This is a genomic window from Rhodoferax sp. GW821-FHT07G04, from assembly GCF_059418585.1.
In genome coordinates, this window is record NZ_JBWKQD010000001.1 from 1314059 (window position 1) to 1428557 (window position 114499).

The 114499-nt window shown below is 62.4% G+C and carries 102 protein-coding genes, 1 other RNA gene and 2 pseudogenes (2 of these 105 cut by a window edge); 42 read left to right on the forward strand and 63 right to left on the reverse strand.

Annotated elements, in window-relative coordinates; translation table 11 throughout:
* Positions 1 to 851 carry the 3' portion of a tRNA (N6-isopentenyl adenosine(37)-C2)-methylthiotransferase MiaB gene (miaB, locus tag AC07OO_RS06035; RefSeq protein ID WP_495081145.1) on the forward strand. Its footprint begins 496 nt before the window's first position, so 851 of the gene's 1347 nt are visible here — the last part of the coding sequence; the start codon falls outside the window, past its left edge; its stop codon occupies positions 849 to 851.
* 52 nt (positions 852 to 903) lie between these two features.
* Positions 904 to 3303, forward strand: coding sequence for an asparagine synthase (glutamine-hydrolyzing) (asnB, locus tag AC07OO_RS06040; protein ID WP_495081146.1), 2400 nt, complete (start codon positions 904 to 906; stop codon positions 3301 to 3303).
* A 124-nt stretch (positions 3304 to 3427) separates the two neighbouring features.
* On the opposite strand, the gene ffh is transcribed toward asnB, so the two are convergent.
* On the reverse strand, positions 3428 to 4795 hold the full coding sequence (gene ffh / locus AC07OO_RS06045) for a signal recognition particle protein (RefSeq protein WP_495081147.1): 1368 nt from the start codon (positions 4793 to 4795) through the stop codon (positions 3428 to 3430).
* A 42-nt stretch (positions 4796 to 4837) separates the two neighbouring features.
* On the opposite strand from ffh, the gene AC07OO_RS06050 reads away from it, so the two are divergent.
* From AC07OO_RS06050 to AC07OO_RS06085, 8 genes are all read left to right on the forward strand, one after another.
* Positions 4838 to 5641 carry a cytochrome C assembly family protein gene (locus tag AC07OO_RS06050; RefSeq protein WP_495081148.1) on the forward strand — a complete coding sequence of 268 codons (804 nt, stop codon included), beginning with the start codon at positions 4838 to 4840 and terminating at the stop codon, positions 5639 to 5641.
* Positions 5638 to 5865 (forward strand): PP0621 family protein, encoded by a 228-nt coding sequence (locus AC07OO_RS06055; protein ID WP_495081149.1) that lies wholly within the window; start codon positions 5638 to 5640, stop codon positions 5863 to 5865. The genes AC07OO_RS06050 and AC07OO_RS06055 overlap by 4 nt, the downstream gene beginning before the upstream one ends.
* A gap of 2 nt (positions 5866 to 5867) precedes the next feature.
* On the forward strand, positions 5868 to 7625 hold the full coding sequence (locus AC07OO_RS06060; protein WP_495081150.1) for a two-component system sensor histidine kinase NtrB: 1758 nt from the start codon (positions 5868 to 5870) through the stop codon (positions 7623 to 7625).
* Positions 7604 to 9097 (forward strand): sigma-54-dependent transcriptional regulator, encoded by a 1494-nt coding sequence (locus AC07OO_RS06065; protein ID WP_495081151.1) that lies wholly within the window; start codon positions 7604 to 7606, stop codon positions 9095 to 9097. The genes AC07OO_RS06060 and AC07OO_RS06065 overlap by 22 nt, the downstream gene beginning before the upstream one ends.
* A 16-nt stretch (positions 9098 to 9113) precedes the next feature.
* Entirely contained in the window at positions 9114 to 9695 is a 582-nt protein-coding gene (gene ampD, locus AC07OO_RS06070; protein WP_495081152.1) for a 1,6-anhydro-N-acetylmuramyl-L-alanine amidase AmpD, read from the forward strand.
* Between the two features lie 410 nt (positions 9696 to 10105).
* The gene (locus AC07OO_RS06075) at positions 10106 to 13030 is read left to right on the forward strand and encodes a ribonucleoside-diphosphate reductase subunit alpha (RefSeq protein ID WP_495081153.1); all 2925 of its coding nucleotides are present in this window, start codon (positions 10106 to 10108) and stop codon (positions 13028 to 13030) included.
* Between the two features lie 119 nt (positions 13031 to 13149).
* Positions 13150 to 14283: a ribonucleotide-diphosphate reductase subunit beta gene (locus tag AC07OO_RS06080; RefSeq protein ID WP_495081154.1), complete on the forward strand. Its 1134-nt coding sequence runs from the start codon at positions 13150 to 13152 to the stop codon at positions 14281 to 14283.
* A gap of 151 nt (positions 14284 to 14434) precedes the next feature.
* Positions 14435 to 14953, forward strand: coding sequence for a histone H1-like DNA-binding protein (locus tag AC07OO_RS06085; RefSeq protein WP_495081155.1), 519 nt, complete (start codon positions 14435 to 14437; stop codon positions 14951 to 14953).
* Positions 14954 to 15016: 63 nt separating this feature from the next.
* On the opposite strand, the gene AC07OO_RS06090 is transcribed toward AC07OO_RS06085, so the two are convergent.
* The gene (locus AC07OO_RS06090) at positions 15017 to 15829 is read right to left on the reverse strand and encodes a DUF3426 domain-containing protein (protein WP_495081781.1); all 813 of its coding nucleotides are present in this window, start codon (positions 15827 to 15829) and stop codon (positions 15017 to 15019) included.
* A 2-nt stretch (positions 15830 to 15831) separates the two neighbouring features.
* On the opposite strand from AC07OO_RS06090, the gene AC07OO_RS06095 reads away from it, so the two are divergent.
* Positions 15832 to 15966 carry a hypothetical protein gene (locus AC07OO_RS06095; protein ID WP_495081801.1) on the forward strand — a complete coding sequence of 45 codons (135 nt, stop codon included), beginning with the start codon at positions 15832 to 15834 and terminating at the stop codon, positions 15964 to 15966.
* Positions 15967 to 16039: 73 nt separating this feature from the next.
* Here the strand turns inward: AC07OO_RS06095 and AC07OO_RS06100 are convergent.
* The 6 genes and pseudogenes from AC07OO_RS06100 to AC07OO_RS06125 all read right to left on the reverse strand — a co-directional run.
* Positions 16040 to 16108 (reverse strand): annotated as a pseudogene (locus AC07OO_RS06100) (zinc-ribbon domain-containing protein); the annotation flags it as partial.
* A 33-nt stretch (positions 16109 to 16141) separates the two neighbouring features.
* Positions 16142 to 17020, reverse strand: coding sequence for a 50S ribosomal protein L11 methyltransferase (gene prmA, locus AC07OO_RS06105; protein WP_495081782.1), 879 nt, complete (start codon positions 17018 to 17020; stop codon positions 16142 to 16144).
* Positions 17021 to 17041: 21 nt separating this feature from the next.
* On the reverse strand, positions 17042 to 18391 hold the full coding sequence (gene accC, locus AC07OO_RS06110; RefSeq protein ID WP_495081156.1) for an acetyl-CoA carboxylase biotin carboxylase subunit: 1350 nt from the start codon (positions 18389 to 18391) through the stop codon (positions 17042 to 17044).
* A gap of 20 nt (positions 18392 to 18411) precedes the next feature.
* Positions 18412 to 18879, reverse strand: coding sequence for an acetyl-CoA carboxylase biotin carboxyl carrier protein (gene accB / locus AC07OO_RS06115; RefSeq protein ID WP_495081157.1), 468 nt, complete (start codon positions 18877 to 18879; stop codon positions 18412 to 18414).
* Positions 18880 to 19049: 170 nt separating this feature from the next.
* Positions 19050 to 19628, reverse strand: coding sequence for a TlpA family protein disulfide reductase (locus AC07OO_RS06120; RefSeq protein WP_495081158.1), 579 nt, complete (start codon positions 19626 to 19628; stop codon positions 19050 to 19052).
* Entirely contained in the window at positions 19625 to 20218 is a 594-nt protein-coding gene (locus AC07OO_RS06125; RefSeq protein WP_495081159.1) for a hypothetical protein, read from the reverse strand. The genes AC07OO_RS06120 and AC07OO_RS06125 overlap by 4 nt, the downstream gene beginning before the upstream one ends.
* A 130-nt stretch (positions 20219 to 20348) precedes the next feature.
* On the opposite strand from AC07OO_RS06125, the gene mpl reads away from it, so the two are divergent.
* The 3 genes from mpl to AC07OO_RS06140 all read left to right on the forward strand — a co-directional run bounded on the left by mpl (position 20349) and on the right by AC07OO_RS06140 (position 23869).
* Positions 20349 to 21833 (forward strand): UDP-N-acetylmuramate:L-alanyl-gamma-D-glutamyl-meso-diaminopimelate ligase, encoded by a 1485-nt coding sequence (gene mpl, locus AC07OO_RS06130; protein WP_495081160.1) that lies wholly within the window; start codon positions 20349 to 20351, stop codon positions 21831 to 21833.
* Between the two features lie 196 nt (positions 21834 to 22029).
* On the forward strand, positions 22030 to 23259 hold the full coding sequence (locus tag AC07OO_RS06135) for a fibronectin type III domain-containing protein (RefSeq protein ID WP_495081161.1): 1230 nt from the start codon (positions 22030 to 22032) through the stop codon (positions 23257 to 23259).
* A gap of 139 nt (positions 23260 to 23398) precedes the next feature.
* Positions 23399 to 23869: a hypothetical protein gene (locus AC07OO_RS06140; protein WP_495081162.1), complete on the forward strand. Its 471-nt coding sequence runs from the start codon at positions 23399 to 23401 to the stop codon at positions 23867 to 23869.
* A gap of 20 nt (positions 23870 to 23889) precedes the next feature.
* On the opposite strand, the gene AC07OO_RS06145 is transcribed toward AC07OO_RS06140, so the two are convergent.
* The 6 genes from AC07OO_RS06145 to AC07OO_RS06170 form a co-directional block, all read right to left on the reverse strand.
* On the reverse strand, positions 23890 to 25023 hold the full coding sequence (locus tag AC07OO_RS06145; protein WP_495081163.1) for a 3-deoxy-7-phosphoheptulonate synthase: 1134 nt from the start codon (positions 25021 to 25023) through the stop codon (positions 23890 to 23892).
* 207 nt (positions 25024 to 25230) lie between these two features.
* Positions 25231 to 25959 (reverse strand): hypothetical protein, encoded by a 729-nt coding sequence (locus AC07OO_RS06150; RefSeq protein ID WP_495081164.1) that lies wholly within the window; start codon positions 25957 to 25959, stop codon positions 25231 to 25233.
* A gap of 39 nt (positions 25960 to 25998) precedes the next feature.
* Positions 25999 to 27459, reverse strand: a complete 1461-nt coding sequence (gene tldD / locus AC07OO_RS06155; RefSeq protein ID WP_495081165.1) for a metalloprotease TldD — start codon at positions 27457 to 27459, stop codon at positions 25999 to 26001.
* Positions 27460 to 27509: 50 nt separating this feature from the next.
* The gene (locus tag AC07OO_RS06160; protein WP_495081166.1) at positions 27510 to 28391 is read right to left on the reverse strand and encodes an NAD(P)-dependent oxidoreductase; all 882 of its coding nucleotides are present in this window, start codon (positions 28389 to 28391) and stop codon (positions 27510 to 27512) included.
* Positions 28392 to 28394: 3 nt separating this feature from the next.
* Positions 28395 to 29549: a rod shape-determining protein RodA gene (rodA, locus tag AC07OO_RS06165; RefSeq protein WP_495081167.1), complete on the reverse strand. Its 1155-nt coding sequence runs from the start codon at positions 29547 to 29549 to the stop codon at positions 28395 to 28397.
* Between the two features lie 66 nt (positions 29550 to 29615).
* The gene (locus AC07OO_RS06170; protein WP_495081168.1) at positions 29616 to 30350 is read right to left on the reverse strand and encodes a response regulator; all 735 of its coding nucleotides are present in this window, start codon (positions 30348 to 30350) and stop codon (positions 29616 to 29618) included.
* Between the two features lie 362 nt (positions 30351 to 30712).
* On the opposite strand from AC07OO_RS06170, the gene AC07OO_RS06175 reads away from it, so the two are divergent.
* The 8 genes from AC07OO_RS06175 (at position 30713) to AC07OO_RS06210 (ending at position 40097) form a co-directional block, all read left to right on the forward strand.
* Positions 30713 to 32785, forward strand: coding sequence for an RNB domain-containing ribonuclease (locus AC07OO_RS06175; protein ID WP_495081169.1), 2073 nt, complete (start codon positions 30713 to 30715; stop codon positions 32783 to 32785).
* Between the two features lie 2 nt (positions 32786 to 32787).
* Positions 32788 to 33645: a TonB family protein gene (locus AC07OO_RS06180; RefSeq protein ID WP_495081783.1), complete on the forward strand. Its 858-nt coding sequence runs from the start codon at positions 32788 to 32790 to the stop codon at positions 33643 to 33645.
* Entirely contained in the window at positions 33642 to 34394 is a 753-nt protein-coding gene (locus AC07OO_RS06185) for a transglycosylase domain-containing protein (protein ID WP_495081170.1), read from the forward strand. Before AC07OO_RS06180 ends, AC07OO_RS06185 begins: the two co-directional genes overlap by 4 nt.
* Before the next feature lie 126 nt (positions 34395 to 34520).
* Positions 34521 to 35132, forward strand: a complete 612-nt coding sequence (locus AC07OO_RS06190) for a lysophospholipid acyltransferase family protein (protein ID WP_495081171.1) — start codon at positions 34521 to 34523, stop codon at positions 35130 to 35132.
* Positions 35133 to 35150: 18 nt separating this feature from the next.
* Positions 35151 to 36149, forward strand: a complete 999-nt coding sequence (locus AC07OO_RS06195; RefSeq protein WP_495081172.1) for a phosphatidate cytidylyltransferase — start codon at positions 35151 to 35153, stop codon at positions 36147 to 36149.
* A 74-nt stretch (positions 36150 to 36223) separates the two neighbouring features.
* Positions 36224 to 36793 (forward strand): crossover junction endodeoxyribonuclease RuvC, encoded by a 570-nt coding sequence (gene ruvC, locus AC07OO_RS06200; RefSeq protein WP_495081173.1) that lies wholly within the window; start codon positions 36224 to 36226, stop codon positions 36791 to 36793.
* A gap of 101 nt (positions 36794 to 36894) precedes the next feature.
* Complete coding sequence (locus tag AC07OO_RS06205) at positions 36895 to 38436, forward strand: sensor histidine kinase (RefSeq protein WP_495081174.1); 1542 nt, start codon at positions 36895 to 36897, stop codon at positions 38434 to 38436.
* Between the two features lie 74 nt (positions 38437 to 38510).
* Positions 38511 to 40097: a DUF3369 domain-containing protein gene (locus AC07OO_RS06210; protein WP_495081175.1), complete on the forward strand. Its 1587-nt coding sequence runs from the start codon at positions 38511 to 38513 to the stop codon at positions 40095 to 40097.
* Positions 40098 to 40151: 54 nt separating this feature from the next.
* Here the strand turns inward: AC07OO_RS06210 and AC07OO_RS06215 are convergent, their stop codons facing one another.
* The 23 genes from AC07OO_RS06215 to dksA all read right to left on the reverse strand — a co-directional run bounded on the left by AC07OO_RS06215 (position 40152) and on the right by dksA (position 66562).
* Positions 40152 to 41615: a methyl-accepting chemotaxis protein gene (locus tag AC07OO_RS06215; protein ID WP_495081176.1), complete on the reverse strand. Its 1464-nt coding sequence runs from the start codon at positions 41613 to 41615 to the stop codon at positions 40152 to 40154.
* Between the two features lie 96 nt (positions 41616 to 41711).
* Complete coding sequence (locus AC07OO_RS06220) at positions 41712 to 42485, reverse strand: substrate-binding periplasmic protein (RefSeq protein ID WP_495081177.1); 774 nt, start codon at positions 42483 to 42485, stop codon at positions 41712 to 41714.
* A 129-nt stretch (positions 42486 to 42614) separates the two neighbouring features.
* Entirely contained in the window at positions 42615 to 42791 is a 177-nt protein-coding gene (locus AC07OO_RS06225) for a hypothetical protein (RefSeq protein ID WP_495081178.1), read from the reverse strand.
* 32 nt (positions 42792 to 42823) lie between these two features.
* Positions 42824 to 43747 (reverse strand): UDP-3-O-acyl-N-acetylglucosamine deacetylase, encoded by a 924-nt coding sequence (lpxC, locus tag AC07OO_RS06230; protein ID WP_495081179.1) that lies wholly within the window; start codon positions 43745 to 43747, stop codon positions 42824 to 42826.
* A gap of 95 nt (positions 43748 to 43842) precedes the next feature.
* Complete coding sequence (gene ftsZ, locus AC07OO_RS06235) at positions 43843 to 45087, reverse strand: cell division protein FtsZ (protein ID WP_495081180.1); 1245 nt, start codon at positions 45085 to 45087, stop codon at positions 43843 to 43845.
* A 143-nt stretch (positions 45088 to 45230) separates the two neighbouring features.
* Complete coding sequence (ftsA, locus tag AC07OO_RS06240; RefSeq protein WP_495081181.1) at positions 45231 to 46460, reverse strand: cell division protein FtsA; 1230 nt, start codon at positions 46458 to 46460, stop codon at positions 45231 to 45233.
* Between the two features lie 38 nt (positions 46461 to 46498).
* Positions 46499 to 47296: a cell division protein FtsQ/DivIB gene (locus tag AC07OO_RS06245; RefSeq protein WP_495081182.1), complete on the reverse strand. Its 798-nt coding sequence runs from the start codon at positions 47294 to 47296 to the stop codon at positions 46499 to 46501.
* Positions 47293 to 48246, reverse strand: a complete 954-nt coding sequence (locus tag AC07OO_RS06250) for a D-alanine--D-alanine ligase (RefSeq protein WP_495081183.1) — start codon at positions 48244 to 48246, stop codon at positions 47293 to 47295. Before AC07OO_RS06250 ends, AC07OO_RS06245 begins: the two co-directional genes overlap by 4 nt.
* Positions 48243 to 49676 carry a UDP-N-acetylmuramate--L-alanine ligase gene (gene murC, locus AC07OO_RS06255; protein WP_495081184.1) on the reverse strand — a complete coding sequence of 478 codons (1434 nt, stop codon included), beginning with the start codon at positions 49674 to 49676 and terminating at the stop codon, positions 48243 to 48245. Before murC ends, AC07OO_RS06250 begins: the two co-directional genes overlap by 4 nt.
* Positions 49673 to 50743, reverse strand: coding sequence for an undecaprenyldiphospho-muramoylpentapeptide beta-N-acetylglucosaminyltransferase (gene murG, locus AC07OO_RS06260; RefSeq protein ID WP_495081185.1), 1071 nt, complete (start codon positions 50741 to 50743; stop codon positions 49673 to 49675). Before murG ends, murC begins: the two co-directional genes overlap by 4 nt.
* The gene (gene ftsW, locus AC07OO_RS06265; RefSeq protein WP_495081186.1) at positions 50740 to 51996 is read right to left on the reverse strand and encodes a putative lipid II flippase FtsW; all 1257 of its coding nucleotides are present in this window, start codon (positions 51994 to 51996) and stop codon (positions 50740 to 50742) included. The genes murG and ftsW overlap by 4 nt, the downstream gene beginning before the upstream one ends.
* Positions 51993 to 54008, reverse strand: coding sequence for a UDP-N-acetylmuramoyl-L-alanine--D-glutamate ligase (gene murD, locus AC07OO_RS06270; protein ID WP_495081187.1), 2016 nt, complete (start codon positions 54006 to 54008; stop codon positions 51993 to 51995). Before murD ends, ftsW begins: the two co-directional genes overlap by 4 nt.
* Positions 54005 to 55183, reverse strand: a complete 1179-nt coding sequence (gene mraY / locus AC07OO_RS06275; RefSeq protein ID WP_495081188.1) for a phospho-N-acetylmuramoyl-pentapeptide-transferase — start codon at positions 55181 to 55183, stop codon at positions 54005 to 54007. Before mraY ends, murD begins: the two co-directional genes overlap by 4 nt.
* A gap of 21 nt (positions 55184 to 55204) precedes the next feature.
* Positions 55205 to 56629, reverse strand: coding sequence for a UDP-N-acetylmuramoyl-tripeptide--D-alanyl-D-alanine ligase (locus AC07OO_RS06280; protein WP_495081784.1), 1425 nt, complete (start codon positions 56627 to 56629; stop codon positions 55205 to 55207).
* A gap of 5 nt (positions 56630 to 56634) precedes the next feature.
* Positions 56635 to 58170: a UDP-N-acetylmuramoyl-L-alanyl-D-glutamate--2,6-diaminopimelate ligase gene (locus AC07OO_RS06285; protein WP_495081189.1), complete on the reverse strand. Its 1536-nt coding sequence runs from the start codon at positions 58168 to 58170 to the stop codon at positions 56635 to 56637.
* Positions 58170 to 59915: a peptidoglycan D,D-transpeptidase FtsI family protein gene (locus AC07OO_RS06290; protein WP_495081190.1), complete on the reverse strand. Its 1746-nt coding sequence runs from the start codon at positions 59913 to 59915 to the stop codon at positions 58170 to 58172. The genes AC07OO_RS06285 and AC07OO_RS06290 overlap by 1 nt, the downstream gene beginning before the upstream one ends.
* Positions 59912 to 60244, reverse strand: a complete 333-nt coding sequence (ftsL, locus tag AC07OO_RS06295) for a cell division protein FtsL (protein WP_495081191.1) — start codon at positions 60242 to 60244, stop codon at positions 59912 to 59914. The genes AC07OO_RS06290 and ftsL overlap by 4 nt, the downstream gene beginning before the upstream one ends.
* The gene (gene rsmH / locus AC07OO_RS06300) at positions 60241 to 61176 is read right to left on the reverse strand and encodes a 16S rRNA (cytosine(1402)-N(4))-methyltransferase RsmH (RefSeq protein WP_495081192.1); all 936 of its coding nucleotides are present in this window, start codon (positions 61174 to 61176) and stop codon (positions 60241 to 60243) included. The genes ftsL and rsmH overlap by 4 nt, the downstream gene beginning before the upstream one ends.
* Positions 61177 to 61185: 9 nt before the next feature.
* Positions 61186 to 61614 (reverse strand): division/cell wall cluster transcriptional repressor MraZ, encoded by a 429-nt coding sequence (gene mraZ, locus AC07OO_RS06305; RefSeq protein WP_495081785.1) that lies wholly within the window; start codon positions 61612 to 61614, stop codon positions 61186 to 61188.
* Positions 61615 to 61901: 287 nt separating this feature from the next.
* The gene (gene hslU / locus AC07OO_RS06310; protein WP_495081193.1) at positions 61902 to 63227 is read right to left on the reverse strand and encodes an ATP-dependent protease ATPase subunit HslU; all 1326 of its coding nucleotides are present in this window, start codon (positions 63225 to 63227) and stop codon (positions 61902 to 61904) included.
* Positions 63228 to 63272: 45 nt separating this feature from the next.
* Entirely contained in the window at positions 63273 to 63830 is a 558-nt protein-coding gene (gene hslV / locus AC07OO_RS06315) for an ATP-dependent protease subunit HslV (RefSeq protein WP_495081194.1), read from the reverse strand.
* A 33-nt stretch (positions 63831 to 63863) separates the two neighbouring features.
* A complete protein-coding gene (locus tag AC07OO_RS06320; protein WP_495081195.1) occupies positions 63864 to 65711 on the reverse strand; it encodes an STAS domain-containing protein in 1848 nt (615 codons plus the stop codon).
* Positions 65712 to 65755: 44 nt separating this feature from the next.
* Positions 65756 to 66562, reverse strand: coding sequence for an RNA polymerase-binding protein DksA (gene dksA, locus AC07OO_RS06325; protein ID WP_495081196.1), 807 nt, complete (start codon positions 66560 to 66562; stop codon positions 65756 to 65758).
* Between dksA and AC07OO_RS06330 the strand changes: the two genes are divergently transcribed.
* Positions 66555 to 67070, forward strand: coding sequence for a hypothetical protein (locus AC07OO_RS06330; protein ID WP_495081197.1), 516 nt, complete (start codon positions 66555 to 66557; stop codon positions 67068 to 67070). The two genes, dksA and AC07OO_RS06330, sit on opposite strands and share 8 nt — an antisense overlap.
* Before the next feature lie 56 nt (positions 67071 to 67126).
* Here the strand turns inward: AC07OO_RS06330 and AC07OO_RS06335 are convergent, their stop codons facing one another.
* Positions 67127 to 68200, reverse strand: a complete 1074-nt coding sequence (locus AC07OO_RS06335) for a CobW family GTP-binding protein (protein ID WP_495081198.1) — start codon at positions 68198 to 68200, stop codon at positions 67127 to 67129.
* 53 nt (positions 68201 to 68253) lie between these two features.
* The gene (locus AC07OO_RS06340; protein ID WP_495081199.1) at positions 68254 to 69462 is read right to left on the reverse strand and encodes a class I SAM-dependent rRNA methyltransferase; all 1209 of its coding nucleotides are present in this window, start codon (positions 69460 to 69462) and stop codon (positions 68254 to 68256) included.
* 153 nt (positions 69463 to 69615) lie between these two features.
* Here AC07OO_RS06340 and AC07OO_RS06345 point away from each other — a divergent pair, with 153 nt between their 5' ends.
* Positions 69616 to 71190, forward strand: a complete 1575-nt coding sequence (locus AC07OO_RS06345) for a methyl-accepting chemotaxis protein (RefSeq protein ID WP_495081200.1) — start codon at positions 69616 to 69618, stop codon at positions 71188 to 71190.
* 23 nt (positions 71191 to 71213) lie between these two features.
* On the opposite strand, the gene AC07OO_RS06350 is transcribed toward AC07OO_RS06345, so the two are convergent.
* The 3 genes from AC07OO_RS06350 to dapF are packed head-to-tail and all read right to left on the reverse strand — an operon-like array spanning position 71214 to position 73918.
* Positions 71214 to 72320 (reverse strand): tyrosine recombinase XerC, encoded by a 1107-nt coding sequence (locus tag AC07OO_RS06350; RefSeq protein WP_495081201.1) that lies wholly within the window; start codon positions 72318 to 72320, stop codon positions 71214 to 71216.
* 27 nt (positions 72321 to 72347) lie between these two features.
* Positions 72348 to 73046: a DUF484 family protein gene (locus AC07OO_RS06355; RefSeq protein ID WP_495081202.1), complete on the reverse strand. Its 699-nt coding sequence runs from the start codon at positions 73044 to 73046 to the stop codon at positions 72348 to 72350.
* On the reverse strand, positions 73043 to 73918 hold the full coding sequence (gene dapF, locus AC07OO_RS06360; RefSeq protein ID WP_495081203.1) for a diaminopimelate epimerase: 876 nt from the start codon (positions 73916 to 73918) through the stop codon (positions 73043 to 73045). The genes AC07OO_RS06355 and dapF overlap by 4 nt, the downstream gene beginning before the upstream one ends.
* Positions 73919 to 74169: 251 nt before the next feature.
* Between dapF and AC07OO_RS06365 the strand changes: the two are divergent.
* The 3 genes and pseudogenes from AC07OO_RS06365 to AC07OO_RS06375 form a co-directional block, all read left to right on the forward strand.
* A pseudogene (locus AC07OO_RS06365) lies at positions 74170 to 75147 on the forward strand (MBL fold metallo-hydrolase); the annotation flags it as partial.
* A gap of 33 nt (positions 75148 to 75180) precedes the next feature.
* Positions 75181 to 75816: a DUF4126 domain-containing protein gene (locus AC07OO_RS06370; RefSeq protein WP_495081204.1), complete on the forward strand. Its 636-nt coding sequence runs from the start codon at positions 75181 to 75183 to the stop codon at positions 75814 to 75816.
* Between the two features lie 118 nt (positions 75817 to 75934).
* A complete protein-coding gene (locus AC07OO_RS06375; RefSeq protein WP_495081205.1) occupies positions 75935 to 76930 on the forward strand; it encodes an RNA pseudouridine synthase in 996 nt (331 codons plus the stop codon).
* A 100-nt stretch (positions 76931 to 77030) separates the two neighbouring features.
* Here AC07OO_RS06375 and AC07OO_RS06380 read toward each other — a convergent pair whose 3' ends face one another.
* Positions 77031 to 77459: a CBS domain-containing protein gene (locus AC07OO_RS06380; RefSeq protein ID WP_495081206.1), complete on the reverse strand. Its 429-nt coding sequence runs from the start codon at positions 77457 to 77459 to the stop codon at positions 77031 to 77033.
* 50 nt (positions 77460 to 77509) lie between these two features.
* An RNA gene (rnpB, locus tag AC07OO_RS06385) (RNase P RNA component class A) lies at positions 77510 to 77843 on the reverse strand.
* 114 nt (positions 77844 to 77957) lie between these two features.
* Here rnpB and cysK point away from each other — a divergent pair.
* Entirely contained in the window at positions 77958 to 78875 is a 918-nt protein-coding gene (gene cysK, locus AC07OO_RS06390) for a cysteine synthase A (RefSeq protein WP_495081207.1), read from the forward strand.
* 38 nt (positions 78876 to 78913) lie between these two features.
* Here the strand turns inward: cysK and AC07OO_RS06395 are convergent, their stop codons facing one another.
* Positions 78914 to 80545: an outer membrane protein assembly factor BamB family protein gene (locus AC07OO_RS06395; protein ID WP_495081208.1), complete on the reverse strand. Its 1632-nt coding sequence runs from the start codon at positions 80543 to 80545 to the stop codon at positions 78914 to 78916.
* Between the two features lie 119 nt (positions 80546 to 80664).
* Between AC07OO_RS06395 and AC07OO_RS06400 the strand changes: the two genes are divergently transcribed.
* Positions 80665 to 82476: an NAD(P)/FAD-dependent oxidoreductase gene (locus AC07OO_RS06400; RefSeq protein ID WP_495081209.1), complete on the forward strand. Its 1812-nt coding sequence runs from the start codon at positions 80665 to 80667 to the stop codon at positions 82474 to 82476.
* 101 nt (positions 82477 to 82577) lie between these two features.
* Here AC07OO_RS06400 and AC07OO_RS06405 read toward each other — a convergent pair whose 3' ends face one another.
* The gene (locus AC07OO_RS06405; RefSeq protein ID WP_495081210.1) at positions 82578 to 83210 is read right to left on the reverse strand and encodes a LysE family transporter; all 633 of its coding nucleotides are present in this window, start codon (positions 83208 to 83210) and stop codon (positions 82578 to 82580) included.
* Between the two features lie 92 nt (positions 83211 to 83302).
* Between AC07OO_RS06405 and AC07OO_RS06410 the strand changes: the two genes are divergently transcribed.
* On the forward strand, positions 83303 to 83860 hold the full coding sequence (locus AC07OO_RS06410) for a Crp/Fnr family transcriptional regulator (RefSeq protein WP_495081211.1): 558 nt from the start codon (positions 83303 to 83305) through the stop codon (positions 83858 to 83860).
* Positions 83861 to 83862: 2 nt separating this feature from the next.
* Here AC07OO_RS06410 and htpX read toward each other — a convergent pair whose 3' ends face one another.
* From htpX to AC07OO_RS06435, 5 genes are all read right to left on the reverse strand, one after another.
* Positions 83863 to 84735 carry a protease HtpX gene (htpX, locus tag AC07OO_RS06415; protein ID WP_495081212.1) on the reverse strand — a complete coding sequence of 291 codons (873 nt, stop codon included), beginning with the start codon at positions 84733 to 84735 and terminating at the stop codon, positions 83863 to 83865.
* A gap of 124 nt (positions 84736 to 84859) precedes the next feature.
* Positions 84860 to 85636, reverse strand: a complete 777-nt coding sequence (locus AC07OO_RS06420; RefSeq protein WP_495081213.1) for a DUF3025 domain-containing protein — start codon at positions 85634 to 85636, stop codon at positions 84860 to 84862.
* Positions 85621 to 86649 carry a dihydroorotase gene (gene pyrC / locus AC07OO_RS06425; protein WP_495081214.1) on the reverse strand — a complete coding sequence of 343 codons (1029 nt, stop codon included), beginning with the start codon at positions 86647 to 86649 and terminating at the stop codon, positions 85621 to 85623. The genes AC07OO_RS06420 and pyrC overlap by 16 nt, the downstream gene beginning before the upstream one ends.
* 29 nt (positions 86650 to 86678) lie before the next feature.
* Positions 86679 to 87650, reverse strand: a complete 972-nt coding sequence (locus AC07OO_RS06430; RefSeq protein WP_495081215.1) for a LysR substrate-binding domain-containing protein — start codon at positions 87648 to 87650, stop codon at positions 86679 to 86681.
* 61 nt (positions 87651 to 87711) lie between these two features.
* The gene (locus AC07OO_RS06435; protein ID WP_495081216.1) at positions 87712 to 89571 is read right to left on the reverse strand and encodes an ABCB family ABC transporter ATP-binding protein/permease; all 1860 of its coding nucleotides are present in this window, start codon (positions 89569 to 89571) and stop codon (positions 87712 to 87714) included.
* Between the two features lie 83 nt (positions 89572 to 89654).
* On the opposite strand from AC07OO_RS06435, the gene AC07OO_RS06440 reads away from it, so the two are divergent.
* On the forward strand, positions 89655 to 90080 hold the full coding sequence (locus AC07OO_RS06440) for an acyl-CoA thioesterase (protein ID WP_495081217.1): 426 nt from the start codon (positions 89655 to 89657) through the stop codon (positions 90078 to 90080).
* A 238-nt stretch (positions 90081 to 90318) separates the two neighbouring features.
* A complete protein-coding gene (locus tag AC07OO_RS06445; protein WP_495081218.1) occupies positions 90319 to 91317 on the forward strand; it encodes a hypothetical protein in 999 nt (332 codons plus the stop codon).
* 15 nt (positions 91318 to 91332) lie between these two features.
* On the opposite strand, the gene AC07OO_RS06450 is transcribed toward AC07OO_RS06445, so the two are convergent.
* Positions 91333 to 91878 carry a carboxymuconolactone decarboxylase family protein gene (locus AC07OO_RS06450; protein ID WP_495081219.1) on the reverse strand — a complete coding sequence of 182 codons (546 nt, stop codon included), beginning with the start codon at positions 91876 to 91878 and terminating at the stop codon, positions 91333 to 91335.
* A 134-nt stretch (positions 91879 to 92012) separates the two neighbouring features.
* Here AC07OO_RS06450 and AC07OO_RS06455 point away from each other — a divergent pair, with 134 nt between their 5' ends.
* A complete protein-coding gene (locus AC07OO_RS06455; protein ID WP_495081220.1) occupies positions 92013 to 92882 on the forward strand; it encodes an AraC family transcriptional regulator in 870 nt (289 codons plus the stop codon).
* Between the two features lie 22 nt (positions 92883 to 92904).
* Here the strand turns inward: AC07OO_RS06455 and AC07OO_RS06460 are convergent, their stop codons facing one another.
* Positions 92905 to 93639, reverse strand: a complete 735-nt coding sequence (locus AC07OO_RS06460) for a PEP-CTERM sorting domain-containing protein (protein ID WP_495081221.1) — start codon at positions 93637 to 93639, stop codon at positions 92905 to 92907.
* A gap of 91 nt (positions 93640 to 93730) precedes the next feature.
* Positions 93731 to 94546 (reverse strand): crotonase/enoyl-CoA hydratase family protein, encoded by an 816-nt coding sequence (locus tag AC07OO_RS06465; protein ID WP_495081222.1) that lies wholly within the window; start codon positions 94544 to 94546, stop codon positions 93731 to 93733.
* Between the two features lie 171 nt (positions 94547 to 94717).
* Here AC07OO_RS06465 and AC07OO_RS06470 point away from each other — a divergent pair, with 171 nt between their 5' ends.
* The 7 genes from AC07OO_RS06470 to AC07OO_RS06500 all read left to right on the forward strand — a co-directional run bounded on the left by AC07OO_RS06470 (position 94718) and on the right by AC07OO_RS06500 (position 102823).
* On the forward strand, positions 94718 to 95593 hold the full coding sequence (locus tag AC07OO_RS06470; RefSeq protein ID WP_495081223.1) for a branched-chain amino acid ABC transporter permease: 876 nt from the start codon (positions 94718 to 94720) through the stop codon (positions 95591 to 95593).
* A gap of 1 nt (position 95594) precedes the next feature.
* Entirely contained in the window at positions 95595 to 96671 is a 1077-nt protein-coding gene (locus tag AC07OO_RS06475) for a branched-chain amino acid ABC transporter permease (RefSeq protein ID WP_495081224.1), read from the forward strand.
* An 82-nt stretch (positions 96672 to 96753) separates the two neighbouring features.
* A complete protein-coding gene (locus tag AC07OO_RS06480) occupies positions 96754 to 97605 on the forward strand; it encodes an ABC transporter ATP-binding protein (RefSeq protein WP_495081225.1) in 852 nt (283 codons plus the stop codon).
* The gene (locus tag AC07OO_RS06485) at positions 97602 to 98399 is read left to right on the forward strand and encodes an ABC transporter ATP-binding protein (RefSeq protein WP_495081226.1); all 798 of its coding nucleotides are present in this window, start codon (positions 97602 to 97604) and stop codon (positions 98397 to 98399) included. The genes AC07OO_RS06480 and AC07OO_RS06485 overlap by 4 nt, the downstream gene beginning before the upstream one ends.
* Before the next feature lie 97 nt (positions 98400 to 98496).
* Entirely contained in the window at positions 98497 to 100353 is a 1857-nt protein-coding gene (locus tag AC07OO_RS06490; RefSeq protein WP_495081227.1) for an AMP-dependent synthetase/ligase, read from the forward strand.
* A 64-nt stretch (positions 100354 to 100417) separates the two neighbouring features.
* Positions 100418 to 101575, forward strand: coding sequence for an ABC transporter substrate-binding protein (locus AC07OO_RS06495; RefSeq protein ID WP_495081228.1), 1158 nt, complete (start codon positions 100418 to 100420; stop codon positions 101573 to 101575).
* Positions 101576 to 101623: 48 nt separating this feature from the next.
* On the forward strand, positions 101624 to 102823 hold the full coding sequence (locus AC07OO_RS06500) for an ABC transporter substrate-binding protein (RefSeq protein ID WP_495081229.1): 1200 nt from the start codon (positions 101624 to 101626) through the stop codon (positions 102821 to 102823).
* A gap of 18 nt (positions 102824 to 102841) precedes the next feature.
* Here AC07OO_RS06500 and AC07OO_RS06505 read toward each other — a convergent pair whose 3' ends face one another.
* From AC07OO_RS06505 to AC07OO_RS06545, 9 genes are all read right to left on the reverse strand, one after another.
* Positions 102842 to 103369 (reverse strand): GNAT family N-acetyltransferase, encoded by a 528-nt coding sequence (locus tag AC07OO_RS06505; RefSeq protein ID WP_495081230.1) that lies wholly within the window; start codon positions 103367 to 103369, stop codon positions 102842 to 102844.
* A 46-nt stretch (positions 103370 to 103415) separates the two neighbouring features.
* Complete coding sequence (locus AC07OO_RS06510) at positions 103416 to 103922, reverse strand: thioesterase family protein (protein WP_495081231.1); 507 nt, start codon at positions 103920 to 103922, stop codon at positions 103416 to 103418.
* A 10-nt stretch (positions 103923 to 103932) separates the two neighbouring features.
* Entirely contained in the window at positions 103933 to 105111 is a 1179-nt protein-coding gene (locus AC07OO_RS06515; protein WP_495081232.1) for an acyl-CoA dehydrogenase family protein, read from the reverse strand.
* The gene (locus AC07OO_RS06520; RefSeq protein ID WP_495081233.1) at positions 105108 to 106280 is read right to left on the reverse strand and encodes an acyl-CoA dehydrogenase family protein; all 1173 of its coding nucleotides are present in this window, start codon (positions 106278 to 106280) and stop codon (positions 105108 to 105110) included. Before AC07OO_RS06520 ends, AC07OO_RS06515 begins: the two co-directional genes overlap by 4 nt.
* Positions 106281 to 106309: 29 nt before the next feature.
* Positions 106310 to 107194, reverse strand: a complete 885-nt coding sequence (locus tag AC07OO_RS06525) for an SDR family oxidoreductase (protein WP_495081234.1) — start codon at positions 107192 to 107194, stop codon at positions 106310 to 106312.
* A gap of 12 nt (positions 107195 to 107206) precedes the next feature.
* On the reverse strand, positions 107207 to 107860 hold the full coding sequence (locus AC07OO_RS06530; RefSeq protein ID WP_495081235.1) for a TetR/AcrR family transcriptional regulator: 654 nt from the start codon (positions 107858 to 107860) through the stop codon (positions 107207 to 107209).
* Between the two features lie 157 nt (positions 107861 to 108017).
* Positions 108018 to 109274 (reverse strand): response regulator, encoded by a 1257-nt coding sequence (locus AC07OO_RS06535; RefSeq protein WP_495081236.1) that lies wholly within the window; start codon positions 109272 to 109274, stop codon positions 108018 to 108020.
* A gap of 91 nt (positions 109275 to 109365) precedes the next feature.
* The gene (locus tag AC07OO_RS06540) at positions 109366 to 112134 is read right to left on the reverse strand and encodes a M16 family metallopeptidase (protein WP_495081237.1); all 2769 of its coding nucleotides are present in this window, start codon (positions 112132 to 112134) and stop codon (positions 109366 to 109368) included.
* Positions 112135 to 112230: 96 nt separating this feature from the next.
* The gene (locus AC07OO_RS06545) at positions 112231 to 112806 is read right to left on the reverse strand and encodes a TetR/AcrR family transcriptional regulator (RefSeq protein WP_495081238.1); all 576 of its coding nucleotides are present in this window, start codon (positions 112804 to 112806) and stop codon (positions 112231 to 112233) included.
* Positions 112807 to 112893: 87 nt separating this feature from the next.
* Between AC07OO_RS06545 and AC07OO_RS06550 the strand changes: the two genes are divergently transcribed.
* Positions 112894 to 114027, forward strand: coding sequence for a thiolase family protein (locus tag AC07OO_RS06550; protein WP_495081239.1), 1134 nt, complete (start codon positions 112894 to 112896; stop codon positions 114025 to 114027).
* Positions 114028 to 114042: 15 nt separating this feature from the next.
* On the forward strand, positions 114043 to 114499 hold the 5' portion of the coding sequence (locus AC07OO_RS06555; RefSeq protein ID WP_495081240.1) for an SDR family oxidoreductase. The gene runs 248 nt beyond the window's last position; only the first 457 of its 705 coding nucleotides appear in the window; its start codon is at positions 114043 to 114045; the stop codon falls past the right edge of the window.

Here is a 114499-nt window from a genome sequence, read left to right on the forward strand (position 1 = left end):
ACACCCGCGGCACCGAGATCAACCGCCCGTTCGAGGATGTGCTGGTGGAGGTGGCGGGCTTGGCTGACCAGGGCGTCAAGGAAATCACGCTCTTGGGCCAGAACGTCAACGCCTGGCGTCACACGATGGGTGGGACCGCGGAAGAGGCTGACTTTGCGACGCTGCTGGAATACGTGGCCGACATTCCCGGCATCGAGCGCATCCGCTTCACGACCAGCCACCCCAACGAGTTCACGCCCTCGCTGATCGCGGCCTACGACAAGATTCCCAAGCTGGTCAGCCACCTGCACCTGCCGGTGCAGCACGGTAGCGACAAGATCCTGATGGCCATGAAGCGCGGTTACACCGCCATGGAGTACAAAAGCACGGTGCGCAAGCTGCGCGCCATCCGGCCGGACATGGCGATGAGCTCGGATTTCATCGTCGGCTTCCCCGGTGAGACCGAGGACGACTTCAACAAGATGATGAAGCTGATCGACGACATCGGCTTTGACAACAGCTTCAGCTTCATCTTCAGCCCTCGCCCCGGCACGCCGGCCGCCAACCTGCACGACGACACGCCGCACGAGGTCAAGCTGCGCCGCCTGCAGCACCTGCAGGGCGTCATCAACGCCAACATCACCCGCATCTCCGAAAGCCGCCTGGGCACGGTGCAACGCATTCTGGTGGAAGGCACCTCCAAGCGCGATGCCGGTGAGCTGATGGGCCGCACCGAATGCAACCGTGTGGTAAATTTTGCCGGACAGCCGCGTCTGGTCGGGCAACTGGTGGATGTGCGGATTACCGAGACGCGCAGTTACACACTCCGGGGTGAAGTGCTGACAACCGAAACCCTGGCCGTGACGGGCTGATTCAGCTAGCCAGATCCACAACCAGCACCAAGAAGAGGGCCATCGCAACACCATGTGCGGCTTCGCGGGATTCATTGCTTACGGCGGCACAGGTCTCGACGACCAGCAGCGCCGGCAGATTCTCGAGTCCATGGGCAAGGTGCTGGCCCCGCGCGGCCCGGACGACCAGCAGTTCTGCGACGACGGTGTGCTGTCGCTGGTCTTCAGACGCTTGACCATCGTCGGCACGGCCGAAGACCGTCAACCCATTCACAGCGAAAGCCAGCAGCACCTGCTGGTCTGCAATGGCGAGATCTACAACCACACCGAGCTGCGCAGCGCCCTTGGCAGCCGGCACCGATTCGCTACCCAGTCCGACTGCGAAGTACTACTGCATGCCTATGAGGAATGGGGCCCTAGGGCCCTGGATTCCGTGCGCGGCATGTTCGCCATGGCCCTATGGGACCGGCAACACCAAAGGCTGTTCCTCGCCCGGGATAGGCTGGGAATCAAACCCCTGTATGTCTGCGAGCTGCCATCCGGCCTGCTATTCGGCTCCGAACTGAAGGCCCTGCTGGCGCACCCACAATGCCCGCGCCAAACCGACTGGTCCGCCTTGCAGACAGACCCCATCGCCTTGCTCTCCACACCGAGCTATGTGAAGGGTATCGAGTTTTTGGCCGGAGGAAGCTACTTGCTGGCGCAACGGGATTGTCGGCCAGTCGTGAAGAAATACTGGCGATTGGAAGACCACATCGGAACCGAAAAGTGTGGCACCAATGCGCAGCCATACCGCCTGGCATACGACCAGCTGATTGAAGAAGCGACCATTGAACACCTGCAAGGCCAGGGCCCGGTCGGCATACACCTCAGTGGAGGGCTGGACTCGGCCTTGCTGACCGCCATCGTGGGCAAGGCTCAGCATGACGCCATGTGTTTCACCGTGGTGAAACGCACCACCTACCTGGCGGGTGATGTCCAGGCCGCCAAACGCATTGCCGCCGACTTTGGCCTGCCCTGGCACCCTGTACTGTTCCACTACAAGGATCTGCTGGACACCATGGGGTTCAGCCTGGAGAAGCTGGAGCAATCGGTCTGGGCCATGGACTCACCGCTGTTCGACATCGAGTGGCTGATCAAGACCGAGCTGAATCGCAAGATTCGCACGCAGCAACCGGGTATGAAAATACTGCTGCTGGGCCAAGGCGCGGACGAGTTCGCCGGTGGGTATTCACGGCGCGTGGACCAGCCCTACCAAAGCTGGGAGCAATACCTGTCACAAGAGGTCGTGCCCACCATAGCCACGCATTTCCGCTCGCTGGACCCTGTGCCGGGGCACCACACAGTATTCAGCGGCAAGCACCCACCCGCTGCGCAGGCTGCACCCTACCACCAGTGGATGAAGCTGATGGTCCGGCAACTCCAGCACCACAATTTGTGGCACGAAGACCGGACCAGCTCCATGTTCGGCATGGAGGCCCGTGTGCCATTCCTGGACCACCGCATCGTCGAATTGCTGGCCTCGGTCCCCGCCCATCTGCATGCCGAATTGTTCTGGAACAAGCAGATCGTCCGGGATTGCATGCAGGCGCGCGCCCCCCATTACGATCTGACGCGCCAAAAGGTCGGCTTCTGCTGGACCAACGATTCCCGCAGCGTGGAGATGATCATCCACGGCATGGCCTGCCGGGTCAGCAAGGACTTTGAAGAGAAGTATGTTGGCGCCCCTGGCTTCCCGTTCGACCGGGACGAAACAATGGCCATGATACGCAAGGTGGTCAACCGCGACCCAGGCTTCTTCACCGAAAGCCTGGTCTTGCTGTCGCGCATCACCAGCACCATTTTTCACAGCTTGCACACGGGTGCCAAAGCCCATGCACCCGATACACACAAGCAGCACACGCCTTCGCAGTTGGTCGTCGTGCGCGAGAGCCAGTGGGGGGTGTTGCAAGCGCAGCTGGAGGCCGAACCTGTCATGCTTTTCGCCTGGCAAGAGGGTCACTGCATTTGCCTACCGCTGGGTACGACCATAGACAAGCGGAACGCAGCCTCGGGAGAAACCACTTGCAGTCTGGTGTTGAACGGCAGCACACTGTCCGAAATCGCTTACTCGGCTGCTGCTACCTGGATCGACGGTTTCTTTGAGCAACTCCAGCACCCGGCCTCCCAGGCGCGCACCGTGGGCGAATGGTGTGAAACATTGGGCGTCGGCATGCCGCAACTGACAGAACTCTTGGGCACCCTGCTGCAATGCGGCTTCATCACGACACCGGTGCTGGCCAGCACGGCACCCGCCAAGACCCAACCGGAACAGGCTATGCAGCCTCTCCCACAAGAAGACGTGCAACGCAGCCCCCAGCCGCGCCGCTTTGCCAAGCCCTGGCTGCGCAGGCATGCGCTGGCGAAGTCCGCATCCCGACTGGCGATTGGCGGGTTCCTAGCGCTGGTCTGGATAGCCAACGGTATGGACTAGCGCCTCACCCTTTGGCGCGGACGTCTTGAGCAAACGCTTCCATATTCATAGCAAGATAACCTTATCTGGCGAGGGCTATCGAGCTATTTAACGAAGAAGGCTCATCAACAACCCTAAATTGGGGTTATTGGAACGGCATCTTGGGCATGCCCTTCATGCCCCCCAGGCGCTTCATCATCTTCATCATGCCACCGCCAGAGAATTTCTTCATCATGGTTTGCATCTGCTCAAACTCCTTGAGCATGCGGTTGACTTCCTGAACCTGCACACCAGCGCCTGCGGCGATGCGGCGTTTGCGGGTGGCCTTGATGAGATCGGGCTTGCGGCGCTCCAGCGGCGTCATGCTGTGGATGATGCCTTCCTTGCGCTTGATGTCTTTCTCGGCCCGGTCCATATCCACATTGCCAGCTTGGGCGGACATGGCCGCCGGCAGTTTGTCCATCAGGCTGGACAGGCCTCCCATTTGCTTCATCTGCTGGATCTGGGCCAGGAAGTCGTTCAAATCGAAGCCTGCGCCGCTCTTGACCTTGGCCGCCAGCTTTTGTGCCGCGGCGATGTCCACGCCGGCCGTAACCTGCTCCACCAGGGCCACGATGTCGCCCATGCCCAGAATGCGCCCGGCGTGACGCTCGGCATCGAACACTTCCAAGCCATCGAGCTTTTCACTGGTGCCGGCAAATTTGATGGGCGCTCCAGTGATCTGGCGCACCGACAGGGCAGCGCCACCGCGCGAATCGCCGTCGAGCTTGGTCAGGATGATGCCGGTCAGCGGCAAGGCCTCCTTGAAGGCTTTGGCGGTGTTGACCGCGTCCTGGCCTTGCATGGCGTCGACGACGAACAAAGTCTCCACCGGGTTCAACGCGGCATGCAGATCCTTGATCTCGGCCATCAAGGCTTCGTCAATCGCCAATCGGCCGGCGGTATCGACCAGCAGCACGTCGAAAAAGTGCTTGCGTGCATAGTCCAGCGCCGCACGGCCGATGTCGACCGGCTTCTGGTCCGGCGTGCTGGGGAACCATTCGGCACCAGCCTGCGCCGTCACCGTCTTCAGCTGTTCAATGGCGGCCGGACGGTAGACGTCGCCCGACACCGTCAACACTTTCTTCTTGCGCTTTTCAATCAGGTGCTTGGCGAGCTTGGCCGAGGTGGTGGTCTTACCGGCCCCCTGCAGACCGGCCATCAAAATCACGGCGGGCGGCTGGGCGGCCAGGTTGATGTCGCTGACGCCCTCGCCCATGGTGGCGGCCAGTTCCTTGCTAACGATGCTGACCAACACCTGGCCGGGCTGCAGCGAGCCCAATACCTCCTGGCCCATGGCCTTGTCCTTGACGCGGGCAATGAAGTCACGCACGACGGGCAGGGCTACGTCGGCCTCCAGCAGGGCCATGCGCACTTCGCGCAACATGTCAGTGACATTGGCCTCGGTGATGCGGGCCTGGCCTCGCATTTCCTTGACGAGGCGGGATAGTTTGTCGGAGAGAGCTGAGGCCATGGATGATTACCGGTGCAGAAAGCAAAACGCTAAACTGTACCTATGATTTTAACCAGTGCGCCCCCTGCGAGCCTGATCCTGTCGGTTTTGGCCGCCATTGCCTATGGCTGGCCAGCCGTGCGCACCGCACAGGTCAACGAACATGCGGCGCGGATTTGGGTCGCTGCAGCCTGGCTGATGCATGGTGCCGTACTGGCCATCACGCTGCTGGGCGAACACCCCCATTTCGGCTTTGCCCCCGCGATGTCGGTTACCGCCTGGCTGGTCGCCGCCATCTATGCTGTGGAGAGCCAGATATTCCCGCAACTGCCGACCCGCTGGACACTGGGCGTGGTCGGAGCTGCGGCGGTGCTGGCCGCCTTTTTCTTCCCCGGCGGTCCTATGCCGGTGACCGCATCGGCTTGGTTGGCCGTTCACCTGGCATTTGGCATCGCTTGCTATGGCCTGTTTGGCATCGCGGTGGTCCATGCCTGGTTCATGACCCGGGCCGAGGCCCGCATCCGCCACGCCCAGGACCCTAATAGCGGCTTGCCGCTGTTAACACTGGAGCGCCTCACCTACCGCTTCGTCGGTGCGGGCTTTGTGCTGCTCAGCGCCACGCTGCTGGCGGGTGTATTGTTTGGCGAAACCCTGTATGGCCATGGCCATGCTTGGCGCTGGGACCATAAGACCGTGTTCTCCACGCTGGCCTGGTTCACATTTGCGATGTTGCTGATAGGGCGTTCCGCCTTTGGTTGGCGTGGCAAGCGGGCCGTCAACGTCTTGTATGTGGGTTCTGTTTTTCTGCTGCTGGCCTATGTGGGCTCGCGCTTTGTGCTGGAAATCATCCTGGGCCGCACGCCATGAGGTTTCTGCTCGTATTTCTGGTGCTGCTGGTATTGGCTTGGCGTTGGCGTACCTGGCGCGAAGCGGTGCAGCAGGAAAAGCTGGATAGACACAGAACCACGCCCACAACCACCCACACACTGGTCTGCCACCATTGCGGCGTACACATACCCGCGCCTGAAGCGGTTGCCGGCAAGCTGGGCACCTATTGCAGCCCCGCCCATCGCTTGTTGCAGGAGCCTTGAAAATGGGGCTCAACCAGACCGCGCCGTCCTGGTTCGATCCGAACGCAGCAGATGGGCAATCCCCGCCGAGCGACGACAACCATGACATAGCGCGCCAATGGCAGGGCTTCATGACAGCCCGCCTGGTCTTGGGCGTGGTGCTGGTCAGTCTTCAAACCGCCTTGTATGTAACCGGCACAGCGCATGGCAACTCGCAGACTTTGATCAGTGCCGCCTACTTGGTAGGGGCCGCGGCTGGCAAATTGTTGATTCGGCCGCAACCCTTGGGTCAAAGCTTCAACCATGTCTGGGGCGCTCTGGTCGGTTTGGATTTGCTGACCTTCTCAGCACTGCAGATGCTGCAGGTCAGCAGCGGCACCAGCATCAACTACACGCCGTTGTTCGCACTGCCCATCCTGGTCGCCTCGGTGCTGGGCTCACTGCGCCTGGCCCTGGGCACCGCGGCCGGCATCACGGTTCTGATGCTGGTGGACGCGCTGTTGTCCTACCTCAAAGGCCCCACCGACGCCACGCCGTATTTCGCCCAACCGGCACTGGGCGGTGTGGGTTATTTCGCAATTGCCTGGCTGTCCAACCAATTGTCGACCCGCCTGGCCAACGAAGGGCAGCGCGCACGGCAAAGCGACATGGTCGCCACGCTGCAACGCCAGGTCAATGAATTGGTCATCGAATCCTTGCCCGACGGCGTCCTTGTTGTCGACGAACGTGCTTGCGTGCGGGCGGCCAACCCCGCAGCCCGGCAGTTGCTGGGCTCCCAGCAAGCCCTGCGCGCAATGGTTTTTGACCTGAGCGACGAGGTCGGATGGCGCCCCTTGCTCAACCTGACGCGTCTGTGCATGGGCACGGGCCATGGCCAGGAAGAAGACGTCACGATTCGCCACGGCAATGAAGGCCCGCGCCGCGTACATGCCCGCGCGCGCCTGGCCGCCCACCAAGGCCTGGCCGGGCCCGTACTGTGTGTGCTCTTCCTGCAAGACCAGCGGGAGCTGGAGGCCCGCGTTCGCACCGAACGCCTGGCCGGCATGGGGCGCCTGTCCACCGCGGTGGCCCACGAGATACGCAACCCGCTATCGGCCATCACCCAGGCCAATGCACTGTTGGAAGAAGACGTTACCGACCCCCGTCTGAAGAAGCTCACGACCCTGGTGAGCCAAAACGCCAAGCGGTTGGAAAAAATCGTCAATGACATCCTGAACATCTCCCGCGTGCAGCCCTATGACCCCAACTACCTGGTGCCCACGGTGCCATTGGATACGTCCACGCACCGCATCTGCAGCGAATGGTCGGCCCAGACCGGAAGCCAACTGCGGTTAACGCTGCACGCTGGCGACCCGAGCGTAGGTGTGCGTTTTGACACCGAACACCTGCGTCGCGTCCTGGTCAATCTGCTAGACAATGCACGCCGCTATACCGAAGACCAGACCGATGCCATCCAGGTCTTTCCGGGGGTGGGCGATGCGCGGCACGCGACCATCTCCATCTGGAGCGATTCGGCGCCCATGGACCAATCGGTGGAGCGGCATTTGTTCGAGCCGTTTTTCTCGTCCGATAGCCGGTCCAGCGGTTTGGGCCTCTACATTTGCCGAGAACTGTGCGAGCGCCACGATGCCACTCTGGTCTACCAGCGCACCGTGCGGGATGCGCGCGGTCAACCCACCGAAGGCAACGAGTTTGTCGTTACATTCAGGCGTGCAGAATCCCCGGATAATCCGCCATTGGCAGAAACGACGACCACCCCATGGCAACCCACGCTGTACTGAACAAAGCCCAGATCCTGGTCATCGACGATGAGCCTGATCTGCGCACCTTGTATGAATTGACGCTGCTGCGCGAAGGTTACCGCGTGGACACGGCTGGCAGCGTGCAGGAGGCTTTGCGCCTGATCAACGAACAGCGCTTTGACGTGGTCATCACCGATATGCGCCTGCCAGATGGCCTCGGCACTGAAATACTGGCGCATATGAAGGCCTTGCACCGCCCGGAACGCAGCATCGTCATCACGGCCCATGGTTCTGCTGAAAACGCCGTGGAGTCGCTGAAAGCGGGTGCCTTTGATTACCTCACCAAGCCGGTGGACCTGAAGCAGTTCCGCACGGCCATTGCGTCGGCCGTGCAGGGCTCGGCAGTACCCAAAACCGGCCCCGCCCGGCGCGCTACCGACGCCCGGCTCGCCGATCCCGGCACCACCAATGGCCGCGGCCCGTTGGCACTGGCCAAGCTGGCCGGTGATTCGGCAGCGATGCGCAGCGTCAAGGATCGCATCGTCAAGGTGGCGCGCAGCATGGCGCCGGTGCTGATACGCGGCGAGTCCGGTACCGGCAAAGAGCTGGTGGCCAGTGCCTTGCATGCCACCAGCCACCGCGCGGCTGGCCCTTGGGTCGCGGTCAATTGCAGCGCCATCCCGGAGAACCTGCTGGAGGCTGAGTTTTTTGGGGCCAAGAAAGGTGCCTATACCGGCTCCGTTCAGGACCGCGAAGGTTTTTTCCAGGCTGCCAAAGGCGGCACGCTGTTTCTTGACGAGATTGGCGACCTGCCCTTGGCCATGCAATCCAAACTGCTGCGCGCCATACAGGAGCGCTGCGTACGGCCAGTAGGCTCCAACCAGGAAGAGACCGTGGACGTCCGTATCGTCAGTGCGACCCACAAGGACCTGCCGGCCGAGGTAGCCGCAGGGCGCTTCCGCCAAGACCTTTTCTACCGGCTCAATGTCATCGACATCGTCATCCCGCCGCTGCGCGAGCGCAGCGAAGATTTGCCGGCCCTGTGCACGGCACTGCTGGCGCGGATTGCCGAAGAGTCCCAAATGGCCGTACCCGAATTGGCCCCGGGCAGCATGGAGCGATTGGCGCGGCTGCCCCTGCAAGGCAATGTGCGAGAGCTGGAAAACCTGCTGCACCGCGCCGTGGCGCTGTGCGACGGCGATACCCTGCAGCTGGACGATTTGCAATCGGGCGGCGGCAGTAGTCCTGTACTACCGGTCGAGCAGGCCACCGCCTTGGCTGAGCCAACGCAAGCGACCCATCCTTTGGCGCACCACGACATCATCTTGCCGACGGACCTGCAGAGCCATCTGGATCAACAGGAACGCGAAATCCTGGTCAAGAGCCTGAAAGAAACCAACTTCAATCGGACCTTGGCGGCCTCCCGCCTGGGTCTGAGTCTGCGCCAGATCCGCTACCGCATTGCGCGGCTGAAGATCGACGTCCCCCGCGACGACAGCCCCGATGAGTGACATGGGCGGTGGTGCAATGCACGCCGAAGCCTGGCCCCGTGGTCGCTGCCCATTTGCCCACTGGTTAGCCTCGCCGAATTTCGGCCCCAGACCTGCACAGGCGCAGATCGATTTACTCGTGCTTCACTCCATCAGCTTGCCGCCGGGCGTTTACGGCGGCCGGCAAGTGCAAGACCTCTTCACCAATCAGTTGGATTGGAATGCCCACCCCTATTTCAAGCAGATAGAAGGCTTGCAGGTGTCTGCCCACTTCTATGTGCGGCGCGACGGCCAGATCTGGCAATTTGTCAGCTGCGACGACCGCGCCTGGCATGCAGGTGCGTCCCAATACCGCGGTCGTTCCAACTGCAATGACGACTCCATCGGCATCGAGTTGGAGGGCTTGGAAGGGGAGTCTTTTGAGACAGCGCAGTACCAAGCCTTGGCCACGCTGTGCCCGGCACTGATGCAACGCTATCCGATTACCCACATCGCCGGGCATGAGCACATCGCGCCAGGCCGCAAAGCCGACCCGGGTCCCGGCTTCGATTGGATTTTGTTACAAAAATCTCTGGGGCTTGGAGATCAGTATTTTCCCGAAGGCGTAATGCAAAAGTAGGCGCGTTTGCGTCCAGTGTGCCGTCAGCATTCGCACAGCAAACCAGGCTTGCACAGATAAGTGGGCTGTTCGCACCGCGCGCAGCCATGCGGCCTTTGCGGCCAAATACGCCGGCAAGCCGCGTCAGCGCTGGCTTGATCAACACACAGCGCGATTCGACAAGGCCTGCGCGGCGGCGCGCCTTCGGCCATGTAATGCGCGCTGCCATCTGCTGCCATGCAGCACTTTTTGCGCGCCGCCGCCCGTTTGCCCGGTCAAGCCCGGGTACACTACCGGTAGTGGCTTGCAAGCACCGCACACCCTATATATAGTGTGCCCTGTCTCTACCGTCCTTTCGAACACTTCATACCCAAAGTCGGTCGCCGTGCCTTGCAAAGCCCAAGAAAAATAGCCATTTAGACGAGGAATACATGCAATCCGTTTCAAGCACCAGCACACACGCCCCCTCCGCCATGCTGTCCACACACAGCGATTCGGCGGCCGAAGGCAGCAGCGTCAACCACCTGGCCCATTACCAGATCATCCGCCGCAATGGCGCAGTTGTGCCTTTCGAGCCCAACAAGATTGCGGTGGCCATGATGAAGGCCTTCCTGGCTGTGCATGGCACCCAGGGTGCCGCGTCCGCCAGTGTGCGTGAAGTGGTCGAAGCCCTGACGCAGCAGGTCATCCGCGCGCTGGTACGCTCACGCCCCGGCGGCGGCACCTTCCATATTGAAGATGTCCAAGACCATGCCGAGTTGGGACTGATGCGTGGTGGCCACCATGAGATTGCACGGGCCTATGTCTTGTACCGCGAGCGCCGTGCCCAGGAGCGCGCCAAGCAAGTAGCCGATGTGGCGCCACAGACGCCTGTGCTACACGCCACCGAGGCCGGCCAGCGCGTGGTGCTGGATCTGAATCAACTCAAGAGCCGCATTGAAACCGCCTGCTCAGGCTTGGGGCAAGACGTCAAGGCCGAGCCCATTCTGGCCGAGACCATGCGCAACCTGTACGACGGCGTGCCCATGGACGAGGTGTACAAGGCGTCCATCCTGGCTGCCCGCACACTGATCGAAAAAGACCCCGACTACACCTACGCCACAGCACGTTTGCTGTTCCACACGATTTCACGCGAAGTACTGGGTCGCGACGTCGCGCCCGGCGAGATGGCCGCAGCCTATACCGATTACTTCCCCGGATTCATCAAACGCGGCATCAATGCCGAGTTGCTGGACGAGCGCCTGGCGCAATTCGACCTGCCGCGCCTGGGCGCAGCGCTGAAGCCCGAGCGCGACATGCAGTTTGACTACCTGGGCTTGCAAACCCTGTATGACCGCTACTTCCTGCACGAGGGCAAGACCCGCATCGAGATGCCGCAGGCCTTCTTCATGCGCGTGGCCATGGGCCTTTCGCTGAACGAGATCGACCGCGAAGCCCGCGCCATCGAGTTCTACGAAGTGCTGTCCCGCTTCGACTTCATGTCCAGCACGCCCACGCTGTTCAACAGCGGCACCCGCCGCTCGCAGCTCTCCAGCTGCTACCTGACCACGGTGCCTGATGACCTGGACGGCATCTACGAATCCATCAAGGAAAACGCGCTGCTGTCCAAGTTTGCTGGCGGCCTGGGTAATGACTGGACCCGCGTGCGGGCACTGGGTTCCCACATCAAGGGGACCAACGGCGAATCGCAAGGCGTAGTGCCCTTCCTGAAAGTCGTCAATGACACGGCCGTGGCCGTCAACCAGGGTGGCAAGCGCAAGGGCGCGGTCTGCACCTACCTGGAAACCTGGCACCTGGACATTGAAGAGTTCCTGGAGCTGCGCAAGAACACCGGCGATGACCGCCGCCGCACGCACGACATGAACACCGCAAACTGGATCCCCGATCTGTTCATGCGCCGTGTGATGGAGAAAGGCACATGGACGCTGTTCTCGCCCTCCAATGTGCCGGATCTGCACGACCTGTTTGGCGCCGACTTCGAAAAAGCCTATGTAGCCTACGAAGAGAAGGCCGCGCGCGGCGAGATCAAGCCCGCCCGCACCCTCCAGGCCACCGACCTGTGGCGCAAGATGCTGACCATGCTGTTCGAAACCGGCCATCCATGGATCACGTTCAAGGACGCCTGCAATGTGCGCTCGCCCCAGCAGCACGCCGGCGTCGTCCACTCCAGCAACCTGTGCACCGAGATCACGCTCAACACCTCGGACAGCGAAACCGCCGTCTGCAACCTGGGTTCGGTCAACCTGCGCCAGCACTTGAAAGAGGGCAAGCTGGACCACGACAAGCTCAAGCGCACCATCGCCACGGCCATGCGCATGCTGGACAACGTCATCGACATCAACTACTACGCGGTCAAGAAGGCACGCGACTCCAATATGCGCCACCGCCCGGTAGGCCTGGGTGTCATGGCCTTCCAGGACAGCCTGTACGAATTGCGCATTCCCTATGCCAGCGAAACCGCCGTGCAGTTTGCCGATGAGTCCATGGAAGCCATTTGCTACTACGCCTACTGGGCGTCGACCGAACTGGCCAAGGAGCGTGGCAAGTACTCCACCTTCAAGGGCTCGCTGTGGGACAAGGGCGTGCTGCCGTTGGACACGCTGGAGATGTTGTCCAGCGCGCGCGGCGGCTATGTCGAAGTGGACCGCTCTTCCACGCTGGACTGGGAAGCCCTGCGCAAGAAGATTGCACAGGACGGCATGCGCAACTCCAACTGCGTGGCCATTGCGCCCACCGCCACCATCTCCAACATCATTGGTGTCGACGCGTCCATCGAACCCAGCTTCGGCAACTTGTCGGTCAAGTCCAACCTGTCCGGCGAGTTCACGGTCATCAACGGCTACCTGGTCAAGGACCTGAAACGTCTGGGTCTGTGGGACGACGTGATGGTGATGGACCTGAAACACTTCGACGGTTCACTCGGCCCCATCGACCGCGTGCCCTCCGACGTCAAGCAGCTCTACGCCACCGCATTCGAAGTCGAGACGCAATGGCTGGTAGAGGCCGCGGCACGCCGCCAGAAGTGGATTGACCAGGCGCAGTCGTTGAACATCTACATGGCAGGTGCATCGGGCAAGAAGCTCGACGAGACCTACAAGCTCGCCTGGCTGCGCGGCCTGAAGACCACCTACTACCTGCGCACGATGTCGGCCACACACGCAGAGAAATCGACCGTCACTGCGGGCAAGATGAATGCCGTTTCCTCAGGCAACGATGCCAAGGGCTCGGTGCGTACATCCAGTGCCTTGGAGGCTGCGGCCGCTGCTGCACAGATGCAAATGGAGATGGCCACCAACGCGGCAACTGACATCAAATTTTGTGGCGTCGACGATCCAACATGCGAGTCTTGCCAGTAAAACTGACGCACACATCGCATGTGATGCGATGCTATTGAGCAACACATATTTGCAGTGAAGTGCATGATTACTTTTCATTTCATTTCACTGCTCTCATAATCCGCAGATTGGAATTATTTATGTTGACCTGGGACGAAGAAGTCAAGCCCACATCGCTAACAAATTTTGCGTTCACGCCGTCGGAAAACCCGCCGGTCGAGCGGGCGCAAAACGCTCCCCAAAAGTCCAGCGTTCCGGTTCGCATGAAGGCGTCGGACAAGCGCATCATCAACGGCCAGACCGACGTCAACCAGCTGGTGCCATTCAAATACAAATGGGCCTGGGAAAAATATCTGGCCAGCTGTGCCAACCACTGGATGCCGCAAGAGGTCAACATGACCCGCGACATCGCGCTGTGGAAAGACCCCAATGGCTTGACCGAAGACGAACGTCGCATCATCAAGCGCAACCTTGGCTTCTTCGTAACCGCCGACTCGCTGGCCGCCAACAACATCGTGTTGGGCACCTACCGCCACATCACCGCACCCGAGTGCCGCCAATTCCTGTTGCGCCAGGCCTTCGAGGAGGCTATTCACACCCACGCCTACCAGTACATCGTGGAGTCGCTGGGTCTGGACGAGAGCGAGATCTTCAACGCCTATAACGAAGTGCAGTCCATCCGCGATAAGGATCAGTTCCTGATACCTTTCATCGAGGCCATCATGGACCCGAACTTCCACACCGGCACACCCGAGGCGGACCAGACGCTGCTCAAGTCTCTGATCGTGTTCGCATGCCTGATGGAAGGCCTGTTCTTCTATGTAGGCTTCACGCAGATCCTGGCGCTGGGCCGACAAAACAAGATGACCGGTGCTGCGGAGCAGTACCAGTACATCCTGCGCGACGAGTCCATGCACTGCAACTTCGGCATCGACCTGATCAACCAGCTCAAGCTGGAGAACCCACAACTGTGGACAGCCGAGTTCAAGACTGAAATCAAAGGTCTGTTTGAGAAGGCCGTGGACCTGGAATACCGTTATGCCGAAGACACCATGCCGCGCGGTGTGCTGGGCATGAATGCGTCCATGTTCAAGGGCTACCTGCGCTATATCGCCAATCGGCGTGCAACGCAGATCGGCTTGGAACCGCTATTCCCCAACGAGGAAAATCCTTTCCCCTGGATGAGCGAGATGATCGACCTGAAGAAGGAACGCAATTTCTTCGAAACCCGCGTCATCGAGTACCAGTCGGGTGGAGCCCTGTCCTGGGATTGATCCAACTTATGTATTTCCGAATTTCATCTATCCAACAACAGGCCGCAGAGTCTGTGCGGGGTAGGTGTCACCAAGTTCATGCGGCTGGGCAATTGCCCAACCGCATGAATCACTTCTTGCAAACCAACTGGCAAGAAGCGCTCTTTGTAAATTGATCAAGGAGAAAATCATGGCAACTGCAAAAAAACCGGCCGCTAAGAAGGCCGCTCCCGCAAAGAAAGCTGCACCAGCGAAAAAGGCTGCACCAGCAAAGAAAGTAGCTGCAAAGAAAGCAGCCCCCGCCAAGAAGGCCGCTCCCGCTAAAAAGGTAGCAGCCAAGAAGGCAGCCCCAGCCAAGAAGGCCGCTCCCGCTAAAAAGGCAGCAGCCAAAAAGGCTCCGGCAAAGAAGGTAGCAGCCAAGAAGGCAGCTCCGGCGAAGAAGGCGGCTCCTGCGAAAAAAGCAGCCGCTAAAAAGGCCCCTGCCAAAAAAGCAGCAGCCAAAAAGGCCCCGGCTAAAAAAGCAGCCGTAGCCAAGAAGCCAGCCGCTAAAAAGGCAGCCAAAAAGCCGGCTGCGAAGAAAGCCGCGAAAGCACCCGCTGCCAAAGCAGCGGCTGCTCCCGCTTCGCCTGCCGCTCAGACCACTCTGAACCCGCAGGCCGCTTGGCCCTTTCCCACCGCCAACAAACCCTAATCAGGTTTTTTAGGACGGTTTCAAAGCCCGGCACCGCAAGGTCCCGGGCTTTTTAACGCCTCATCAGGGGTAGAAAGACAGTAGGCGATAGCCTGAGATTTTTGCACCGCCTGCGCCGCCCCCCGTCTTGACGGCAACCGGCACGCTGGCAGCCCATTCCGCCCCCGGCTCCAGGATCTCGTGTGGGCGCCCGAAGTCGGCGCTGGTAAACACGCGTCGCGCTACGGCCTGGTCTTGCATATCCGTCAGCGTCAGCTCCAAAGCCGGCGTAGCGACCGCCGTCTGCGCCGTATTTTTCAGCGTGACATTCAAGCGGTAGACATCGGCGCGCACTTTGGCAAAAGCCGAGCTATCGATCACCACCGATTCGATTTGCCGCAGCGGTGCAATCGTACAGGCCAAGGCCTCGCACAATGGCTCCAGCACACGCAACGTCGCGGGGTCGGTCGCAGCGATGCGATCGCGCTCACGCACCACGACCTGCAGCAACAAGCCCGTCACCAGCAGCAAACAGGCCACCCACAATACCGCCCGCGCCCACGGGCGATTCCAGGTGGAGGATGTTTGCCTCCCGCGCATGAACGAGTGTTTGGGCAAGGCTTCTGCAGCGTCGTCAGTAGCGACAGGCTCTTTAGCGGTGCGCCGAGGTTTCTTCTTCTCGCGCACCACGGAACTGCGCTGCTCTCCCAAGGTGGCGGGACGGTGTTGTATCACCGCTTCGGGTTCCGGTTCGATGTGCAGCGACCGCGGACTCACCGCCAAGAACGGCTCCGCAGACGCTGCCACCTCTTTCAGGATCGGCTCTTCATCGGGCAACGACGGCGGCTCCGCTGGCGGCTCAACGCCAACCTCCTGCATGGCAGGAGCAGGACGCACAGGTGCAAGCACGACTGGAGCCGGAGCTGGAGCTGGAGCTGGAGCTGGAGCTGGAGCTGGTGGCGGTGGCGGTGGCGGTTCAGGTCGAGTTTGCTGGATCGCAGGAGATGTCACACCAGCAACTGCAAGCGAAGTAGCCTGGGCTTGCAGATGGCTATTGGCGTCAAAGACTTCATTGCACTGGCCGCAACGCACCCAACCATCCGACACGCGCAATTGATCGGGCACGACCTTGAACATCGTGGCACAGGCAGGGCATCGGGTGATCAGGCTGCTCATCGGAATGCCATTGTAGAGAGCAGAAAGACGCGTTTACAGGGTAGCGGTCATCAAAATCCAGCCGTCTTCACGGTCGGCCACCGCAAGGCTGCAATAGGGTGCGTAGGCTGCGATCAATTCATCGGCCTGACGCTCCAGAATGCCAGCCAACACCAGATGACCACCGGGAGACACATGGGCGCATAGCAGCGGAGCCAATACTTTGAGTGGCGTCGCCAAGATATTGGCCAACACCACGCCATACTGACCCGTGGCTCGCTCAGGCAGGCCTGCCTGCAGCGACACGCCATTGGCCGATGCGTTCAATTCAGTGGATTGCACTGCCGCAGTATCGATGTCCACGGCGACTACATCCGATGCGCCGAACTTGGCGGCGCCGATGGCCAAGATGCCGGAGCCGCAACCATAGTCCAGCACCCGGTTCGCAACCGGATGGGTCGCAATCCAACGCAGGCACATGCGCGTGGTCGGATGCGTGCCCGTGCCGAAAGCCAGGCCCGGGTCGAGGCGGATGACCTGGCGCGCCTGCGCGGGAGGCTCATGCCAGGTCGGCACGATCCAGAATTCGGGCGTAATCTCTACCGGTGCAAATTGGGATTGCGTCAAACGCACCCAGTCCTGCTCAGGCAAAGGTGCAATGGCCAGCACCTGGCAGGGCTCGAAAAAGTCCTGCAGTTTCAGCAGGTCCGCAGCTTCGCGCGCCGCCGCCTCATCGGAGAACAGCGCAACCACCCGCGAGCGCTGCCAGCCATCCTTGGGGGGTGGCATGCCGGGTTCACCAAACAAAGCCTGCTCGGCATCGGTTTGCGCGTCCGCGTCTTCCACACTGACACTCAGCGCGTCCAGCGCGTCCAGCGCGTCACTCAGATGCTCCACCCTGTCCTCAGGGCACATCAGGCTCAGTTCAAACATGGCCATGGCTTATTCGCCGTGTCAGCGCTTGCGCTGGTCCAGCCACTGTTCAAGGTAGTGGATGTTGGTGCCGCCATCCATGAACTTCGCATCCACCAGCAACTCCCGGTGCAGCGGAATATTGGTGCTGATGCCTTCGACCACGGTCTCGGCCAGTGCGGTGCGCATGCGGGCCATCGCCTGCTCGCGGGTGTCGCCGTGCACAATGATCTTGCCCACCATGGAGTCGTAGTTGGGCGGCACAAAGTAGTTGGTGTAAACGTGCGAGTCCACGCGCACACCGGGGCCACCCGGTGGATGCCAGGTCGTGACACGACCCGGTGAGGGCGTGAACTTGTACGGATCCTCGGCATTCACCCGGCATTCGATGGCATGGCCACGTATCTCGATCTGGCGCTGCGTGAAAGGCAGCTTCTCGCCGGCGGCCACCATGATCTGGGTGCGCACGATGTCGATGCCGGTGATCAGTTCGGTAACAGGGTGCTCGACCTGGACGCGGGTGTTCATTTCAATGAAATAGAACTCACCGTCTTCGTACAAGAATTCAAAGGTTCCCGCACCGCGGTAGCCTATCTTCTTGCAGGCGTTCACGCAGCGCTCACCCACCCGCTCGATCAACTTGCGGTTGATGCCAGGTGCGGGCGCCTCTTCCAGAATCTTCTGGTGGCGCCGCTGCATGGAGCAGTCACGCTCACCCAGGTACACCGCGTTCTTGTGCTTGTCCGCCAAAATCTGGATTTCCACATGGCGCGGGTTCTGCAGGAACTTTTCCATATAGACCGCCGGGTTGCCAAACGCAGCCCCGGCTTCGGCCTTGGTCATGGTCACGGCATTGATCAGAGCTGCCTCGGTGTGGACCACGCGCATGCCACGTCCGCCGCCGCCACCAGCCGCCTTGATGATGACCGGATAACCAATGGTCTTGGCGATGCGCCGTATCAGGGCGGGGTCGTCCGGCAATTCGCCTTCGGAGCCTGGCACACAGGGAACACCAGCCCTGATCATGGCCTGCTTGGCCGAGACCTTGTCACCCATGATGCGAATGGACTCGGGTGTGGGCCCGATGAATTGGAAGCCACTCTTCTCCACCCGCTCGGCAAAGTCTGCGTTTTCGCTGAGGAAGCCGTAGCCGGGGTGGATCGCCTCGGCGTCTGTCACTTCAGCCGCAGAAATGATGGCCGGCACATTCAGATAGCTTTGAGCCGAGGGGGCGGGGCCAATACAAACCGCCTCATCGGCCAGCTTGATGTATTTGGCGTCGCGATCCGCCTCGGAATAGACCATGACCGCCTTGATATCCAGTTCGCGGCAGGCACGCTGGATGCGCAGGGCAATCTCGCCACGGTTGGCGATCAGGATTTTTTTGAACATGGGAATGCTGGGCGCCCTGCTTATTCGATGATGAACAGCGGCTGACCGTATTCAACCGCCTGTCCGTTGTCGCACAAAATGCGGGTGACGGTGCCGGACTTGTCCGCCTCGATCTCGTTGAGGATCTTCATGGCTTCGATGATGCAGACGGTTTCGCCTTCCTTGACCACGGTACCTACATCCACAAAGGCTTTGGCACCCGGTGAAGATGAGCGGTAGAACGTGCCCACCATGGGCGACTTGACGGTGTGCCCTGCAATAGCCTCGGCGACCACCGGAGCCGGCGCGGCAGCCACGGGCGCGGACCCAGCAGCGGGTGCGGCGGGCGCAGGGGCCTGGGCATAGACCGGTGCGGGTGCATAGCTGTGCACCACAGCGCCACCGCCCTTGACGATGCGAACCTTGCCTTCGGCCTCGGTAATTTCCAGCTCCGACACATTGGAATCCGACACGAGGTCGATCAAGGTCTTGAGTTTGCGTAAATCCATGTCATCTCCAACAGCCGTTATTTCAGTAGGGGGCGAATTTACAGCAAAAACGTCTGATTTGTCGATAAATCTTTTTATCCACAGACAACGCCCTGCAAAATTGCAGAACTGAATGCTGATTCAGGGCTTGAGAAAGTGCCGAACAGGCGCCCCAACTGCTTGTTTTAGCCTCATTTTAGACCAAGCACCTGGCTCAGGTCTTCGGGACGCAGGCGCCCCATCTTGCGGAGCAGTACCGCACCATTGGCGCCCAGCACGACAGAAAACGGCAGGCCTCCGGCCACATTGCCCAGGTTGTGGCCCAGATCGGCCCCCACCATACCCGCCATGCCGACCGGAAAATCCAGTGGCATTTTTTGCAGAAATGACTGCACGGGTGCCAGTTTGTCAATCGCCAAGCCCAAAACTTGCCAGCCATTGGCTTTGTTTTGGCGGTAAAAGTCGTTGATTAGCGGCAATTCCTCTACACAGGGGGCGCACCATGTGGCCCAGAAATTCAACAACAGAGGGCGCCCCTGCAGGCTGCGCATGGCCAATTTTTCGCCTTGGGGTGTATCCCATTGCATAGCCCAAAAGCCCTCAACCGGCTCCGCAACGGGCGCTGTATCAGGCGTCGGGTTGCGCAGCCAGGCCACGCCAGCGCCCAGCACGGCAGCCGTCGCCGCGGTCATGCCCAACAAGAAGCGGCGATTGCGCAGTTGCGGGCCGCTTTCGGCGACGTGGAGATCGGAGTGTTGAGAGGCTGTCATGGCACCACATCATGCAACAAACTGCGCAGGGCCGCCACGTCGCCACGCGGGCGCCGCCCCCTGGCGTCGGCTCGCAAGGCGCCGCGCAGGTCGTCAAAGTCGTAGACCAGCAGGTGCAACCCGATATGCTCACCCAGCTCAGCACTGTAGGCCTGCACGCTCAGCGCATCCACCGGCTCACCATGGAAGCCAATGACCGTGCGCGGCTCATAACGCACCTGCATGTCGATCAAGCCGATTTCGGCCGATTTGGAATCATCGCAAAATAGTTGCAGGTAAATATCGGAGCGCCGAGTCGCCGTGCCGTGCCAGACCGCGCCGCCGATGTGGGGCCGAAAACGCTCCAGGCGCTCCATCCATTCCAGCGCCAACGTGCGCAAGGCATGCAGCTCGGCGGGTTGTGTTTCGGCGCAGAAGATGGCGATGTAGTCCTCCACTGCGGCTTCCAATTGCGTGTTGTCCGGCAGGGCCGTGCGGGCCGGCAGTCCCAGTTGCTTGACGGCGCGGCGCTTGGCCGCACCGTACTCCAGGCCCTCTTCTACGACCATGCGTGCGGCAACGGCGGCGACCTCGTCTTTCAATGCGTCCATGCTTGCATTGTGCTACCAAGCGGTGACAGCGGCATGAAGCCGACATCGCTTCTCTTTTGATAGCGGCCCAAGGAGCCTGCACGAGGGCTGGCAGCATAAATCCCTACATGCCGCCCGATAGAATGCGGTCATGCATATTCATATCCTGGGCATTTGCGGTACTTTCATGGGTGGTTTGGCAGCGCTGGCGCGCGAGGCCGGCCACCGGGTCACGGGCTGCGACACCGGCGTCTACCCCCCAATGAGCGACCAGTTGCGCGCCCTGGGCATCGAGCTGATCGAAGGCTATGGCACCGACCAGCTGGCGCTCAAGCCCGATATGTTTGTCATCGGCAACGTGGTCAGCCGCGCGCGCCTGGCCGACGGCAACCCGCGCTACCCGCTGATGGAGGCCATTCTGGAAGCAGGTGCGCCCTACACCAGCGGACCGCAATGGCTGGCCGAGCATGTGCTGCAGGGCCGCCATGTGCTGGCCGTGGCGGGTACCCATGGCAAGACCACGACCACGTCCATGCTGAGCTGGATTCTGGAATGCTCAGGCCTGCAGCCCGGTTTCTTAGTAGGGGGAGTGCCCCTGAATTTCGGCGTCTCCGCGCGCCTAGGTGGCGGGGCGGCACTGGGTTCTGCGCAGGTAAAGGAGGAGCCCGCAAAGCGGGCGGGGGACACGGAGCAGAACCCAGTGCCGCCCCGCCAGCCCCTCTTTGTCATCGAAGCCGACGAATACGACACCGCTTTCTTCGACAAGCGCAGCAAGTTCGTCCACTACCGCCCGCGCACCGCTGTGTTGAACAACCTCGAGTTCGACCACGCCGACATCTTCGACAACCTGGCCGCCATTGAGCGCCAATTCCACCACCTCGTGCGCACCGTACCGGCTTCGGGCCGCGTCGTCGTCAACGGCCTGGAGGAAAGCCTGGCCCGCGTGCTGCACCAGGGCTGCTGGAGCGAGCAACGCAGCTTTGGCAGCGCGGCCAGCGACTTCTCCGCCGTCGGCGAGCCCCATACCTTTGATGTGCTGCAGGGTGGCAAGGTGGTTGCACGCGTGGAATGGTCGCTCAGCGGCGTACACAACCAGCTCAATGCCTTGGCGGCCATCGCTGCGGCCGAGCATGTGGGCGTGGCGCCCGGCGTGGCGGCTGAGGCCTTGGGCCGCTTTGAAAACGTCAAGCGGCGCATGGAAGTGCGGGGGCGTGTGCAGTTGGGCGGTGAGTCCAACCCCGCTGCCGCAGTCACCATCTACGACGACTTCGCCCACCACCCCACGGCGATACGCACCACCATCAACGGGTTGCGCCGCCAAGTGGGTACAAGCGCACGCATACTGGCCGTGTTCGAGCCGCGCAGCAACACCATGAAGCTGGGCGCCGTCAAATCCCAGTTGCCCTGGAGCCTGGAAGAAGCCGACCTGGCCTTCTGCCACGCAGGCGGCCTGGACTGGGATGCCAACGAGGCCCTGGCCAGCATGGGTGCACGGGCCTTTGTAGCCACCACGGTGGATGCCGCCGTCGCCCAGGTGCTGGCCGAGGTCCGGCCGGGCGACCATATCGTGTGCATGAGCAATGGCGGCTTCGGTGGCATCCATGGCAAGCTGATACAGGCACTGCAAAAACAATAGCAGCATCGCTATATCTGACGAGGGCTAGCGTCGAATTTTTCATATGTCTCGTGACGCAGGACAGTTGCAGGCGCCCGGCCACTCAATGCGCGGCACACGCAATGCCCACGCCGCGCAGGTAAAGAATTGTTGGGACAAGGGCGTGCATGCCCGGCACTTGTAAAATCCGCGGTCTACTTCTTCTAGGTGGTTTTTCATGCTTCTCTCTTCCCTACGCCAGGCACTGGCTGCTTTGATGGTTGCCGTGTTGGTTTCTGCCTGTGGCGGTGCAGGCAGCTCGGCGCCTCCGCCGGCGGGTGGCATTACCGTGACGCCGGGTGATGGCACGGCCACCGTGACCTGGACCATGGTTCCGGGTGTGAAGTACTGGCTGTTCTACGCGCCATCCACCAGCATCTCCACCACCGACTGGATCAATGTGCCCGGCAGCCGTGCCGTGCTCAATGTCACATCGCCCTATGTGGTAACCGGCTTGGCCAATGGCTTCACCTACTCCTTCACGGTCAACGGCCGCAATGGTGACGGCCCCGGCGGCCCGGGCAGCCCGTCGGTGTCTATCGTGCCCCGCCCGGCCGGCGGCACCTGGAAGCCCGGCGGCTCCCTGGGCACCAACACCATCCGCAATCTCACCTACGGCACCAGCAGCGCCGACTCCCTGGGCTATTACTACGCCGTCGGCGATGCCGGCACCGCCTACCGCAGCACCGATGGCCTCAGCTGGACGGGAATGCCTGTTCCGGCCAATACAACACTCAATGCCGCCCTGTACACCTTTGGCCGCTTCCTGGTACTGGGGGCGGGTGGCAGTGCCAGCTACAGCACGGACATGAGCACCTGGACCGTGGCCCCCACCAGCACGACAGCCAACTTGAATGCATTGGCCAGCAACGGCGCCTTGGCCATTGCAGTCGGCGACGGAGGCACCATCCTGTCGTCCTTGGACGGCGTGCTGTGGACGGCAGTCACCTCCCCGACGACCAGCAACCTCTACGGCGTCATCTACGCATCCAATGGCGTGTGGATTGCAGTCGGGGCCGGTGGCACGCTGCTGACCAGCACCAACGGCACAACATGGACGGCCGTAGCCTCGGGTACCACGGCCACTCTGCGGTCCGTGATCGTGCAGACCTCGCTGAGTTATACCTACGTGGCTGCGGGCGATGGCGGTGCTGTAGTGCGCAGTGCGGACAATGGCGCGACGTGGACAGCCCAGAGCTCGGGCACCAGCGCCAATCTGCTGGGGCTGAACGCCACCTCCAGCCAGTTCCTGGCGGTGGGTGCCGGCGGTGCAGTCACCACCAGCCCCGACGGCATCACTTGGACCGTGCGCAACAGCGGTACCGCAGCCGATCTGTACTCGGTTCTCAGCGGCTTCGGACAGTACGTGGCGGTGGGTCAGGGCGGTATCAGCATCAACTCGCAGTAAGCCCCTGGGCGGGCGATGGTTGCCACCCCGGCGCCGGGGGGTGCGTCCATGGCCCGGTCCAGCACACCAGAGGAATACACACGCTAAGATGCAGGTGGTTTGCGCATCCACACCTACCACCAGCGCCTGGAGTCCCTCTGTGCAACACAATAGCAAGCCCTTGATGGCAAGCACCAGCTTGATCGCGGGAACACGCTTCAGGGCGCATGGCCGTGTGGATATGTGGATGCAGGACAACTCACTGCACTACGATGCCACCGGCCCTTTCAATGAAGAAGTCTTCGAGCTGCTGGCGATCGCCCAGATGGATTTTTTGCAGACCCTGCACATCGAAGGTCCGTGGGCCAGCATCGCCACACTGCGCAACAGCGCCATGTGCACGCCCGGTGGCCTACAGCGCTACACCGAGCTGATGCAAAGCCCCAAACCACCTGCGCTGGCGCCCGTGGCCACGGCCTTTGTGATCGCCCCCGAGATCGAGGGCGGGCGGCTGATGACGCCGCACTTTGCAGCCATCTATGCGTCGATTAGCCGCCCCTTCCGAACCTTTGTGGCGCTGGACCAGGCCGAGGCCTGGGTCCAGTCCATGGTCGCCGCGGCCCGGGGGTAGCCCCCCAAAAAACCTCGTGCCTACTTGACGCGGCGCGCCTTGACGGCAGCGGCCAGTACATCCAGCGCCTGCAGCGAGTCGTCCCAGCCCAGGCAGGCATCGGTGATGCTCTTGCCATAGTCCAGCGCATTCGCGTCGTCCTTGCCAGGCGTGAACTTCTGGGCGCCGGCTTGGAGGTGGCTTTCCACCATGACGCCGAACACGCTGCGGGAGCCTCCGGCGATCTGGTTGGCGATGTCACGTGCCACCTCGATCTGCTTTTCATGCTGCTTGCTGCTGTTGGCGTGGCTGCAGTCCACCATCAACGTCACCGGCAGTTTGGCTTTTTCCAATTCCTTGCAGGCGGCCGCCACGCTGTCTGCATCGTAGTTGGGCGCCTTGCCACCGCGCAGGATGACGTGGCAGTCCTTGTTGCCATTGGTCTGCACAATGGCAACCTGGCCATTCTTGTGAACCGACAAAAAGTGGTGCCCACCGGCCGCGGCCTGGATGGCGTCCGTGGCAATCTTGATGTTGCCGTCGGTGCCGTTCTTGAAGCCTATCGGTGCGGACAGGCCCGAGGCCAATTCGCGGTGCACCTGGCTCTCGGTGGTGCGTGCGCCGATCGCACCCCAGGCGATCAGGTCACCCAGGTATTGGGGCGAGATCACGTCCAGGAATTCGCTGCCGGCGGGCAGGCCCAGGCGGTTGATCTCGATCAGCAACTGGCGGGCGATGCGCAGGCCTTCGTCAATGCGGAAGCTCTCGTCCAGGTAGGGGTCGTTGATCAGGCCCTTCCAGCCCACGGTGGTACGGGGCTTTTCGAAGTAGACGCGCATCACGATTTCCAGCGTGTCGGCGTACTTGGTGCGCTGCTCTTTCAGGCGACGCGCATAGTCCAGCGCGGCCGCGGGGTCATGGATGGAACAGGGCCCGATCACGACCAGCATGCGGTCGTCCTTGCCCGCCATGATGTTGTGGATGGTGTGGCGGGTGTGGCTGATCAACTTCTCGACCGCCGTCCCCTGGATGGGGAAGAAACGGATCAAATGCTCGGGAGGCGGCAACACGGTAATGTCCTTGATGCGTTCGTCATCGGTCTGGCTGGTGCGGTCGGTCTGCTGGGGGGCATGGGGATACCAGGCATCGGAAGAGGAAGTGGCTTTTGCGGTCATCGGAAGGCTCCTAAGGTGGTGAATCGAACAAGGTTGAAAGTGAAAAGGCAAAAAAAAACCGCCGGTGATTCCGGCGGTTTGGTGAGGATTTGGGACGTCTGGTGTTCAGGTACGTTTAGATCTCTCTACCGCCAAAAGCGCGTGAGAACCAAAAGTAGCTAAAAAAGAAACGACCGAAATGCATAGGCCCGAATGTAGCACAGAACACTAGTCGTCCTTGCGCCGCCCCCGGCGGCCCTCCTGGCGCACCATGGTGCGCTTGATCTGGCGGCGCTTCCACCAGGCGCTCCAGCGGCCCCAGACCGAGGGCGGCGTGCGCTCCTCGTCGGGCGCGGCCGAAACGGCAAGGCGCGATTGCTCGTAGACATCCAGCAGCAGCGATCCGGCTCCCAATACCCGCCACGCCGCCAGATCGAAGTCGGCCAGCACGGGGGCGCTGTTGCGCGGCGGCGCGGCGTCCATCGCCCACTGGGTCACCAAAATGCGGAAATGGTTGAGCGCAGCAAAGTGCGCATCGAATTCGTAATTGCTATGCCAATCGGCCCCCAAGCCCAGCAGCAGGGCCCGGTGCGTGCGCAGGTCTCCGACCAGGTTGATCAGTGCCAAAGACAGCGGGCGGGGCTCGGTATTGCGTTGCTGCAGCATGGCCACCAGTGCCTCGATCTGCACGGCCAGGGCCTGCAGGCTCTCGCCCACCTGCAGCGACTCCTCGTCGGCCACGGCCGAGCGCAGGAACTGGCTGTACTGGCCAAAGGACTGGAAGCTATGGGACTGCGACGACGGAGATTGGGACTGGAAGGCCGCGCGCGACGGCGCATACGAGGGCGGCAGGGCACCGGCCGACGGGTCCGCACCGGAGGTTGCCAACGACGCCGCCAAAGAGTCTTCGGCGTCGGGGGACTGTGATGGCGGGTGGTTGGGCCGGTCTGTGCTCATGTCTTCAGGCGCCATGCTCACATGCCCACCCGAGCATTGTCAAGCCGTGCCGCCGACCGTCAAGCCATCTATGCGCAGCGTCGGTTGGCCCACGCCCACCGGCACACTCTGGCCCTCTTTGCCACAGGTGCCCACACCGCTGTCAAGCTGCATGTCCTTGCCAATCATGCTGACGCGCTTGAGGCATTCGGGCCCGCTGCCAATGATCGTGGCGCCCTTCACCGGGTATTGGATTTTTCCGTTTTCCACCCAGTAAGCCTCGGAGGCCGAGAACACAAATTTGCCGCTGGTGATATCCACCTGACCACCGCCGAAGTTCGTGGCGTACAGGCCCTTCTTGATGCTGGCGACGATTTCCTGGGGATCCTTGTCACCGGCCAGCATATAGGTGTTGGTCATGCGCGGCATGGGCAAATGGGCATAGCTCTCGCGCCGGCCATTGCCGGTAGGGGCCACGCCCATCAGGCGCGCGTTCATGCTGTCCTGGATATAGCCTTTCAGAATGCCGTCTTCGATCAACACCGTGCGCTGGCTGGTGTTGCCCTCGTCGTCCACATTCAGCGAGCCGCGGCGGTCGGTGAGCGTGCCGTCGTCCAGCACGGTCACGCCCTTGGCGGCTACGCGTTGGCCGACGCGGCCGCTGAAGGCGCTGGAGCCCTTGCGGTTGAAGTCGCCTTCCAGGCCGTGGCCAATGGCTTCGTGCAGCAAGATGCCGGGCCAGCCGGGGCCTAAGACCACGGTCATTTCGCCGGCCGGCGCAGGGCGGGCATCCAGATTGGTCAGCGCGGCATGCACAGCCTCGTCCACATACTTTGCGATCTGCGCGTCATCAAAATAGGCCAGGCCAAAGCGGCCGCCACCGCCGGCCGAACCGACTTCGCGCCGGCCCTTGTGCTCGGCAATCACGGTGACCGACAGGCGCACCAGCGGGCGCACGTCGGCGGCCAACGTGCCGTCGGCGCGGGCCACCATGACCACGTCGTATTCGCTGGCCAGGCCGGCCATGACCTGGGCCACGCGTGGGTCCTTGGCGCGGGCCAATGTTTCCACCTTGCCCAGCAAGGCCACCTTGGCGGTGCTGTCCAGTGTCGAAATGGGGTCCACGCCGTTGTACAGCGAGCGGCTGCTGGCGATCTTTTTGTTAGCAACCTTGGCCCTGCCCGTGCGGGCCGCACTGGAGATGGACCGCACCGTGCGGGCCGCGTCCAGCAGGCTGGCTTCGGAAATATCGTCGGAATAGGCAAAGGCGGTCTTCTCCCCGCTGACGGCCCGCACGCCAACGCCCTGGTCGATGCTGAAGGAGCCGGTCTTGACGATGCCCTCCTCCAGGCTCCAGCCCTCGGCGCGGGTGTACTGGAAGTAGAGGTCGGCCTCGTCGACCTGGTGCGCCTTGATCTCGTTCAGTGCGCGGGTCAGATGGGACTCATCCAGGCCGAAGGGGGTGAGCAACAGGCGCTGGGCCGTGGCCAGGCGTTCGATGGTGGGTTCGCGTGCAATCATGCAGCGATTCTAGGCCCCTGCCCAAGAGCCTGCGCGGATGCAGGCTTCCATCAGGTTTGCGAGCGGCCCAGGAACTGCAGCAAGGCGGCATCGTCCAGGTCGGCCAGCCCCGCACCCAGCGCGGCGGCAAATACGCCGGCGGCCAGCGGGCCCAGCGGGCCGTCGAAGCCCACCGCCTGCGCGGCCTGCTGCGCCAGCCGGATGTCCTTGGCCAGCAGCGTCATATGGGCGCGGGGCGCCAGGTCGCCTGCGATGGCGCGGCGCATGCGGTCGGTGCCAATCCAGCTTTGGCCACTGGACTGACCTATGACGTCCAGCGTGCGCTCCAGATCCAGCCCCATGCGGCGCGCCAGCGCCATGACCTCGGCCGCGCCGACCAGGTTGATGCCGGCCAGCAGGTTGTTGACCAGCTTGGTGCGGGCGCCATCACCCACGCGGGTGCTGATGCGAAACACCTTGCTGGACAGGGCCTGCAACAGCGCATCGCAACGGGTCACCACCGCGTCCGCCCCTGCCACCAGCAGGCTCATGGAGCCATCGCGGGCCCGGGCCGGGCCGCCGGACATGGGCGCATCGATGGTGTCCACACCTTGCAAGGCAAGCTGCGCGGCGATGGCTTCCACATCCTCGGGCGCAATCGTGGGGCACAGCAGCACGGTGTGGCCGGCTGGCAAGTGGGGGGCGATGCCTTGAGGACCAAACAGCACATCGCGGGTTTGTTCGGCATCTACCACGCAAATGATGGTTGCTACCACATTAATAGCGACTTGTTCAGCATTGGCGAGGGCTATCGCACCAAACTCCTCAAGACACTTGGCTTTGGCGGCGTCAATATCATGCACACGGGGCGCCCAGCCCAACGTGCCGAGGCGTTGCGCCATGGCGCCACCCATATTGCCCACACCGATGATGGCTACATTGAAGGGGGCCATGCTTTATGACTGAACCAACCGTTTGGAGTTGGAAATGGCCATCAGAATGCCCACCGCCAAGCCCAAGGTCACCATGGCCGTGCCGCCATAGCTGATAAAAGGCAGCGGCACGCCCACCACCGGCAGGATGCCGCTGACCATGCCGATGTTGACGAAGGCGTAGGTGAAGAAAATCATCGTCACGCTACCGGCCAGCAGGCGCGAGAACAGTGTGGGTGCATCCAGCGCAATGGCCAGGCCGCGCAGGATCAGGAAAATGAAGGCCAGCAGCAGAAACAAATTCCCCAGCAGGCCAAACTCTTCCGAATACGCGGCAAAGATGAAGTCGGTCGTGTGCTCGGGAATGAACTCCAGATGGGTCTGCGTGCCCTTCATGAAGCCTACCCCAGTCACACCGCCCGAGCCAATGGCGATCATGCCCTGGATGATGTGGAAGCCCTTGCCCAGCGGGTCGCGCGTGGGGTCCAGTAAGGTGCAGATGCGCTGCTGCTGGTAGTCGTGCAACACGGGCCAACGCACACCATCGGCGCACAGCGCGGGCTCAAAACCCACGATCAAGCCGATGCCAATGACGCCCAGCAGCACCGGCGGGATCACCAGCTTCCAGCTCATGCCGGCAAAGAAGATGACCGACATGCCGGCCGCCAGAATCAGCAGCGAGGTGCCCAGGTCGGGCTGCTTCATGATCAGCGCCACCGGCACGCCCAAAAGCACGGCGGCCACGCCAAAGTCCAAGGGCCGCAACTGGCCTTCGCGCTTCTGGAACCACCAGGCCAGCATCAGCGGCATCGCGATTTTCAGGATTTCGCTAGGCTGTATCGTGATGCCGATATTGATCCAGCGCTTGCCGCCTTTTTTAGAAATGCCGAACAAGGCCACCGCGATCAACAGAGCCACGCCCGCGGTGTATAGCGGCACGGCCATGGTCATCAGGCGCTGCGGCGGGATCTGGGCCACGACGAACATGATGCTGGCCGCGATCAGCATATTGCGGCCATGGTCCTCAAAGCGGGTGCCGTTGTTGAAGCCGGCCGAGTACATGGTCAGCAAACCCGCGCAGCACAGCAGGAATACGGCAAAGGCCAGCGGCCCGTCAAAGCCATGGAACCAGGGGGCGATGCGCCGCCAGACAGAGGGTTTATCAAAAACAGAGGCCATACAGGGCGGCAATTATCCCCGCTTATCCCCCTCGGGCACCCGGCGGCTCGACTAGGCTCGCCAGCTTTACTTGGGCATCGCGGCCGAGGCATGGGCGACCGGCTGGCGCGGCAGCAGGCCCATGCGGGTGGCCTCCAACACGGCTTCCATCTTGGAATGCACTTCCAGCTTGCCGTACAAGCTCTTGACGTGGGTCTGTATGGTGTAGACGCTGAGGTTTTTCTGGTCTGCGATTTCGGCATAGGAAAAGCCCCGCGCGACCAATTCCAACACCTCTTGCTCACGCCGCGACAGCAGGCTCTTGCTGGGATCGGGAACTTCCATTTTGATAGCGCTATGCGCAATGTCAACGGGGGCTAGCGCGATGTTTGTCTGCATGGACCGGTATTTGGACAGCACCCGGCGGGCGATCATCGGCGAGATGGGCGAGGCGCCGGCCTTCATCTCGAGGATGGTGTTGGCGATGTCGTCGGGCGCTGCATCCTTGTGGATATAGCCCAGAGCCCCGGCCTCGATGCTGGCCAGCACATTGTCCTCGTCACCAAACATGGAGATGACCAGGGCCTCGCAGGCCGGATGGCACAGGCGGGCATGGCGTATGACCTGCAACCCGCTGCCGTCGGGCAGACCCAGGTCGGTCAACAGCACGTCCACAGGCTCCGTGGCCTGGTCCAGGCAGGCCTTGGCCTCGGCGACGCTGGCCACGCCGCGCACCAGGCGCAACTGGGCGCAGCGCTCCACGCTGGCGGCGAAAAACGAGCGCATTTGTGGGTCATCTTCAACAATCAATACTCGCCACACGGCTTGCTCTCCTTGGTCTTCTTATGCATTGCGGATGCGCCCCACCGGCGCAAGACCGGCCACCCCCCGAGCATATAGCCATACGCGGCAAGGCTGCCTCCCATAAACAGGGTATGTTGGTAACGGGGTGTACTGGACTGAGAGCCCCCACGTTCGCCCACTGCGTGTGGCTCTCTGCCCCCCGAGGGGGCTAAATCCGCTTGGGGCGGCCCGGCGCGGATTTGGAGCCCCCACGTTCACCCACTGCGTGTGGCTCCCTGCCCCCCTGAGGGGGCTAAATCCGCTTGGGGCGGCCCGGCGCGGATTTGTCGCCTCTCCCAAGCTGCGCGATGCGTTGTTGCGGCATGGGACAATGCCGCCCTATGTTTGTATTGTTTGAAGAAGCCGGAAAGTTCATGGCCGGTCGGGTGCTGTCGGAAGCGGAAGCTTCGGCACAGGTGGAGTTGGACAGCGGCAAGCGGGTCAAGGTCAAAGCCGCCAATATGCTGCTGAAGTTTGAGAAGCCCGCGCCGGCGGAGTTCATCCGCGCGGCGCAGGCCGCCAGCCAGGGCATCGAGTTGGAGATGGCCTGGGAGTTCGCGCCGGACGAAGAGTTCGGCTTTGCCGATCTGGCCCGCGACTATTTCTCCGAGCAGGCGCCGCTGTCCGAACAGGCTGCCATGCTGTTCAGGCTGTTTGAATCGCCCCACTACTTTCGGCGCGCCGGCAAGGGGCGCTTCCGCAAGGCCTCGGCCGATGTCATAGCCCAGGCCCTGGCCGCCATCGAGAAGAAGAAAATCATCGCGCTGCAGATCACGCAATGGGCCACGGAACTGGGTGGCGGGCAGTGCCCCGAGCCGATCCGAGAGCAGCTGTACAAGATCTTGTTCAAGCCCGACAAGAACGCGCCCGAATACAAGGCCGTGGTCGAGGCGGCCCGCGCCACGCAGACGGCGCCGCTGGCCCTGCTGCAAAAGGCGGGCGCCATCGCATCGCCCTACCAGTTCCACTGGAAGCGCTTCTTGCTGGAGAACTTCCCCAAGGGTACGGGCTTCCCGGCTCTGAATGCCCCGGCCATTGACGAAGCTGCATTGCCCGTGGCCGGCGTGCAGGCCTTTTCCATCGACGATTCGCAGACAACCGAGATTGACGATGCCCTCTCCGTGCAAGGCCTGGGCAGCGACACCGTCACCCTGGGCATCCACATCGCCGCGCCGGGCCTGGCCATCCAGCCGGGCGATGCCGTCGACCAGATCGGGCGCCACCGCCTGTCCACCGTGTACATGCCCGGCTACAAGGTCACCATGCTGCCCGATGCACTGGTGCAGACCTACACGCTGCAGGCGGGCCGCGATTGCCCGGCGCTGTCTTTGTACGTGACGCTGGATGCCGCCACGCTGGAGATCAAGGGCCACGCGTCCAAGATCGAACGCGTACCCATCGCCCACAACCTGCGCCACGACCAACTGGACGGCGTGGTGACCGAGGCCTGGCTCACGGGTCAGGGCAGTGCAGATAAAAATGCCTCCCAGCCCTCGTCGGAACTGCGTGAGCAGCTATCATTTTTATATCGACTGGCCAAAGACCTGAAGGCCAAGCGCGAGGTCGTGCGCGGCAAACCCGAGACTTTCAACCGGCCGGACTACAACTTCCGCTTGGTGGGCAATGACGGCGCGGAACCGCAAGGGTCGGAAACGGTGCAGATCAGCACCCGCCAACGCGGCGCGCCGCTGGACCTGATCGTGGCCGAGGCCATGATCCTGGCCAACAGCACCTGGGGCGGCTGGCTGGCTGAGCTGGGCGTGCCCGGCATCTACCGTAGCCAGGCCTCGCTGGCACCGGGCGTCAAGGTGCGCATGGGCACCAAGGCACAGCCCCATGCCGGCATTGGCGTCAAGAGTTATGCCTGGAGCAGCTCGCCGCTGCGCCGCTATGTGGACCTGGTCAACCAATGGCAGATCATTGCCTGCGTCCGCCACGGCCAGACCGCGGCGCTGGCGGCGCCCTTCAAGCCCAAGGATGCCAGCCTGTTCTCCATCATCTCCAGCTTTGACGAGGCCTATACCGCCTACAACGGCTACCAGGGCGCGATGGAGCGCTTCTGGACGCTGCAGTACCTGCAACAGAACGCCATCACCGAACTGGAAGCCACGGTCTTCAAGGACGGCATGGTGCGCGCCGACACCCTGCCCCTGGTGCTGCCCATCCTGGGCGGCCAGAACCTGCCGCGCGGCGCCCGCGTGCGCGTCAGGCTGGGCGAGGCGGACCTGATCACGCTGGACATCAGCGGCACCGTGCTGGAGCGGCTGGATACGCCGACGGCTGACGCCTCAACCGATGACGCTACCGACGAGGGGGATGATGACGAAGTCTCGGGCCCGATTGCGATTGCCGTTGACGTCAACGAAGCGCCAGCCGAAATGGCCGAAGCCGCCGTGGATAATCCTGCTCCGTGAACCTGCGGTCCATCAGCACCCTCCACCTCGCCCTGCTTGCATCCATTGCGGTGCATGCAGTGGTGTTGAGCGTGCGCTTTGTTGACCCCGAGGCCTTCAACCGCGTGTTCGAAGACACGCCGATGGAGGTGATCCTGGTCAACGCCAAGACCAACGAGAAGCCCGACAAGGCCAAGGCCATCGCCCAGACCTCGTTGGCCGGTGGCGGTGACGCCGAACAGGGCCGAGCCACCAGCCCGCTGCCCCCATCGGCGCTGACCGATTTTGGCGATGCCTCCGAAGAAGAAGTCGCCCGCAAGCTGCAGACGCTGCAGGAGCAGCAAACCCTGCTCTTGGCCCAGGTCAAGCGCGAACTCGCCGCCATGCCCCCGCCCGACCCCAGCCAGGCGGCCAACAAGGTCGAGCAGATGGAGCGCGAGGAAAAGCGCCGCCAGTTGGTCAAGATACTGGCCGAGATCGAGCGCCGCATCAACATGGAGAACGCGCGCCCCAAGAAGCGCTACATCAGCCCCGCTGCGCGGGAAGAGGTGTATGCGGTCTACTACGACGCACTGCGCCACGCCATTGAGGACAAGGGTACCGAAAACTTCCCACAATCCGGTGGCAAGAAGCTGTACGGCGAGCTGACGATGATCGTCACCGTCAACCACAACGGCCGCGTGCTGGACACCGAGATCGTCGAGACCTCGGGCAGCCGCGCGCTGGACCGCGCTGCTGCCGCCATTGCCCGCGCGGCCGGTCCGTTTGGCCACTTCAGCCCGGCGATGCGCCGCCAGGCGGATCAGATTCTGGTCGTCTCGCGCTTCAAGTTCACGCGCGACGAAACCCTGGAAGCCTCCATCTCTACCTCGCAAAAATGAAAGCCCTTGCGCGTTGGCTCGGCCTGCTGCTGATCGCCGTGCTGGCCCTGCAACTGTATTTTGTGGCCCGCATCGCGGCCATGGCCGTGGTGGCGCCGCAGTCCACCAGCTTCCAGCGATCCGAGGCCTGGCGCCTGGCCAACGACAAGGGCGGCCTGCATTGGCGCCAGCAGTGGGTGGCCTACAACCAGATATCCGATAACCTCAAGCGCGCGGTGGTCGCGTCCGAAGACGACGGATTCACCAACCACGAGGGCGTGGATTGGGACGCGATGGAAAAGGCCTGGGAGAAAAACGCCAAGGCCGAGGCCCGCGCCGCCAAGCAAGGCGCTCCCGCCAAGGCCAGTGCAGCCGGCAAGGCGGTGATCCCCAAGCCTCCCAAGATCGTGGGCGGCTCCACGATCACGCAGCAGTTGGCCAAGAACCTGTTTTTGTCGGGCGAGCGCACGCTGGTGCGCAAGGGCCAGGAGCTGGTGCTAACGGTGTTGCTGGAGCACCTGCTGAGCAAGCAGCGCATTCTGGAGATTTACCTCAACAGCGTGGAGTGGGGTGAGGGCATCTTCGGTGCCGAGGCCGCGGCCCAGCACTACTACCGCAAGCCGGCGTCGCAATTGAGTGCGTATGAGGCTGCGCGATTGGCCGTGATGTTGCCGCGACCACGCTATTACGAAAAGCTGCCGAATTCAGGGTACCTGGCTAGCCGTGCTGGTGTGATAACCGGGCGCATGGGAGATGCGCAATTGCCCTGATTGCGTGGCTTTCGTTTGTTCGCCCGCAGAACACCCAGTCCCCGCATCCAGCGCCCACCAAACACAGCGCACCAACATCCCACAAACAAACATAGAAACGTCACATAGCTCTGTATCATCCGCCCCATGCGCGCCAAGTTAATGAGTTACTTTCTGCTGGGGTTGATTCGGATACTGACCGGCTCCCAGGCCCGCTGGCATGGTTGCCCTCCCAAGGCAGAGCAGCGCATCTACTTCGCTAACCACCAAAGCCACGCCGATCTGGTGATGATCTGGGCGGCCCTGCCGCAGGAACTGCGCAGCGTGACCCGCGCCATTGCCGCCAAAGATTACTGGACGAAGACACCGTTCAAGAAGTGGCTGACCACGGCCGTCTTCAATGTGATTTATGTGTCACGCGACCGCAGCAGTGACGAAGACCCGCTGGAGCCCTTGTTTGACGCGCTGGCCAATGGCGACTCCATCATCCTGTTCCCCGAGGGCACACGCGGCTTCACCGGTGATCCGCAACCCTTCAAGGCTGGGCTGTACAACCTGGCGCTCAAATGCCCCAACGTGGTCTTGGTACCTGCCTGGATCAACAACGTGCAGCACGTGCTGCCCAAGGGCGAGGTGGTGCCAGTGCCGGTGCTGTGCTCGGTGACCTTTGGTACGCCCATGCAGTTGGAAGCGGGCGAGGACCGCAAGGTCTTTTTGGAACGTGCCCGTGCCGCCGTGGTGGCGCTGCGCGATGTATGAGGTAGAGAAGAAGCAAACATGTTCGACGTCTACTACTACCTCAAGAATCTGAGCCCTTCGCAACAGATCGGTGCGCTGTTCATTCTGGTGTTTGGCCTGCTGCTGTTGATCAGCAGCCTGTCCTTCCTGTACTCGGTGCGCGAGCACGGCGATGATGCCGAGGCTGATGCGCGGCGGCAGGAGCATCGGCGGGTGGACGCCATCATCCGCACCAGCTGGTTCATGGTGCTGGTGTTCTGGGTGGGTTGGGCCGCGGGTGATGGCGTGGCGCTGACGCTGTTTGGCCTGGTGTCGTTCTTCAGCCTGCGCGAGTTCCTGACGCTGTCCCCTACCCGCCTGGGTGACCACCGCAGCCTGGTGCTGGCGTTTTTCGTCGTGTTGCCGCTGCAGTATCTATTGATCTGGGGCGGACACTTCGATTTGTTCACCGTGGCGATACCGGTCTACGCCTTTTTGGCCTTGCCGTTGGCCAGCGCACTGGCCAACGACCCGGTGCGGTTTCTGGAGCGCAACGCCAAGCTGCAGTGGGGCATCATGGTCTGCATCTACGGCATGAGCCATGTGCCCGCCCTGCTGCTGCTGAAGTTTCCAGGGTACGAAGGCCGCAATGCTTTCCTGGTGTTCTACTTGGTGCTGGTGGTGCAGGTCTGCATGATCACGCAGCACTTCGCGTCGCGCCGCCTGCAGCGCCAACCGGTGGCGCCTGCCATCAGCCAAAGCTTCACCTGGGCGAGCTGGGGCCTGGGCCTGCTGGCCGGTGGCCTGATGGGCGCCCTGCTGGCGGGCATCACGCCCTGGGTGCCAGCCACGGCCTTTGCTGCGGCCTTTGTGGCCTGCATAGCCGGATCGCTGGGCCACTTTGTGATGAAGGCGCTGAAGCGCGACCGTGGCATCCCCAGTTGGGGCAGCCAAGGCGAATCGGTCACCGGCGCGGGTGGTCTCCTGGACCGGGTGGACGGCCTGTGCTTTGCAGCACCGGTGTTCTTCCATTCGGCACGCTGGTATTTTGGCGCATGACCGGACCATAACATTTTGGATTTCATGCCACTAGCCCTCGCCAAATATAAGCATGTCGCTACCAAAAGAATAGCATGCGCATTCTGGGCATAGATCCTGGCCTGCGCACCACGGGCTTCGGCGTGGTCGATGTGGAGGGCTCGGCCCTGCGCTATGTGGCCAGCGGCACCGTGTCCACACAGCACCTGCAGACCGATGCGCTGCCGCAGCGGCTCAAGGTGCTGTTCGACGGTGTCGGCGAAGTGGTGCAGCGTTATAGCCCCGACTGCGCTTCGGTCGAGATCGTGTTCGTCAACGTCAACCCCCAGTCCACGCTGCTGCTGGGCCAGGCGCGCGGCGCCTGCATCACTGCGCTGGTGTCCCAAGACCTGCCAGTGGCCGAGTACACCGCCCTGCAGATGAAACAGGCCGTAGCCGGCTATGGCCGGGCCGACAAGGCCCAGATCCAGTCCATGGTACAGCGCCTGCTGGCCCTGCCCGGCTTGCCCGGGCCTGACGCAGCCGATGCGCTGGGCCTGGCCATCACCCATGCCCACGCGGGCAGCGCCATGGCCCGCCTGGCCCATGCCAGCAGCAGCGTGGGCGGCAGCAAACCTGGCAGTGGCAAGGTGGGGGGTAATTACCGGGCCGGCCGCAGCCGCTAAAAGACCCACGCAACAGGCTTCGCCACCCCACCGCAACCCGGTAAAACCCGCACCTATTACCCGGCCTGCGCAGGCCGGGGAATAGGTACACTGGTGCGAACATGGTGTCTATCCGACTCAGGCTGATTGCGCTCTTTGTGTTGCTGGTCACGGTAGCGCTTGCGGTCTTTGGCGCATATGGCCAGTTGCGCTTGTCCCGTGAGTTGGAGCAGCGCTTTGCGGCGCGCAAGGAGGAAGCCTTGCTGCGGCTGAAGACATCCCTGCCCACCGCGCTGTGGAACTACGACAAGGCGCAGACCGAACGCATCATCCAAGCCGAACTGGAGCCCATCGAGGTGGTGTCGGTAACGGTGCTGGACACCAAGGCCAATGTCATTGCGAGGGTGGCACGTGCGACCGATGACCGCAGCGCCCAGCCCGGTGATGGTCCGCCGGTCGAAGCGACCTTGCACATGGACCCGCTGACCGACTCGGTCGGTGCTACCGCCGCGGGGACGCCGGCCATTGGCAAGGTGCAGGTCGCGTTCTCCCGCGCCTACATCGACGCGGCTCTGCGCGACGCGCTGACCACCCGCCTGGTCGAAATCCTGTTGCTGGACAGCCTGCTGGTCGTGGTGCTGACGATCAGCCTGAACATGGTGTTCAAACCCATCGCCCAATTGCGCGACGCGCTGTTTGACCTGGCGGCCCAAGAGGGAGAGGACGCCAAGGAACTGCCCGACACCAAGCAAAAGGAATTTGGCGAGGTGATCCAGGGCTTCAACAACACCCTGCGCAAGCTGCGCCAGATCATCGCCCGCCGCGCGCAGGCTGAAGAGGCGGCACGGGTAGCCGCCACGCAGACCGAGGTTGCCTACCGCGATCTACAGACCGCGCAAGAGTCCCTGGTGCAATCCGAGAAGCTGGCCGGCCTGGGAAGCCTGGTGGCGGGCGTGGCCCATGAGATCAACACGCCCATCGGCATTGTGGTCACCGGCGTCTCGGCGCTGGACATGGCGACCCAGCAGGTCCAGAAGGCCATGGCCGATGGCAATCTACGCAAGTCCGACATCGCCGGCTACTTGCAGATGGCCGGTGAAAGTGTGCACCTGATCGCCAGCAACGCTGAGCGGGCGGCCCGCCTGATCCAAAGCTTCAAGCAAGTGGCCGTGGACCAGACCAGTGAGCAGCGACGCCAGTTCAACCTCAAGCACTACCTGAACGAATTGATCACCAGTTTGCAGCCCAGCCTGCGCAAGGCCCACACCACTGTGGAGATGGTGTGCGACGACGCCGTGGCCATGGACAGCTACCCCGGCCTGCTGGCCCAAGTGCTGACCAACCTGACGATGAATGCGGTCACCCACGCCTTTGCGCCCGGCGCGCAAGGGCACTTGACCATCCGCGCCCATTGCAGCCAGGACGGCGTGGTGTCCATTGCGCTGAGCGACGATGGCCGCGGCATACCGGCCGAGCACCTGGGCAAGATATTCGACCCCTTTTTCACAACCCGCCGCGGCCAGGGCGGCACCGGGCTGGGCCTGCACATTGTGTTCAACATCGTGACCAAGCAATTGAGCGGTAGCATTTCGGCGCAGAACAATGCGCTGCAGGGCGCCTGTTTCACAATAAGTATTCCCCGTGTCACCCCAACCACGGCATGAGTATGAAAACTTGTTAAGCTAGCACCGAGCCGGCGTTCGACCGGCCATGGACTTGGAAACCCTGAAAGGTGGACATGGATCTAAGTGATACGGACGATGGTGATTGGCTCTCCGAGGACGAAGACATTGCGATTGCCCAAGTGGCCGCAAAACCCTGGCGCATTCTGGTTGTCGATGACGAGCCCGACATCCACGCCGTCACGCGCCTCGCACTCAACAGCGTCAGCTTCAAGGGCCGCGGCATACAAATCCTGTCGGCCTATACCGGCATCCAGGGCTACGAACTGTTGGCCACCGAGCCCGACATCGCGCTGGTGCTGCTGGACGTGGTCATGGAGACCGAAGACGCCGGCCTGCGCCTGGCCCGGCGCATACGCGAAGAACTGAACAACAACCTGGTGCGCATCGTGCTGCGCACCGGCCAGCCTGGCCAGGCCCCGGAGCAGCAGGTCATTGTCGACTTCGACATCAACGACTACAAGGCCAAGACCGAACTGACGGCGCAAAAGCTGTTCACCACCGTGATCTCATCGCTGCGCGGATACGAGGGTCTGCAAACCATAGAGGCCAACCGCAAAGGCCTGTCGCGCATTCTGGAGGCGGCCAGCAACCTGTACCAGGTGGAGTCATTGAAGGAGCTGGCCTCGGGGGTGCTGACCCAGATCGGGGCCATCTTGAATTTCGGTGCCGAAGGGGTTTTGTGCATCATGCAGAACCAGTCTTCGGAGGCCCCCAATACACCGCTGGTGATTGCGTCCACTGGGTCATCCACCCATTTGCAGGAACGCATGACGCTGCCGCCGGACCATGCCTGGGCCGACGATATCCACCGTGCATTTCGCGAGCGCAAGAACATCTTCACCGACTTGGTGGATGTGCTGTTCATCCATGCACCCCATGGCCATCTGTTCGCGGTGGCCTTTTCGCCACCCTGGCCGCTGGGCGATCTGGAGCGCAGCCTGCTGGGTGTGTTCTGCGACCGCATCGCCGCCGCATTCGACAACCTGCACATGTTCGGCATGCTCAAGACCACGCAGGAGGCCACGGTCTGCGCGCTGGCCGACCTGGCCGAGTCCCGCGACGCCACGACCGGCGGCCATGTGCGCCGGGTTTGCCGCCTGACCGACGGTATTGCCGCCGAATTGCAAGCGGCCGGCAAGTTCCCGCAGGACATCACGCCCAGCTTTTTGTCCCTGGTGGGTCTGGCCAGCATCCTGCACGATGTGGGCAAGGTAGCCACGCCCGACGCGATATTGCTCAAGCCCGGCAAGCACACCCCCGAAGAGCGTGCCATCATGGAAGAACACGCCTTGATCGGCGAGACCGTGCTGGCCCGCGCGTCCAATATGGTCGAGGGTGTCAGCACGCTGAGCATGGGAGCCCAGATTGCCGGTGGCCACCACGAACACTTTGACGGCAGCGGCTACCCGCGCCGCCTCAAGGGCCACGCCATACCACTGGCGGCCCGCATTGTCGCCGTTGTCGATGTGTTCGATGCTCTGCTACACAGCCGGCCCTACAAGGAGCCATGGGCGCTGGAAGACGTCATGGTGTATCTGGAAGAGCGCCGGGGCACGCAGTTTGACCCGGACGTACTGGACGCTCTGGTGGCCTTTCTGAAGAACAAGCAACCCGACTGGATCATCGGCGACGGCCACTGATCCGACCCCTGCGCGGGGTCGGGAGGCGTTGAGAAAAAGGCCTCAGTCAGTCAATCAGCGCAAGGCCAATGCGCTCGACGAATGGCTCAAGGTGAACACACTCACGGCTGAGGCCAAACTGGCGGCCTGCGATTGCATGGACCCCGCAGCCGCGGCCGCCTGCTCGACCAAGGCGGCATTTTGCTGCGTGTTGTTGTCCATCTGTCGCACAGCCTCATTGATCTGGCTGATACCCAGCGTCTGCTCATCGCTGGCGGACTGGATCTCGGCCATGATGTTGGTGACCTTGCTGACACTGTCCACGATCTCGTTCATCGTGGCGCCGGCCTCATCGACCAGCTTGGTGCCAATGCCCACATTGCTGACCGACTCGTCAATCAGGCTCTTGATCTCCTTGGCCGCAGCGGCCGAACGCCCGGCCAGGCTGCGCACCTCGCTGGCCACGACGGCGAATCCGCGACCCTGCTCGCCGGCCCGCGCCGCCTCCACGGCGGCATTCAGCGCCAGGATATTGGTCTGAAACGCAATGCCGTCGATGACGCTGATGATGTCCACAATCTTGCGTGAAGACTGGTTGATGGAACCCATCGTGGTGACCACTTGTGCCACCACCGAGCCGCCCTTGGAAGCCACCTCGGCAGCCGTCTGCACCATGCGGTTGGCCAACTGGGCGTTCTCGGCGTTTTGCCGCACGGTATCGGTCATCTCTTCCATCGATGCCGCGGTCTGCTCCAGCGAACTGGCCTGCGATTCGGTGCGCGATGACAAGTCCATATTGCCGCTGGCAATCTCGTCGGAGGCATGGGATATCGTCGTGATGCCGCTGCTGACCTGCTCGATGATCCTCTGCAAGCGTTCGATAAAGGTATTGAAGCCGTCCGTGACCGCGTTGAACTCATCCGACTGGCCGCGGGGCAGGCGCTTGGTCAGGTCGGCATCGCCCACCGCAATGTCTTGCAGCGCATCACCGATCTGCGCCAGCGGGGCCAGCACCACAGAGCTCAGGATGCGCGACAGCACCAGCACGATGATGACGTCCAGCACCAGGATCTGCAGCACGGCCCACAGCAGCTCCGAGCGCAGGGCTTTCTTGATTTCGTCGTAGGAAACAAACACCGTGGCCTTGCCAACCGCATTGGGCTTGCCACCGTCCACATAGACCAGATCCACGCTCTTGGTGGTGTCGGCGGCGGGCATTTGCGTGGCCTGCACGATCTTGCCATCGGCATCCCGCACGCTCCCCCCCAGCACTTTTTCGCCATTGGTGATGGTGATGCCCACGATGAAAGTGGCCGACATTTCGGAGGACAGGTTTTGCTCGATCTGGGCCTTGTCGAAATTCCACAGCGAGTTGGGCAGCGACGCGCCCAGCCGGCTGAGCGTGGCCTCGACCTGTTTATCGGCCGAGCTCTCCAGCGACGCCTTGGTCTTTACGTAGTTGACGGCCCCAAAGGCCAGCAACAGCACGGAAATGATCACTACGAACAAGACATTCAAGCGGAATTTGATACTGGTCATTTTCATTTTGTCGCTGTCTTCCTCTGTTGGGCTTATGGGTCCGAATAGGGGTCGGAATGGGGTCGGAATCTGCTGTGCGCCATGGCGCTCTTTTGGCTATTTGAAACTGTTCATCTTGGCCTTGTAGTCCGCCGACTCGCGCACATCGGCCAGGCTTTTCCACAGATCCTTGGAGAAATCGCCATACTTGGCGACTAGCTGTTTGGACAGCATCAGAAAAAAGGGCTTGTCGACCAAGGGCGGGCTCAATTTCTCAATCTTGGCGGAAAACTCGGGCGTTGTGCTCAGGGCATTGTCGCCCTCCAAGGTCTGCAAGGCGACGCCTTCCACCCGTCCGAGCAACAACTTCTTGAGGTTGTCATCGGCCGTCTTGGAGCCTTCATCCACCTTGGCGCCGAGTTGTTTCAACTGGTCCACGATGGAATAGCCGGGCTGTGCGCCGATGGAGCCGGTGGCAGTCAATTTCTTGCCGTCCCACTGGATGGCGCTGCCCTTGAGGCGGTACAGGCTGTAGCCGTCGTACATCATGGCCCGGGCCGCATCCGGCTTGTCGCCGGCCATAGGGTAGACGCCGATTTCCATGCGCTCGGCCTTGAAGCTGGCGGCGAAGATGCCGTCCACCTTGCCTTCGCGCATTTCGTCCTGGCAGCGCTTCCATGGCAGGGGGAAGGCCTCGATCTTGACGCCCAGTTTTTGCTCGACGGCCTTGAGGTGGACGATATTGAGGCCTGGTCGGTCCTTCAATACCCAGGGATACACATCCACATCCTCATGGCAGAACTTGAGGACGGTGGGCTTGTCAGCGGCAACGACTCCGCCACACATACTGGCTGTTAACAGCCCAGCCACCAGCGATTGACGGAAGGTCATGGCGCTCTTTCTGTGTTGTGGGGGCAAACACCCCTCTAGAGGTTTGTAACCAATAGTACGCCGCAAAACACAGCATGGCAACCGCGATACCGACAGGTGTGGACGCGCCCACCCCAACGGCAGGATTCGCTACAGAACCTGCTCCAGAATCAGCACCGCAAAGACGATGAAGGCTGCCATCAGCGTGCCGCCCAGGACCTGCAGGCCCCGCTGTTTGTAACGGGCTTGGCCGGTAGCCATGAAGCGGATGAAGAAACCCAGCGCGACGAGCAACAGCAGAAAGAAGAGCCCGCGCAGAAATGCCATGGCTTGGGAAGCGAATGAGCCGCGCTTTGGGGCTACCAGGCCGGCGCCAGTTGGGCAAAGCCGGCGGGTGCCTTGCTTTCGTCCTCAAAGCTCACCAACTCCCAGGCATCACTATGGGCCAGCAGCTCGCGCAAGAGCTTGTTGTTCAGCGCATGGCCGGAGCGAAAGGCACTGTAGCTGGCCAGCAGGGGCTTGCCCACGCAATACAGATCACCAATCGCGTCAAGCAGCTTGTGTTTGACGAACTCATCGTCATAACGCAGGCCCTCGGCATTGAGCACCTTGTAGTCGTCCATGACAATGGCATTGTCCAGGCCGCCACCCAGGGCCAGGCCATTGGTGCGCATCATCTCCACATCCTTGGTGAAGCCGAAGGTGCGGGCACGGGCGATATCGCGAGAGTAGGAGTCGGTGCCCATGTTGAACTCCACCCGCTGGCCGGTGGAGTCCACCGCCGGATGGTCGAACACGATTTCAAAGCTGAGTTTGTAGCCGTTGTATGGCTCCAGGCGGGCCCATTTGAGGTTGGGGCCCTCGCCCTCGCGCACCTCGACGGGCCGCTTGATCCGCATGAAGCGCTTGGGCGCGTTCTGCAGCTCCACGCCGGCGCTTTGCAACAGGAACACGAACGAGGCCGCCGAGCCATCCAAAATGGGAATCTCTTCGGCCGTGACGTCCACGTACAGGTTGTCCAGCCCCAGGCCGGCACAGGCCGACATCAGGTGCTCGATGGTCTGTACCTTGGCGCCGCCGTTGGAGATAGTGGACGCCATGCGCGTATCGGTCACCGACGGTGCGGACACCGGTATATCCACCGGCACCGGCAGATCCACACGGCGAAAGACGATGCCGGTATCCGGCTGCGCAGGCCGCAGGGTGAGTTCCACCCGCTGCCCGCTGTGCAGCCCTACACCGACGGCGCGGGTCAGGGACTTGAGGGTTCGTTGTTGTAGCACGGTGCGATTTTACTCGCCGCCGGGCCGCCCCAAGGCGAGTGCGGCCCCCGCGGGGGGCAGGGAGCCACATGCAATGGGCGACCGTGGGGGCAACATCAATCGGCCTGTTTCCGCAGGAAAGCAGGGATTTCGTAGTCGTCCATGCCACCGTTGGACAGCGCATCCACTTTGGCCGCGGCCGAGGTGCGGCCGCGCCAGACGGCTGGCGTACCCATGCCAGCATAGTCCGGCTGGGCCACACCACCCATGGCGGCGCCACCACCACCCACACCACCAGCCGGCTGCCCACCCACGGGCGTGTTCAGTGTCGGCACGTGGAATGGCACGTTGTCGGTACCGGTGCGCAGCACCTGCAGCGGAGGGGCTGTGCGGCGCGCACCTTGGCGGGAGAGGCCTGTGGCGACCACGGTCACGCGGATGTCTTCACCCAGCGCATCGTCGTACGCGGTACCGTAGATCACGTGGGCATCAGGCGATGCATAGGCGCGAATGGTGTTCATGGCCAGCTTGGATTCACTCAGCTTCAAGCTGCCCTTGGCGGCCGTGATCAGCACCAACACACCCTTGGCACCTGACAAGTCGATGCCTTCCAGCAGTGGGCAGGCCACGGCCTGTTCGGCTGCGATGCGGGCGCGGTCCGGGCCGCTGGCCAGGGCCGTACCCATCATCGCCTTGCCGGGCTCGCCCATGACGGTGCGCACGTCTTCAAAGTCGACGTTCACATGGCCAGGCACATTGATGATTTCGGCAATACCGCCCACGGCGTTTTTCAGCACGTCGTTGGCATGGGCAAAGGCTTCGTCCTGGCTCACGTCGTCGCCCAGCACGTCGAGCAGCTTTTCGTTCAGCACGACGATCAGCGAGTCCACATTCGCTTCCAGCTCCATCAGCCCGGCATCCGCATTGCTCATGCGGCGGCCACCTTCGAAGTCGAACGGCTTGGTGACCACGCCCACGGTCAGAATACCCATCTCCTTGGCCACGCGGGCGATCACAGGAGCCGCACCGGTACCGGTACCACCGCCCATGCCGGCGGTGATGAACAGCATGTGGGCGCCTTCGATTGCGGCACGGATGTCGGCCTCGGCCAGCACGGCGGCTTCGCGGCCCTTGTCGGGCTTGCTACCGGCGCCCAGACCACCGGCGCCCAGCTGGATGGTCTTGTGCGCGGTGCTGCGGGAGAGGGCTTGGGAGTCGGTGTTGGCGCAGATGAATTCCACGCCGCCCACGTCCGAAAAAATCATGTGTTCCACGGCGTTGCCGCCGCCACCGCCCACACCGATCACCTTGATCTGTGTACCTTGGTTAAACGCTTCTTCTTCAATCATTTCAATGGCCATGATGTTTCTCTCCTGATGTTTCACTAAATTCAATACTTTGGGATGGGTGCCGTTGCAGTAATCTGCAAATGTCGGTGGAGGGCCCGTGCTGGGCCATCGCTCGTGCGGGCTTCCCCTTGCTAGCCACATCTTTTTTTCCATGGTCAGAAGTTCCCGATGAACCAGTCTTTGACCGATCCAAATGCTGTTTTCATCGAACCGTTTTTCTGTGCCACCTTGTAGCCGCGCATGCGGGCCACGCGGGCCTCTTCGAGCAGACCCATCACGGTGGCGGCGCGCGGCTGAGCCACCATGTCGGCCAGCGCGCTGGAATACTTGGGCACGCCGCGGCGCACGGGTTTGAGGAAGATGTCTTCACCCAGCTCCACCATGCCCGGCATGACGCAACTACCGCCGGTCAGCACGATGCCAGAGGACAACACCTCTTCGTAGCCCGACTCGCGCATGACCTGGTTGACCAGACTGAAAATTTCTTCAATGCGCGGCTCAATGACACCAGCCAGCGCCTGCCGGCTCAGCATGCGCGGGCCGCGGTCACCCAAGCCCGGGACTTCCACCTGGGTCTCAGGGTCCACCAGCAATTGTTTGGCATGGCCACTTTCGACCTTGATGTCTTCAGCGTCCTTGGTCGGCGTGCGCAAGGCCATGGCGATATCGCTGGTGATCAGGTCACCGGCAATCGGGATCACGGCCGTGTGGCGGATGGCGCCATTGGTGAAGATGGCAATGTCGGTGGTGCCGGCGCCAATGTCCACCAGGGCCACCCCGAGTTCGCGCTCGTCTTCGGTCAGCACCGACAGGCTGGATGCGAGCGGATTCAGCATCAACTGCTCCACTTCCAGGCCGCAGCGGCGCACGCATTTGATGATGTTCTCGGCCGCGCTTTGCGCGCCGGTCACGATGTGCACCTTGGCCTCCAGGCGGATGCCGCTCATGCCGATAGGCTCCTTGACGTCCTGGCCATCGATGATGAACTCCTGCGGCTCCACCAGCAGCAGGCGCTGGTCGGTCGAGATGTTGATGGCCTTGGCCGTCTCCACGACACGCGCCACATCGGCGGCCGTCACCTCACGATCCTTCACCGCCACCATGCCGCTGGAGTTGATGCCGCGGATATGGCTGCCGGTGATGCCGGTGTAGACACGGGTGATCTTGCAGTCGGCCATCAACTCAGCCTCGCGCAGGGCCTGCTGGATGCTTTGCACGGTGGCGTCAATATTCACCACCACACCACGCTTGATGCCATTGCTGGGCGCCACACCCAGGCCGGCCAGCTTGAGCTCACCACCGGGCAATACCTCGGCCACCACCACCATGACCTTGGCGGTGCCGATGTCCAGTCCTACGACCAGGTCTTTGTACTCTTTTGCCATATCGATTACCTGTTGTTTCGTCTTTCGCTGCTTGCTTGCTATTTTTTCTTGGGAGTCACCACTGCCGTCGCAGGGGTCGTACTGACACCACGCAAACGGATCGCATACCCGTTGTCATGCCGTAAATCCGCCGACTCCACCGCATTGGCATGCCGCCCGTACCGCGACGTGACCTGGGTCAGCGTCTGCAGGAAGCGGCGCACCCGGGCTGTCACGTCGGCCGCGCCACCGCGCCCCAATTCGATGCTGGCGCCGGTGTCCAACTGCACGCGCCAACTGCCGCCGCTGGACAGTTCCAACTCATCCACCGGCATGTCCATATGGGCAAACAAGGGCTCGATGGCGCGGTACATGGCCAGCACCTCGGTGCCCTGGCCTTGCGGCCCGTTGAGGCGGGGCAGCGTGTCCTGCTCGACCTCGCCCACATTGGCCTCGAACACCTCGCCAAAATTGTTGATCAGGCGTGGCTCGCCCTCGCTGCCCCAATAGGCCACCGCCTGGTGCTCCTGCAAGACAACATGCAGGTGGTTGGGGAACTCGCGGCGCACCATGGCCTGGCGCACCCAGGGCACGGCCTCGAACGCCGCGCGCACGCGCGACAGGTCCACGCTGAAGAAGGTGCCCGATATGCGCGGCGCCACATTGGCCCGCAACGTGACGGCGTTGTTGTGGCTGACATCGCCGGTCACCACAATGCCCTTGATGTCGAAGAGCGACAGGCGCGCCGCCCACCGTGCGGTAGCCAGCCCAACCAGGACGAGCGCCACCACGAACAAGACCGCAGCGGTCAGGTTCATCAGCCTCACGTCCAAGGGGGTGGCCACCGTCGGATTCATCCGTGCACCTCCGTATCCAGCGCGGCGGTTGCCAGCAGTTGCACGCACAGGTCCTCATACGAAATGCCTGCGGCCTGCGCCGACTTGGGCACCAGCGAATGGCCCGTCATGCCGGGCGAAGTGTTGACCTCCAGCAGATAGGGCTTGCGGGTCTTGCCGTCTATCATCACGTCCACCCGGCCCCAGCCACGGCAGTCCAGCACGCGGTAGGCCTTGAGCACCAGGGCCTGGATGGCCTCTTCTTCACCCGGCGGCAGACCGCAAGGCACCAAGTACTGCGTGGTGTCGGTGAAGTACTTGTTCTGGTAGTCGTAATTGCCTTCCGGCGCCACGATGCGGATGACCGGCAACGCGCGCGCCGCGTCGCCCGTGCCGAGCACCGGGCAGGTCACTTCGTCCCCCTCGATGCATTCCTCGCACAGGATGTCGGCATCGAGCTTGCCTGCGGCCTCGACGGCATCGGTCATACCGGAATAGCCCATCACCTTGGTCACGCCAATGGAAGAGCCTTCGCGTGCCGGCTTGACGATGACAGGCAGGCCCAAGGTATCTGGCACCTCGACCACCTGGCGGCGCTCGAACGCGCCCCGGCGCAGCAACTGGTAGCGCGGTGTGGGTATGCCCTCGGCCAGCCAGATGCGCTTGGTCATGACCTTGTCCATCGCAATGCTGGAAGCCATGACACCGGAGCCGGTGTAGGGAATGCCCAGCAACTCCAACGCGCCCTGAACCGAGCCATCTTCACCGTGGCGGCCATGCAGTGCGATGAAGCAGCGCGCAAAACCTTCGCGCTTGAGGTCTGACATGTCGCGCTCGGACGGGTCAAAGGCGTGGGCATCCACACCCTTGGACTGCAAGGCCTTGAGCACGCCACTGCCCGACATCAAGGACACCTCCCGCTCGGCAGACGAGCCGCCCATCAGCACTGCCACTTTACCGAATTGGCTCATAGCCCTCGTCCCTCCTGCACAGTTTGCTCTCCTATTTGTAGCAAATCAACCACCTTGCCAGGCACTGCACCGATGGAGCCCGCACCCATGCACAGGATCACGTCGCCGGCCTGCGCGTTGTCTACGATCGCCTGCGGCATGGCCGCGATGTCGTCGACGAAGATGGGCTCCACCTTGCCGGCGATGCGCACCGCGCGGGCCAGGGCGCGGCCGTCGGCCGCAACGATAGGTGCCTCGCCGGCGGCGTAGACCTCGCCCAGCAGCACGGAATCCGCCTGGCCCATGACCTTGACGAAATCTTCAAAACAATCCCGCGTGCGGGTGAAGCGGTGCGGCTGGAAGGCCAGCACCAGACGTCGGCCCGGAAACGCACCGCGCGCCGCGGCCAGCGTGGCCGCCATTTCCACCGGGTGGTGGCCGTAGTCGTCGATAACGGTGGCAACGCCACCACCGGCCAGTGGCAGATCGCCATAGCGCTGGAAGCGCCGGCCCACGCCTTTGAACTCCGCCAAGGCCTTTTGCACGGCCGCATCGGGGATGCCCAGCTCCACGGCCACGGCAATGGCCGATAGCGCGTTCAGCACGTTGTGCATGCCGGCCAGGTTGAGCACCACGTCCAGGTCGGGCAGCACCACGCCATTGCGGCGCTGCACCGTGAAGTGCATCTGGCCACCGACGGCCCGCACGTTGAGGGCCCGCACCTGGGCGTTCTCGTTGAACCCGTAGCTGGTGACCGGGCAGGTGACCTGTTCCACGATCTCCTGCACCGCGACGTCGTCCGTGCACAAAATGGCCACGCCGTAGAACGGCATGCGGTGCAGGAAGTCGACAAAGGCCTTCTTCAGGCGGCCGAAGTCCTGGCCGTAGGTCTCCATGTGGTCGGCGTCGATATTGGTCACCACGGCCATCACCGGCAGCAGGTTCAGGAAGGACGCATCGGATTCGTCCGCCTCGACAACGATGTAGTCGCCTTGCCCCAGGCGCGCATTGGCACCGGCGCTGTTGAGGCGCCCGCCGATAACGAAAGTGGGGTCCAGTCCGGCCTCGGCCAGCACGCTGGCCACCAGGCTCGTGGTGGTGGTCTTGCCGTGCGTGCCGGCAATGGCAATGCCTTGCTTCAGGCGCATCAACTCGGCCAGCATCAGCGCGCGCGGCACGATGGGTATCTTCAGCTCGCGCGCCCGCAGCACCTCGGGGTTGTCGCTTTGCACGGCGGTGGAGGTGACCACGGCATCGGCCCCGGTCACGTTCTCAGGTGCATGGCCCACAAAGGTCTTGATGCCCAGGCCGGCCAGGCGCTTGAGAGTGGCGCTGTCGCTGAGGTCGGAGCCTGAAATGATGTAGCCCAGGTTGCACAGCACTTCGGCAATGCCCGACATGCCGGAGCCGCCCACGCCGATGAAATGGATATGTTTGATCGCGTGCTTCATGCGCACAACTCCTCACAGGCGGCCACCACGGCATCCGTGGCGCCAAGCCTTTGCATCTTTTTGGCCGCTAGCCCTCGTTGCAGCAACGTGGCGCGCTCAGTTTTTTGTAGCATATCGGCCAACACCCGGGGTGTCAGCTCGCTCTGCGGCACCAGCCAACCACCGCCCTGGTCCACCAGGAAACGGGCGTTGTGGGTCTGGTGGTCGTCCACCGCCGAGGGGAAGGGCACGAACAAGGCCGGCGCGCCCACGGCAGCGATCTCAGTCACGGTGCTGGCGCCGGCACGGCAGACCACCAAGTCCGCATCGGCAAAGGCCTGGGCCGTGTTGTCGATGAAGGGCGTCAACTCGGCCTGCACACCGGCTGCGGTGTAGTTGTCGCGCAACTCAGCGATCTGTTTCTCGCCGCTCTGGTGGGTCACGATGGGGCGCTCGGCTTCGGGGATCAGGGCCAACGCCTGCGGCACCACGGTGTTCAGTGCGCGGGCACCCAGGCTGCCGCCGACCACCAGCACGCGCAGCGGGCCGCTACGGCCGGCAAAGCGCTGCTCGGGTGCGGGCTGGGTCAGGAATTCGGCCCGCAGCGGGTTACCCACCCACTGCCCCTTGGACAAAACTTGCGGGAAGGCGCTGAAGACACGGCGCGCCACCACGGCCAGCGCCTTGTTGGCCATGCCGGCAATCGAGTTCTGCTCGTGCAGCACCAGCGGCTTGCCCATCAGCGCGCCCATGATGCCGCCAGGCATCGTGATATAGCCGCCCAAGCCCACGAGCACATTGGGTTGGACGCGGCGCAGCACCTGGGCGCTTTGCCACAGCGCGCGCGCCATCCGCAATGGCAGCGTGAGCAGGGTGCGCAGGCCCTTGCCGCGCACGCCCGAGAAATTGACCGTTTCCAGCTCAAAGCCCTTGGCCGGCACCAGGCGGCTCTCCATGCTGTCGGGCGCGCCCAACCAGTGCACGCGCCAACCGCGTTCGCGCAACGCATGTGCCACGGCCAGGCCGGGGAAGATATGGCCACCGGTTCCGCCCGCCATGATCAGTGCGCACTTTTGGTTTGAACTCATACACGGCCTCCGTGCATGAGTTGTCTGTTTTCAAAGTCAATGCGCAGCACGACCGCAATCGCCACCATATTGATCAAGATCGCCGACCCGCCGTAGCTCATCAGCGGCAGCGTCAATCCCTTGGTCGGCAACGCCCCCAGGTTCACGCCCATGTTGATGAAAGACTGAAAGCCCATCCAGATACCCACGCCCTGCGCCACCAGCCCCGCGAACACGCGGTCCAGCGCGATGGCTTGGCGGCCGATGTGCATGATGCGGCGGGTCAGCCACAGGAACAGGGCGATGACGACGATGACGCCGGCCAGGCCAAATTCCTCGCCGATGACTGCCAGCAAGAAGTCGGTATGGGCCTCGGGCAGCCAGTGCAGCTTTTCCACACTGCCGCCCAGGCCCACGCCAAAAATCTCGCCCCGCCCGATGGCGATCAGCGAGTGGGACAACTGGTAGCCCTTGCCCAGCGTCAACTTTTCGTCCCAAGGATTCAGGTAGGCAAAAATACGCTCACGCCGCCATTCGGACAAGGCAATCATCAGGCTGAATGCCACCACCAGCACGGTGGCAATCAGGAAGAACATGCGGGCATTCACGCCCCCCAGGAACAGAATGCCCATGGCAATGACCGCGATCACCATGAAGGCGCCCATGTCCGGCTCGGCCAGCAGCAGCAGGCCCACGATGGCAACGGCCGCACCCATGGGCAGCACGGCGCGGAAAAAACGTTCCTTCACGTCCATCTTGCGCACCATGTAGTCGGCCGCATACAGCAGCACCGCAAACTTGGCCAGCTCGGATGGCTGGAAGCTCAACGGCCCCATGGAGATCCAACGCCGTGCCCCATAGACCACCTTGCCCAGGCCCGGTATCAGCACCGCAATCAGCAGCACCAGGGAGGCAACAAACAGCCAGGGGGCATACTTCTCCCAAACCGATACCGGCACCTGGAAGGCGATCAGCGCGGCCACAAAGGCCATGGCCACCCACATGGCGTGGCGCACCAGGAAGTAGGTGTGCGTGTACTTGGCGAACTTGGGGTTGTCCGGCATCGCAATGGACGCGGAGTACACCATCACCAAGCCCCACAGCAGCAAGGCCACGACCACCCAGGCCAAGGGCTGGTCAAAGCCGCGCACCTGCGGCACGGACGTAGTCGCCGCAAACGAGCCCCGTCCGCCCAGGCGCACCGGCAGCGCCCGTGTGGCCGGCGCCATGCGGGCCGAGAACCACTTGGACAGGGACTGCACGGCTATGCTCATGCAAGACTCTCCAGATCCACCCCGGCGGCCAACGCCAGATCCCGCACCGCATCCACGAACACGCGGGCACGGTGCTCGTAGTTGTCGAACATGTCGAAGCTGGCGCAGGCCGGCGACATCAGCACGGCATCACCCGCATGGGCACGCTGGTTGGCCGCGACCACGGCCGCGGCCATGGATTCGGCATCCACTAGCGGGACATCGGTGTGGCCTTCTATCGCCTGGCGAATCAGCGGCGCGTCGCGGCCGATCAACACCACGGCGCGGGCATAGCGGGCAATCGGTGCGGCCAGCGGCGCAAAGTCCTGGCCCTTGCCCTCGCCGCCCAGTATCAACACGATCTTGCGGTCCGCGCCCAGGCCTTGCAGCGCAGCGACCGTAGCGCCGACATTGGTGCCTTTGCTGTCATCGAAGAATTCGACATCGTTCAAGATGCCAACCGGCTCCACGCGGTGGGGCTCGCCGCGGTATTCGCGCAGGCCGAACAGGATGGGTGCCAGCGAGCAACCGGCCGCTGCACACAGGGCCAGCGCCGCCAGGGCATTGCTGGCGTTGTGGCGCCCGCGTATGCGCAGCGCGTCGGCCGGCATCAGGCGCTGGAAGTGCAGCTCTTCTACCGCTTCCTTGCGTTTGCGGCGGGTCTCGTCAGCCTCCAGCGCGCGCACCAGCCAGACCATGCCATTGAGTTCTTCGATGCCGAAGTCACCCGGGCGTTGCGGCATATCGGTGCCGAAGGTGGTGTGGGTACGCTCCACCGGCTTTTGCAACTTGGCACGCACCGGTTGGGGCAGCATGGCCATCACGGCGGCATCGTCGCGGTTCAGCACCAACAGGCCCGTGGCACCAAAGATGCGTGCCTTGGCGCCGGCATAGGCCGCCATGCTGCCGTGCCAGTCCAGGTGGTCCTGCGTCACATTGAGCACGACGGCGGCCGTAGGCTCGAAACCGGTCACGCCATCGAGCTGGAAGCTGGAGAGCTCCAGCACCCAGACCTGGGGCAGGGTGTCCGCATCCAGATGGGCGCTCAGCGTATCCAGCAGCGTAGGGCCGATATTGCCAGCCACGGCCACGGTCTTGCCAGCATGGGCGATCAGTTGGCCGGTCAACGAGGTCACCGTGGTCTTGCCATTGGTGCCGGTGATAGCCAGCACCGCTGGAACATACCCACGGTGGGTACGTAAAGCTTGCAGCGCCATGGCATATAAATCCAACTCGCCCCCAGCCCTCGTATTGCTTGCTTGTGCAGCTACCAAAACAGGAGCAACTACTTCGGGGCTCAACCCAGGCGAACGGTAGACGGCATGTAGGTCTTGCCCCTCCACCAGGGCCGCGTCGAAAGCGCCCGCCACAAAGCGCACCTGCGGCAGCTCTTGGCGCAGCGTGGCCAATTGCGGTGGTGCCTCACGCGTGTCAGCCACGGTGACGTTGGCCGCACCGGTACGCACGCACCAGCGCGCCATGGCCAGACCCGAAGCACCCAGGCCCAGGATGAGGATGTTCTGGCCCGACAGGGGCTCGAACGGTGTGTCGGCGGCAGGAGCCACCGCTTCGGGCTCGGCCGTCTTCTCCATCACGCGCTCGGCCGTGGGCATGCCCCGCGCGGGGGTGGATTGCTCAGCCTTGGTCTCGGCAAAGATTTCGGCGACAAAGGCCGCCGCATCGCGCGCGGCCGTCAGCGTGGTGGGCAGGCCGCGGTGGGTGGATTCGGCCGGGGCCGGCGCGGGAGTGGCGGAAGGCTCGGGCTGCGCTTGGGCGGACGTGGCATCTTCGGATGCATCTTCCGGCGCACCATCTGACGCACCAGCGAGATCCTCTGCGGCCACGGCCTCCTGCACGTCCATCATGGGCTCAGCGGCAGGCGCAGGTGCCGCGGCTTGCACCGGCTGCTCCGTGGGCTCGGGCTGCAGGAACTCGGGGGCTTGCTCTACGACCACTGGCACGCGCGACTCCCCCACGCCTTCGGGCAGAGGCGTGTCGTCAGGGTGGTTAGCCAGCGGATCGTTGGGATTCATCGCAATTTCAGGGTGGACAGCCCCACCAGGCACAACAACATGGTCACAATCCAGAAACGCACGACTACCTGCGTCTCCTTCCAACCATTTTTCTCAAAGTGGTGGTGCAGCGGCGCCATCTTCAGCAGGCGCCGGCCTTCGCCAAATTTCTTCTTCGTGTATTTGAAGTAGGTCACCTGCAGCATCACCGACAGGGCCTCGACGACAAAGATGCCACCCATGATGGCCAGCACGATTTCCTGGCGCACGATGACGGCGATGGTGCCCAGCGAAGCCCCCAGCGCCAGTGCCCCCACATCACCCATGAAGACCTGCGCCGGGTGGGTGTTGAACCACAGAAACGCCAGACCGGCACCGGCCATTGCGGCGCAGAAGACCAGCAACTCACCCGAGCCCGGAATATGGGGAAAGAACAGGTACTTGGAATACACCGAGCTGCCGGTCACGTAGGCAAACACGCCCAGCGCCGAGCCAACCATGACCACCGGCATGATGGCCAGGCCATCGAGCCCATCAGTCAGGTTGACGGCATTGCTGGAGCCCACGATGACCAGGTAGGTCAGGATCACAAAGCCCAGCACGCCCAGCGGGTAGCTGACCTCTTTGATGAAGGGCAGCAGCAGGCCGGCCTTGGGCGGCAGGTTGACGTCAAAGCCCGAAGCCACCCAGTTCAGGAACAACTCCAGTACCCGCAGGTTGGAGTTTTCAGAAATGCTGAACACCAGGTACAGCGCGGCCAAGAGGCCGATGACCGATTGCCAGAAATACTTCTCACCCGAGCGCATGCCTTCGGGGTCTTTGCGCACCACCTTGCGCCAATCGTCGGCCCAGCCGATGGCGCCAAAGCCCAGCGTGACCAGCAGCACGATCCACACAAAGCGGTTGCTCAGGTCCACCCACAACAGCGTGGAGATGGCAATGGCCAACAGGATCAGCGCCCCGCCCATGGTGGGTGTGCCGCTCTTGCTCAGGTGGGTTTCCATGCCATAGCCGCGGATGGGTTGGCCGATCTTGAGCTCGCGCAAACGTCCAATCACATAGGGGCCGGCGGCCAGACCGATCAGCAGGGCCGTCATGGCGGCCATCACCGCCCGGAAGGTCAGGTACTGGAACACCCGGAAATAGCCAAAATCCGGCGACAGGGTTTGCAGCCATTGGGCCAGACTCAGCAACATGGCAACACTCCGAAGGAAAGATCAGGCAGCATGCGGTGCCTCCTGAGAAGAAGGGGGCTCGGTAGCCGCAGCCTGCAAGGCCTGCACCACACGCTCCATGCGCATGAAGCGCGAGCCCTTGACCAGCACACTGCTGATGCCGGGCAGGATTGCTTGGGCGCGGACCAGTAGCGCCTCCACGGTGTCAAAGTGCTGTGCGCCGGTGCCGAATGCATTGACCGCGGCCTGCGCCAGTTCACCCAACGCCAATACCTGTTCTATACCCTTGGCCTTGGCGTGGTGTCCGGCCTCGGCATGGAACTGCGGGCCTTGGTGGCCGACCTCGCCCATATCGCCCAGCACCAGCAGGCGCGGGCCGGGCAGATCGGCCAGCACGTCGATGGCGGCGCGCACGGAGTCGGGGTTGGCGTTGTAGGTGTCGTCCACCAGCGTGATCGCGCCGCCCTGCACCGACAGCAGCAACGCCTTGGACCGCCCTTTGACGGGCTCGAAAGCCTGCAGGCCCTGTACCACCGCTTCGGGCGAGACGCCGGCCGCCAGCGCGGCCGTCGCAGCCGCCAGAGAATTCTTGACGTTGTGCCGCCCGGCAATGGCCAGGCGGTAGCGCAGTTCGCAGCCCATGCCCTGGGCATGGACCTGCCAAGCCCCGGCCACCCACTGTGCCTGCACGCAGGCCATGGCATCGGTCCCGGATGCCGCGTCCAGCGCAAAGGTGGCGGCGCGCCGTGCGCCCGCAAGCTTTTGCCAGACCGCGGTGTAGTCGTCATCGCGCGGGAACACGGCCACACCCTGTGGACCCAGGGCGCACAGCACATTGCCGTTTTCCTCGGCCACGGCCTGCACGGTGTGCATGAATTCCAGGTGTTCGCGCTGGGCGTTGTTGACCAAGGCTACCGTGGGCTGCACCATGGCCGCCAGGGCCGCAATCTCGCCGGGGTGGTTCATGCCCAGCTCCACGACGGCGATCTGGTGCGTCGCGCGCAGGCGCAGCAGCGTCATGGGCACACCGATGTCGTTGTTCAGGTTGCCGCGGGTCGCCAGCGCGCCCTCATTAGGACGGAAGGCGTTCAGGATGGACGCCAGCATCTGGGTCACCGTGGTCTTGCCGTTGCTGCCTGTGACCGCAATCACAGGCAGCGTGAACTGCGCACGCCAGGCCTGGGCCAGAGCACCCATTGCCAACCGTGTGTCGGGCACTTCCACGCAGGCCATATCGGTGATGCCACTGCGGTCTGCGCCGGGGTGGCACAGTGCGGCCACGGCGCCATGCTGCTGGGCTTCGGCCAGCATGGCGTTGGCATCAAAGCGTTCGCCCTTCAGCGCGACGAACAGGTCCCCCGGCTCCAGCGTGCGGGTGTCGGTGTGCACGCGTTGCACCCAGCGCGCACCGTCGCCCAGCAGGCGCGCGTCTGCCAGCCATGGGGTGAGTTGGTCCACGCGCAGCATCCCGCTCATGCTTGTGCCTCCGATGCAGCCTGTGTTGCGCGCTTGCGCAACGCTTGCTGGGCATGGGCGTGGTCCGAAAACGGGTGTTTGACACCTGCGATCTCTTGTGTGTCCTCATGGCCCTTGCCGGCTAGCAGAACCACGTCATTGGGTGCCGCTCGCGCCACCGCATCGGCAATGGCCAGGGCGCGGTCCAGTTGTACGTCCACCGAGGGGTTGGGCGACAGGCCCAGCAGGATGTGCGCGATGATGGACTCGGGCTTTTCGGTGCGGGGGTTGTCACTGGTCACCACCACCTGGTCCGCCTTTTGCGCGGCGATGGCACCCATCAGCGGGCGCTTGCTCGTATCGCGGTCGCCACCGCAACCGAATACGCACCATAGCCGACCACCGCGCTGGGTCGCCAGCGGCCGCAGCGCAGCCAGGGCCTGGCCCAGCGCATCAGGCGTGTGGGCATAGTCCACGGCCACCAGGGGCTCACCGGCCTCGCCTAGGCATTCCATGCGGCCTGGCACCGGGTGCAGCGCGCTACAAGCTTGCACCGCCGCGGCCAGCGGCACACCCAGAGCCCGCATGGCGGCGATGACGCCCAGCAGGTTGGACACGTTGTAGGTGCCGATGGTGCGGGTTTGCAGCAACTGGCTGGCCGCGCCCTCCACGACCTCAAAGCACAGGCCTTGCGTGTTGTAGGCAATGGCGCGTGCCTGCAAGCGGGCTTGGCGCTGGCAGGACACCGTCCACACGTCTATGCTGGTCGTCTTCAACGAGTCCGCCAGGGCCACGCCCTGTGCATCATCCACATTGACAACGGCACTAGCCAGCCCCGGCCATGCAAACAGCCGGCGCTTGGCCTGCCAGTAGGCCTCCATGCTGCCGTGGTAGTCCAGGTGGTCCTGCGTGAAGTTGGTGAACAGCGCCACATCGATGTGGGTGCCGGCCAGGCGGTGTTCTTCGATGCCAATCGACGAGGCCTCCATGGCGCAGGCCTTCAGGCCCTCATCCACAAATTGGCGTAGCGTGCGTTGGAGCAGCACGGGGTCGGGCGTCGTCAGCCCGGTGGAGGTTACGGAGGATGCATACCCAGCGGCGCTACCGGCAGCGGGCGGGCGGCCCACACCCAGCGTACCCACCATGCCGCAGGGCAGCGCCTGCGCATCCGGCAGAGCAGATAGAGCCTGGGCCAACCACCAGGCGGTGGAGGTCTTGCCATTGGTGCCCGTGACGGCTGCAACTTTCAGCGCACGGGACGGGTGGTCAAAGAACTCCGCGGCGATGGCACCGGTATCGGCCTTCAGACCCTCGTAGCTGGCCACCTGGTCACCCTGCAGGGCCCAGGTAGCACTGCCTTCGCGCTCCACCAGGCAGGCGCTCGCGCCCTGCTGCAAGGCGGCGGGCACAAACCGGCGCGCATCCACCGCCGCGCCAGGCCAGGCGATGAAACCATCGCCAGCAGCCAGCTTGCGGCTGTCCGACTGCAACGTGCCGCTGACCCGTTGGCGCAGCCACTGGGCCGCTTGGGCGGGGGTGTGGAGTTCTTGCATCAGAAGCTCTCCTCCGCCGCCTGCGCAACAATTTGCGGCTTCACCGCAATGTCCGGCTGCACGCCCATGATGCGCAGCGTTTGCTGCACCGTCTCGGCAAAGACCGGCGCAGCGACATCGCCACCGAAATACTTGCCATTGGTCGGCTCATCAATCATCACCGCCACCACGATGCGCGGGTTGTCGATGGGCGCCATGCCGACGAACCAGCCGCGGTACTTGCGGTTCTTGTCCGTGCCGTAGCCCTTGCCGATTTGCTTGTAGGCCGTGCCCGACTTGCCGCCGACGGAGTAGCCAATGGTCTGCGCCTTCTGGCCCGTGCCGCCAGGGCCGGCCGCCATTTGCAGCATCTTGCGGATCTGGCCCGCTGTGCGGGCCGACAACACCTGCACGCCGGGCGCGGTGTCGGCATTTTTGGTCAACGTGACCGGGATGATCTGGCCATCGCGTGCAAACACGGTGTAGGAACGCGCCATCTGAAACAGCGAGGCCGACAGGCCATAGCCATAGGACATGGTGGCCTGCTCGATCGGCCGCCAGGTCTTGTAGGGGCGCAGCTTGCCGGACACGGCACCAGGGAAGCTGACTTGCGGCTTTTGGCCAAAGCCAGCCTGGGTGAACAGCTCCCACATTTCATGGGGCTGCATCTGCATCGCGATCTTGGTCGTGCCCACGTTGCTGGACTTCTGGATCACGCCCTCCACGGTCAACACGCCGTTGGGGTGCGAATCCGAGATCGTGGAACCGGTGATGGTGATGCGTCCGGGCGTCGTGTCGATGATGGTCTGCGGCGTGACGCGACCGGTCTCCAGCCCCAGGCCCACTGTGAAGGGCTTCATCACCGAGCCCGGCTCGAAGGTGTCGGTGAGCGCACGGTTGCGCAGCTGCTCGCCGGTCAAGTTGCGGCGCTTGTCCGGTGCGTAGCTGGGGTAGTTGGTCAGGGCCAGCACTTCGCCGGTGTTGGCATCGAGGACCACGACGCTGCCGGCCTTGGCCTTGTTCTCCAGCACGGCATCACGCAGCTTTTGGTAGGCGAAGAATTGGACCTTGCTGTCGATGCTGAGCTGCAGGTCCTTGCCATCCACGGGCGGGATCTGGTTGCCCACATCTTCAACCACCTGGCCCAGGCGGTCCTTGATGACGCGCCGCGAGCCATTGCGGCCGGCCAGCTCCTGGTTGAAGGTCAGCTCCACGCCCTCCTGGCCCTTGTCTTCGACATTGGTGAAGCCCACCACGTGCACGGCTGACTCACCCTCGGGATATTGGCGCTTGTATTCCTTGCGCTGGTAGATGCCCTTGATGTTGAGTTCGGCCACCTGCTTGGCAACAGCCTCGTCGACCTGGCGTTTGACCCACACAAAGGTCTTGTCGTCGTCATCGAATTTCTTGGACAGCTCGGCCACGGGCATGTCCAAGAGCTTGGCCAGCTTTTGCAGCCGGGGCTTGTCAATGTCCACGTCTTCGGGGATGGCCCAAATGCTGGGCGACGGCACACTGGAGGCCAGGATCAGCCCGTTGCGGTCCAGGATGCGGCCGCGGTTGGCCGGCAGGTCCAGTGTGCGGCCAAAGCGCACCTCGCCCTGGTGCTGGAAGAAGTCATTGGCCACAACCTGGATGTAGGCCGCGCGGGCAGCCAGCCCGCAGAAGGCCAGCGCAATAGCGCCCACGACCAGCTTGCTGCGCCAGACCGGTGTGCGGCTGGCCAACAAGGGGCTGGACGTGTATTGCACCCCGCGGCGTGTCATGGAGCCACCCCACTGGCGGTTGGCACAGACCGGGTAGGCGCCGTGGGGTCGACAGCGGCCACGGTCTCGGAATAACTGACGTAGGTGGTGATGCCGGGTTTGGCCTGGCTCATCTGCAGTTTTTCGCGTGCAATGCGCTCCACACGGGCCGGCGTGGTCTGGGCCCGCTTCTCCACCTGCAGGCGCTCGTTCTCCAACTCCAGGCGGTGCGCCTCGGTCTTGGCCTTGTCCAGTTCGGTGAACAGGCGGCGCGAGTCGTACTGCACGCTGACCAAGTAAATGGCGCTGACCAAAACAGCCAGTAGCAACACCAGGTTGAGCCGAATCACGCTGCGGTCCTCTGCGCCACGCGCATGATGGCGCTGCGTGCGCGCGGATTGGCACTGACCTCGGCTTCGGTGGGCTTGATGCGGTCCAGGGCCTTGAGCTTCATGACCTTGGGCGCCGCAAAGGGTGTGCGCCGGTCGTAGCTGTCACGGGAGTGCTTGGCGATGAATTGCTTGACGATGCGGTCTTCCAGGGAGTGGAAGCTGATGACCGCCATGCGCCCGCCCGGCTGCAGCACATGCAGGCAGGCTTCTAGCGCTTGTTGCAACTCCTCAAGCTCGGCGTTGATGAAAATCCGAAAAGCCTGAAATGTGCGCGTTGCAGGGTTCTGGCCCGGCTCGCGGGTTTTGACCGTGTCAGCCACGAGTTGGGCCAGCTCGGTGGTGGTTGAAATTGGGCCCCGTTCCTGTCGGCGAGCAACAATCGCCTTTGCAATGGGGCCAGCAAACCGTTCTTCACCATATTCACGTATCACCTCCGCGATTTGATTGGTTTCAGCCGTCTCCAGCCATTGCGCCACACTCTCACCACGCGTGGTATCCATGCGCATGTCCAGCGGTCCGTCAAAGCGGAAGCTGAACCCGCGAACCGGGTTGTCGATCTGGGGTGAGCTCACGCCCAGATCCATCAAAATGCCGCTCACACTGGCGCTGGGCAGTTCTGCCACATGCGAGAAGGCCTCGTGCCGGATGGAGAAGCGCTCGTCCGCAATGGCATGGGCCTGGGCCACCGCTTCGGGGTCTCGGTCAAACGCAATCAGGCGCCCCACGGAGGAGAGGCGCGACAGAATCAAACGGGAGTGGCCGCCGCGCCCGAAGGTGGCGTCCACATAGGTGCCGTCAGCCTCGGTGGCCGATGGGTCCGCGACATTGTTGAATAAGGCATCCACAGCTTCGTTCAACAATACGGTGGCATGGTTCCATGGAGTTTCCACCGTCCAGCCTTAGAAGGAAAAGTCCTTGAAGACATCGGGCATGGCCGCTTGCATGGCCTTGGCTTCCTGGGCGTCGTAGGTGGCCTTGTCCCACAGTTCAAAGTGGGTGCCCATGCCCAGCAGCACGGTGTCCTTGGCAATGCCTGCGGCCTCGCGCAACTCGGGTGACACCAGTACGCGGCCCGTGCCATCCATTTCCACATCCATGGCATTGCCCAGGAAGATGCGCTTCCACCACTGGGCGTCCATGGGCAGGGCCGCAATGCGGGCCGCGAATTTTTCCCACTCGGGGCGGGGAAACACCATCAGGCAGCCGTGGGGATGCTTGGTGATGGTCAGTTGGCCGGCTGCCGTCGCGCTCAGGACGTCACGGTGCCGGGTTGGCACGGAGAGCCTACCCTTTGCATCCAGACTGAGAGACGAAGCCCCTTGAAACACCAAAAACCACCTTTTCCTGCACGGACAGGCAAAAAGCTCCGTTTAAAGACACTTTTCACCACTTATTTGCACTTTTTTGCACTGTATCAGCAAAAGTGAAGACCGCAAGAGGGCAAACGAGAATTTTTTCCAATGAAATCAAGGACTTAGAAGCGATTTTGAAGCAAAATTTGCGACAAAACCTGTTCTAAATTAAGGACTTAGCGCAGGCACTGAAAGTAACGCTTGAGAAGCAACGCCAGAAAATAGCTGTCAGTGGGGCTGCAGACCGACAGCAGCCCAAGGTGTCACAAGATGTAACGCGATAGGTCTTCGTCTTGGCTGAGCTCGCCCAAGCGGGTATTCACGTAGTCAGCATCGATACGCACGGTCTGGCCCACCAACTGGGTGGCGTCAAAACTCACGTCGTCGAGCAGACGCTCCATCACCGTGGCCAGGCGACGTGCACCGATGTTCTCGGTGCGTTCATTGACCTCGAAGGCGATTTGCGCGAGCCGCGTGATGCCATCCGCCGTGAAATCCAGCGCCACCTGTTCGGTCGCCAACAGGGCCTGGTACTGCTTGACCAAAGAGGCATGGGTCTGCAGCAGGATGGCCTCGAAATCTTGCACCGACAGCGACTGTAGTTCTACGCGGATGGGGAAGCGCCCCTGCAATTCGGGAATCAGGTCACTGGGCTTGCTCAGGTGGAACGCGCCCGAGGCGACGAACAGGATGTGGTCGGTCTTGACGACGCCGTACTTGGTGGACACCGATGTGCCCTCCACCAGTGGCAGCAAATCGCGTTGCACGCCCTGGCGCGAGACTTCGGCGCCACTACCCTCACTGCGCGACGTGACCTTGTCGATCTCGTCGATGAAGACGATGCCGTTTTGCTCCAGCATGTGGATGGCCTGGGCCTTGATTTCATCCTCATTGACCAGCTTGGCGGCCTCTTCGTCGACCAATAGCTTTTGGGCCTCACGGATGGTGAGCTTGCGTTTCTGACGCTTGGCCTGGCCCATCTGGCCAAACATGCCGCGCAATTGTTCGGTCATTTCTTCCATGCCCGGCGGCCCCATGACTTCCAGCTGAGGGGCAGGCTGGGCCACGTCAATCTCGATTTCGCGGTCGGCCAATTGGCCCTCACGCAGCTTCTTGCGGAAGGTCTGGCGCGCGGCGCTGGGCTGTTGCTCTTCGGTGCTGGCGAAGCCGAAATCACTGCGCGCCGGGGGAATCAGGATGTCCAGGATACGGTCTTCCGCCGCGTCTTCTGCGCGGGCGCGCACCTTGCGTTTCTCAGCCTCGCGGGTCTGTTTGACGGCAATGTCGGCCAGGTCACGGATGATGGAGTCCACGTCCTTCCCCACATAGCCCACCTCGGTGAATTTGGTGGCCTCGACCTTGATGAAGGGCGCATCCGCCAGGCGCGCCAAACGGCGGGCAATCTCGGTCTTGCCCACGCCGGTGGGGCCAATCATCAAAATGTTCTTGGGGGTGATCTCGCCACGCAATTCACCGGCCACCTGCTGGCGGCGCCAACGGTTGCGCAAAGCGATGGCCACAGCACGCTTGGCCTGCGATTGGCCGACGATGTGTTTGTCGAGCTCGGCGACGATATCCTGGGGCGTCATAGTCTGTTCAAGAGGAAAAGCGCCGCTTCACACGCGGCTTGGGTGTTAGCCGGCTTCGCCGAGGGTCTCGATGGTGTGGTGCATATTGGTGTAAATGCACAGCTCACCAGCAATCTCCAAAGAGCGCTTGACGATGTCGGGTGCCGACAGTTCGGTGTGCTTCAGCAGCGCAACCGCTGCCGCTTGCGCGTAGGCGCCACCCGAGCCTATCGTGACGATGCCGTTCTCGGGCTCCAGCACATCGCCATTGCCGGTGATGATCAGGGATGCATCCTTGTCGGCCACAGCCAGCATGGCCTCCAGGCGGCGCAGCACGCGGTCGGTTCGCCAGTCCTTGGTCAGTTCGATCGCAGCCCGCACCAGGTGACCCTGGTGCTTTTCCAGCTTGGCTTCGAAGCGCTCGAACAAGGTGAAGGCGTCGGCCGTGGCACCAGCAAAGCCGGCCAGCACCTTGCCGTGGTAGAGCTTGCGGACCTTGCGCGCAGACCCCTTGACGACGATATTGCCCAGTGTGACCTGGCCGTCACCGCCTATGGCCACACTGTAGCCGTCGGCCGTCTTGCGCCGCACGCTGATGATGGTCGTGCCGTGAAAGGCTTCCATGGATGGCAAACCTAAAAAAGAAAAGAGGAAAAATCAGATCGGACGTGGCAGCACGCGCGCGTGCTCGTTGATGCCGATCACATTGAAGAAGGCGGCCACCAGGCGGTGCACGTCGCGGAATTGGACATGGCAGCCTTCGGCCTCGCGCATGGCCACCCAGTTGAGGATGCTGCCGGCGGCGGAAAAGTCCACGCGCACCAGGCCCTTGCACGACACCACAATGCCGTCGCCACGGTGCTCCGCGGCCTCGAAACCATCAAAGGCATGGGTAGCATCGCCCAACACACTACCCGTCAACTCCAGATTGACCGCCTGCGAGCCATCGAGCCCAATGGGCGCCGTCGGTGCCTGGGCGAAGCCCGAATTCCAGGTGCTGGGCTGGGTGGATGGGGCGCCTGCAGAGGCAGCCGCCGCTGCCGCAGCGGCCTCTTCCTCGGCTTCGATGTTGACGTATTCGCAACGGGCCTCCTGCCAGGGCGGCGGCGACACTTCGTAGGTCACGCAATAGTCCAGTGCGGCCAGTTCGAAATCGTCGTGCAATTGCAGGGTTCTGAGCGCATTGAGCCGCATCGCCCACCAATCGGGGCTGACGGTTTGATCGCCCGAGGGCATCATGGTGCGCAGCGTATCCACCAGTTGTTGCGAACCGCTGAAGCGCAGGGCGACTGGCTCGTCACACAAGCTGCCGAATAATCCGGCCATCAACGGCATGGCATCGGCGGTGATATGCACTAGGCGGGACCAATCCAGGTGCCAGGGCGTGGGATTGGAGGCCATGGCATCGCGCAACTCCTCCAGGGCCGCGGCATCCAGGTCGCCCGGGCTGCTCCAGATCGCACCAATCGAGTAGTCGCGGCTGGCACGCTGCGGGGTGGGCTCCTGCGGCACCGGCGCCACGCTCACGGCGGGCGCGGGGGCTTCGCCTATGGTGCTCCATTGCGGGGTCACGGTCTCAAAGCGGTACGCGAACTCGGCTACGGCCTGGTCAAACCGCGCGCGGTCTTGCGTGGCACGGTACAGGTCCAACAAGGCGGCCACCCAGGACTGGGCGACCTCGGGCATCAGGGCGTCACCGCGCAAGGCCGTCAACAGGCCGCTCTCGGCGCCTTCGTCGTCGCCATTGGCAAAACGGATGGCGGCCTCTTCCAGCTCGGGGTCGGTGGCCATGTCTTCCACGTCGATGGCGAACAGCTTGGACGTCGAAAAACCATGCTCCGCTCCGTCGTAGCTTTGTGCCAGCGTCCCCAGAATCGGTATTTGTCCCACGCCAGGCCGGGGCTTGGCCGCAGCAGGCGAACGTTGCGGCAGGGGCTCCATGCCGTCGCCCATTTCGGTGGCTTTGAAGTCGGCGGCAGCGGCGGCCGCGTCAGCGGTGTTCAAGTCCGACGAGGTGGTCGAATCGAACTGCTCCGAGATGGATTTCGCCGACACTTTGGGCATCGCGTCGACCGGTGCTGGTTCCGTGGGCTCGGATGACTCGGGCTTGGCCACCGGAAAGCCCGCGCCTTGGGCGTTGGCCGCATCCTGCTTGCCCTTCCACCATTGCTTGGACATCTGGGCTTCGATCTCATCGATTTTCTTCAATGTGACCGCACGCCCGTCGGGGTCGGTTGCCATGCTGGACTGAAAGACCGACGGCCGGCCCATGCCTGCAACAGCCGACACACCGCGGCTGCGCAGCTTGCGCAACTGGTCGAACTCGCGTTTGCGGATGAAGTCGTTCTGGCGCTTGCGCTCAATCATCTGCTTGAGCACTTGCTTGTCGAAACTGCTGTCCTGGTCCGGTTGCGGGCGCTCCAACTCCGACCAGTCCTTGGTCGGATTGCGGACGAACATTGCCATCTTGGACAACAATCCGGGGCGATCGCTTTTGGTGGCCATGTGCTCAGTTTACCGAACGAAGCGTGTCATCGCAGCGGCTGTTATCAATCCCCAAACATCTTCTGTTTGAGTTCCCGGCGTTGCTGGGCTTCCAGCGACAACGTGGCTGTGGGGCGTGCCAGCAAGCGGCCTACACCAATGGGTTCGCCAGTTTCATCGCAGTAACCATAGTCACCGGCGTCGATGCGGCCGATGGACTGCTCGATCTTTTTCAAGAGCTTGCGTTCACGGTCACGGGTGCGCAGCTCCAGCGCATGCTCTTCCTCGATCGTGGCGCGGTCGGCCGGATCGGGCACCACCGAGGTGTCTTCGCGCAGATGTTCCGTGGTTTCGCCAGCACTGTTGAGAATATCGGCCTTGAGCTTGGTCAGCTTCAGGCGGAAGGCCGCCAATTGCACGGCGTTCATGTATTCGGAATCGGGCATGGCCATCAATTCCGCATCGGTCAATTCAGCCACGGCAGTTGTTTTCCAGTTGTTGGCGAGCTTGGGGTCTTTTTTGATGGAGGACGGCAAGGCTGGAACAATGATAGGCGTTGGCGCGGATTGCGTATAGCTGGCTTTTGCGGCGGTCGAGGCCACCGACTGCGCCATCGACGGAACGGTCAATTGCGCCAGACGGGTGGATGGGCGTCCGGCCTTGGCAGGAGCAGCGCTGGCAGCGGGTGCGGCCGCAGCAACGATTTTTTCGACGGGCGCCGGCGCGGCCACAGGGGATTTGGACTTAGAGGAAACAGTGGTCTGCATTGGCTGGGCTGACGTTTTGGAAACGGGAGTGGAAGCTGGGCTGGCTACAGCCCGGGTTTTGGAAACAGCGGCTTTGGAGTCCGATGGACTGGGCTTCTTGGCCACCACGGCTTTGCTGGCTGCGACTTTGGCAGTCGGCTTGGCCGTTGATTTTGCGCTGACTTTCGCGACGGGTTTTGGAGTTTTTGCGGGGGCTGCTTTCGCTACCGGTTTGGTGCTTGTCTTGCTGACTGGTTTGGCTGTCGGTTTGCTGACGACTTTGGAAGCACTTGCCGGTTTGGCAGCAGGTTTGGCGCTTGCCTTGCTGGCTGCTTTCGCGACGGGTTTGCTGGACTTACTAGGGGCAGGTTTGGGGGCAGGTTTTCCTTTGGGCTTGGCAACTGCCGTTGCCTTGGTCTTGGCGGCCGCAGCCTTGCTGTCTTTTCCAGATTTAGCGTTCACTTCGTGTCTCCTGGCAGAAATCTCCTGCGCATGGTCGGTGGGGCCTGCTAACCCAGCCTTGCCCTTGGCGGGCTTTTTTGGCTGGACTTCTCCGGCGCGCGAGTGTACAGGCTTCCCCTTGGTAAAACCCATACGTTGCAAAATCGAGACAATCATTTGGCTTTCAATCTGAGAATAATATTTCTAAACCGTTCGGCAAATCCCTGACGCTCACCAACCCTCAAACACTCAGACCAAAGACTGCTCCATTCCTTGCAGCAGGATGTCCTTGGGCAGGTCAATGCCGATGAACACCATTTTGCTGCACCGCTGTTCGCCGTCGGCCCATTGTGGCCCCAGATCGCTGCCCATCAACTGGTGCACGCCCTGGAAAATCACCTTGCGGTCCGTGCCCTTCATATAGAGCACCCCTTTATAGCGCAGCATGCGCGGGCCGTAGATGTTGACGATGGCGCCCAAAAAGTCTTCCAGCTTGGCCGGATCGAAGGGCCGGTCGGACTTGAAGACAAAGCTTTTGACGTCGTCATCATGGTGATGGTGGTGGGCGTGACCATGCCCTTCATGCTGGTGCGAAGGGTGATCGCAATGCTCGCCATGTTCGTGATCATGGTCATGGTCATGGTCATGGCCGTGATCGTGCGTGTCGTCCTTTAAGAAGTCCGGGTCGATGTCCAGCTTGGCATTCAGATTGAAGCCGCGCAGGTCAAACACCTCGCTCAAGGCCACCTCACCAAAGTGCACGGCCTTTTGCGGCGCCCGGGGGTTCATGTGCTTGATGCGGTGCATCAGTGCATCGGTCTCGTCCTTGGACACCAGATCGGTCTTGCTGATGAAAATCTGGTCGGCAAAACCCACCTGGCGGCGCGCTTCCTGGCGATCATTGAGCTGCTGCTCAGCATGCTTGGCGTCCACCAGCGTCAAGATGGAGTCCAGCAAATAGGACTCGGCGATCTCATCGTCCATGAAAAAGGTCTGGGCCACCGGGCCGGGGTCGGCCACGCCGGTGGTTTCAATGACGACGCGTTCAAAGTCCAGCTCGCCCTTGCGCTTCTTCTCGGCCAGGTCGCGCAGCGTGGCGCGCAAGTCTTCACGGATCGTGCAGCAGATGCAGCCATTGCTCATCTGGATGATCTGCTCCTTAGTGTCGGTGACCAGGATGTCGCTGTCGATGTTTTCTTCGCCGAACTCGTTCTCGATGACCGCGATCTTCTGGCCATGGGCCTCTCCCAGTACGCGCTTGAGCAAGGTGGTTTTGCCGGAACCCAGAAAGCCGGTCAGGATGGTGGCGGGGATCAAACTCATGGGGGAATCCAAAATTCAGCAGGTGGGGAGTGTACTGGTCAATTCAAGAGGCCTCACTTACGCATGACGACAAGCCCCTTCAGATATTCGCCCTCTGGAAAGGCAATCGTCATCGGGTGGTCTGGCGCGCCACCCATGCGTTCGCAGATGTAGCCATCCACACCAGCGTCCGAGCCGGCCCCCGCCACGATCTTGTGGAACAGGTCGGCGCTGATGCCGCCCGAGCAGGAGTAGGTGAACAACACGCCCCCCGGCTCCAGCAATTTGAGGGCCAGTCGATTGATGTCCTTGTAGGCGCGGGCTGCGCGCTCGGCGTGTGCCACCGTGGGGGCGAACTTGGGCGGGTCCAGCACGATGGCGTCGAACGTGCGGCCCTCGGCCGCAAACTGGCGCAAGGAGGCATTCACATCCGCATCCAAAAAAGTGGTTTGATCCGCGCCCATGCCGTTGAGTTCCACATTGGCGCGGGCCTGGGCCAGCGCCGCACCCGAGGAGTCGATGGACGTAACATGCGCCCCACCAAAGCCGCCGGCCCGCAACCCGGCCAGCGCCGCCACGGTAAAACCGCCGGTGTAGCAAAAGCAGTTGAGCACCCGCTGAAAGCCCAGGCGCTGCGCGTAGTCGGCAAACTTCTTGCGACTGTCGCGCTGGTCCAGATAGAAACCGGTCTTGTGGCCGTCGGCGATGGACAGGCCCAATTGCCAGCCGTGCTCTTGCAGCACAAAATCGGTGGGGGTGCTGGCGTCACCGCCGCGCAGCCAGCCCTTCACCTCGGGCAGGCCCTCCAATCCACGGCTGCTGGCGTCGGAGCGCTCGTACAGCTTGGTCAGGCCCGTCTCAGCCAACAGCGCGTCGGCCAGCACATCCTTCCACCGCTCGGCACCACTGCTGAGGAACTGCGCCACCAGCGTGTCGCCATAGCGGTCCACGATCAAGCCTGGCAGGCCATCGGACTCGCCATGGACCAGTCGCACGCCGTTGCTCTGTATATCGAATCGGGCTCTAGCCCTCGTAGAATCTTGAATAGCCGCTATAAAAAATGAAGCATCTATGCGCTGCGCCTCATCAAAGCTCCAGACCCGGGCGCGGATCTTGGATTGGGGACTGAACGCCGCCCAGCCCAGGAAGGCGCCGCTGTCGGACTCCACCCGCACGGTCTCGCCGCTGTCGCCGCCGCCCTTGGCGATGGCTGATTCAAAGATCCAGGGGTGGCGGCGCTGCAGGGAGCGCTCTTTGCCGGCGCGTAGTCGAATGGTTTTCATGGGCACCGATTGTGCGGCACACGCGCAACGTTGGCGGCGCGCGCCTGCCGCAGATTTGCAAAGATAGGCCTGGCCCCCTAGGCAGGCCCGCACGGCGGTGCTAGCCTGTCAAAGCGCTACAAAGTTTTACACATAACAAAACGAGGAGTCGTTATGGATCTGCAAAACATGAAAATCGCGTCGCGTCTGGCCATTGGCTTTGCCATCTTGGTGGCCATGGTGGCATTGATGGCCGGCTTTGGTTTCCTCAAAGTTAAAAGCACCAACCAATCCATCTCCACGATTTACGACGACCGGGTGGTGCCACTCAAACAGCTCAAGGGTGTGGCCGACGCCTATGCGGTGGGCATGGTCGATGCCACCAACAAAGTGTCGGCCGGTGTCGTAGACGCCAAGGCCGGCGTCAAGCTGGTCAGCGAGGCCGTCACGCAGGCCGCTGAGCAATGGAAGGCCTACACCGGAACCTCATTGACCGAAGAAGAAAAGCGCGGCGTGGCCCAGACGGCGGACCTGATGACCAAGGTGCAACCCGTCATCGCCCAGGTGCGTGCGGCCATGGAGTCAGGCGACAAGGACAAGGTCAGCAGCATGATCAAGCCGCTGTACGAAGCCGTGGACCCGCTCAGTACCGCCGTCGACAAACTGGTGGACATCCAGCTCAAGGAGGCCAAGGCCGAGAACGACCGCGCCGCTCTGCAGTACCAGCAGACCATTGTGTTGTTCAGCGTCGTTGTGGCGCTGGCGATTGCCGTGGGCAGCGCCATCGCATGGACCTTGATCAAGGCCATCACCGTGCCCTTGAACCAGGTGGTGGACATTGCGCGCAGCGTGGCCGGCGGCGACCTGACACTGCAGATTGACGGCACTGGCAGGAGCGAGACCGGCATGGCGCTCGCCGCCCTAAAAGACATGCAATCCAACCTGGTCGACGTGGTGTCCACCGTCCGAGGTGGCAGTGAGGGCGTAGCCGGGGCCAGTGCGGAGATTGCGCAGGGCAACAATGACCTGTCGATGCGCACGGAGCAGCAAGCCAGTGCATTGGAAGAAACCGCGGCGTCGATGGAGGAACTGAGCTCCACCGTCAAGCAAAACGCCGACTCGGCCCGCCAAGCCAACCAACTGGCCCAAAGCGCCTCCACCATCGCCGTGCAGGGCGGTAACGTGGTCGGCCAGGTCGTGGAGACCATGAAGGGCATCAACGAGAGCTCCAAGAAGATCTCCGACATCATCAGCGTCATCGACGGCATTGCGTTCCAGACCAATATCCTGGCCTTGAATGCCGCTGTCGAGGCGGCCCGCGCGGGCGAGCAAGGCCGCGGCTTTGCGGTAGTGGCCAGCGAGGTGCGCAGCCTGGCCGGCCGCTCGGCCGAGGCGGCCAAGGAAATCAAGTCCTTGATCAATGCCAGCGTGGAGCGGGTCGAGCAGGGCTCGGTGCTGGTGGACAAGGCCGGTGTGACCATGACCGAGGTGGTGACCAGCATCAAGCGGGTGACCGACATCATGGGCGAGATCAGCGCCGCCAGCAACGAGCAATCAGCCGGGGTTTCCCAGGTGGGCGAAGCGGTGCAGCAGATGGACCAGGTCACCCAACAGAATGCCGCGCTGGTGGAGCAGATGGCCGCAGCGGCCAGCAGCTTGAAGGCCCTGGCCAGCGACCAGGTACAGGCGGTGTCGGTGTTCCGCCTGCCATCCGGCAACCGGCTGGCGGCCATCGGCATGGGTCGCTAGCCCGCTCCCCATCCCTCAGAGCCTCAATCCTTTTTGCCGGTACCCTTGGCATGCGCCCGGGGGTGGGCTGCGTCATAGACCTTGGCCAGGTGCTGGAAGTCCAGCCGTGTGTAGACCTGGGTGGTGCTGATGTTGGCGTGGCCCAGCAACTCCTGCACCGCGCGCAGGTCGCCGCTGGACTGCAGCACATGGCTGGCAAAGGAGTGGCGCAGCATGTGCGGATGCACCGGTGTGGCCAGGCCGGCCTGCAGGCTGCGGCCCCGCAGGCGTTGCCAGACCGACTGGGCCGTCAGCCGCGTGCCATTGCGCCCCAGAAACAAGGCCGGGTTGGCAGGGCTCGCGAGTGGCAGGTTGGCGACCAGTGCGGCACGGGCCTGCTGCCATGCCAGCAGCGCCTGCAGGGCCTGGCGGCCCACGGGCACGGCGCGCCATTTGCTGCCCTTGCCGCAGACATGGGCCGTGGCAGCATCCATATCGATCCAGCCCCTGCCTTGACTATGGCCGTCGGTGCTGGCCTGGGCGTCCAGGCCGATCAGCTCGCCGACGCGCAGGCCGCTGGAGTACAGCAGCTCCACCATTGCCGCATCACGCTGTTCCAGAAAATGGGCCTCGGCAGAGCCGTGTGGCGGATTGGCATTTGGCAATTCACCCGTGTAGCCCTCGTCAGTATTGGATATATCGCTATCTTTTTTGAAGTTCGCCAGTTGCACAGCCTCGTCCACACCCAGGGCCTTGGGCAGGGGTTTGGGGGCTTTGGGCGCGCGCACGTCCTGTACCGGGTTGCTGGCGACCAGGCCCTCGCGGCCCAGCCAGGTGTAGAAGCCGCGCCAGCCCGACAGGATGAGGGCGATGCCGCGCCCGCCACGCCCGCCGCTGTGCATCTGTGCCACCCAGCGGCGGATGTGGGCGTTGCGCACCTCGGTCAGTGCAACCGGGACTTTGGCGGCGTATTCCTTGAGTTTGATGAGGTCCAGCGCATACAGCTCGACGGTGCGGGCTGCCAGCCGCTTTTCGACGCGCACATATTCGAGGTAGCCCTCTACGAGGTTCGCCCCCACGCTCCCCACTGCGTGTGGTTCGCTGCCCCCCGGGGGGGCGTTTACGCCTTGGGGCGGCCCGGCGGCGTTCATATTGGGTTTGCGCCTGCCTCTAGGCGCTCATTTCAGTCGCGACAGCGCGGCACTGGCCAGCTCACCCAGGCGGGCCAGGAAATCGGTGCCCATGCCGCTGTGGAAGCGGTGGGCGTCGGGCGAGGCCAGCACCATCATGCCGAAGGCCGGGCCGGCACCGCCGGCGCTGGCGCCGCGCAGCGGGATCAGGGCCAGCGAGCTGACAGCAGAAGGGTCGGCCAACCAGCTCACGGCCTCAAAACCGGTGTTCAGGCCGCAGAAGGGCTCCATCAGCGAAGAGGCGAACACGCGGGCGTCGTCGCTGACCTCTTGCGACACGGTCAGCCCCGCAAACTCGGGCGCCATGCCCCACAGGCGCATGCCGACCTGGGGCACGGAGAACTGGGTCTGAATGTCTTGCTCGATGGCGCCCGGCAGCGCGTGCAGATCAGTGGCGGTCAGCAGGCTGCGCGCCCAACGCAGGATCTTGTCGGACAGCATGACGTTCTCGCTGCCGTTGCGGATCATCTCCATGATGCGGTGTTCCAGCGACTTGATCTTCTCGCGCAGCATCTCGGCCTGGCGCTCCTGCAGACCCACGGTGCGGTTGCTGTGCGGGCTGGTGAACTGCACGGCGGCCAGCAGCTCGGCATGGCGCAGGAAGAAGTCGGGTGTGTTGCTCAGGTAGTGGGCAATGTCGTCTTCGGTGATGGGGTTGTTCATGGCGTCGTTGCTGTGGAAGGTCATAGGGTGTCGGGGATCTCTATCTCAGCGTGAAAAACAGTGGTGGCCGGGCCGGTCATCAGCACCGGCGCAGTATCGCCGGCCCAGGCGATGCTGAGCAGGCCGCCGCGGGTCTGCACTTCGACCGTAGCGTCCAGCAGGCCCAGGCGAATGCCGGAAACGACCGCGGCACAGGCGCCGGTGCCGCAGGCCAGCGTCTCGCCCACGCCGCGCTCAAACACGCGCAGGCGGATGTGGCTGCGGTCGACCACCTGCATGAAGCCCACGTTGACGCCCTGGGGAAAGTGGCGGCTGGCCTGCACCTGGGGGCCCAGGGTGGCCACGGGGGCCGTGTCCACGTTGTCGACTTGCAGCACCGCATGGGGGTTGCCCATGGATACGGTCGCTACCAAAACAGGAGCGTCATGTACAGATTCGGCGAGGGCTAGAGGCCAATTACCCCAACGGCCTTGTGGCTGGAGCACCAGACCAGCAGCGTCGAACGGAATCTGGTCCAGCGCAAACACCGGCGCGCCCATGTCCACGGTGACGCGGCCATCGGGCAGCAGGCGCGGCTCGATGACGCCCTTTTGCGTCTGCACGCGGATCACGTCCTTGGCGGTCAGGCCCTTGTCGCGCACGTAGCGGGCAAAGCAGCGCGAGCCGTTGCCGCACTGTTCGACCTCGGCGCCATCGGCGTTGTGGATCACGTATTCAAAATCGATGCCGGCCGCGGGCGAGGGCCGCACGGTCAGAATCTGGTCGGCGCCCACGCCGAAATGGCGGTCGCCCAGAAAGCGGTAATGGGCGGCGGTCAGGCCCAGCCGGCCGCGGGTTTCGTCAAGCACAACGAAGTCGTTGCCAGCACCCTGCATTTTGGTAAACGGTATGCGCATGGGGGGATTATCAGTCCATCAGGCCAGTGCGGCACCGTCCCTACTTTTTGCATTCCCGGCCCGCGCCGATGTAGCTTTGCGAGAAATCTTGTTGGGCCGGGATTATGCCCAGCATGGGCAGCGTGGGCAGCGTGGGCAGTGTGGGAATAGGCCTTTGCTGCACAATCCGGCGCATGGTCCGCCCGCAACTACGCTTACACCCCCACAGCCTGCCATCCACCGACGCGTCCACCCAGGCCCCGCCGCCCGAACGCACTGGCTTGCGCGGCGGCATTGCCACCCGCTTTTTGCAGCACGACATGGCCTACGGCGAGCTGGCCCTGGTCTGCCCTACCGGCAGCGAACCCCACCACGCGCTGGACTGGCAGGCCGAGCGACCCGTGCCGCTGACGCGCAATCTGCAGCGCCTGACCGCGCCCAACCCCGGCTTCATGACCGGCCCCGGCACCAATAGCTACCTGGTGGGCGACGCCGAAACCGGCTTCATCGTTATCGACCCCGGCCCTGCCGATGCCGAGCACATCCAGCGCCTGTGGCAGACCGCGGTGCACCCCGATGGCAGCGGCGGCAATGTCCGCATGATTGTCTGCACGCATTCGCACCCGGACCACTCGCCCGGCGCCGCGCCACTCAAGGCACTGTGCAGCGGCCAACCACCGATCCTGGGTCTGCCGTCAGCACCCACGGCGCGCGCGGCCAGCACCTTCACGCCCGACCGATCGCTACTAAATAATGAGCGTCTCACCCTGATTCCACGAGGGCTGGAAGCCGATTCATCAAAAGCACATACGCTCCAGGCCATCCATACCCCCGGCCATGCGGCCAACCATGTGTGCCTGCTGCTGGTGGAGGACGGCCTGCTGTTCTCCGGCGACCACATCCTCAACGGCAGCACCACGGTCATCGATCCGCCGGACGGCCATATGGGCGACTACCTGGATTCGCTGGACCGGCTGCTGACCGCCTGCGCACAGCACGATGTGCACTTCATTCTGCCGGCCCACGGCCATGTGCTGGGCGGTTCGCTGGCGGCGGCCAGCGGCGTCATCACCCACCTGAAAGCGCACCGGCTCAAGCGCGAGGCCAAGATCGCCGCCGTGATGGCCGCCCACCCCCAGGGCACGCTGGATGATTGGCTGCCGCTGGCCTACGACGACGTGGAGCCCCGCGTGTGGCCCGTGGCCAAGCGCTCGCTGATGGCGCATGTGGAGCACATCCAGGGCCGCTAGGGCCTGTTCCCTCTACAACACCCCACTTCAGCCATGCCCAACCTCAGCCATTGGATGGATGCTCCGCAACTGCTGGCCCTGGCAGCCGCCTTGGGTTGGGCCAGCGGGCTGCGGCTGTACGCAGCCGTGTTTCTGGTGGGCATCTCCGGCTACCTGGGCTGGGTAGATCTGCCGCCGGGGCTGCAGGTGCTGCAGCACCCGGGTGTGCTGATGGCCAGCGGCTTCATGTGCTGCGTGGAGTTTTTTGCCGACAAGATTCCGTTGGTGGATTCGCTGTGGGACGTCGTGCATACCGCCATCCGCATTCCGGCGGGCGCGGCACTGGCTGCCGCCGCATTGGGGGCCGACAGTTCCGCCATGGCCTGGATCGCCGCCTTGCTGGGCGGCAGTCTGGCTGCAACCAGCCACGCCGCCAAATTGACGACGCGCGCCGCCGTCAACACCTCGCCCGAGCCCTTATCCAATATCGCGGTGTCGCTACTGGAAGACGGATGGGTCATTTGCATGCTGTGGCTGGCAGCCACCCACCCGCTGGTATTCGCGTGGGCCCTGGTGTTGACACTGGCGGTGGCCGTACTGCTGATGGTGGTGCTGTTCAAGTTCTTGCGCGCCGTGGGTGTTCGCATCGCGCAATTCTTCGGCAGCGGGCGCTCACCACAGAAGGCATAGCTTCAGCAGGGGGAGGAGACTGGCACAGTTTGCCGATGGCGTGGCAATTTTCTGCAGCCCGGCCTGTGTGTGGTGCAGCCCCTGTGAAAGCGCAGCAGACTGCACTACAGTACCCCCAATGACAAAATCCCCTGTGTCCGGCACGCTGCGCCTGCCGCCCAAGCCTCCCAAGAAAGCCGTCGCCCCTGCGGTGCCGACCGCGACCACGCCCGCCCCCACTCCCGCCAAGCGCCCGAATGCCAAGCCACGCAAGCGCCCCGTAACGGCGCTGCGGACGCCAAAACCTGCGGCCGCTACGCTGCCACCGCCGCTACCCCAACGCAAGCCGACGCCGTCAGCCGACGCCGGCGGCGACCGACTGGCCAAGCGCGTCGCCCAGATGGTGCCCTGCTCGCGCAGCGAGGCCGAGCAATACATCGCAGGTGGCTGGGTACAGGTTGACGGGCATGTTGTGGAGGAGCCGCACTTTCGCGTCGAGAGCCAGACCATCACGCTGGACCCCAACGCCAGCCTGCTGGAGATGGCCAGCATCACGCTGCTGCTGCACAAGCCGGCCGATTGGGTGGATGGCACGGAAGAGTCTTTGTCCAAGCTCAACCGCGCCGCCCGCCGCGCGCACTTTGACGACGCCCGTTCGCTGCTGATGGCGGCCAAGCATTGGGCGAATGACCCGTCTGACATTCGCGTGCTGCAACGCCATTTCAAGCAGCTCACGGCCGCCGTGCCGCTGGAAAATGCGGCCAGCGGGTTGATCGTGTTCACGCAAGACTGGCGCGTGGAGCGCAAGCTGACCGAGGACATGGGCTCCATGGAGCATGAGCTGATGGTGGACGTGCAGGGCGAAGTCACGCCCGAGGCGCTGCGCCGCCTGACCCGCATTCTGGAAGGCGACGCCGACCTGCCGCTGGTCAAGGTCAGCCTCAACAGCACCACGCCCGAACGCAGCCGCCTGCGCTTTGCGATCAAGGGCGCGCACCGGGGGCTGATTGCCTACCTGTGCGAAAAGGCCAAACTGGAGATTGTGGACATGCGCCGCATCCGACTGGGCCGCGTAGCGCTGGCCGATTTGCCGGTGGGGCAGTGGCGCTATCTGGGCGCCGGCGAGAAGTTCTAGGCGCTCCAAGAGCCTGGGCGGTAGAGCGTTCTGCGCAGGTAAAGGAGGAGGCCGAAGGCCGGGGGACACGGAGCAGAGCGCTCTGCCGCCCAGGCTCCTACTAACTCGAAATGTAATGCTGCAGCTGGTTGATCGTCAGCTCATGGTCGGCAATGATGTCGTCCATGATGTCGCGCACGGAGATCATGCCCAGCACCTTGTCACCATCGACCACGGGCAAGTGGCGGATCTTCTTCTGGCTCATCAAGGCCAGGCAATCGCGGGTGCGAACCGTTGGGGCGACAGAAATCACATTGGCGGTCATGATGTCTTGCACCTTGGTGTCGCGAGAAGACTTGCCCTGCAGCGCGATTTTGCGGGTGTAGTCGCGTTCAGAGAAAACACCTACCAGCTTGCCGTCGTCCAGCACCATCAGCGCGCCGACATTGTGGTTGGCCAGGGTCTGTAGCGCATCGAACACGGTGTCCTGGGGGCTCAGGCTCCAGTTGACGGGTGCGCGCTTCTTCAACAGATCGAGTATGGGTCGCATGCTGCCTCCTCCTTCAGTGAGAACACAGGCCTAACCATACATCAAAAAAAGTGTGAAGCCCACCGATAAGCCGGATTCTGTGCACGGAAGTTGCCCTCCGTGTGACCACCATTACTCTGGGCCGCTGGTCACCCAACGGCTCGGTGCTACCTACCCGCCAACTCCGGGGGCCCCGTCAACGTTGGCCTACTTGGTATTGCTGCGCGTAGAGATTGCCCGTTTCACCCGCACTTAAGCGGCTCGTCTCTGTTGCTCTAATCCTCACCTTAGGGTCTTGCGACTTGTCGGTGGACAGCCGTTAGCTGCTACGCTGCCCTATGCAGTCCGGACGTTCCTCCAGTGCCTGGTTTCCCAGATTGCACCAGCGGTGGTCTGGCGGGCTTCACGGCCTGATTATCGCCGCAGGTGATATGGATATACCGGAGTCGGTAGAACAAGAGGTTCACAATATTCTTTCCAGCCCCCATTCGCCCTCAAAAAAACACCGGAGCCCACCCCATGAAAGCCAACAACATCCTGCAGACCATTGGCAACACGCCGCATGTGCGCATCAACCGCCTGTTTGGCAACACGCACAACGTATGGATCAAGTCCGAGCGCAGCAACCCCGGTGGTTCCATCAAGGACCGCATCGCGCTTTCCATGATCGAGGCGGCCGAGAAAAGCGGCGCACTGCAACCCGGCGCCACCATCATCGAACCCACCTCAGGCAACACCGGCGTGGGCCTGGCCATGGTGGCCGCGGTCAAGGGCTACAAGCTGGTGCTGGTGATGCCCGACAGCATGTCGGTCGAGCGCCGCCGCCTGATGCTGGCCTACGGCGCCACCTTTGATCTGACCCCGCGCGAAAAGGGCATGAAGGGCGCCATTGCCCGCGCCCAGGAACTGGCCGCTGCAACACCGGGCGCGTGGATTCCGCAACAGTTTGACAACCCGGCCAATATCGAGGTGCACGAACGCACGACGGCGCAAGAAATCCTCGCCGACTTCCCCGGCGGTATCGACGTTCTCATCACGGGCGTGGGCACCGGTGGTCACATCAGCGGCGTGGCCAAGGTGCTGAAGGCGAAGTTTCCACAGTTGAAGGTGTTTGCAGTGGAGCCCAGCGCATCGCCGGTCATCTCCGGCGGCGCCCCCTCCCCCCACCCCATCCAGGGCATCGGTGCCGGTTTCATCCCCACCAACCTGAAGACCGAACTGCTGGACGGCGTGATCCAAGTGGACGCCGAACCCGCCCGCGAATACGCTCGCCGCTGCGCAGCCCAAGAAGGCATCTTGGTAGGCATTTCCAGCGGCGCGACGCTGGCTGCGATTGCGCAGAAGCTGCCTGATCTGCCGACCGGCGCCACCGTGTTGGGCTTCAATTACGACACCGGCGAGCGGTATTTGTCGATCGAAGGGTTCTTGCCAGTGTGACGGACTGCCCGCCGGGGTTACCTCCCCGGCCCCAGGCTTCAGCGCAAATTGATGGCCGTCAGTCCCCCGTCGCTCGCCGGGTTGAAGCCCGGCAAAAAGTCCGACATCGTTGCGATGTATAGGATGCCATTGGAGGAAATAGCCTTGGCACCCGCCATGGGATATGTCCATACCGGGCGATGGGTGTTGCGGTCGATCGCATAGGTGGCCCGGCGCGTACTGACGAAAACATGGCTATCGGTCACGACCATGTTGCTGAAGAAATATTGGTCCAGTGCACTGTCTATCGACCAGGCCCATACCAGAACACCGGTAGTGAGATCACGCGCTTCGAGCTGCTTGGTTGCACCGTTGGCGACAAATACGGTATTCCCCGCAACGACGGGATCGATTGCACTATTCAGGGCTTCTAGCGTCCAACGGATACTTCCACTAAGCGGTTGGACCACCCGCAGGTTCCGTCCATCCGATACCAGCAGGCTGCCATCGCTGGCCAGCACAGGTATCGGGTCGGCTGTGAGCCCCGCATCGCCCAGGTCCGTCACCTTGGCAATGGCACCGGTGGCGGCGTCCATGGCATAGAGTTTTCTGATGCGCCCACTACCTTGGAAGCTCTCCCAGACGGTATAGGCAAACTGCGCATCCAGGGCGGACGTGCCGGCTTGGAAACGATAGGAATCATCCCAGGATTGGCCCCATGCCACGGTGCCAGTTGCGGCATCGAAACTCTGCGTCCCACCTCTGACCGGGCTTGCACCATCGGGCGTGCTGTTGATGTAGACCTTCCCCGCTGAAACAGTCGGCGACTGTGCCCCCGTCACGGCCTGGCCGGTAGAGCCGGCGGAGCGAAACCGCAAAGTGCCGTCGCTGGCATTGAGCGACCATAAAAAGCCGTCGCTGAAACTGGAGTTCTTCGCCAGGTACACGGCACCATTGGAGACCGCCGGGGCTGTCGTCGGGAAATAGGTAGGGTACTCCCAGGCCAGCGTGCCATCCGATTCCTGGAAGGCCTGCAGTTTGTATTCCGCCAAGGTGCCGGCAGTCGTCACATAGACCTTGTCGTTGGCCACGACCGGCGGCCCCATGTACCTGCCGTCAAACGGTTGCCGACGCCAGCGTGGGGTGAACTTCGCAGCATCCAGCGACACCGGAACATAGCCCGTATGCGCCGCATTGCCCTGGTGGGTCTCCCAGTCTGCCAAGCCGGGTATGCGCGATAGCGGCGGCGTTTTGTAGGGGTTGACCACGGTCACGTCATAGGGCACGCGCAGCGGTGATCCGGGATGCTGCTGCGCACAGTCGAAAACCGGGCAGAACCGCAGCTCTACGCTCCCCGTATAGCGGCCCGCCGCAACACGTACGGATGTACCCAGCGTCACCTGGTAGCTGCCATCGATCGCGTTTTTTGCGAACCGCGACAGAGAGAGCACATTCTGTGTGTCCACGGCCTGCACATAGACCAGGTCGAAAGCGGTACTGGACGTCGCCGTGAGAACGATCCGCGACGACAAACCTATGTCTGACGTGGCGGTCAGCGTGCCTGGGGATACGGCCCATACCGATGGCGGTGTAACGGGCCCAGGCGCCGTCGCGCTACCGCCTGAGCCTCCGCAGGCGGCCAACCAAAGTGGTACCAGCACCAGTACGGCGAGTGTTTTGAATCGCAGCATGTTTTCCTCCCTTTTTTGCGCATTATGGCGGGCATGCAGTGGCCCCATGCGCACAAGGACTTGTATACCCCGCAGCCGATATCATTAGGCCCTGCTTGATAACCACGAGCCCGCCCACCATGATCCGCATCACCGAACTCAAACTCCCTTTGTCCGCCCTCCCCATAGAGGAGCGCCGCGCCGCCGATGCACCTACCGAGACCGAAGAAGACCGTGCGCCGGTCGCACACCCGGTCGCTGCACTGAAGGACTTGGCTGCCCAGGCGCTGGGTATTCCTGCCAACGATGTCGCCACGCTGGATGTCTTCAAGCGCAGCTTCGATGCACGCAAGGCGGACCTGCTGGTGGTCTACATCGTGGACCTGGCGCTGACCGACCTGAAGCAGGAAGCCGCGCTGCTGCAGCGCCATGACAAACACCCGCATATCAGCCCCACACCCGACATGGCCTACCGCCCAGTGGGCCATGCCCCCGCCAACCTGGCGCTGCGCCCAGTAGTGGTGGGCTTTGGCCCCTGCGGCATGTTTGCGGCGCTGGTGCTGGCGCAGATGGGCTTCAAGCCTATCGTGCTGGAGCGCGGCACGACGGTGCGCCAACGCACCAAGGACACCTGGGGCCTGTGGCGTAAGAAGACACTGAAGCCTGAGAGCAATGTGCAGTTTGGCGAAGGTGGGGCCGGCACGTTTTCGGACGGCAAGCTGTACAGCCAGATCAAGGATCCGCGTTTTCTGGGCCGCAAGGTCATGCAAGAGTTTGTGAAGGCCGGCGCGCCGGCCGAGATTCTGTACGAGGCCCATCCGCACATCGGCACCTTCAAGCTGGTCAAGGTCGTGGAGAGCATCCGCGAGCAGATCATTGCGCTGGGCGGAGAGGTGCGTTTCGAGCAGCGCGTTGTCGACGTGCTATTAAAAAATGAGCGCAATACCCAGTTTTTACGAGGGCTTTTGGTTCAAAGCACCAATGACGGCAGCGTCAGCGAGCTGCCAGCAGAGCAGGTGGTGATCGCGCTGGGCCACAGCGCCCGCGACACCTTTGCCATGCTGCACGACCGGGGCGTGGCCATGCAGGCCAAACCCTTCTCAGTGGGTTTTCGCATTGAGCATCCACAGGGTGTCATCGACCGCGCGCGCTGGGGCCGCCATGCCGGCCACCCCATGCTGGGCGCGGCCGACTACAAGCTCGTGCACCACGCCAGCAACGGCCGATCCGTCTACAGCTTTTGCATGTGCCCCGGCGGCACCGTGGTGGCGGCCACGTCCGAGCCCGAGCGCGTCGTCACCAACGGCATGAGCCAGTACTCGCGCAACGAACGCAATGCCAATGCCGGCATGGTGGTGGGCATAGAACCTGCGGACTTTCCCGGTGATACGCAGAGCTTTGTGCACGCCTTTGGCGCGGTGGACGGGGCACGTTATGCAACGCAGGCGGCGGAACTGGCGGCGGCGCACCCGGCCGGCAGTTCCGCCGCCACGCATCCACTGGCCGGTATCGCGCTGCAACGCCGCCTGGAATCGGGCGCCTACACCCTGGGGGGCAGCAGCTACGAAGCACCGGGGCAACTGGTGGGAGACTTCATTGCGGCACGTGCATCCACTGCCCTGGGCGGCGTGATCCCATCCTATAAACCCGGCGTGCGCCTGGGTGATTTGGCCCCCAGCCTGCCCGACTACGCTATCACCGCCCTGCGCGAGGCCCTGCCCGCCTTTGGCCGCAAGATCAAGGGCTTTGACATGGCGGACGCGGTGTTGACCGGTGTCGAGACCCGCACCTCGTCACCGCTGAAGATTCCACGGGGCGAGGATCTGCAATGCACCAATGTGCGCGGCCTGTATCCGGCTGGCGAGGGGGCCAGCTATGCTGGCGGCATTTTGTCAGCCGGGGTGGATGGCATCAAGGTGGCCGAAGCCGTTGCCCGAAGTATCTTGGTGTAATACGCCCCCACGCTCCACCGCTACGCGGGTCGCTGCCCCCCAAGGGGAGCGCGTTTGGCAAAACCCCAAGTCCACACCTTGGGGCGGCCCGGCGGTGAAACCTAGGCCGCGCGCTTGAACAAGGCCAGCAGAGAGCCTGCCGCCATAAACATGCCGCCAAACACGCGGTTCATGGTGCGGATATGGCGGGACGACTTCAGCGTACCCAGCACGCGGGCCGCCAGTGCGGTGTAACCCGCCATCACCACCAGATCGGTAAAGCCCAGCGTGGCCCCGATAACGAAGTACTGTGGCAGCAGGGGCTGCGTCAGCACCATGAACTGCGGCACCACGGCCAGCAGAAACACGGTGCCCTTGGGGTTGACGGCATTGATCATCCAACCTTTGAGCACCATGGAGCGGCGCGTGATGGCGGCCGCGCCACCCTCCGCTTGAGCCACCATGGGCACGGCCGGTGCGCGCCACTGGCTGATGCCCAGCCAGACCAGGTAGGCCACGCCCGCCCACTTGACGACCAGGAACGCTGTGCTGGAAGCGGCTACCAGTGCGCCCAGGCCGATGCCAACGACCAGCACTTGCGTCCAAATGCCCAGGATCAATCCAAAGGTCGTGAAATAGCCGCGGCGAAAGCCGTGGTTCAAGCCCGAACTCATCGCCGCCACGGCGCCAGCGCCGGGGGATATGCTGATGGCCCAGGAGGCAGCGAAGAAGGCGAGCCAGGTGGAGAGTTCCATGGTGTGCGGATATCGGAAAGTTTGCCGGGGAAGGAACAGGTTGTAGCACAGCCAGCTTGTACCCATGCGGGGTGGGTGTACCATCTTCAGCCATGAAAGTAGATCCCGCCGTCGTCAAGATCTTTGCTGAAAACGTGCGCGCCGACATCATTGTGCGGCCCGCCGGGCTCAATCTGGATGCCGCCATCGTCAAGAAGATTGCCAGCAAGGTCAAGGTCTTCCAAGGCATGACGCTGGACTGCTTGATGAGCACACTGGCCATGGCCGAGCACATTCCGCACAAGGCGGGTGACATCGTCTTCAACGAGGGCGACATCGGTAGTTCGTTCCACGTATTGATCGCTGGCGAAGTCGTTGTCGAAAAGAACCGTGGCGGCCGGGCTGTACTGCTGGCCAAGCTGACAGCGGGTGAATGCTTTGGTGAAATGGCTTTGGTAGGCGGCCATCTGCGCAGCGCCACGGTACGGGCCACGCGCGACGGCGCCACGATGCGCTTTGACCGCGAGCGCGTGGACGCCTACTCCGACAGCGCCCACATCATCTACCGCAATATTGCCAGTGTGCTATCGGCGCGGCTGGATGTGTCCAGCGAGATGCTGGCCGACCTGGTCTTGCGCACGGGCGAAACCGGGCCAGCTCCTTTGGGTTGACTTCAGCCCTGAGCGTTCTGCAAAGCAGCAATGCGCTCTTCAATGGGCGGGTGGGTCGAGAACAACTGCCCGATGCCGCCAGCAATCCCCATGGCCGCTACGCTCTTGGGTAGCTCACCGGGCGCCATGCCGCCCAGCCGAGCCAGGGCATTGATCATGGGCTGCTTGCGGCCCAGCAACTGGGCTGAACCGGCATCTGCACGGTATTCGCGGTGGCGCGAGAACCAGGCCACCACCATGTGCGCTGCAAAGCCGAGCACGATGTCGAGCACAAAGGTCGTGATCATGTAACCGATGCCGGGGCCAGAGCGATCGTCATCCTTGCGCAGGAAGCTGTCGACCGCGTAACCAATGACACGGCTCAAGAAGACTACAAACGTGTTCATTACCCCCTGGATCAGGGTCATCGTCACCATGTCGCCGTTGGCTATGTGGGCGATTTCATGGCCGATGACAGCCTCAATCTCTTCCTTGGTCATGCCCTGCAGCAAACCGGTGGACACCGCGACCAAGGCCGAATTCTTGAATGCGCCGGTGGCAAAGGCATTGGGATCACCCTCAAAAATACCTACTTCGGGCATGCCGATGCTGGCTTTTTCGGACAGCTTGCGCACGGTCTCCACGATCCAGGCCTCGTCCGCATTTTGCGGCTGGTTGATGATGCGCACGCCCGATGTCCATTTGGCCATGGGCTTGCTGATCAGCAGCGAAATGATGGCGCCGCCAAAACCCATGACGAGCGCAAAGCCCAGCAGCGCACCCAGGTTGAGCCCGGAGCTGGTGAGGTAGCGGTTCACGCCCAGCAGGCTGGCAACAATGCCCAGGACTGCGACCACCAGTACGTTGGTCAAGATGAAGAGAAGTATGCGTTTCATGGTTTCCTCGAGAATTTCAGCCCCGATCAAGGGGCGACAGCGTGAATGGTAAGGTCGAATGGTTCAAATTCAAGAAAAACGCGCCCCGAATGAACCCAAATGCCATGGGGAGAAGACGGTATTTTCATTGGGCCGGTTTGGAGCGTGGGGGTCGGAATACCGCGGAGTCCTCGTAGAACGCAGGACCCGCATTGTCCGGCCACCAGCCCGGAACACCCAGCACAGGCAAATGGGCGAAGGGCTTGGTTGCCAACTTCTCTGCACTGAGGTCTGATGCCATCCACATGTCGATATCCGCTATTGATTTGCTAGCAATATGCGCCCGGTACACGTGGGCTGTGATGGGTTTTCGTGGAGACACCAGTTTCTCCAGCAAGGCGTGGCCAAACAGTACCAACTGGGTCTGCGCCCACAGTGGGCGATGGGTCACAAACAGCATGTGCCAGTCCTTGGCAACCAGCGCATCCCACAGCGCGTCCGGCCCTTGGAAGAAGGCCGCGTTCTCGTCGAAGATCGTCAAGGCATCGCGCGCAGGGCCACGCACCGGCTGTATGCCTGAGGCGGCGATCTGCGCGGCCTGCAACTGATTGAGCCGCTTCTTGGTCTGGGGGAACTGCAGCCAGCACAAGCCGTTGAAGAAGTCATGCAGGCCGTCGCGGGTGGGGATCAGCCGGCTGCGAAAGATAAAGGCTTCGTAAGCCTCGCCTGCAGGCAAGGCAGATTGCGGCACAAACCGGACGGACTGCTCAAAGGATACCGTGGCAGCATCGTCCATTGCTGTATTGAGGGCCGTAGCGCAGCCCAGACCTGCTTCTATCGACCGCGCTACGGACTGGCCTACGTCGCACCAAGGCGCCAGCCAGGCAGCCGCCCAGTCAATCGCCTCTAGACCATGCGCCACGCCAGGGTTTCATCCGCACAGAGGGGCTTCAACTGCGCTTCGCCAAAGGCAAAACTGGAAGGCACCGTCCAAGCCTCGCGGCGCAGCGTGACCTTGCCTTCGTTGCGCGGCAGGCCATAGAAATCAGCACCATGGAAGCTGGCAAAGCCTTCGAGCTTGTCCAGCGCACCGGCCGCGTCAAAGGCCTGGGCATACAGCTCCATGGCCGTATGTGCGGTGTAGCAGCCGGCGCAGCCGCTGGCGTGCTCTTTCAAATGCGCAGGGTGGGGAGCGCTATCGGTGCCCAGGAAGAACTTGTGGGAACCACTGGTCGCGGCCTGCACCAGGGCCAGGCGGTGCGTCTCACGCTTCAAGACCGGCAGGCAGTAGTAGTGCGGGCGTATGCCACCGGTGAAGATGGCATTGCGGTTGTACAGCAGGTGGTGGGCCGTGATGGTGGCGCCGGTGTAGCGATCGGCCGCCTGCACATACTGCGCGGCTTCCTTGGTGGTGATGTGTTCGAACACGATCTTCAGTTCGGGGAAATCGCGCCGCAAGGGAATCAATTGGGTGTCGATGAACACCGCCTCACGGTCGAACAGATCGATGTCGCTGGAAGTCACCTCGCCATGCACCAGCAGCAGGATGCCTTCGCGCTGCATGGCTTCCAGCGTCTTGTAGGTCTTGCGCAGATCGGTCACCCCGGCATCGCTGTTGGTGGTGGCGCCCGCGGGGTAGAGCTTGAGCGCGACGACACCGGCGTCCTTGGCACGGCGAATCTCATCGGCGGGCAGATTGTCGGTCAGGTACAGCGTCATCAGCGGCTCAAACGCCATGCCAGCCGGCACAGCGGCCTGGATGCGCGCCTTGTACGCCAGCGCCTGCGCCGCGGTGGTGACCGGCGGCTTGAGGTTGGGCATGATGATGGCGCGGCCAAATTGCGCGGCGGTGTGGGGCACCACGGTGTGCAGGGCATCGCCATCGCGCACGTGCAGGTGCCAGTCGTCGGGTCGGGTCAGGGTAATGGATTGCATAGGGGGAGATTGTCCATCCATCCGAGCGGCTAGCGCGCGGCCTGGGTCAGCAGGTAGTCCCACAAGGCCTGGGCGGCATTCTTGGACGCGGCGGCCGGGCCACGGGCTCCAGGCGCGCCACCGCGTTGCAGTTCTTTCAACACCGGCTTCTCGCGGTAGACGCGCACGTCCATCGTGATATCCAAGCCCTTGGCCTCGGGCGGCGCGGCGCTGACCAGGCGCTTGGCGCGCAGCTCTTTCTTGACCGCACTGTGCGGCAGGAAGGCGATGCCGTGCCCCTCGAGCGCCATGGCCTTCAGGCCTTCGGCCATGTCGGTCTCGTAGACACGGTCGAAGTGGATGGCCGTGTTGGATTGCTTCAAAATCAACTCCACCATCTGCCCCAAGTAAGCGCCCGGCGCATAGCCCAGGTAGGGCAGCGGATGTCCGGCACGGCCAGGCAACTGGTACATGGGTGCACCCTGGGCGTCGGGCTTCACGTAGGGCGCCACGACCTCTTCGCCCAGGCTGACCATTTCATAACGGTCCGCGTCCAGCTGGAAGGGCTGTGAGGGGTGGTGGTAGGCGATCAGCAGGTCGCAACTGCCCTCCACCATGCGCAGCACGGCGTCGTGCACATTGAGCGCGATCAGGCGGCTCTTGATGGGGCCAAAGGTCTCGCGCAGGCTGGACACCCAGGCCGGGAAAAACGTGAATGCCAGCGTGTGCGGCACCGCGAATTCGATGACATCCTGCGCCGCCGAGGTATGCCCGCGCAGCATGGCCCGCGTACTCTGCAAGGATTGCAGCACCTCCATGGACTGGTCGTACAGCGTCTCGCCGGCCGGGGTCAGCCGCGTGGGGTAACTGCTGCGGTCCACCAGATCGGTGCCGGCCCAGGCCTCCAGCGACTGGATGCGCCGCGAGAACGCGGGCTGGGTGACGTGGCGCAATTGTGCGGAACGGCTGAAACTGCGGGTCTCGGCCAACGATACAAAGTCTTCAAGCCATTTGGTTTCCATGCCTAGGATTATGCGCGAATTGCATGGACACGTGACAATCCCGTTACAACTTGACTCCCGCTTACTCTGCCGTTTGTTGCTGCAACGCCCACATGTCCGCATACCGCCCCTGCGCCGCCAGCAGCGCCGCATGGTTGCCGCGCTCGATGATGCGGCCGGCGTCCATGACCAGGATCTCATGCGCATCGACCACGGTGGACAGGCGGTGGGCTATCACCAGCGTAGTCTTGTTGCGCGCCACGCTTTGCAGCTCGGCCTGGATGGCGCGCTCGTTGGCCGAGTCCAGCGCCGATGTGGCTTCGTCAAAGATCAGGATCGGAGGGTTCTTCAGCAGCGTGCGCGCAATGGCCACGCGCTGCTTCTCGCCACCAGACAACTTCAATCCACGCTCGCCGACCATCGTGGCATAGCCCTTGGGCGTAGAGCTGATGAAGCCGTGGATGTGGGCCGAAGCAGCTGCCTCCTCCACCTGCGCGTGGGTGGCGCCAGGCTTGCCGTAGGCGATGTTGTATTCCACGGTGTCGTTGAACAGCACCGTGTCTTGCGGCACTATGCCGATCGCCTGGCGCACGCTGGCCTGGGTGACCTGCTTGATGTCCTGCCCGGCAATCAGGATGCGCCCGCCCTGGTTCGGATTGCTGACATCGTAGAAGCGAAACAACAGCCGCGCCAATGTGGACTTGCCGGATCCTGAGGGGCCAACGACGGCCACCGTCTTGCCAGCCGGTATCTCGAAGCTGATGTTGTGCAAGATGGTGCGCCCACCACCGGGGTTGGCAGCGCTGGGTAGGTCATAAGAGAAGCTGACGTTCTCAAATGCCAAAGGGGTGTCATTGGTCAGCTGCAGCGGCTGCGCACCCGGCACATCGGCAATCTCGCGCTCGCGCTCCATCAGCGTGAACATCTTTTCCAGATCGGTCAGGCTTTGCTTGATCTCGCGGTAGATCACACCCAAGAAATTCAGCGGGATATACAACTGGATCATGAAGGCATTGACCATGACCAGATCGCCCAGCGTCATGCGGCCCTCCACCACGCCCTGCGTCGCGCGCCACAGCATGGCGACCAGGCCGGCGGCGATGATGAGCTGCTGGCCGGTGTTGAGCATGGACAGCGTGGTCTGGCTCTTGAGGCGCGCGCGGCGCAGGCGCTCCAGGCTCTGGTCGTAGCGCTTGGCCTCAAAGCCTTCGTTGTTGAAGTATTTGACGGTCTCGTAGTTCAGCAGCGAATCGATGGCCTTGGAGTGGGCGGCCGAATCGAACTCATTGGCCTCGCGACGGAACTTGGTGCGCCACTCGGTCACCAGCACGGTGAACGTGATGTACAGCACCAGCGCAGCCAGGGTGATCCATGCAAACCACACGTCGAACTTGACCGCCAGGATGGACAGCACCATCACCACCTCAAGCAGTGTGGGCACGATGCTGAATAGCGAGAACGAGATCAGCGATTCGATGCCACGCACGCCGCGCTCGATGTCGCGTGTCATGCCGCCGGTCTGACGCTCCAGGTGAAAGCGCAGGCTCAAGGCGTGCAGGTGTTCAAAGGTTTGCAAGGCGATGCTGCGGGCTGCCCCCTGTGTGGCCTTGGAAAACACCAGTTCACGCAACTCGGTAAACGCCGACGTAGCCAGGCGCAGCGCACCGTAGGCCAGCAACAGAGCCACCGGCACCACCAGCACCGCGGCCGGGTCGCCGGGCTTGTAGCTCATGCTGTCCACCAGATTCTTGAGCAGCAGCGGAACACCCACATTGGTCAGCTTGGCACCGATCATGAAGGCCAAGGCAAAGACAACCCGCCATTTGTAGGCCCACAGATAGGGGAAGAGGCGCCCTATGGTGTCCCAATCGGAGCGGGCACGCGGCGCTGGCGCTACGGAACTGGGCGCAGGAGCGGAGGCTTGGTGGCTGAGGTCGCGCATGGAGAGGTGGGGGGATGGTGCTTGGGTTGTGTTGGGACGCGGCTGCGCCAGCGCTCGGGCCGCAAGAGGTTAGGATTGTGCCTATGTCTACGAATTCAAGCCCGCCCAACATCCCATTGCCCACCGACGAGGAGTTGGTGCTCAAGGTCATCCCCATGCCAGCGGACTGCAACGCCAATGGCGACATCTTTGGCGGCTGGGTCATGGCCCAGGTCGACTTGGCGGGTTCGGTGCTGCCTGCGCGCTATGCCCAGGGCCGCATGGCCACGGTGGCGGTCAATGAGTTTGTGTTCAAACACCCGGTGCGGGTAGGCGACATTTTGTCGTTCTTCTCCAAGGTGATGCGCATTGGCCGCACCTCGATCACGGTAAAGGTAGGGGTCTATGCCGAGCGCTACCGCAGCCAGGGCCAGTACATCAAGGTGACCGAGGCATCGCTGACCTATGTCGCAATTGACGAGGCCGGCAAACCGCGGGAAATCCCCCGCCATCCCGACGCATCCGCGTAAACCATGACGCTACGTTTTATGTAGCGCACCACATAGACGGGACGAGGGCTGGAGCCAAAATCCTCATAAGGCAACTAGCCTGAAACGCCCACAAACTCCAATACTGCCGGGTATTTGTCGCGCTTTTGCAGAGATTGCTGCCCTTCGCATTCCAGACAATCTGGACACAAGGTCTGGTCCGTTGGCACGCCGTGCCGCAAGGCCTACTTTGCTTGATTGAGCGCGTAAAGGAAGCACCATGTCCATCTCCAGCATCAACAACAGCAACTCTGCCAGCAACAACTCAGCGGCATCCAGCAATAAGGCGACGGGTGCTGCGAGCGGTGGCAAATCCTTTGCGGACACGCTGAGCAGCATCGGCAATGGCACGCCCTATACCGATGCAGAAGTCAAGAGTTTTTTTGCCAGCAAACCCAATGCCAAGCAGATCGCCGACAAGGCCGCCGCACTGGGCCTGAACGAAGACCAGATTGCCCAGGCCATGACGGTGGGCGGCTTCGAGGGCAGCAAGGATGCATCGCTGAAATCGCAAATCGAAGCGTTCGTCGCCAACGCGAACAATGGCTATGCCTGGGACGCCCAGGGCATGCTGAGCACCAGCAAATCCACCGTCCAGGCAGCAACCGCCGCCGCAGACAAAGTCATGCCGGCGGCGCAGGACATCAAATCGTTCTATGCCACCAACCCCACCGAAGCGCAGATTACCGCCAAGGTCAAGTCACTGGGCTTGAATGCAGCGCAGATGGTGCAGTTCCAGGCCACCGGCATAGGCATGAACATGAAACAAGTGAGTGCGCCGGTGCTGGAGACCATGTTTGTAGACGCCGCCAAGCGCCTGGGCACCGATATCGGTGGTGGAACCCATGGCGGCTGGACGTCCTACTTCTCGCCGACGCTGGGCCGGGCAGTCACCAAGAACGAGATACAAAGCTTTTTTGCCACCAACCCCACACAAAGCCAGATCTTCCAAAAGGCTTCCGAGTTGGGGCTGGGGGTTTCGGCTGTCAACAACATGATGATTGGCCTGGGTGTCACCAAAGCCGAGAACATGAACAGTGCGTACAACCAGATGGACCTCTCGCTGTACCAGGGCAAGGACGGCTATAGCCTGGACCAATATGGTCACATCGTTGCCGGTGGCGGGCATGTTTACGTTAGCAATCCGGATGGCGTCAGTGGAACCTGGCAACTCAGACCATCTTCGGCAGACGGATCATCGGTGACCGCCACCGCGTGACCCGTCTCGCCGCCCTTAAGCGGCAGGCCTGAGTGCGACCTTGGGGAAATCCAGGGGCACATCCAGCGCCACATTGACGTAGTTGGTGAAGAGATTCAGCGCAACGTGGGCCAGTATCTCGACGATGTGCTCGTCGTCAAAGCCCACGGCACGCAAGGCGTCCACGTCTTCCGCACTGATCTGCGCGCGCTGGGTCACCACCTTGAGTGCGAACGCCAGCGCAGCAGCGGCCTTGGGATCGGCAGAACGCCCGGATTGGGCCGCAGTCATTTCTTCGGCGCTTGCACCAGCCCCCTTACCCAACACCGTGTGGGCGGCCAGACAGTATTCGCAGCGGTTGCGCTCGGCTACCGCGACCGCGATCTGCTCCCCTAGCTTGGCGCCCAACACGCCAGAGCCTAAAGCACCAAACGCTGCCCACATGCTTTGCAAGGCGGCCGGGGAGTTGGCCACCGCTTTGAACATATTCGGCGTGGCACCAAAAGCTGCGTGAATGGGGTCCAGCAGAGCCTTGCGGTTGGCAGTGGTGTTGGCTGGATGGATGAGTTGAACACGGGTCATGGCTTTATTTCCTTGGTAATAGATAGAGAACAAACTGCTTAAAGAAGTGCTGCTAGGCACAACGCCAGTGTCGGCTCAAATCATGTACCATTGGTATCAATATAACCATCATTCATACCATTTCATCCAATACCATGGCGCACGCACCCGCCCAACCCATAGACCGTCTATCGCCCCTGCTGGAGCGCTTCCGTGTGCGAGCCCATATGTTCCACACCGGGGCGCTGTGCGGTGTTACCCACTTCGACGCCAAGGCGGGACGCGGGTTTCTGCATGTCTTGCGAAGCGGCGAAATGGCGGTCACCCACCGGCGCGGACAGGGTGTGCGCCAACGTATGACCGTGTGCGAACCCACCCTGCTGCTCTATCCCCGGCCACTGAGCCATGACTTCCACCATGCGCTGGCCGAGGGCTCGGACTTCACCTGCGCGTCGCTGGACTTCGAGGGCGGTGTTACACACCCCTTGGTGCGCGCCCTGCCCCCTTTGGTCGTCTTGCCGCTGCGGGCGGTAGACGGTCTGGAGACATCGCTGGGCCTGCTGTTTGCCGAGGCCGATCGCGTGCGCTGCGGAAACCGCCTGCTGGCCGATCGTCTATTCGAGGTAGTTTTAATCCAACTGCTGCGCTGGCTGCTCGACCACCCGGACGAAGGCGGCGTGTCCGGCGGCCTCGTGTCCGGGCTCGCGGACCCCGCGTTGGCCCGTGCACTGACGGCCCTGCACGAAAGCCCCGGCGCCCCGTGGAGCCTGGAGGCCATGGCCCAGCAGGCCGGTATGTCGCGCAGCGCATTTGCGGCCCGCTTCAAGGCCACGCTTGGGGAAACCCCGGCGGACTATTTGGCCGATTGGCGCATGACCCTGGCCCAGGCACGCCTGCAAAGTGGCCGCAGCGTCAAACACATCGCCGACGAGTTGGGCTACGCCAATGCCTCGGCGCTATCCCGCGTCTTTGCGCAACGGGTGGGACTCTCACCACGGGCCTGGCTGGACAAGACCAAGACCTGAGGCCGGCTATCGGCCGCAGGTATCAGGCGGCTCCGTCGTGCTGTTTGCGTCGGCGCACTGCGCCTGCCACCAAGCCCAAACCTGCCAGCAGCAGCGCAAAAGACTCTGGCTCTGGCACGGGCGACAAGGTCGCCACCTGGCCGGCCGTCAAGGCGTTGTCAAAAATCACGATCCGGCTCACAGCGCCGGGTGCCGCTTCGGACTGCCCGGTGGCATGGTCGTCGACAAAGAAGTGGGCAAGGGCACCGGGCTGGCTGAAGCTGAAGGTGTGCGCGCTATCGACATAGCTGCCGGCAAAGCTTCCGTTGACATACTGGCTCACAAGGTTGCTGGCATCGCGCGTCAAAGTCAGGCGCACGCTTTGGTTGTCCACGAATGCGCCGGCCCCACTGTTGACTTGTGTGCTGCAGCTGCACAGTTGTAGATCGGAGTTAAAGCGGTACCAACCCGAATCGGCTGTGAGATCGTGGAAGTCCACGATCTTGCTCCAGTTGGTCTTAGGCCCAAAACTGAAGGTCAAATCGATGGAGTACACATCGGAGGTCAATGCACCTGTCAGGCTTAAGCCCTGGTTGGCACCAAAGTTGTAGCTGCCGCCCACAAAAGACCCACCATGGGCCACCAGGCTGGGGCCGCCCAGGGAATCGTTGAGGTTGCCATTCAATTGGTACCAATGGGTTTGCGAGGCCTGTGCCGCGCCGGCAGCCAGCATCAAAGCGCCCAGCGCAAGGACGCTGCGCAATTTCGTTGCAACCATAGTCAGTACTCCCTGAAAACAATATCTGAGGGGAGCAAATGTACCGAGGCTTTTCCGCCGCGCAAATAGTCCGTTTGGACTAGGCCTAGTCCTAGGTCCCGTGGCGCCCGGCCCCTGCTGCAAAGCGGGCTGCACCTTCCAGGCCTTCGGCGATACAGTCCTTGCCGCGCTGCCACTCCTGGTGCAGCGCATGTGGCATATCCAAATCCCACTGCGCATAGGCACTGGCCCGGTCGGCCAGCATGGTGGCCTGCGGAAAACTGGCCAGTTGCTCCGCCAGGGCGCGCGCGGCTGCCAGGGCTTGGCCAGGTGGCACAACACGGTTGCACAGCCCCATCTGCAAGGCTTCGCTGGCTTCCACCTTGCGCCCGGTCAGTATCAGGTCCATGGCGTGGCCCATGCCGATCAGGCGTGGCAGACGCACCGTGCCCCCATCGATCAAGGGCACGCCAAAGCGGCGGCAGAACACACCCAAGTAGGCATCGGACTCCACCACCCGCATATCGCACCACAGCGCCAACTCCATGCCACCCGCTACAGCCGCGCCGCTGATGGCGGCAATCACGGGCTTGGACAGCATCAGGCGCGACGGCCCCATGGGACCGGCCGGCCCTGCCGCGCCAGGCACATAGTCTGCTGGCACAAAGTTCAAGGCCGCAAACGGGTCCACCCCGGGCCGCAAGTGTTGGGCGATGCGGGCACCGGCCTGCAGATCCCAACCCGCACAAAAGTGGCCGTTGGCGCCGTGGAAGACGGCCACACGCGCCTCAGGGTCTGCATCGAACGCCACAAACGCGTCATACAGTTTGCGCGCGGTGTCAGCATCGACGGCATTGCGCACATCGGCACGGTTGAGCGTGACCACGGTGATGGCGCCGTGGCGGGAGATTTCTACAGAGTCTTGCATGGTATGTATTCTTTGCCGCTCAGTTCATTGTGACACCACCGTGCGGTGCTGACGCACCCTTTGCCGCGTGCAGCGCACAGTCTCACACGGGACAGCAGCATCAGTGACAACCCTATCGCCGATTTAGGTTGCACCGGCTATAACCAGTGAGCAAAAACAATAGGAGACGATGTGCTGGTTCTTCAACTGGTGATCAGCGGGATCGCACAGGGGTGCATCTACGGCCTGATTGCACTAGGGTTTGTGCTGATCTACAAGGCCACCGAGACCGTGAGCTTCGCACAGGGTGAGCTGATGATGCTGGGCGCCTTCGCTGGCCTGGCCGGCATGACCATGCTGGGTTTTCCCTACTGGGTCGCCGTCATCAGTGCGATTGCGTCCATGGCCCTGTTCGGCATGGTGTTGGAGCGCGCGGTCATACGTCCCATCCTGGGTCAGCCGGCCTTCTCCGTCGTCATGCTGACCATTGGCATCGGCTATGTCGCGCGTGGTGCCATCACCATGGTACCGGGCATAGGCACGGACACGCAGGCCCTGCCCGTGCCCTACAAGGATGAAATCTGGAACCTTTCGGGCGTGGTGCTGAATGTGGAGCACATGGCGGTGATCGCAGCCACGGCGGTGTTGTGCACGCTGCTGTTCGCGCTGTTTCGCTACAGCAAACTGGGCATCGCCATGCAGGCCGCGTCGCAGAACCAGTTGGCTGCCTACTACATGGGCATTCCGGTGCAACGGCTCAATGGCATCGCCTGGGGCCTGGCCGCAGCCGTCGCCGCGATTGCCGGCCTGCTGCTGGCGCCCATCACCTTTGTGCACGCCAATATGGGTTTCATCGGCCTGAAGGCTTTTCCTGCTGCCGTGGTGGGTGGTTTTGGCAGCCTGCCAGGGGCCATTGTGGGCGGCCTGGTGATCGGAATCGTGGAGTCGCTATCGGGCTTCTACCTGCCCGAGGGCTTCAAGGACACCGCCGCCTATGTGGTGGTACTGGTCATGCTGATGGTCAAGCCCAATGGCTTGTTTGGCGACAAGCTGCGCAAAAAGGTCTGACATGCGGTTTATTTTTAAGACCGATTACAACCAGGACATCAAACTGGCCAAGCATGGCGGCCATGTGTTTTGGTATGGCGCGCTGATGGTGCTGTTACTCGCCGCACCCTTGCTGTTTGCCGAATACTGGTTAGCCCAGTTGACGCTGGTTACGATCTACTCCATCGCCGGGCTGGGCATCATGCTGCTGGCCGGGTTCACGGGCTTGTTTTCATTGGGGCACGCTGCCTTCTTGGGCGTGGGCGCCTACACCCATGCGGTGCTGACCAACCACGGTGTGCCCTTCCCCATCGCGCTAGTCTGCGCCGCAGGTCTGTCCGGCGCCGTAGGACTGGTCGTCGGGCTTCCCGCCTTGCGCGTGAAAGGCATCTACCTGGGCATGGCCACACTATCCTTTGGCTTCATCGTCGAGGAGGTGCTGGCACGCTGGGAATCGGTCACGGGTGGTAATGCAGGCATCCACGTCAAGAAGCCGGACGTGTTTGGCTGGGTGCTGCAATCGGGTGAAGAGTTTTACCTACTGTGCCTGGCGATCACGGTCGCCGCAACGCTGGGCATCCTCAACCTGCTGCGGGCGCCCACCGGACGCGCGTTTGTGGCCATTCGCGATTCCGAAATTTCCGCGCAGAGCATGGGCATTAACCTGGCCTATTACAAGACCTTGTCGTTTGCCATTTCGGCAGCACTGGCCGGTATTGCCGGCGCGCTCTATGGCCATTACCTGCAATTCATCTCCCCGGACCAGTTCAACATCCTGCAATCCATCGACTTGCTGCTGATGATTGTGGTGGGCGGTGTTGGCTCGGTGCACGGTGTCTTTCTGGGGGCTATCTTCCTCATCACACTGCCCGAGCTGATTGGCATGGTCAAAGACTACCTGCCTGTCGTGATCGGTCAGGCCCCAGGCTTGAAGGGCCTCGTCTACGGCCTGGTGTTGATCGCCTTTGTGCTGTTTGAGCCTTTGGGTCTGTATGGCCGCTGGCTGAAGATTCGCACCTACTTGCAGATGTTCCCCTTCTACCGCAAGGGCATGTTCAAGCGCCAAAAGTCCTTCCAAAAGTCAGATCGCCTGAAATGACCCCCACGCTCGTCACTTCGTGTACGTCTCTGCCCCCCGAGGGGGCCATCGCCCCTTGGGACGGCCCTGCGGCGCTCAATCTATGAACGACCTGCTTTTATCGGCCAAGAACCTCAGCGTGCGCTTTGGCGGCGTGCTGGCGGTCAACAACGTCAGCTTCGATGTCAAGCGGGGCGAAGTGTTTACGCTGATCGGGCCCAACGGTGCCGGCAAGACGACCGTGTTCAATCTGATCAGCCGCATCTACACCCCCACGAGCGGCAGCATTGCGTACCACGGCCCCCAGGGCGTATTGCAACTCACTGCACAGCCCCCCCAGAACGTGGCCTCGCTGGGCATCGCCCGCACTTTCCAGAATATCGAACTGTTTGAGCATGCGTCGGTCCTGCACAACCTTCTGATCGGTCGCCATACGCACCGGGCCACCGGCTTGTGGCAAGACCTGTTCTTCACGTCCAGGGTGCGCGAAGCCGAACTCAAAGCACGCGAAAAAGCCGAGGAGGTCATCGACTTCTTGAATCTGCAGCACTACCGAGACACCTTTGTCGCCGGCCTGCCCTACGGCGTGCGCAAGGTCGTCGAGCTGGCCCGCGCCCTGTGCACCGAGCCCAAACTGCTATTGCTGGATGAACCGTCCAGCGGCCTGAATGTCGAAGAGACCGACGACATGGCTTTCTGGATTCAAGACATCCAGCAGGAGCTGGGCATCACCGTGTTGATGGTGGAACACGACATGTCCTTGGTCTCCAAGGTATCGGACCGCGTGCTGGCCATGAACCAGGGTGAAATGCTGGCCATGGGCACGCCGCGCGAGGTACAAAGCGACGCAGGCGTCATTGAGGCCTACCTAGGGTCGGTGGACGACGTGTCCTCCCTTAGAAGGCGGGGCAGCGCCGTACGCGCAGCGACAAGCGTGAGGGCGAATACCCCATGAGCACGCTGCCACCTGCCATCAGCGATCTGCCGGTGTTGAAGCTGAACAACATCGAGAGTGCCTACGGCCCCATCAAGGCCATCCGCGGCGTCAGCCTGCAAGTGCGGCGCAGCGAGATTGCCACCGTACTCGGTTCCAACGGCGCCGGTAAGACCACGATACTCAAAACCATCTCGGGCATCATCGACCCGCGCAAGGGCTCCATTGAATTCAAAGGCGAAGACATCACCGCCCAGGACCCGGCCGACATCGTGCAGCAGGGCCTGAGCCATGTGCCCGAGGGACGCGAGGTCTTCCCATTGCTCAGCGTACGCGACAACCTGCTGATGGGCGCCTACACGCGCTCCGACCGCGATGGCGTGGCGCGCGACATGGAGACCGTATTCAATTACTTCCCGATACTGCGCGAGCGCGCCAGCCAAGACGCCGGCCTGCTGTCGGGCGGGCAGCAACAGATGCTGGCCATCTCGCGTGCGCTGATGGCCAGCCCTGACCTGATCCTGTTGGATGAACCCAGCCTGGGCTTGTCGCCCAAGCTCACCAAGGAGATTTTTGAAATCGTGGTGCGCATCAACCGGGAGCACGGCACGACCATTCTGCTGGTCGAACAAAACGCCAACATGGCGCTGAACGCCTCCGACTATGGCTATGTGCTGGAGAACGGCCGCATTGTCATGGAAGACACCTGTGCCCATTTGCGGGAAAAGGACGACATCAAAGAGTTCTACCTGGGCCTGAAGGAAGACGGTGTGCGTGGCGAGCGGCGTTGGAAAAAGAAGAAAACCTGGAGATGAAGATGGCCCCCACGCTCCACCGCTACGCGGGTCGCTGCCCCCCAAGGGGGCGAATTTGCCTTGGGGCGGCCCGGCGGCAAATTTTTAGGATACTTGCATGAGCAGCCTCTGGAACACCTCCACCATCCAGCCCTGCAACGGTGTCGTGTTGCAAGGCGACACCATACCCGCGCTGTTCTGGAACGGTGTGGCCCAGCGCGGCCCCGACGTCTGGATGCGGCAAAAACACCTGGGCCTGTGGCGCAGTTGGACCTGGACGCAAACGGCAGAAGCCGTGCGCGAAATCGCCGGTGGTCTGCTGAGCCTGGGCTTCGCCAAAGGAGAATGCGCCTCCATCCTGGCCAATACCGTCGTGGAATGGGTATTGGCCGACTTGGCCGTGCTGTCGGCCGGCGGCGTGTCCAATGGTATCTACCCCACCGATGCACCGTCGCAGGTGCAATACTTGTGCGCCGATTCGGCCACCCGCGTACTGTTTGTTGAAGACGATGAACAGTTGGACAAGGTCTTGGAGGTACGTGCGCAGTTGCCTGGCCTGCGCAAGATCGTCGTGTTTGACATGGAAGGCCTGCGCGACCTGAACGACCCCGGCGTCATCAGCCTGGATGCACTGCAGGCCCTGGGCCGCGACTATCTCAGCACGCACCCCGGCGCCGTCGAGCAGAGCGTAGCCGCCTGCCGGCCAACCGACCTCGCCATCCTGGTCTATACCTCGGGCACCACCGGTAAACCCAAGGGCGCCATGCACCTGCACCAAGGTCTGGTGTTTACGCTGCATGGCTACAACACGCTGGTTGCACAAGACGCGCGCGATGAGCGTATGTGTTTTCTGCCGCTGTGCCATATCGCCGAGCGCATGGGTGGCGAGTACTTCGCGATGTACACCGGTGCAAAACTCAATTTCGTCGAGAACCCCGAGACCATTCCTGAAAACGTGCGCGAGATCGCACCCACCGTCTTCACTGCCGTGCCGCGCGTGTGGGAAAAGTTTTACTCCGGTGTGATGATTGCGCTCAAAGAGGCGGGCTGGCTACAGCAAGCAGCCTATGCCTGGGGCATTGGCGTGGGCACTCGCATTGCGGACAAAGTACTGGCAGGCCAGGCCATCTCTGCTGCGTTGAAGGTGCAGTTCATGCTGGCCCGGTGGCTGGTTTTGGACAATGTGCGCAAGCTCATCGGCATACACCGCGCACGCTTTCTGGTGACAGGGGCTGCCCCCATTTCACCGGACCTGGTGCGCTGGTACCTGGCCTTGGGCGTACCCATGCTGGAGGTGTGGGGCATGACGGAAACCTGCGGCGCATCCACCGGCGTACCCGCCGGCAAGATCAAGCCCGGCTCCATAGGCCCGGCGGCGGGCTACAACGAAGTGCGGCTGGACCCGACCACGGGCGAGATCCTGGTGCGCGGCAAAAACGTGTTTGCCGGCTACCTGAACCTGCCCGAGAAGACGGCACAGACCATAGACCCAGACGGTTGGCTACACACCGGGGATGTGGGCGTGGTCGACGCGGACGGCTACTTCCGCATCACCGACCGCATGAACGACATCATCATCACCGCTGGTGGCAAAAACGTCACACCCAGCGAGCTGGAGAACGACCTGAAGTTCTCGCCCTACATCACCGACGCAGTCGTGATCGGAGACAAACGCCCCTACCTCACCGTCATCATCATGATCGACCAGGAGAATGTGGAAAAATTTGCGCAGGATGCGGACGTGCCTTTTGGCAACTACGCATCGTTAACCCAAGCCCATGCGGTGCAGGCCTTGATACAGGCCGAATTGGACCGGGTGAACCAAAAGTTTGCCCGTGTAGAGCAACTGAAGAAATTCTTCCTGCTCGAAACCCAATTGACCGCGGAAGACGAAGAGCTGACCCCCACGATGAAACTCAAGCGCAAGCTCGTGGAAAAAAAGTACGCCACCCAGATTGACGCCATGTATGCATAAGGCGCACACCGACAATCCACTCCTTTTTTACTCAACCGCACCCATCGACCACACCACAACAACCATGAAAATCAAAACCACCCTCGCAATCGCCGCCCTCACGCTATGCAGCGGCTGGGCCAGTGCCCAACAAGGCATTACGAAGAACGAAGTCCTGATTGGCACCATCCAGGATCTGTCCGGCCCTTTGGCGGGCTATGGCAAGCAGGCGCGCGCCGGTATGCAAATGGCCATTGAGGAGATCAATGAGCTGGGCGGCATCCATGGCCGCAAGATCAAGCTGCTGGTGGAGGATTCGTCCTACGACCCCAAGAAAGCCATATTGGCGGCGCAAAAGTTGGTCAACCAGGACCACATCTTCATGATGCTGGGTCACGTGGGCACCGCACAAAACGAAGCGGCCATGCCCATTCAGTTTGAGAAGGATGTCATCAACTTCTTCCCGCTGGCGGCATCGCGCTCCATGTACGAGCCCTTTCACCGGCTCAAGTTCTCGGTGGCGCCCACTTACTTCGAACAGATCCACAGCGCGCTGCCCAAGCTGATCCGCCAGAAGGCCGTGACCAAGGTCTGCGCCATCTACCAGGATGACGATTTTGGACAAGAAGTCCTGCAGGGAACAGAAGAAGGCCTCAAAGCCGCCAAGATAGCGCTGACCGACAAGGCATCGTTCAAGCGCGGGGCCACCGACTTCTCGTCACAGGTTGCCAAGATGCAGGGCAGCGGCTGCGAGCTGGTCGTGCTGGGCACCATCATCCGAGAAACCATTGGCACCATCGGCACGGCCCGCAAGATGGGCTACAACCCCATTTTCCTGGGCTCCAGCGCGGCCTACACCGATATCATCCACAAGGTGGGCGGCAAGGCCATGGATGGCTTCTACGCCACGATGACCTCGCAGTTCCCCTACATGGACGATCCCTCCCCTGCCGTCCGTCGCTGGGCCAACAAATACAAGACCCAGTTCAACGAAGACCCCTCCACCATCTCCATCTTCGGCTACACGACGATCAACATCTTTGCCGACGCGATGCGCGATGTGGGTGACCGGCCCAGCACCTCCAAGTTCATCCGCTCCATGGAAGTCATGAAGATCCCAGGCGATATGTTTGGTTCACCCCCATTGAAGTTCACCCCCACGCGGCGCCTGGGCAGCGACGCTTCACGCCTGTCGCAAATCGTCGATGGCCGCTGGAAGGTGGTCACCGACTACGGCCAATAAGCCGCATACCCCGCCCTCTTCAACCCCGCCCCAACCAGGAGACACCCCATGCAGATGACGAAGACCGCACTGACCCTCGCCACATTGGCCTTGTCGGCCACCGTAGCCATGGCGGCAGATAAAGCTGGCGCCGTGCAAGGCATCAGCAAGGACGAGATTTTGCTGGGGTCCATCCAGGATTTGTCGGGACCTATCGCCGGCTTCGGCAAGCAGGCGCGCTTGGGCATGCTGCTGGCGGTAGACGAAGTCAATGAACAGGGCGGCATCAATGGCCGCAAACTGAAGATCATTGTTGAAGACTCGGCCTACGATCCCAAGAAGGCCGTTCTGGCGGCCCAGAAACTCGTCAACCAGGACAAGATTTTCATGATGGTGGGCCACATCGGCACGGCGCAGAACATGGCGGCCATGCCGGTGCAGTTCGAGAAGAACGTCATCAACTTCTTCCCCATTACTGCGGCGCGCGAAATGTACGAGCCCTTCCACAAGCTCAAATACTCGTTTGCCGCCACCTACTTTGACCAGATGCGCAACGCCGTGCCCAAGCTGGTCAAGGAAAAAGGTGCCAAGAAGGTCTGCACCATGTACCAGGATGACGATTTTGGCCTGGAGGTGCTCAGAGGTGGAGAGGCCGGGCTGAAGACGCTGAACATGGAGTTTGCCGAGAAAACATCCTACAAACGCGGCGCAACCGATTTCTCATCGCAGGTCTCCAAGCTGCAGGCTAGCGGCTGCGATATGGTGGTGCTGGGCACCATCATCCGTGAAACGATTGGCGCCATTGGCACAGCCCGCAAGCTGGGCTACAACCCAGTGTTCCTGGGCTCCAGCGCGTCGTACACCGACCTGATCCACAAGCTGGGCGGCAAGGCCATGGACGGCCTCTATGCGACGATGACCGTGCAAAACCCCTACACGGACGAACAGTCGCAGCCCATCCGCTTTTGGGCCAACAAGTACAAGACCAAGTTCAACGAAGACCCCACTGTGTTCTCGGTCTATGGCTACCAGATCATCAATACCTTTGCGGCAGCGGCCACCAAGGCCGGCAAGGAGTTGAACACCGAAAGCTTCATCAAGGTCATGGACACCATGAGCATCCCGCCCGATATCTTTGGCAGTGCGCCGTCCAGCTTCAGCGCCACCAAGCGCCTGGGCAGCGACGCATCACGCATCTCGCAGATTCAGGACGGCAAGTGGAAGGCGGTGTCGGAGTACGTCAGCTCACCGGCCCCGGCCGCCAAGTAAACCCGCTGTCACCGATCCCTAGGCCCGGCTAATACTGGGCGGCTTGGGGTGGAAGCGGGCCATCGCGTGGGTGTCGGTGAACTGGCCGTCGCGCATCGCATAGCCCCGCATCGTGCCCTCGATCTCGAAGCCGAATTTCTTGTACAAGCCTATGGCCCGGGCATTGTCGGTGTACACGGTCAATTCCAGGCGTAGCGCGCCCACCCAGTTGTCCGCATAGTCGCATAGCGCGACCATCAAGGCGGAGCCCACACCACGTCCCTGGGCCTGGGATAACACCGACATACCTATCGACCACACGTGGCGTCGCCGCAGAGATGCATGCGCCAAATGTAGGCCCGCTGCCCCCACCACAGCGCCTTCCAATTCGGCCACCAACAGCAAATCCACCTTACCCACGGCGCAGCTTTCGGTCAAACGCGCGCGCCACAGATCTTCGCTGGTGTACGGCATTTGCATCAATCCGGGGAACACATCCGGGTCTCCCATGATGCGGGCATAGGCGGCCGCGTCTTGTACCGTCGCGCGGCGAATGGCAATGGTCATATAAGCTCCCTCAATAAACGGTCTCGCGGAAAGACCTTCGTTTGTATCAGGAAACGATATACGCCCCAGAGCCCGTGGACAGCAGCTTGCCATCGGCTCCCAAAAATTCCATGCGGGTGGACGCCACGCGCGAGCCCAAGCGCATGACTTCGGCTCGCAGTTCAAATTGCTCGCCGATGCCGGGGCGCAGGTAGTCGACCCGCAGGTCTATGGTGCTGAGCTTGCCAAAGCGGTGCAGGCGCTGCATCGGCGGCTCGTCCATATGGCGCGCACCGATGGCCGCCATCACGGCCAGGCCGCCCATAGCGTCCAGGCTGGCGCTGATGACGCCGCCGTGCAAGCGGTTGTAGCTGAAGTGCCCCACCAGTTCGGGCTTCATCGTGATCTGACCACGCACCTGCTCCGCAGTGACTTCGGTGATGCGCAGGCCCAGAACCTTGTTGAAAACAATCATCTCCTCGAAGATCTTCTTCAGGCTCTGCACAAACTCGGGTTCGAAGGTATGGCCGGGCGCTGGAGCCGGCCCCTCCTCTTTCTTGGCTTTGGCGTTCATGCAAGCATTGTCACAGACCGAGCTGGCGCGATGCCAACTCCTTCATGATTTCCTCGGCACCACCACCAATCATCATGACCTTGACCTCACGGTAGATGCGCTCGCAAGCCGTGCCGCGCATAAAGCCCATGCCGCCCAATATCTGCACACCCTGGTCGGCGCAGAACTGCATGGTTTGGGTGGCGTGGTTTTTCAATAAGCAAACCTGCGCGACCCACTCCGCACCCTTGGCAGACTTATCGCCCCGATCACCCGCGTCAGCCCTTGCCGATACGGCGTTGAGCCAGGCGCGCGTGGACTCGATCCGCATCTTCATGTCCATCAGCTTGTGGCGTATCACCTGGTGGTCCACCAGCGCGCTGCCAAAGGTCTTGCGCTGCTGCGCCCAGGCCAAGGCCTCGTCATAACAACACTCGGCAAAACCCAGCGCCATCGCCGACATGGCCAAACGCTCGCCATTGAAGTTGGTCAGGATGATCTTGAAACCCGAGCCCTCTTCGCCGACCAGATTACCCACCGGCACGCGCACGCCGTCAAAACGGATCTGCGCCGTATCCGAACACAACCACCCCATCTTCTTGAGCGGGCTGCGCGTCAGGCCCACGGCATCACCAGGCACCATCAGCATGGAGATGCCCATCGGCCCCTTGTTCTGCGGGTCGGTGCGCACCGCCACCGTCAACCAGTCGGCGCGCACACCGGAGGTGATGAAAACTTTTTCACCATCAACGACATATTCGTCACCCTCACGGCGTGCCGTGGTCTTGAGCGCCGACACATCGGTACCCCCGCCCGGTTCGGTGATGGCCAAGGCGGCAATCTTCCTGCCGGCCAGCACATCGGGAATCACCTGCTGCTGCAAGGCCGTACTGCCGTGGCGCACAACGGGCGGTAGCCCAATGTTGTGGCTGAACAGGCTGGCCATCAGGCCACCGCTGCCGCCATGGCGGGCCAACGCTACCGTCATCGCATTGCGCAGACTCCACGGTGCGGGTGTGCCACCCAGTGCCTCGGGGTAGCCCATGGCCAGCCAGCCAAGATCGGCAGCGCGCTGGTACAGGGCGCGCGGGAATTGACCCGCTTCTTCCCAAACCTCCAGGTTTGGCTTGAGCTCGGTCTGCACAAAACGGCGCACACCGTCTTCAATGGCGGCTATGTCTTCTGCGCCTGCTTCGAACTCCTCGGTCATGCGGACTTGCGTTTGGCCACGCCCATGGTCTTTGCGATGATGCCCATCATGACCTCGTCCGCACCACCTCCGATGGAGCCCAGACGGCCATCACGGAACAGGCGTGCCACCTTGTTCTCCCAGGTGTAGCCCATGCCGCCCCAGAACTGCAGGCAGCCATCGGCCACCACGCGGTTCAGGCGCCCGGCTTTCAGCTTGGCCATGGAGGCCAGCTCCAGCACATCCTTGCCGCTGACATACAGCTCGCAGGTGCGGTAGGTCAGTGCGCGCAGGGCTTCCACCTCGGTCTTCATCTCGGCCAGCTTGAATTGCACCCACTGCTGGTCGGCCAGCGTGGCGCCAAACATCTTGCGCTCCTGCGCCCACTCCACGGTCCAGTCAATGCAGTTATTCAAGGACTGCACACAACTGGCGGCGCACCACAGGCGCTCTTCTTGGAACTGCTGCATCTGGTAGACAAAGCCCGCGCCTTCCTGCCCAATCAGGTTGCGCTGCGGCACGCGCACCTCGTCGAAGTAGATGAGCCCGGTGTCGCTGGAGTGCATGCCGATTTTCTTGATCTTCTGCGCCACCGAGATGCCCTTGCGCAGCTTGCCGTTCTCACGCATCGGCACCATGACCAGGCTCTTGTTCTTGTGCGCAGGGCCGTCACCGGTGTTGACCAGCATGCACATCCAGTCCGCCTGCAGGCTGTTGGTGATCCACATCTTCTGGCCCGTGATGACATAGTCGCCGCCGTCCTTGCGTGCGCGGCTGGTGATGGCCGACACATCGCTGCCTGCGCCGGGCTCGCTGACGCCTATGCATCCCACGGTGTCGCCTGCGATAGCCGGCACCAGAAACTCCTTCTTCAGCTCTTCACTGCCAAAACGCGCCAGCGCCGGCGTGCACATATCGGTCTGCACGCCGATGGCCATGGGCACGCCACCGCAGTCGATATGGCCCAGGGTTTCGGCCATGGCCATGCCGTAGGAATAGTCCAACCCCGCGCCACCATAGGCCTCGGGTTTGGTCAGACCCAGTAATCCCAAATTACCCAACTTCTTGAAGATTTCGTGGGCGGGGAACATTTCCGCCGCCTCCCATTCGTCGACATGGGGGTTGATTTCGGCGTCGATAAAACGCTTCAGGGTTTTCTGGATTTCCAGGTGTTCGTGTGTGAATTGCATGGTGTTGGGTCCAAAGAGGTTGGAGAGGCTCAGACCTGAAACACCTTGGGTGTCTCTGCTCTATGGAATCCGTTGAAAGGCTTGACCGCATCACGCGCCTGCACCGCCGCATCCGGCACGCGCATGGGGTAGCCGGTGCGGGCCTGCGGCCGTGCGCCGTCTATGCGCAGCGTGGTGCCGCTGATGAAGGACGCGGCCGGGCTCAGCAAAAACACGATGCCGGCAGCGGTCTCGGCCTCGGTGCCAAAACGCCCAGCAGGGATGGTCTTGGCCATTTCGCGCAGCATAGGCCCCACCTCGGGCGGATAGTTGTCCATGCCGCTGGAGGCGATATAGCCCGGCGCCACGGCGTTGACGCGCACCCCCCGGGCCGCCCACTCCAGTGCTGCCGTTTCGGTGAAGCTGACCATGCCGGCTCGTGCCGCACCGCTGTGGCCCATGCCGGGCATGGAGCCCCACATGTCGGCCACGATGTTGACGATGGCGCCGCCGGTCTTGTTCATGCCCTGCAGATAACACTCGCGCGCCATCAGGAAGCCGCCGGTCAGGTTGGTGTTGACCACCGCTTCCCAGCCCTTGGCGCTGATGGCCTCCAGTGGCGTCATGAACTGGCCGCCGGCATTGTTGACCAGGCCGTACACAGCACCGTGCTGCGCCACGATGGCGGTCACGGTTTGCTTGACGGCCTCTTCCTGGCGGATGTCGCAAACCTGGAAACTCACCTTGCCGCCATCTTGCAAGATCTCGTCCGCCACCTTCTGCAGCTTCTCGACCTTGCGCCCGACCAGCGCTACTGTGGCGCCCAGTGCGGCCAACTCATGCGCAGCGCAACGCCCAATGCCCGAGCCACCACCAGTGACTATGACAACCTTGCCCGTGAACAGACCCGGCGCAAATACGGAACCGTAACCCATACAAACCTCGAATCAGTTTAGAAATAGAGACATGGCAGCGTCGGACAGCTCTTGCAGCGACGCGCCTTTCTTGGCATCAAACCACTGCACCGACCAGTTCAGCGCACCCAGTATCAGCAAGCGGGCCAGACGCACCGGTGCGCGCAGTTCACCGCTGGCGTGCAAGGCCGTCAGCACGGGCAGCCATAGTGCCTCGTACTCCGCAATCAACTGGCCCAGCGCCTTGTGCTGGCGCGGCGGGAGCGAGCGCGACTCGTACAGCATCACCGGCACGAAGTCGCTACCTGGCCCCAGCAGCACCTCAAAATGGACAGTGACCAAGGCCCGCAGTTGGGCGGCGGGCGCCAGGTCGACAAAGCCTGGCGCTTGCGTTGCAGTGCGCTGGCGATCCAGAGCCGAGCGCATACCCTCTTCCATGACGGCATACAGCAACGCGTCTTTGCTTTTAAAGTGATAGAACGGCGAGCCGCTTTGCATGCCGGCAGCGGCGGCGATGTCCCGCGTGGTGGTGGCAGCAAAGCCCTTGCGCCGAAACAGCTTGGCTGCCGACGCCAGCAACTCCTGGCGGCGGTTGCCGTCGTCGCGTTCGTCCACCGTTTTGCGCGGGCGGCCACGGGGGCGCTTGGCGGCGGTGTCCGATGGTGGCGGTGCAATATCAGGCTTCATGCAGCCAACGATACCAAATTCAACTATTTATAGCAAGCATTTGCTTTGTATAAATATAGACGACTGTCGCACAGGCGCCTCTGGCCAGAGCATCGCAAGCCAAACATGCCACTAGCCCCCTAGATTATTAGGCCAATTGCTCTGAATTTAATAGCATCTATGCATTGCGTGGCCCTGGCAGCACGCACGGGAGTTCGACCTCAAAGCGGGTACCCTCGCCCAAAGTAGACGACACAGCAATGCGTCCGCCCAGAGTCTTGTTCACCAGATTGCGCACGATAGCCATGCCCAGACCGGTGCCACCCTTGCCGATCTTGGTGCTGAAGAAGGGCACAAACAATTTCTCCAGATGTTCGGGCGTCATGCCCACGCCGTTGTCGACAAAGGCGATCTGCACCTGGTCGCCATGCCGGTGCGCCTCTATTCTCAGCACGCCATTGCTACGGCCCTCAAACGCGTGCAGGTAGGCGTTGTTGACCAGGTTGATAACCATCTGCCCCAACGGTCCTGGCAGGCTGTCCATGGCAATGCCTTCGGGTATGTCCACCACCACTTTATGCGGGTGGCGCTTGAGGCTGGGACTCAGCGTGTGCAGGATCTCGTTGACCGCAAGGGCCAGATCGAAATGGCGGCGCTGCTCGCTGGCCTGGTCGGCTGCCACCTGGCGGAAATTGGCCAACAGCTCCACCGAACGCTCCAGGTTGCGCTGCAGCAGCGACACCCCTTCGGACACCTGCTCCATGTAATGTTCCAGCTCCGAACGTTTCAAGCGGCCAGCCTGCATATCGCGCACCATGTCCCGGGTGTGCTCAGCCAAGGTGCCGGCCACCATCTTGCTATTGCCCAGCGGTGTACCCAGCTCGTGCGAGACTCCGGCAATCATCGTGCTCAGCGTGGCATTGGCGGCGCTGTGGGCCAGTTCTTCCTGCGACTGCTGCAAGTGCTCCAGCGCCCGTTCCAATTCGGCAGTGCGCTGGGCGACACGCTCTTCCAGGTGGTGGTTCAGGTCTTGCACTTGGCGCAAGGTCTGGCGCAGCATCAACTGGGAGCTGACCCGCGCCTTGACTACCGAAGCATTGACTGGCTTGGAAATGAAGTCCACAGCACCCATTTGCAAGGCGGCGGACTCCTCCTCCGGGTTGTTCTGGCCGGTGACAAAGATGATGGGGATGTCGCGGGTGCGCGGGTCGGCCTTCAGCTGGGTGCAGACCTGGTGGCCATCCATGACTGGCATCACCACGTCCAGCAGGATCAGATCGGGCAATTGGCGGGCACACAAAGCCAATGCCTGGGCGCCGGTGGTGGCCGAGGCGATTGTGTAATCGTCTTTGAAAATATGGTGCAACAGCTGGATGTTGAGGACCTGGTCATCCACCAGCAGCAGAGTCGGTTTGTGCGGCGTATGTTGGGTCATGTCAATGACAGACTCTGCGCCAAATCGGCCCTAAAGGCAAGCACCGGAACCGGCCCGTTGCGGGTCGCGATTCCGATGCACTTTGCGCTATTTATTTAGCGCCAAACGTTCCAGCCTTGACCATGACCATATTCTCGGGCTTGAGGTACTTCTTGATCGAAGCATTGACTTGTTCAGGCGTCAATGCCTGCAGTTTGACGGGAAAGTCGTCCAGCCAGTTGGCGTCGTAGCCGCGGTTCACGGCGTTCAGCAGCGCACCGGCCATACCGGCGGTGGTGGCCAAGCCAACTTTGAAGGATCCGATCAGGTTGCTCTTGCGGGCACTGACCTCGGTCGGCGTCACGCCGGCGTCGTACCAGAGCTTGAGTTGGCGTTGTGTTGACGCGATGCCCTTATCCAGCAGGTCGGGAGCAAAGGTGGCCACGATGCGCCAATCGCCGTCGTTGAAATTGTCGTTGGCGGTGAAAGCACCCACGCCATAGGTCAGGCCTTCCTTGTCACGCACATTGGCCATCAGGCGGCCAGTAAAGCCACTGCCCAGAATGGCCGTGGCCAGGCGCAGGGACTGGTAGTCGGGATCGGTGTAACGCAAACCGCTGGGCTGGCCCCAGGCGACAGACACGCTGGTCTTGCCCTCCATCACCACGTTTTGCGTGGCACCGCTCACGGGGTCGGCTGGCTTGGCGGCGCGCACCACGGCACGGCCACCGGTCCAACCGCCAAAGGCACGCTCAATCTCGCTGTGCAGCGCGGCCACGTCCACATCGCCCGCCACCACCAGGTTCATGCCAGCGGGGCCGTAGTTGGCTTTATGGAAGGCCACCACATCATCCAGCGTGGCCGCTTCAATGGCGGCCAGCATGTCGTCGGGCGCAGTGCTGCGGTTGGGGTGGCCCACCGGATACACCGCGCGGCTGAAAGCATCGCTGGCGCGGAAATCCGTGCTCTCCAGGTTGCGCTTGATACCGCCGGCCATTTGCTTCTTGGCCTTGGCGAACTCTTCGGCGCTGAAGGCCGGTGTGCGCAATTGCTCGGCCACCAGGCCCAGCACCAGCGGCACGTCTTTCTTCAACGCACGGGCGGTGATGTCCAACACGTCCACGCCCACGCGGAAGGTGATGGTGGCGCCTACCGACTCCAGCTTCTCGGCGATGACAAACTTGTCTTGTGTCTTCGTCCCCTGGTCCAGCAGCATGCCGGTCAGCGTGGGAATGGCGGGGTTTCCGCCCGCGCTCAGCGCACGCCCGGCGGGCAGGGAGGCACTGACGGTCACCACGTCTTTGACGCCCATGGGGTAGGCGATCACGTCAATACCGGCCACCTTGCTGCGCTTGGCGTTGGCGGCGAACTTGGCTGTGGCTGCAGGCGCAGCTGCTGCACCACCACCCATCTCCTTGGCCGCAGCCATTGTGGGTTGGCCGTGGCTGTGGGCCGGGTCACGGTAGTAGTAGGGTCCACCAACGTGGCTGTCCTTGAAACCGGCCTTGGGGGCGGCACCCGCAGCAGCCGCGCCGTCCGTTGTGGGAATGAACCAGCCGGTGGTGCTGGAGTCTTCCACCAAATACTTCTGCGCCACGCGCTGGATGTCGGCCACGGTGACTTTTTTCGCGGCTTCGTCCAGGCTGTAGAACAGGGTCCAATCGCCCGCGGCAATGTATTCGTTGATGTTGCCGGCAATGCCAAAAGAGCCGTCGAGCTTGAAGGCGGCGTCGGCGGCCACCTTGGCGGCGGCGGCCTTGAGTTCGGTCTCGGTCACGCCGTCCTTCTTCAAGCGTTCAACTTCGGCCACGATGATGGCTTCCACCTCGTCATGCTTGGCGCCGGGGGCCAGCGGCGCAAACACGATGTCCATGGACGTGTCGTGGAAGATACCCAGTTCGCCTTCCACACCGGTAGACAAATTCTTGTTGGTGATCGCCTTGTACATGCGGCTGTTCTTGCCGTCGGTCAGGATGGCGGTCATCAACTGCACGGCCGCAAAGTCGGGATCGGTCGCCGGAGGAACCTTGTAGGCCACGGCCACCACACCCAATTGGCCCGGCCGCTTGACGACCAGGCGGCGCGCGCCGCTCTGCTTGGGCTCTTCGGTGTACATCTCGGGAATGGGCTTGGGCGAGCGAGGGTAGACACCAAACGACTTCTTCACCATCTCCAGCGCCTTGGCGGGCTCAAAGTCACCAATGATGGTGATGGTGGCGTTGTTGGGCCAGTAGAAGGTGTCGTAGAACGCGCGCAGCTTTTCGATGGACACCTTTTCAATATCACTGCGATGACCAATGGTGCTGTGGTGGTAGGGGTGGGCCACAAAAGCGGTCTGGTAGATCTCTTTGTACAGCGCCTGGATGGGCGAGTTTTCACCACGCTCAAACTCGTTGCGCACCACGGTCATCTCGGGCTTGCGGTCGTCTTCGCGCAACAGCAGGTTGCGCATGCGGTCAGCTTCCATGCCCATCACCGTGCCCAGGTGTTCGCTGCCCATGTTGGCGTAGTAGTTGGTGCGGTCCAACCATGTTGTGGCGTTGTACAGGGCGCCGGTGCGCTCCAGCAACTGGTCCACATTGTTGCCCATGGCACGGGTGTGGTTCTTGGACCCCTTGAACATCAGGTGCTCCAGCAAGTGGGTCGCACCGGTGGTGCCCGTCACCTCGTTGCGCGAGCCCACGCGGTAGGTCACCATGAAGGTGAGCGTAGGGCTGGAGTGCTCAGGCATCAGCAAAACCTGCAGGCCGTTGGACGAGAGCGTGTATTCGTCAATACTGCCCACGGTCTTGACGTGCTGGTAGCCATTGGCAGCCACCGGTGCCGCTTGTGACAGCACCGCGGCGAACACCAGGCTCGCGGTAAGAAGGAGTCGTTTCATGGTTCTTTCTGGGTCAAAAAAGACAAGCCGCAGACCTTAGCACAGGCGTGTAAATCCCTGCTGCGGGTAAACCATGCTGAATTAGTGACTCGCCGTTCAGTTGCTCGCGCCCGGCAAGGCGGCAGCCACCGTCTTCAGTATCTCGTCCGACAGCGCCTCGTCGTCCACCGCGCGGGCCAGTATCAGTGCACCGACCATGCTGGCATAGGCCACCACAGCCCGCTCGCGCTTGACCGCCTTCACGCGGCCCGGCGCAAAAGACGTGAACAGATCCAGCAACTTGCGCGTGCCCTCGGTCACCGCGCTGCGCAGGCTGGGGCCCTGGCGCGACGCGTCGGCACCCAGAGCGGCCATCACGCAGCCCTCGCCCGGGTTGTCGCGGTGCTGGCGGCTGAGGTAGCCCTTCATCACTGCGGCCAACGGGTTGCCATCGGTGCGCGCGGCCACCGTGTTCCAGATGTCCGCCGAGCTGTCGAACGAGCGGGCGCAGGCCTCGGCCATCAGTTCCTCCTTGGAGGCGAACTGGCCATAGAAGCCGCCGTGTGTCAGCCCTGCACCCTTCATCAGGTCGGCGACACCAATGCCGTCAAAGCCGCGTTCGCGGAACAGTCGAGCGGCGACTTCCAACACGCGGTCGCGGTTCTGACTGGCTTGTTCCCGTGTCACTTTCATGGTCATTCCTCTGTAGTCGTTTGCATTTTAAATGATGATCAACATATAATTCAATCATGACGATCATCATTTAAAAAGGACTCCACCATGAAAGCAGTCATTGCCGGTTACGCCCGCTCCCCTTTCACCTTTGCCAAGAAAGGCGCGCTAGCCACCGTGCGCCCGGACGACCTGGCGGCGCAGGTGGTCAGGGGTTTGCTAAAACGCACCGACCTGGACCCCGCGCTGATTGAAGATGTGATCCTGGGCTGCGCCTATCCCGAGGCCGCGCAAGGCAACAACCTGGCGCGCATCGTCGGCCTGCTGGCTGGTTTGCCAACGGAAGTGGGTGGCATGACGGTGAACCGCTTCTGCGGCTCGTCCATGCAGGCCGTGCACATTGCGGCCGCGCAGATCGAGGCGGGCATGGGCGATGCATTCCTGTGCGTGGGTGTGGAGAGCATGACCATGGTGCCCCAGGGCGGTTTCAACTTTTCCCCCAACCCGCAATTGATGGAGGACACAGATGCCTACATCAGCATGGGCGACACCGCCGAGAACGTGGCCCAGCGCTGGGCCGTGAGCCGTGCAGACCAGGAACAGTTGGCCGTGGAATCCCACCGCAAGGCCGCTACCGCGCGTGAACAGGGCCGCTTGACCGGCGAGATCGTTCCCATCACCACGCCCGCAGGCGATGTGGTCAGCCAGGACGGCTGCATTCGCGCCGGTACCAATGCCGACGCCCTGGCCGCGCTGCGCCCTGTGTTCAAGGCTGATGGCGTGGTGACCGCTGGCACATCGTCCCCACTGACAGATGGCGCGGTGGCCGTGCTGTTGACCAGCGAAGCCTTTGCCAAGAAACACAACTTGCAGGCCACCGCACGCATCGTGTCCTTTGCCAGCGTGGGTGTGGACCCAGCCGTCATGGGCATTGGCCCCATCCCCGCCACCCGCAAGGCACTGACCCGTGCAGGGTTGACGGTTGCCGACCTGGAAGTGGTGGAGATCAACGAAGCCTTCTCGTCCCAAGCCTTGGCCTGCATCCGCGAGCTGGGCCTGAATCCTGCCACCGTGAACATCGACGGCGGCGGCCTGGCCATCGGCCACCCACTGGGCGCCACGGGTGCGCGCATCACTGGCAAGGCGGCAGCCCTGCTGGTGCGAGAGAACGCCCGCTACGCCCTTGCCACCCAATGCATTGGTGGCGGTCAAGGCATCGCCACCATCCTCGAACGCCTCTAACCAGAAAGAGAAATCATGCACATCAAAAACTCCGTCGTCCTCGTCACCGGTGCCAACCGCGGCCTGGGCCAGGCTTTTGTCAACGCGTTGCTGCAGGCCGGCGCTGCCAAAATTTATGCCGCCGCACGTGACCCTGCCAGCATCACACTGCAAGGCGTGACACCCATCCAACTGGACGTGACCAACGCAGCCCACATTGCGGCAGCCGCCCAACAGTGCACGGACGTGAACTTGCTCATTAACAACGCCGGCATTGGCCGCGGCTCGCCCTTTCTGGCTGTGGGCAGTGCCGACGCCGCGCGTGCCGAGCTGGAGACCAACTTCTTTGGCCCGCTGGCGCTAAGCCAGGCCTTTGCGCCCATCTTGCAAGCCAATGGCGGTGGCGGCGTTGTCAATGTGCTGTCGGTGCTGAGCTGGCTGAACCTGAGCGCCGCTGCCACCTACAGCGCGTCCAAATCCGCGGCATGGTCCT

What these genes read in the sequence shown, in the direction of transcription:
- asnB (WP_495081146.1), top strand. Translation starts at nt 904, where the DNA reads ATGTGCGGCTTCGCGGGATTCATTGCTTACGGCGGCACAGGTCTCGAC.
- ffh (WP_495081147.1), bottom strand. Translation starts at nt 4,795, where the DNA reads ATGGCCTCAGCTCTCTCCGACAAACTATCCCGCCTCGTCAAGGAAATG.
- AC07OO_RS06050 (WP_495081148.1), top strand. Translation starts at nt 4,838, where the DNA reads ATGATTTTAACCAGTGCGCCCCCTGCGAGCCTGATCCTGTCGGTTTTG.
- AC07OO_RS06055 (WP_495081149.1), top strand. Translation starts at nt 5,638, where the DNA reads ATGAGGTTTCTGCTCGTATTTCTGGTGCTGCTGGTATTGGCTTGGCGT.
- AC07OO_RS06060 (WP_495081150.1), top strand. Translation starts at nt 5,868, where the DNA reads ATGGGGCTCAACCAGACCGCGCCGTCCTGGTTCGATCCGAACGCAGCA.
- AC07OO_RS06065 (WP_495081151.1), top strand. Translation starts at nt 7,604, where the DNA reads ATGGCAACCCACGCTGTACTGAACAAAGCCCAGATCCTGGTCATCGAC.
- ampD (WP_495081152.1), top strand. Translation starts at nt 9,114, where the DNA reads ATGCACGCCGAAGCCTGGCCCCGTGGTCGCTGCCCATTTGCCCACTGG.
- AC07OO_RS06075 (WP_495081153.1), top strand. Translation starts at nt 10,106, where the DNA reads ATGCAATCCGTTTCAAGCACCAGCACACACGCCCCCTCCGCCATGCTG.
- AC07OO_RS06080 (WP_495081154.1), top strand. Translation starts at nt 13,150, where the DNA reads ATGTTGACCTGGGACGAAGAAGTCAAGCCCACATCGCTAACAAATTTT.
- prmA (WP_495081782.1), bottom strand. Translation starts at nt 17,020, where the DNA reads ATGTTTGAACTGAGCCTGATGTGCCCTGAGGACAGGGTGGAGCATCTG.
- accC (WP_495081156.1), bottom strand. Translation starts at nt 18,391, where the DNA reads ATGTTCAAAAAAATCCTGATCGCCAACCGTGGCGAGATTGCCCTGCGC.
- accB (WP_495081157.1), bottom strand. Translation starts at nt 18,879, where the DNA reads ATGGATTTACGCAAACTCAAGACCTTGATCGACCTCGTGTCGGATTCC.
- AC07OO_RS06120 (WP_495081158.1), bottom strand. Translation starts at nt 19,628, where the DNA reads ATGACAGCCTCTCAACACTCCGATCTCCACGTCGCCGAAAGCGGCCCG.
- AC07OO_RS06125 (WP_495081159.1), bottom strand. Translation starts at nt 20,218, where the DNA reads ATGGACGCATTGAAAGACGAGGTCGCCGCCGTTGCCGCACGCATGGTC.
- mpl (WP_495081160.1), top strand. Translation starts at nt 20,349, where the DNA reads ATGCATATTCATATCCTGGGCATTTGCGGTACTTTCATGGGTGGTTTG.
- AC07OO_RS06135 (WP_495081161.1), top strand. Translation starts at nt 22,030, where the DNA reads ATGCTTCTCTCTTCCCTACGCCAGGCACTGGCTGCTTTGATGGTTGCC.
- AC07OO_RS06145 (WP_495081163.1), bottom strand. Translation starts at nt 25,023, where the DNA reads ATGACCGCAAAAGCCACTTCCTCTTCCGATGCCTGGTATCCCCATGCC.
- AC07OO_RS06150 (WP_495081164.1), bottom strand. Translation starts at nt 25,959, where the DNA reads ATGAGCACAGACCGGCCCAACCACCCGCCATCACAGTCCCCCGACGCC.
- tldD (WP_495081165.1), bottom strand. Translation starts at nt 27,459, where the DNA reads ATGATTGCACGCGAACCCACCATCGAACGCCTGGCCACGGCCCAGCGC.
- AC07OO_RS06160 (WP_495081166.1), bottom strand. Translation starts at nt 28,391, where the DNA reads ATGGCCCCCTTCAATGTAGCCATCATCGGTGTGGGCAATATGGGTGGC.
- rodA (WP_495081167.1), bottom strand. Translation starts at nt 29,549, where the DNA reads ATGGCCTCTGTTTTTGATAAACCCTCTGTCTGGCGGCGCATCGCCCCC.
- AC07OO_RS06175 (WP_495081169.1), top strand. Translation starts at nt 30,713, where the DNA reads ATGTTTGTATTGTTTGAAGAAGCCGGAAAGTTCATGGCCGGTCGGGTG.
- AC07OO_RS06185 (WP_495081170.1), top strand. Translation starts at nt 33,642, where the DNA reads ATGAAAGCCCTTGCGCGTTGGCTCGGCCTGCTGCTGATCGCCGTGCTG.
- AC07OO_RS06190 (WP_495081171.1), top strand. Translation starts at nt 34,521, where the DNA reads ATGCGCGCCAAGTTAATGAGTTACTTTCTGCTGGGGTTGATTCGGATA.
- AC07OO_RS06195 (WP_495081172.1), top strand. Translation starts at nt 35,151, where the DNA reads ATGTTCGACGTCTACTACTACCTCAAGAATCTGAGCCCTTCGCAACAG.
- ruvC (WP_495081173.1), top strand. Translation starts at nt 36,224, where the DNA reads ATGCGCATTCTGGGCATAGATCCTGGCCTGCGCACCACGGGCTTCGGC.
- AC07OO_RS06205 (WP_495081174.1), top strand. Translation starts at nt 36,895, where the DNA reads ATGGTGTCTATCCGACTCAGGCTGATTGCGCTCTTTGTGTTGCTGGTC.
- AC07OO_RS06210 (WP_495081175.1), top strand. Translation starts at nt 38,511, where the DNA reads ATGGATCTAAGTGATACGGACGATGGTGATTGGCTCTCCGAGGACGAA.
- AC07OO_RS06215 (WP_495081176.1), bottom strand. Translation starts at nt 41,615, where the DNA reads ATGACCAGTATCAAATTCCGCTTGAATGTCTTGTTCGTAGTGATCATT.
- AC07OO_RS06220 (WP_495081177.1), bottom strand. Translation starts at nt 42,485, where the DNA reads ATGACCTTCCGTCAATCGCTGGTGGCTGGGCTGTTAACAGCCAGTATG.
- AC07OO_RS06225 (WP_495081178.1), bottom strand. Translation starts at nt 42,791, where the DNA reads ATGGCATTTCTGCGCGGGCTCTTCTTTCTGCTGTTGCTCGTCGCGCTG.
- ftsZ (WP_495081180.1), bottom strand. Translation starts at nt 45,087, where the DNA reads ATGGCCATTGAAATGATTGAAGAAGAAGCGTTTAACCAAGGTACACAG.
- ftsA (WP_495081181.1), bottom strand. Translation starts at nt 46,460, where the DNA reads ATGGCAAAAGAGTACAAAGACCTGGTCGTAGGACTGGACATCGGCACC.
- AC07OO_RS06245 (WP_495081182.1), bottom strand. Translation starts at nt 47,296, where the DNA reads ATGAATCCGACGGTGGCCACCCCCTTGGACGTGAGGCTGATGAACCTG.
- AC07OO_RS06250 (WP_495081183.1), bottom strand. Translation starts at nt 48,246, where the DNA reads ATGAGCCAATTCGGTAAAGTGGCAGTGCTGATGGGCGGCTCGTCTGCC.
- murC (WP_495081184.1), bottom strand. Translation starts at nt 49,676, where the DNA reads ATGAAGCACGCGATCAAACATATCCATTTCATCGGCGTGGGCGGCTCC.
- murG (WP_495081185.1), bottom strand. Translation starts at nt 50,743, where the DNA reads ATGAGTTCAAACCAAAAGTGCGCACTGATCATGGCGGGCGGAACCGGT.
- ftsW (WP_495081186.1), bottom strand. Translation starts at nt 51,996, where the DNA reads ATGAGCATAGCCGTGCAGTCCCTGTCCAAGTGGTTCTCGGCCCGCATG.
- murD (WP_495081187.1), bottom strand. Translation starts at nt 54,008, where the DNA reads ATGAATCCCAACGATCCGCTGGCTAACCACCCTGACGACACGCCTCTG.
- mraY (WP_495081188.1), bottom strand. Translation starts at nt 55,183, where the DNA reads ATGTTGCTGAGTCTGGCCCAATGGCTGCAAACCCTGTCGCCGGATTTT.
- AC07OO_RS06280 (WP_495081784.1), bottom strand. Translation starts at nt 56,629, where the DNA reads ATGCTGCGCGTGGACCAACTCACCCCATGGCTGGCAGACGCGCGCCTG.
- AC07OO_RS06285 (WP_495081189.1), bottom strand. Translation starts at nt 58,170, where the DNA reads ATGCAAGAACTCCACACCCCCGCCCAAGCGGCCCAGTGGCTGCGCCAA.
- AC07OO_RS06290 (WP_495081190.1), bottom strand. Translation starts at nt 59,915, where the DNA reads ATGACACGCCGCGGGGTGCAATACACGTCCAGCCCCTTGTTGGCCAGC.
- hslU (WP_495081193.1), bottom strand. Translation starts at nt 63,227, where the DNA reads ATGACGCCCCAGGATATCGTCGCCGAGCTCGACAAACACATCGTCGGC.
- hslV (WP_495081194.1), bottom strand. Translation starts at nt 63,830, where the DNA reads ATGGAAGCCTTTCACGGCACGACCATCATCAGCGTGCGGCGCAAGACG.
- AC07OO_RS06320 (WP_495081195.1), bottom strand. Translation starts at nt 65,711, where the DNA reads ATGGCCACCAAAAGCGATCGCCCCGGATTGTTGTCCAAGATGGCAATG.
- AC07OO_RS06335 (WP_495081198.1), bottom strand. Translation starts at nt 68,200, where the DNA reads ATGAGTTTGATCCCCGCCACCATCCTGACCGGCTTTCTGGGTTCCGGC.
- AC07OO_RS06340 (WP_495081199.1), bottom strand. Translation starts at nt 69,462, where the DNA reads ATGAAAACCATTCGACTACGCGCCGGCAAAGAGCGCTCCCTGCAGCGC.
- AC07OO_RS06345 (WP_495081200.1), top strand. Translation starts at nt 69,616, where the DNA reads ATGGATCTGCAAAACATGAAAATCGCGTCGCGTCTGGCCATTGGCTTT.
- AC07OO_RS06350 (WP_495081201.1), bottom strand. Translation starts at nt 72,320, where the DNA reads ATGAACGCCGCCGGGCCGCCCCAAGGCGTAAACGCCCCCCCGGGGGGC.
- AC07OO_RS06355 (WP_495081202.1), bottom strand. Translation starts at nt 73,046, where the DNA reads ATGACCTTCCACAGCAACGACGCCATGAACAACCCCATCACCGAAGAC.
- dapF (WP_495081203.1), bottom strand. Translation starts at nt 73,918, where the DNA reads ATGCGCATACCGTTTACCAAAATGCAGGGTGCTGGCAACGACTTCGTT.
- AC07OO_RS06370 (WP_495081204.1), top strand. Translation starts at nt 75,181, where the DNA reads ATGCCCAACCTCAGCCATTGGATGGATGCTCCGCAACTGCTGGCCCTG.
- AC07OO_RS06375 (WP_495081205.1), top strand. Translation starts at nt 75,935, where the DNA reads ATGACAAAATCCCCTGTGTCCGGCACGCTGCGCCTGCCGCCCAAGCCT.
- AC07OO_RS06380 (WP_495081206.1), bottom strand. Translation starts at nt 77,459, where the DNA reads ATGCGACCCATACTCGATCTGTTGAAGAAGCGCGCACCCGTCAACTGG.
- cysK (WP_495081207.1), top strand. Translation starts at nt 77,958, where the DNA reads ATGAAAGCCAACAACATCCTGCAGACCATTGGCAACACGCCGCATGTG.
- AC07OO_RS06395 (WP_495081208.1), bottom strand. Translation starts at nt 80,545, where the DNA reads ATGCTGCGATTCAAAACACTCGCCGTACTGGTGCTGGTACCACTTTGG.
- AC07OO_RS06400 (WP_495081209.1), top strand. Translation starts at nt 80,665, where the DNA reads ATGATCCGCATCACCGAACTCAAACTCCCTTTGTCCGCCCTCCCCATA.
- AC07OO_RS06405 (WP_495081210.1), bottom strand. Translation starts at nt 83,210, where the DNA reads ATGGAACTCTCCACCTGGCTCGCCTTCTTCGCTGCCTCCTGGGCCATC.
- AC07OO_RS06410 (WP_495081211.1), top strand. Translation starts at nt 83,303, where the DNA reads ATGAAAGTAGATCCCGCCGTCGTCAAGATCTTTGCTGAAAACGTGCGC.
- htpX (WP_495081212.1), bottom strand. Translation starts at nt 84,735, where the DNA reads ATGAAACGCATACTTCTCTTCATCTTGACCAACGTACTGGTGGTCGCA.
- pyrC (WP_495081214.1), bottom strand. Translation starts at nt 86,649, where the DNA reads ATGCAATCCATTACCCTGACCCGACCCGACGACTGGCACCTGCACGTG.
- AC07OO_RS06430 (WP_495081215.1), bottom strand. Translation starts at nt 87,650, where the DNA reads ATGGAAACCAAATGGCTTGAAGACTTTGTATCGTTGGCCGAGACCCGC.
- AC07OO_RS06435 (WP_495081216.1), bottom strand. Translation starts at nt 89,571, where the DNA reads ATGCGCGACCTCAGCCACCAAGCCTCCGCTCCTGCGCCCAGTTCCGTA.
- AC07OO_RS06440 (WP_495081217.1), top strand. Translation starts at nt 89,655, where the DNA reads ATGTCTACGAATTCAAGCCCGCCCAACATCCCATTGCCCACCGACGAG.
- AC07OO_RS06445 (WP_495081218.1), top strand. Translation starts at nt 90,319, where the DNA reads ATGTCCATCTCCAGCATCAACAACAGCAACTCTGCCAGCAACAACTCA.
- AC07OO_RS06450 (WP_495081219.1), bottom strand. Translation starts at nt 91,878, where the DNA reads ATGACCCGTGTTCAACTCATCCATCCAGCCAACACCACTGCCAACCGC.
- AC07OO_RS06455 (WP_495081220.1), top strand. Translation starts at nt 92,013, where the DNA reads ATGGCGCACGCACCCGCCCAACCCATAGACCGTCTATCGCCCCTGCTG.
- AC07OO_RS06460 (WP_495081221.1), bottom strand. Translation starts at nt 93,639, where the DNA reads ATGGTTGCAACGAAATTGCGCAGCGTCCTTGCGCTGGGCGCTTTGATG.
- AC07OO_RS06465 (WP_495081222.1), bottom strand. Translation starts at nt 94,546, where the DNA reads ATGCAAGACTCTGTAGAAATCTCCCGCCACGGCGCCATCACCGTGGTC.
- AC07OO_RS06475 (WP_495081224.1), top strand. Translation starts at nt 95,595, where the DNA reads ATGCGGTTTATTTTTAAGACCGATTACAACCAGGACATCAAACTGGCC.
- AC07OO_RS06480 (WP_495081225.1), top strand. Translation starts at nt 96,754, where the DNA reads ATGAACGACCTGCTTTTATCGGCCAAGAACCTCAGCGTGCGCTTTGGC.
- AC07OO_RS06485 (WP_495081226.1), top strand. Translation starts at nt 97,602, where the DNA reads ATGAGCACGCTGCCACCTGCCATCAGCGATCTGCCGGTGTTGAAGCTG.
- AC07OO_RS06490 (WP_495081227.1), top strand. Translation starts at nt 98,497, where the DNA reads ATGAGCAGCCTCTGGAACACCTCCACCATCCAGCCCTGCAACGGTGTC.
- AC07OO_RS06495 (WP_495081228.1), top strand. Translation starts at nt 100,418, where the DNA reads ATGAAAATCAAAACCACCCTCGCAATCGCCGCCCTCACGCTATGCAGC.
- AC07OO_RS06500 (WP_495081229.1), top strand. Translation starts at nt 101,624, where the DNA reads ATGCAGATGACGAAGACCGCACTGACCCTCGCCACATTGGCCTTGTCG.
- AC07OO_RS06505 (WP_495081230.1), bottom strand. Translation starts at nt 103,369, where the DNA reads ATGACCATTGCCATTCGCCGCGCGACGGTACAAGACGCGGCCGCCTAT.
- AC07OO_RS06510 (WP_495081231.1), bottom strand. Translation starts at nt 103,922, where the DNA reads ATGAACGCCAAAGCCAAGAAAGAGGAGGGGCCGGCTCCAGCGCCCGGC.
- AC07OO_RS06515 (WP_495081232.1), bottom strand. Translation starts at nt 105,111, where the DNA reads ATGACCGAGGAGTTCGAAGCAGGCGCAGAAGACATAGCCGCCATTGAA.
- AC07OO_RS06520 (WP_495081233.1), bottom strand. Translation starts at nt 106,280, where the DNA reads ATGCAATTCACACACGAACACCTGGAAATCCAGAAAACCCTGAAGCGT.
- AC07OO_RS06525 (WP_495081234.1), bottom strand. Translation starts at nt 107,194, where the DNA reads ATGGGTTACGGTTCCGTATTTGCGCCGGGTCTGTTCACGGGCAAGGTT.
- AC07OO_RS06530 (WP_495081235.1), bottom strand. Translation starts at nt 107,860, where the DNA reads ATGAAGCCTGATATTGCACCGCCACCATCGGACACCGCCGCCAAGCGC.
- AC07OO_RS06535 (WP_495081236.1), bottom strand. Translation starts at nt 109,274, where the DNA reads ATGACCCAACATACGCCGCACAAACCGACTCTGCTGCTGGTGGATGAC.
- AC07OO_RS06540 (WP_495081237.1), bottom strand. Translation starts at nt 112,134, where the DNA reads ATGAAACGACTCCTTCTTACCGCGAGCCTGGTGTTCGCCGCGGTGCTG.
- AC07OO_RS06545 (WP_495081238.1), bottom strand. Translation starts at nt 112,806, where the DNA reads ATGAAAGTGACACGGGAACAAGCCAGTCAGAACCGCGACCGCGTGTTG.
- AC07OO_RS06550 (WP_495081239.1), top strand. Translation starts at nt 112,894, where the DNA reads ATGAAAGCAGTCATTGCCGGTTACGCCCGCTCCCCTTTCACCTTTGCC.